Below are 111525 nucleotides of genomic sequence, written 5' to 3'. Positions count from 1 at the left end.
GCCCCTTTGATTTTTCCACCGTCCATGTCGCGGACCTTAGTCTAACGAAGCTACGCCGCAAAGATGGCACGGGCTATTTAATAAATAAAGTTTATTTATTTATTGACAGCACGTTTAGAATCTGGCCTTTTTAGCCGCAACCTGCAGCGATTACCGCAGGCAGGGGGGAGCGGGCCGACATCGGTCCGTGAGAATGCAAATTGAAGATTTCTGGGAGGAAACCATGAAAAGACTACTGTTGAGCTCGGCTGTTGCGTTTGCGTCCATGTCCGGAGCGGCCTTTGCCGCAGGTCACGGTGTCAGCGCGTGCCTGATCACCAAGACCGACACCAACCCGTTCTTCGTCAAGATGCGTGAAGGTGCTGAAGCCAAGGCAGAAGAGCTGGGCATGACCCTGAACAGCTATGCGGGCAAGATCGACGGCGACCACGAAACCCAGGTTGCGGCCATCGAAACCTGCATCGCCAATGGTGCCAAGGGCATCCTTCTTACTGCGTCCGACACCGGTTCCATCGTTCCCGCCGTTCAGCAGGCGCGCGATGCGGGTATCCTTGTGATCGCACTTGATACACCGCTTGATCCGATTGATGCGGCGGACATGACCTTTGCCACCGACAACTTCCTTGCCGGCGAACTAATTGGTCAGTGGGCCGCTGCAAGCCTTGGGGACGACGCGGCTAACGCCAAGATTGCCATGCTCGACCTCGCCGTGAGCCAGCCGACCGTTGGCGTTCTGCGCGATCAGGGCTTTCTGCAGGGCTTTGGCATTGATCTGGCTGACCCGAACGTGAACGGTGACGAAGACGATCCCCGCATCGTCGGCAACGACGTGACCGCAGGCAACGAAGAAGGCGGTCGCCGCGCGATGGAGAACCTTCTTGCGAAGGATCCGATGGTCAACGTGGTCTATACCATCAACGAACCAGCCGCTGCCGGTGCCTATGAGGCGCTCAAGTCCATCGGTCGTGAGAACGACGTTCTGATTGTGTCTGTCGATGGTGGTTGCCCCGGCATCCAGAACATCAAGGACGGCGTGATCGGTGCCACATCCCAGCAGTATCCGCTGCTAATGGCCTCCAAGGGTATGGAAGCGATTGCAGCATGGGCCGCAGACGGCACCAAGCCGGAAGCAACCGACGGCAAGGATTTCTTTGACACGGGTGTTGCCCTGGTCACGGATCAGCCTGCGGATGGCGTCGACTCCATCGACACCGACGAGGGCATGAACCTCTGCTGGGGTTGATCCAAACCAACCACACTTGAATAATCAGCAGACGGGCAGGCGTACTCCTGCCCGTCCGAGACGTACCGCTGATCTTGTCGACGGGGAGGGGACCCATGCCACAGGCAGACAACTATGAAACGGTGGTCGGAAGCGCCAAATCCGATGTTGCATCGTTCAAAATGAAAGATAAGGGCTTTGTTGGCGCATTTCACCATGCCCTGCACACCACGCCGGCGTTGGTTCCGCTGATCGTTCTGGTCGCCGCCATCATCATCTTTGGACTGGCGCTGGGATCGCGGTTTTTCTCTCCGTTCGCCTTGACGCTGATCCTGCAACAGGTGCAGATCGTCGGCATCGTTGCCGCAGCGCAATCGCTGGTCATTCTGACCGCAGGCATCGACCTGAGCGTTGGAGCCATCGCGGTGATCTCATCGGTTGTGATGGGGCAATTCACGTTCCGGTATGGACTGCCACCCAGTGTTGCGGTGGTCTGTGGCCTGGCCTTCGGCACGGCCATCGGGGCGGTGAACGGCTGGCTGGTGGCGCGGATGAAACTGCCACCCTTTATCGTGACCCTGGGCATGTGGCAGATCGTGCTGGCCGCGAACTTTCTCTATTCCCAGAACGAAACCATCCGCTCGCAAGAGATTGCGGAACAGGCACCCCTGCTGCAACTGATGGGGGCCAAGTTCAGCATTGGTGGCGCGGTCTTTACGTTCGGCGTCGTGTTTCTTGTGCTGCTGGTTCTCATCCTGGCCTATGTACTGAAACACACCGCGTGGGGCAGGCATGTCTATGCGGTGGGGGATGATGCCGAGGCGGCAGAACTGTCGGGCGTCAATGTCTCGCGCACGCTGATTTCCGTCTACGCGCTGGCCGGTCTCATCTGTGCCTTTGCAGGCTGGGCCTTGATTGGCCGGATCGGGTCGGTGTCACCAACATCGGGTCAGCTTCTCAACATCGAAAGCATCACTGCGGTGGTGATCGGGGGCATCTCGCTCTTCGGCGGGCGGGGGTCGATCCTTGGCACGTTCTTTGGTGCGCTGATTGTGGGTGTGTTCACACTTGGCCTGCGCCTTGCCGGGGCCGATGCGCAATGGACTTTCCTCTTGATCGGCGTGCTGATCATCGGGGCCGTCGCCGTGGACCAGTGGATCAGAAAGGTGGCAGCATAATGGAACCGATCTTGAAAGGACGTGGGCTGGTCAAGCGTTATGGTCGTGTGACCGCCCTTGACGAATGCGACTTCGATCTGATGCCGGGCGAGATCCTGGCCGTGATCGGCGACAACGGGGCTGGTAAAAGCTCTTTGATCAAGGCGGTGTCGGGCGCGGTGGTGCCGGATGAGGGCACCGTGACGCTTGAAGGCAAGGAGGTGCGCTTTACCTCACCGATCGAGGCGCGCGAAGCCGGGATCGAAACGGTGTACCAGACTTTGGCCATGTCGCCCGCGCTGTCGATTGCGGACAACATGTTCATGGGTCGCGAGATCCGCAAATCCGGCTGGCGGGGCAAGTGGCTGCGCCAACTGGACCGCGCCGCAATGGAGAAGATGGCGCGCGACAAGCTGTCTGAACTGGGGCTGATGACGATCCAGAACATCAACCAGGCGGTGGAAACCCTGTCCGGGGGTCAGCGTCAGGGTGTGGCTGTGGCCCGTGCGGCGGCGTTCGGATCGAAGGTGATCATCCTGGACGAGCCGACAGCGGCGCTAGGCGTCAAGGAAAGCCGCAAGGTTCTGGAGTTGATCCAGGACGTGAAATCACGCGGCATTCCGATCATCCTGATCAGCCACAACATGCCGCATGTGTTCGAGGTGGCCGACCGTATCCACGTCCACCGTCTGGGCAAGCGGCTGTGCGTGATCGACCCCAAGGATTACACCATGTCCGATGCGGTGGCCTTTATGACCGGCGCCAAGGACGCGCCCGAGGCGGCATAGACCTTTGCGCCATGACGTGCCGTGTCAAAGGCCCTGCGGATTGCGGGGCCTTTTTCTTTTGACGCCGCTTGCATGACGCGGGAATTGCTGTGTCCGGGATGCACCTTTTTCGGGAACTTTTCCGTGCGCCGGTTGTTTCACCTACCGTGAGGTGGCTTTGAGCCGCCCATGAGTCGTGGAAAGAAGGAATATCGAGCATGGAAGACGTGGAAGCAGTGGCCAACGGCCTTTGGGATCGGATCGCCGGCCTCTTCACGATGGAGATCTACAATGGACGGTCTCTTGCCGATCTTCTGACGCTCGAGACGTTGCTGGCATTGCTCGGGAATGCGGTTGGCGCGGCGCTGATCCTTGTCATGGGTTTTGTCATTGCCGGGATCATCCGTCGCCGCGTCGCGCGGATCGGCGCGATGCATGCCAGCCTTGATGACACGCTATTCGTCTTCCTGGGAAATATCGTGAGCTATGTGGTTCTGGCCTTCACCGCGCTTTTCGTGCTCAACACCTTCGGCGTGCAGACAACCTCGATTGTCGCCGTTATCGGTGCTGCCGGTCTGGCCATTGGTCTGGCTCTTCAAGGCACGCTGTCGAATGTCGCGGCGGGGGTCATGTTGATCATGTTCCGCCCCTTGAAGAACGGCGATTTCGTTCAGGTGAACGACGTTGTCGGTACGGTGAAGGAAATCACCCTGAACTATACCGAGATCGCGGATATCGGGAACGTCAAGGTTGTGGTGCCCAATTCCGAAGTCTGGGGCAACACGATCAAGAACTATTCCGGCTATGCCACGCGCCGTGCCGAATGGGAATTCGGGGTGGGTTACGGGGCCAACCTTGCACAGGCCGAAGAAGTGATCCGCGCCACGATCATGTCCGACCCCCGGTCACACGCAGAGCCTGCGCCGTTCATCCAGGTCAACAACCTCAACTCCAGCAGCGTCGATTTCCTTGTTCGTGTCTGGTGTTCGGCTGCGGACTATTTCCAGTACCAGGCCGACATGAAGCGCAAGGTGAAAGAGGCGCTGGACGCGGCTGGTGTCGACATTCCGTTCCCGACACGGACCGTGTTCATGAAAGCGGATGACAGCGGCGCGGACCGGGATCAGCAGCCGCTGGCAGCGCAGTAGCGGTTCCGTGGACCGGCGTCGCGATCAGCCCGGCTCGCGATGCACATGCACCGCGCAGGGCGCGTGACGCACAACCCGCGCGGCAGTAGACCCAAGGAAAAAGTCGCTCAGTCCGGGTTTGTGCGATCCCATGACGATGCAGTCGACCCCGTGCTGGGCGGCATAATCTATGATTGTGCGCGACGAGTGGCCTTTGACCATCGCAGGTGTCACCCCATCCACCCCCTTAAGCTTTTCGTCCATCCGCGCACGCGCGCGGTCATACCCTGCCTTCACGACCTCTTCATCGAGATAGGCACTCACAGCCCCTTGCGGAGCCTCGTAGACATGCAGGGCGATGATCTCGCCGCCTGATGCGCAAAGCACCCGCGCGATTTCAAGGGTTTGTGGCGAAATGTCGTGATCAAGCGCCATGGGAACGAGGATTTTCGAGTACATGTCAGGTCTCCAAACAGTTGCGGGGCCGCATCAGCTCCAGGGTTCCAGAATGATCTTCGGGGCCGCCACGATGCCCTGGCGCAAGTCCCTGAACGCCTCGGCACCCTTTCCAAGCGGGCGCGTCTGAAACCAGTCCAGAGGGCCCAGCCGTCCGTCGAAAATCGCCTGCGCGGTATCACGGAAGTCCTGCGCGGTATAGGCGTAGGTTCCGATAAAGGTGATCTCTTGAAGGGTCATGCGCCGCACGTCCAGCCCGCCGGTGTCTTCGCCCAGTCCCACATGTGTGATCACCCCCCCCGGCACCACATGTGCCGACGCCGCAGCACGCGTTGCGGCATAACCGACGGCGTCGATCACAACCGGATACATTCCTTCGGCGGCGCTCAGGGCGGTTTCCCCGCAGGCGTCGATCAGGAACGCGCGCCGTGTCGCGTTTGGTTCGACAATCGTCACCTCCGCAACACCCATCGCCTTGAGCGCAAGCGAAGCAGCCAATCCGATTGCACCACCCCCCAGCACCAGCGCCCGGCGCTCCATTCCCGGATGCAGGGCCGCCAGTGCCAGCCGCACCGCGTGCCAACTGACCGCCAAGGGTTCGGCCAGCGACGCCTTGTCCAGCGGTACGGCGTCCGGCACCGTCACAAGGTTGGACGCGGGCATGCTGACATATTGCGCAAACGCCCCCGGTCGCGGTTCCATCGAGATGATCTGACGGTCCGGGCACAGGTTTTCCCGCGCGCTGGTGCAGGCGGGGCAGGTGCCGCATGTCACCAGCGGATTGACCGTGACGCGGGTGCCATCCATCGGTCCGCCCTGAACCACACCCGCCGCCTCGTGCCCAAGGATGAGCGGGGCGGGGCGGCGGGCGTCATGGCCAAGATAGGCGTGCATGTCGGACCCGCAGATCCCAACCGCTTCGACGCGGATCAGGTGTTCGTCGTCGCGCGCGGTGATATCCGGCACATCGCGGTAGGCAAGCGTTTCGACGCCCTCATAGACCAAGGCTTTCATTTCGCGGTAAATCCTCCGTCCACCATCAAGACCTGTCCGGTGACATAAGCCGACGCATCCGAACACAGGAACAGAAGTGGGCCATCGATATCCTCCATCCTGCCATTGCGCCCGATGCAGGTCTGCGCCGCATTGCGCGCCGCGCGCTCCGGGTCTGAGAATACCGCCTGTGTCAGTTCGGTCGGAAAGAACCCCGGCCCGATGGCATTGGCGGTGATGCCATGCGGCGACCACGCCTCGGCCATGGCGCGGGTCAATTGCGCAATGCCGCCCTTGGTGGCGCCATAGGCGATGCCACCGGGGAACGCGCGTGTGGTCTGGAGCGAGGCAAAATTGACGATCCGGCCCCAGCCTTTGGTCTTCATCGCGGGAACAAGCGCCTGGCTCAGGAAAAACGGCGTTGACAGGTTCAGCGCCAGCGTCATGTCCCACCCCTCGGGTGTGACGGTGTCCGCAGTCTCCCGCGTGTTGATCCCGGCGGCATGGACCACGATATCCGGCGGGCCGAACGGTTTTGAGACAGTCTCGGCCAGCGCTGCCATCGTGGCGCGATCCGACACATCCGCAACCATACAGGCCGCGGCAAAGCCGATCTCGTTGCTGAGACTTTCGAGCGCGTCCTGACGTCGCGCCACGCCGACCACCATGGCACCGGCCGCAGCCAGCGTCACCGCCGCACGTCGTCCAAGGCCGGAACTGGCCCCGGTGACAAGGGCGACCTTGCCGCCAAGGTGGAACAGGTCCGCAGGGTCAGCCATCTGCGGTCAGGTCGAAATTCACGCCGGGAAAGTACTTGGCCAGACGCACATCCGCCGCGCGGGCGTGGCCTTCCATGCCTTCCAGCCGCGAAATCCGCGCGGTCGCTTCGGCCACCGGACGTGACCCTTCGCGGGTGGCACGCTGCCATGTGACGATCTTCATGTACTTGTGGACCGACAGCCCACCTGTATAGCTTGCCGCGCCCGAGGTCGGCAGGACGTGGTTCGTGCCGGTCGCCTTGTCGCCATAAGATACCGTGGTTTCCTCACCCAGAAACAGCGAGCCATAACAGGTCAGGCGGTTCAGCCACCAATCCAGATCCTCGGCCTGCACGGTCAGGTGTTCGGGGGCATAATCGTCGGAACAGGCGGCCATTTCCTCGCGGTCGGAACAGAGGATCACCTCGGCATAGTCGCGCCACGCGGCGGCGGCGTTCTGGCTGTTCACCTCGGGCAAATCGTCGATCAGGCCGGGCACCAGCTCCATCACCTTTTGCGCCAGCGCGCGATCATCCGTCACCAGCCAGACGGGTGAATTGTAGCCATGCTCGGCCTGGCTGACGAGGTCGGTGGCGACGATCAGCGGATCGGCGGTCTTGTCGGCAAGGATCAGACTGTCGGTTGGCCCGGCGATCATGTCGATGCCGACGCGGCCAAAGAGGATGCGCTTGGCCTCGGCCACGAACTGGTTGCCGGGGCCGACAAGGATATTGGCCTTGGGCAGACCGAACAGCCCGAAGGTCATCGCGGCCACACCCTGCACGCCGCCCATCGCCAGTATCCTGTCCGCGCCGCAGATATGTGCGGCATAGATGATCGCCGGGGCCACACCGACGCCGGGGCGGGGGGGCGAACAGGCGGTGATATGACGGCAGCCGGCCACTTTCGCTGTTGTCACGGTCATGATGGCCGATGCGATATGGCTGTAGCGCCCGCCGGGCACATAGCAGCCCGCCGCATCCACAGGGATCGCCTTTTGTCCCGCGATCATTCCCGGCACGATCTCGACTTCGACCTCCGACACGGTGGCTTTTTGCGCCTCGGCAAAGCGTCTGACATTGTCATGTGAAAACTCGATATCCCGCTTGAGCTTTTCCGGCACCAGCGCACTGGCCGCTTCGATGTCTTTGGCAGTCAGCATGACAGTGCCTTCGTACTTGTCGAAGTTCCTGGCGTATTCCAATGCCGTCTCGTCACCACCAGCTTCGATATCGGCAAGGATGGTCTTGACCGTTTCGTGCACTTCGGACGCATCCGATTTCGCCGTCAGGGTCGCTTTCTTGAGGTATTCACGTTTCATCGTCAGGACGTCCTACTTGTAGATATCGGGCAGCAGTGTGGTGGAAATCGCCGGAACATAGGCAATGAAGAGAACCACGACGAACATGCCAAGAACGAAGGGAATGGCGCGTGCGGCGATCTTGAGGATCGATTCCCCGGTGATGCCGGAGACCACAAACAGGTTAAGCCCAAGTGGCGGCGTAATGAACCCCACACCCAGCGCGGTGATCATCATGATGCAGAACTGGATCTCGTTCATGCCGATATTGTCGGCAAGCGGCTTGAGAATGGGCGCAAGGATAACGATGTTCGGCGTTGTCTCCATCACGCAGCCCGCCGCGATCAGAATACCGATCATCAAGAGGATGAGCAGCCACGGCTCGTCCGTCATGCCGGTCACAGCGGTGACAAAGCCCTGTGGCACCCCCATGATCGCCAAGGCTTCGGCCAGCGGAGCGGAAAAGGCGATGATCGGCAGGATCACCCCGTTGACCTTGGCCGAACTGACCAGCATCGCGGGGAAGTCGGCAAAGGACAGCGTGCGCAGGAAAAAGCCCATGATGATGGTCACAACCACTGCCGTCGCACCGGCCTCGGTCGGGGTCAGTCGGCCCGAAAAGATGCCGTAAAAGATGATCCCCGGAACGATGAACGCGTACCAGCCGGACTTGAGCGATGCGCCCAGCCGCGTGAAGTATTCGCTCATCGACACGTTGCCGCCGCCCTCATAGCCATGGATGCGGTTGACGATCACGTTGGTGACAAGGATCGAAATCAGGATCGCAAGACCGGGGATCAGCGCCGCCAGAAACAGCGTCGAGGCGGAAATGCCCAGAACAAGGCCGATGATGATATAGGCAATCGACGGCGGAATGAGGATGCCGGTACAGGCGCCCGCTGCCACCAGCGCACAGGCATAGGGGCGGGGATAACCCGACTCTACCAGCCGCGCGATTGTCATGCGGCCCACGGCGGCCGCGCCCGCCGCGTCAGAGCCCGAGATGGCCGCGAACATGCCGCAGACCAGCACCGTGGCCGACCCGAACCCACCCTTGGCGAATTGCGTCAGCGCCTCGGCCACGTCGAGGAACTTGCGACTGAGACCCGTTCGGACCAGCACGTCACCCGTGAGGATGAAGAGCGGCACGGCGGTCAGCGCGAAGGCGTCGATCCCGGTGAACAGGCTTTCGCCCACAGCACTCAGCGGCAGGTCGCCCGACATTGTCAGCATGATGATCGCCGCAGCCCCGATGGCCGCCCAGACCGGCACCGCCAGCGCGATCAGCGACACGAACAAGATCACCGGAACGTAGAAATCCCAGCCAAGTTCGACTGTCTGATTGATTTGTTGCCACATGGGTCAGGGTCCCTCAGTCAAACAGCTTGTCGCCTTCGTAGACGTCGGTTCCGTCCCGAAGGGCTTTGACATCACGAAGGAAGGATTGCAGCAGACGCCAAATGATCAGGGCGAACCCGACCGGCACCGCCATCAGGAACCACGCCTGCGAAATCCGCAGCCCGGCGGTGACCGACCCGAAGTTCAGCGACACATGCACCGTTTCGATGGACCAATAAAGCGCCACCAGCGCCACGAGGAACATGACCAGATCGCCGAAGATATAGAGCAGCGCCTTGAGGCGTGGCCCAAGGTAATGCATGACCACGTCGATGCGGATATGGGCGCGCTCCTTGACCGCTGCGGCGGCTCCGATCCAGGCAAGGTAGATGAAGGAATAGCGCACGATCTCTTCGCCCCAGATCGACGAATAGGCAAAGATTTCCCGCCTTAGCACTTCGATGGCCATGGTGATGACCAGCATCACGTAGAAGGTCAGAAGCAGCCAGCGTTCGGCATTTCGGTCGATCTTGCGCAATGTTTCCATGTGGCCCTCGGGACGTCACGGCATATCTTGCCCGGACCGGCGGACCGGGGTGCAGACAGACCGTTGTGGGAAGGGGCGGGCGCCGCGAAACAGCGCCCGCAGGTCAGGGATCAGGCGTCGTGGACGTAGTACTGGCCCATCGTGCCAGCCGCTTCGACCAGCTTGTCGAACGTGTCCATCGACCCGGCCAGTTCGGTCTTGAAACCGTCCCATTCGGACCGCTGATAACCGACGGTGTCCTGCCATTCGGCCAACTGATCGTCGCTCAGCGAATGGAATTCGACCCCGGCCTTGCGCATCTCGGCCATCGCGAAGGTCCGCGAGGATGGCACCTTGGCAAGGTTCTGGTGGAAGCTCATTTCCGACGCCCACTCGATGGCCTCCTGCACGTCGCCGGGCAGGGTGTTGTACCATTCGAGGTTGCAGGCGTAGCACTGGCTGTCCGGCACCGCCTGGGTGAAGGTGACGTGGCTCAGGATGTCCTTGAAACCAAAGGCATAAAGCGCGCCAACCGCCGGGTCCAAGGCATCCGCCACGCCCTGTTTGATCGCCGACGGGGTTTCGCCCCACGCCACCGGCGTCGGGTTCGCACCGCCCATGCGGTAGAACTGTTGCAGCATCTGCGATCCGGGCACCCGGAACTTGACGCCCTGAAGGTCGGCCGGTGTGATGATCGCGTCGCCACCCTGACGCACCGCCATGACGCGTGGGTCGATGCAGAAATAGAACATCGGCTTGAAGCCGCGGTCTTCGACAAGCGCGTTTACTTCGGTCTTCCAGATATCCGATGTGACAAGATTCACGAAGCGTTGGTTGGCACCGCAGAAATACGGCATGTTGATCAGGTCAACTGCGGGCGCGAAGGGCGCAAAGTTGGACAGCGAGAACTGACCGGCATTGACCGTACCGCCCTGAACCTTCTGTGCCAGCGCCGACCCGGTTCCCAGCTGACCACCCGGCGCAAGTTTGACGTAGATCTTGCCGTTTGATGCGTTCTGAAGGTTTTCCTTCACGTCGAGCTGCATCATCGGATAGCTGCGCGTGGTGCCGATGACGTATTCGGTGGCCAGCGTCATCACATGGTCTGCGGCGGCTTCGCGCTCGCGCTCTTCGTTGGCGGTCTGTGCAACGGCCTCGGACGACCAGAGCAGCCCACCGGCACCCGCCACCATTGCAGCGGTAAAGCCGCCCGTGCTCATCAGTTTGAGAAAATTGCGGCGCTCGGCAGAGGCGAGCTCCTTGAGTTCGTCAGTCATCTGGTCTCCTCCCAATTGACGTCAGCTGCCGTTCTTGTTCTTTCGGTCAGCCTCTTTTTGAAGAATCGCCACGACGAACAGGATCGACGCCGCGAACAGAACCAACATCTCCCCGATATCAGACAGGAACGCCGCCCCTGCAAAAGCACCCAGCGCGACATTGGCGAAAAACACGGCAAAGACGATGGCGGATGCTGCAAGAAACATGACGAACCCCTGAAATCATATTGATTCTGAAATCAGTGTAAGCGCTTGCATTCGATTCATGCAAGCGCTTACATTTTTTCATGACAGATTCTATAATCACTTGGTGTAACGCGCGGTCTGCGCGCGTTTTCGTGAAAGGGTAATGGTGTCCGAATTGCGATCTGTACCAACACTGGACGACGTCGCGCGCACCGCTGGCGTTTCGACGGCGACGGTGTCGCGCTGTCTGAATTCGCCCGAGCGCGTGGTCGAACAAACGCGCAAGCGCGTGATGTTGGCCGTTGAACAGCTTGGCTATACCCCGAATTTCGGCGCCCGTGTGATGGCGGCCAAACGCACCTTCACCATCGGGGCGATCATTCCGACCATGGAAAACGCCATCTTCGCGCGTGGGCTGCAAGCCTTCCAGGAGGCGTTGCATGCACGGGGATACACCCTGCTTGTCGCGTGCTCTGCCTATCAACCCGGCGTCGAGGAAGAACAGATCCGGGCGCTTGTTGCGCGCGGCGCGGATGGGCTTTTGCTTATCGGGCAAGACCGCGATCCGTCAGTCTATCGTTACCTGCATTCCCGTTCCATCCCGGTCCTGTCGGCCTGGGTCTATACAGCGGACAGCGATCTGCCGACGGTCGGATTTGACAATCGCCAGTCCATGCGCGCGCTGGCACAGCAAGTGATCGACTTTGGCCACAAAAGGATCGGGCTTGTATCGGGCATCACCAGGGACAACGACCGTGCGGCAGGCCGTGTTGCTGGCTTGCGCGATGCCATGCGCGCCAATGGTCTGAGCGATGAGAACCTGACCACCATCGAAACACCTTACGAGATCGAGAACGCTGCAACGGCGATGCAAACGCTGATGAGCGCGGTCGAACGGCCGACCGTTGTGATGTGCGGCAACGATGTTCTGGCCGTCGGCGCATTGCGCGGGGCGCGCGACATGGGGCTTTCTGTACCCGAGGATGTGTCGATCACCGGCTTTGACGATATCGAACTGTCCCGGATCGTCACGCCGCAGATCACAACCGTCCATGTGCCGCATCGTGAAATGGGCAGGCGGGCCGCCGAAGCGCTGATCGACATGGTTGAAAAGCGCAGCGCAGGTGCGTCCATTGAACTGACCGCGACGTTGCAGATGCGCGACTCCCTCAAAGAGCTGACGGGCTCTGCGCCGCGCCGCCGTTAGGACGCAATCACAACTTCGGTGTCCCAGGCGCTGCATTTCTCGGGAAGCTCGGCGGGCAGGGGCGCGTCGGTGAACAGCGTGTCTATGGCCGAAAGCGACGCAATGCGGGCCGGAGCATTGCGTTTCAGCTTGGACGCATCCGCAACCAGAAAGGTCTTGCGCGCCTGTTGCAGAATGGTCTGGCTGACGCCCACCTCCTGAATGTCGAAATCAAGCAGGTCGCCATCGCGATCAAGGGCCGAACACCCGATGATCGCGAGGTCGAACTTGAATTGCAGGATGGTTTCCGTGGCCAGTTTTCCGACAAGCCCGCCATCGGTGCGTCGCAGATGCCCGCCAGTCACCACAACCTCGCATTCCTGCGTTTCAGCCAGGATATTCGCGACATTCATGTTGTTCGTCACCACCAGCAGGTTCTTGTGATCCCGCAATTCCCGCGCCACGGCTTCGGTGCTGGTGCCGATGTTCAGAAACAGCGAAATGTTATTCGGAATCCGCGCAGCGCAGGCCTTGGCCATCGCCGCTTTCGCATCCGCATTCAGCGTGCGCCGTTGTTCGTACCCGATATTTGTCGTGCTCGAGGGCAGCATCGCCCCGCCATGAACTCGTTGCAGGCGGCCTTCTTCGGAAAGGTCGGTCAGGTCTCTTCGAATGGTCTGAAGCGTGACACCGAAATGCTGGGCCAGCCCATCTACGGTGACCTTTCCGTCTTTTCGCGCGATTTCAAGAATGTCTTTGTGGCGAAAGGCGTGGGACATGGGTGCAGCTCGGTCAGATTCAGATTGGGCACCCCGACAATGATTCCGCGACAGGCTGTCAAATCCGCAGGGGTAACGCTGTGTTCAGTCATCATAAGCGCGACACGGCGCGAAAACCTAGTGCGAATTTTCGTTTCCTTCCAACTGGATAGACCAAAGCGAACAAAAACGAAAAAATTCACCTTGCGTAACGCAAATCTGAACCGCATAAATTGCGGGTGATTTACGTGGCCTTGGGAGGTGGTACGCGGTGATCGACAAGACCATCGAACCAACGGATATTTTTATCATCGGGGGCGGCATCAACGGATGCGGCATTGCCCGCGATGCCGCAGGTCGTGGGCTGTCTGTCACGCTGGCCGAGATGAATGATCTGGCCTCAGCGACATCCTCTGCGTCGACCAAGCTGTTTCACGGCGGTTTGCGCTATCTTGAATATTTCGAATTCCGTCTGGTGCGCGAAGCGTTGGTTGAACGTGAAGTGTTGTTGAAGGCGATGCCGCACATCAGCTGGCCGATGCGATTTGTCCTTCCTTATCATGAGGATATGCGGTTCGAATCCGACACGCCGACATCCCGGCTGCTAAGCTATGTCATGCCGTGGATGAAGGGTCGCAGACCGGCCTGGCTGATCCGTCTGGGCCTGTTCATGTACGACAATCTGGGTGGGCGTCATATCCTGCCCGGCACGTCGACGCTGTCGCTGAAGGACACGCCGGAAGGGGCGCCACTGCAAGAGCGGTTTGCCAAGGCTTATGAATACTCGGATTGCTGGATCGAGGATTCCCGCCTCGTCGTCCTGAACGCCCGCGATGCCGAGGCGCGGGGCGCGAAAATCCTGCCCCGCACCAAAGTGTTGTCGGCAACCCGCGAGGCGGATCTCTGGTGCGTCGAAACGCAAAATACCGAAAATGGGGATACCCAGATCCACCACGCCAGGATGATCGTGAATGCCGGTGGACCGTGGGTTGGCGACATCATCCAGACCAAGGTGCGGCTGAATTCTCGCGAAGGCGTGCGCCTTGTACGGGGATCACACATCGTCACGCGCAAGCTTTATGACCATGACAAGTGCTACTTTTTCCAGGGCAGCGATGGCCGGATCATTTTTGCGATCCCCTACGAGACCGATTTCACGCTGATCGGCACCACGGACGCCGAACATGATGATCCGTCGAACAAGCCTGTCTGCACGCCGGATGAACAATCCTACCTGATCAATTTCGCAAACCAGTACTTCAAGCAGGACTTGTCTGACGCCGACGTGGTCTGGACCTATTCCGGTGTCCGCCCGCTTTATGACGATGGTGCCAGCAGCGCCACGGCGGCGACGCGGGATTATACACTCAAGGTGGATGCCAACGGCGGTGCGCCGATTCTGAACATCTTTGGCGGCAAGATCACGACCTATCGCCGCCTCGCGGAAAGCGCGCTTGAAAAGGTCTCGGAACACCTCGCCAATGTCAAAGGTCCGTGGACCGCAGGTGTGGCACTGCCGGGGGGTGATTTCCCGGTGGATGGGTTCGACGCCATGGTTGCAGACCTGCAGGACCGGTTCCCGTTCCTCAACGCGTTCTGGGCCCGTCGCCTTGTCCGCGCCTATGGCACCGAAGCGGCGTCGATCCTGGGGACTGCACGGGAAGCGGATGATCTGGGCAAGGATTTCGGCGCAACCCTGAGCGCCGCCGAAGTCCTGTGGCTTATGGAAAACGAATACGCGCGCACCGCAGAAGACGTCGTGTGGCGGCGCAACAAGCTTGGTCTGCGGCTGAGCAAGGATCAAATCGATACATTGGACACCTGGATGGCGACGCACCGCCGGTCCGAGTCCAAGGCAGCAGAATAGGGGGCGGGGCATGACACTCGAGCTTAAAGGCGTGTCCAAGGTGGTAGAGGGGCAGACCCATATCTACCCGACGGACCTCACGCTGGAGAAAGGCACGATGAACGTGCTTTTGGGGCCGACCCTGTCGGGCAAGACGTCGCTCATGCGTCTGATGGCTGGGCTGGATGTGCCCGCGACCGGGCAGATCATCTGGCAGGGCAAGGATGTCACCGGCATGCGTGTGCAGGATCGCAAGGTGGCGATGGTCTACCAGCAGTTCATCAATTACCCGTCGATGACCGTCTACGACAATATCGCATCCCCGATGAAGCTGATGGGCGTCGACAAGTCCGAGATCGACCGCCGCGTCCGCGAAACCGCCGAGTTGATGAAGCTGACGCCGATGCTTGACCGCAAGCCGCTGGAATTGTCCGGCGGGCAGCAACAGCGCTGTGCCTTGGCGCGCGCACTGGTAAAGAACGCAGGTCTGGTTCTGCTGGATGAACCGCTGGCCAACCTGGACTACAAGCTGCGCGAGGAGCTGCGGATCGAGATACCCAAGATATTCGAAGAATCCGGCTCGATCTTCGTCTATGCCACAACCGAACCCGAAGAGGCGTTGCTGCTGGGCGGCAACACCGCCACGCTCTGGGAAGGCCGCGTCACGCAGTTCGGCCCAACGCCCGAGGTCTACCGCCAGCCGGTCGACGCGACCACGGCGCGGGTGTTCAGCGATCCGCCGATGAATTTCCTCGCGGTGACCAAATCGGGCAACCAACTGACCTTTGGCAACAACCAGTCAACACAGGCGATGGGCCGTTTGGCAAAGCTGCCCGATGGCAAGTACACCGCCGGATTCCGCCCCAATCACCTCGAAATCGGTCAGCACGCGGCGGATGCCATGTCGTTCACCACGCAGTTGACCGTGACCGAATTGACCGGGTCGGAAACCTTTGTGCATCTCGACCACCACGGTCAGCGCTGGGTCGGTCTGATCCACGGGGTGCATAACCTGACACTGGGCGATGACCTGACCGTGTGGCTTGATCCGCGTCATGTCTACGTCTTTGACGAACAGGGCAAAATGATTGCTCCCGCGTCTTATGCGCTGGCGGCTTGAGGGAACGGATATGGCAAAGATCACACTTGATAATCTGGCACATTCCTATCTGCCCAATCCCAAGTCCGAGGATGATTTCGCCCTCAAGGAGCTGAACCACGATTGGGATGATGGCGCGGCCTATGCTTTGCTGGGAGCATCCGGGTGCGGAAAATCCACGCTTCTCAACATCATCTCGGGCCTCTTGCACCCAAGCCAGGGGCGTATCCTGTTTGACGGGCAAGACGTGACACAGGCCCCAACGGCAGCGCGCAACATCGCGCAGGTGTTCCAGTTCCCGGTCGTCTACGACACCATGACCGTGCAGGACAATCTCGCCTTCCCATTGCGTAATCGCGGCCATGACGAGGCCTATGTCGCTGCCCGCGTTCAGGAAATCGGCCGCATGATCGGCATGGAGGACATGCTGAAGAAGAAGGCGCGCGGGCTGACGGCGGATGCCAAGCAGAAGATTTCGCTGGGTCGCGGCATGGTGCGCAAAGACGTGAACGCGCTTTTGTTCGATGAGCCCCTGACCGTGATCGACCCGCATATGAAGTGGGAATTGCGCACGCAGTTGAAGAAGCTGCATCACGATTTCGGCCACACGATGATTTACGTCACCCACGACCAGACCGAGGCGCTGACTTTTGCCGACAAGGTGGTGGTCATGTATGACGGGCGCGTCGTGCAGATCGGCACACCTGAAGAACTGTTCGAACGCCCTGAGCATACATTTGTCGGCTACTTCATCGGCTCGCCGGGCATGAACGTGCTGCCGGTCGATGTTCAAGGCGCAACCGCACATATCGGAGGATCTGAAATCCCGCTCTCCGGAGGGTACGCGTCTTTGTCGGGCAAGGTCGAACTGGGTGTGCGACCGGAATTTGTTAACCTCAGCGCGACCGACGGCTTGCCGGTCAAGGTCAAGCGTATCGAGGATGCCGGTCGTCACAAGATCATCCGACTTGATTTTTTCGGACACGATATCAACGCGATCGCGGGCGAAGATGATGTGGTCACCGCAGACATGACCCATGTCACGTTCGATCCCGCGCACACCAATATCTACGTCAATGACTGGCGCGTTGCCCCGGATCAGTCACAACCCATCGGGGAGGCCGCGTGATGGAAAAGACTGTCAACCAGAAAGCGTGGTACCTGGTCCTGCCAGTGCTCATCCTCGTGGCATTCTCGGCGGTGATCCCGTTGATGACCGTCGTCAATTATTCGGTGCAGGACACGTTCGGGAACAACCAGTTCTTCTGGGCGGGCCTTGAATGGTTCGAAGAGATGCTGAACGACGACCGCCTTTGGGGCGCGTTGGGGCGGCAGTTGATGTTCTCGGGCATCATTCTGCTGATCCAGATTCCGCTGGGTGTGTTCGTGGCGCTCAACATGCCGAAAAAGGGCTTCTGGGCCAGCTTCTGCCTTGTCTTCATGTCGCTGCCGCTCTTGATCCCGTGGAACGTGGTCGGCACCATCTGGCAGGTCTTCGGGCGCGTCGACATCGGCCTTTTGGGGCACACGCTGGCGGCACTGGGCATCGACTACAACTACACCAGCGATCCCTTCGCGGCCTGGGTCACGATCATCGTGATGGATGTCTGGCACTGGACCTCGCTGGTCGCACTTCTGGCCTATGCGGGTCTGCAATCCATCCCCGACGCCTATTACCAGGCGGCCAAGATCGACCAGGCGTCCCGCTGGAAGGTGTTCCGCTTTATCGAACTGCCCAAGATGATGGGCGTGCTGATGATCGCCATTTTGCTGCGCTTCATGGACAGCTTCATGATCTACACCGAGCCATTCGTCGTCACCGGCGGTGGACCGGGCAGCACCACCACACTTTTGTCCATCGACCTTGTGAAAATGGCGCTGGGGCAGTTTGACCTTGGACCGGCCGCCGCGTTCTCGCTGATGTATTTCCTAGTTATCCTGTTGATTTCATGGGTGTTCTACACCGTCATGGTCAACCTCGACAAGCGGGAGGGCTAAGTCATGACCGATGCAACCACCACCAGCATTCCCGGCAACCTGACCGCAGGCGGCAGCAAGAAGCGCGTAAAGGTCAACGGCTCTGCCATCGTCATGGGGCTTTACCTGCTCTTCCTGATGCTGCCGATCTACTGGCTGCTGAACATGAGCCTCAAGACCAACACCGAAATCCTGAACGACTTCACGCTGTGGCCACGCACGTTCACGCTCGACAATTACCGCACGATCCTGACGGATCCGAGCTGGTACATGGGGTATGTGAACTCGCTCATCTATGTGGTGATGAACACGGTGATCTCATTGGCCGTTGCCTTGCCCGCCGCCTACGCGTTCAGCCGCTATCACTTCATGGGGGACAAGCACCTGTTCTTCTGGCTGTTGACCAACCGCATGGCCCCGCCTGCCGTGTTCGCGTTGCCGTTCTTTCAGCTTTATTCGTCGGTTGGGTTGTTCGACACCCATATCGCGGTGGCCCTGGCGCATTGCCTCTTCAACGTGCCGCTGGCGGTGTGGATTCTGGAAGGCTTCATGCGCGGCGTGCCGAAAGAGATCGACGAGACAGCCTATCTGGACGGCTACAGCTTTGGCCGCTTCTTCACGCGTATCTTCATGCCCCTGATCTCAAGCGGCATCGGGGTCGCCGCGTTCTTCTGCTTCATGTTCTCGTGGGTCGAACTGTTGCTGTCGCGGACACTGACCACTGTTGATGCAAAGCCCATCGCGGCGATCATGACCCGCACGCAGGGTGCCTCGGGCATCGACTGGGGTGTGCTGGCTGCGGCGGGCATCCTGACCATCGTGCCGGGCGCGCTCGTGATCTACTTCGTGCGCAACTACATCGCCAAGGGCTTTGCCCTGGGGAGGGTGTGATGCAAGCGATTATGAACCATTCCCCCGTCATCCTCGGGCTCGACCCGAGGATCTGTTTGGCAAGAGGTCCTCGGGTCGAGCCCGAGGATGACGGTCACACTACGAACAGGAGGACCACCTGATGGATCTCTCATGGATGGCATGGACATGGCCGACCGCGATCTTCTTCATGGTCATCGCGAGCCTGCTGATCGTCTTCACGATCCTCGCAATCAAATTCCCCGAGACACCCCGCGTGGGTATCTTGCGGATCGAAACGACGCGCGGTGACCGTTTGTTCATCACGCTTCTGGGCAGCGCCTTCATCAATATCGCCTGGCTTGGACTGGTCGGAGAAAACCAGCCCTGGGCCATGGCGGTCTGCGCGCTCTATGCGCTCGCGGTGTTCCGCTGGGTGTAATCGCATAACCCGGCATCCTCCCGGAAGCGGGGGTGTGCCAATCTTCAACCAAGTTCTCAATAACGGGGAGGAACCTAATGAACTTGAAACTGAAATCTTCAACAGCGGCATTGCTGATCCTTGCGGGTCCGGCTTTTGCCGATATGGACGCCGCACGGTCGTTCCTGGACGCGGAGATCGGCGATATGTCATCGCTCGACCGCGCGGCACAGGAAGCCGAGATGCAGTTCTTCATCGACGCGGCCCAGCCCTTCCAGGGCATGGACATCAAGGTGGTGTCCGAAACCATCACCACACATGAATACGAAAGCCAGGTGCTTGCCCCGGCTTTTACCGCGATCACCGGGATCAACGTCACACATGACCTGATCGGTGAAGGTGACGTCGTTGAAAAGCTGCAAACGCAGATGCAGTCGGGCGAAAACATCTATGACGCCTACATCAACGACTCCGACCTGATCGGCACCCATTGGCGCTATCAGCAGGTGCGCAACCTGACCGACTGGATTGCGGGCGAAGGCGCGGACGTGACGTCGCCGACGCTTGATCTGGACGACTTTATCGGGACGCAGTTCACCACCGCACCCGATGGCAAGCTGTACCAGTTGCCGACCCAGCAGTTCGCGAACCTGTACTGGTTCCGCTACGACTGGTTCAACGACGAGCAGAACAAGGCCGATTTCGAAGAACAGTTCGGCTATGAGCTTGGCGTTCCGGTCAACTGGTCGGCCTACGAGGACATCGCCGAATTCTTCACCGGCCGTGACCTGAGCCGTATGGGTGTCGAGGGCGAAGTCTTTGGCAACATGGATTACGGCAAGAAAGACCCCAGCCTTGGCTGGCGGTATACCGATGCGTGGATGTCCATGGCCGGCATGGGCGACGTGGGTGAACCCAACGGCCTTCCGGTCGACGAATGGGGCATCCGCGTGAACGAGAACTCGCAGCCAACCGGGTCTTGTGTGGCACGGGGTGGCGCAACCAACGCACCTGCTGCCGTCTATGCTGTTGAAAAGGCGATCGAGTGGCTTGAAAAGTACACGCCTCCGGCAGCCGCTGGCATGACCTTCTCCGAAGCAGGCCCAATCCCTGCTCAGGGGAATATCGCACAGCAGATGTTCTGGTACACGGCCTTTACCGCAGACACCGTAAAGCCTGATCTGCCGGTGATGAACGAAGACGGCACACCCAAGTGGCGCATGGCCCCAAGCCCGCATGGCGTTTACTGGAAAGACGGCCAGAAAGTCGGCTATCAGGACGTTGGATCCTGGACGCTGATGAAGTCCACTCCGGTGGATCGGGCCCAGGCGGCCTGGCTCTATGCCCAGTTCGTCACCTCCAAGACTGTGGATGTGAAGAAATCCCATGTCGGTCTGACCTTCATCCGCGACAGCTCGATCAACCACGAGAGCTTCAGCGAACGTGCGGACAAACTGGGTGGTCTGGTGGAATTCTACCGCTCGCCCGCGCGTGTGGCATGGTCGCCCACCGGGACAAACGTACCTGACTATCCGAAGCTGGCTCAGCTGTGGTGGCAGAACATCGGCGATGCCATGTCCGGTGCGAAATCCGCTCAGGAAGCGCTGGATTCGCTCTGTGCAGACCAGGAACGCGTCATGGAACGTCTTGAGCGCGCAGGCGTGCAAGGCGACATCGGTCCGGTCATGAACGAAGAGCGGGACGCCCAGTACTGGTTCGACCAGCCGGGTGCGCCGTATGCCAAGCTCGACAACGAGGACGAAGAACCCCAGACCGTTTCCTATGACGAGCTGATCAAGTCCTGGCAGTAAGCTGACCCTGATCGGGGCGCGCCGAACCGTGCGCCCCGATTTTCGTTTTTTCCTTTCCCATTTGATCCTTTTCCGCCGTCCTGAAACAGTGGACTGACCAAACACGTCACCAGAGGAGGCTCGCCGCACATGACCCATATTCTTGCCATCGACCAAGGCACGACCTCGACGCGCGCCATCCTGTTTGACGAAACCCTGACCGCCGTCGCCTCGGCGCAGGAAGAATTCGACCAGCATTACCCAAACAGCGGCTGGGTCGAACACGATCCTTCGGACCTGTGGTCCACGACAGCGGCCACCTGCCGCGCCGCCATCGAAAAGGCCGGGGCAGGGACCGACGATATCGCGGCCATCGGCATCACCAACCAGCGCGAAACCACGCTGGTCTGGGACCGCAAGACCGGCAAACCGGTGTTCAACGCCATCGTCTGGCAGGACCGGCGCACGTCCGAGGTGTGCAAGGCGCTCAAGGCGGACGGGTTCGAAGAGGTCGTAACTGACCGCACCGGGCTGTTGCTTGATCCGTATTTCAGCGGCACCAAACTGGCGTGGATTCTGGACAATGTCGATGGCGTCCGCGCCCGCGCCGAGGCGGGGGAATTGGTGTTTGGAACAGTGGACACCTGGCTGGTCTGGAACCTGACGGGGGGCCGCGTCCACGTCACCGACGCTACCAACGCCGCGCGCACGATGCTTTACGACATCCGCAAGGGCCGCTGGTCCAAGACCATCTGCGACAAGCTGGGCATCCCGATGTCGATGCTGCCCGAGGTCAAGGATTGCGCCGCCGATTTCGGTGAGACCCGCGCCGATCTGTTCGGCCGCGCCATCCCGATCTGCGGGATTGCAGGTGACCAGCAGGCGGCGACCGTGGGGCAGGCGTGTTTCAAGCCGGGAATGCTCAAGTCGACCTACGGTACGGGGTGTTTTGCGCTGCTGAACACCGGGGACACGCCCGTGACGTCGACCAACCGGCTGCTGACGACCATCGCCTACCAGTTGGACGGCAAGCCGACCTATGCACTGGAGGGGTCGATCTTCATTGCGGGCGCGGTTGTGCAATGGCTGCGCGATGGGCTTAAAATCATCCGCGAAGCCAAGGAAACACAGCCTTTGGCGGAAAAGGCCGACGACACGCAGGAGGTGGTGCTTGTGCCGGCCTTCACGGGCCTTGGCGCACCTTATTGGAACGCCGAATGCCGGGGTGCGATTTTCGGCCTGACGCGCAATTCAGGGCCAGAGGAATTCGCCCGCGCGGCGCTTGAAAGCGTGGGCTACCAGACGCGCGATCTATTGGAGGCGATGAAGGCCGACTGGTCCGGCACCTCCGAAACCGCGCTGCGGGTGGATGGCGGGATGAGCGCGTCGGATTGGACCATGCAGTTCCTCTCTGACATCATCGACGCCCCTGTGGAGCGGCCCAAGGTGCTGGAAACCACCGCGATGGGCGCGGCGTGGCTGGCGGGCTACAAGGCGGGTGTGCTGCCAGACATGGAAGCGTTCGCCGCGCAATGGGCTGCCGATGGCAGGTTTGAACCGGACATGAACGCGGATCTGCGGGACCGGAAATACGGTGCGTGGAAGCGGGCGATTGATGCGACCATAGGTTTTGCCGGCTGATCTCAGGCCGAAGCGATCCGATCCGACAATTTGTGCGCAACAAATTCCGTTTTTAGAATGTGATTGATGCAGATCAAATCTCCAGAGGCGCTACTTTGATATTCTGAATCAAGAATATGAAGGAGCGCAACACATGGTACTTAATTGGAAAGTCGGCGGGCTGCTGCTCGGGCTGGTGTTTTTCGCCGCCGTGCTGCTGGTCAAACCCATCGGGGTGTCGACGCAGTTCGTGATCCTGGACGGGATCGTGGCGGATATCGTCAAACCGGATTTCATCACCCACACGGACGAGGGCTACACCTCGACCAACGCCTACATGGCGAAGTCGGGCGGGAAATATGCAGGCAGCGCGGCCGACCCGTTGAATTACAGCTTTATCTTTGTGCTGGCGATGGCGCTTGGGGCGTTTTTGTCTGCACGCCTGCGTGGCGGCGTTGATGCACTGGAACGCTCTGCCCCCGAGATCTGGCGGGCGAATTACGGTGACACGCCGATGATGCGCTACGCCGTCGCGTTTCTGGGCGGGTTCATCGTGCTTTACGGCGCGCGACTGGCCGGGGGCTGTACCTCGGGGCACATGATGTCGGGTATGATGCAGACCGCATTGTCGGGCTACATCTTTGCCGCCGGTGCCTTTGCCGCCGCCATTCCCACCGCCATGCTGATGTACAAAAGGGGCTGAGCCATGACCTCCATTCTACTTGCTATCGTGATTGGTGCGGCGTTCGGTGCCGTGCTGGACCGGATCGGGGCGACCAACCCCAATTGGATCGGCGGCATGCTGACGCTGCGACGGCTGCACCTGATGAAAACCATTCTTCTGGCCATTGGCACGGGGTCGATCCTGATGTTTGGTGGACAAATGCTGGGATTGGTCGATGTGGGCCACATGTCGGTCAAAGCTGCGTATATCGGCGTTTTCATCGGTGGTCTGATGCTGGGCGCAGGTTGGGCCGCATCCGGCTATTGCCCCGGCACAGGCGTCTGTGCGGCGGCGACCGGGCGCAAGGACGCGCTGTTCTTCATCGCGGGCGGATTGCTGGGGGCGGCGGCGTATATGGCGACTTACCCGGCGTGGAAAGCCTCGGGCCTGCTGGAGGATCTGGCAGGGGGCAAAGTGACATTGGGGTCGGTGCCGGGATCGTCCTTTGACGGGATCATGGCACTGTCGGGCGACATTCTGGGTCTTGTTCTGGGCGCGGTTTTTGTGCTGGTGGCCTTCGTGCTGCCGGACAGTCTGGTTGACGACGGCCAAACAGCGGAAATGCCGGCGGAGTGATCTGAGCCATTGGTTAAAACAAAATCGCCCCGACCGGTGTCGGGGCGTTTTTCGTTGTCTCGGCTAAAGTCTGGATGGCGCGTCACCCAACCTTAAGGACAATCTTCCCGATATGGGTGGACCCTTCCATCCGCGCATGGGCCTTGGCAGCATCCGTCAGCGCAAATTCACTGTCCATCACCGGCGCAATCCGCCCGGACGCCAGATGCGGCCAGACCTCGGTTTCCAGATCGCGGGCGATGGCGGCCTTGGAGGCGACCGATTGGGGACGCAGGGTCGATCCCGTGATCGTCTGGCGGCGCATCATCAGCGGTGCGAAATTTACTTCGGCCTTGGGGCCTTGCAGGAACGCGATCTGCACCAGCCGTCCGTCCTCGGCCAGCGCCCGCAGGTTGCGCGGGATATAGTCACCACCGACCATGTCGAGGATCACATCCGCGCCGCCTTCGGCCTTCATCGCGTCGACGAAATCGACGTCCCGGTAGTTCCACGCGGCCTCCGCGCCCAACGCGATGCAGGCATCGCATTTCTCACCCGATCCGGCGGTGGTGAACACCCGCGCGCCGCGCAAGCGCGCCAACTGGATTGCGGTTGTGCCGATGCCGGATGATCCGCCATGCACGAGAAACCGCTCTCCGGCCTGCAAGCCACCGCGCCGGAACACATTTGACCAAACGGTAAAATATGTCTCGCAGAGTGCGGCCGCCTGATCCATCGGCATACCGTCAGGCACGGGCAGCGCGTGATCGGCAAAGGTTGTGACGTATTGCGCATAGCCGCCACCGGGCAAGAGCGCTGTCACAGCGTCGCCCACCTGCCAGCGCGACACTCCCGGTCCCACCGCAGCCACCGTGCCAGCCGCCTCGAGACCGGGAAGGGGGGACGCATCGGGCGGCGGGTTGTAGGCCCCGGCCCGTTGCAGCGCGTCAGGGCGGTTCACCCCGGCAAAGGCCACCTTGATCAGGATCTCGCCCGCCTTGGGTGTCGGCACAGGCACTGTTGCGGGCTGCAAGACCTCCGGTCCGCCATTGGCGGTGATTTCGACCGCAGTCATGGAGCTGGGTAGGGTCATGGCGATGGGGCCTCCTGTCAATGTGGTCTTCCTTGTGTCGCAGATTGCAGCCTTACTGCAAGCCGCGAAAACAGAGTTTCGCCGCGCAGTGAAAAACCAAGACACCGTTCCACGGACGCCGACCCGGTCCCCCTGTCGCGTTCTTTCGCACAAGCCAACAGTTGTGAGCCTCCCCGCGATGCCCTAATCCTGTGTCCAAACAAACAGGTCAAAGGGGAGACAACCATGACAGACGGACCCGACTACGGTTTCGACACGCTTCAGATCCACGCAGGCGCACGGCCCGACCCGGCCACCGGCGCGCGGCAGGTGCCGATCTACCAGACCACCGCTTATGTGTTCCGCGACGCCGATCACGCGGCGGCTTTGTTCAACCTTCAGGAAGTGGGCTACATCTATTCCCGCCTGACCAACCCGACCGTGGCCGCGTTGCAGGAACGCATGGCGACACTTGAAGGCGGGGCAGGCGCAGTCTGCTGTTCCTCGGGGCACGCGGCGCAGATCATGGCGCTGTTCCCGCTGATGGGACCGGGCAAGAACGTCGTCGCCTCGACCCGGCTTTACGGCGGTTCCGTCACGCAGCTCAGCCACACGATCAAACGTTTCGGCTGGTCCGCGACATTCGTCGATTTCGACGATCTGGACGCGGTCAAGGCGGCGATCAATGACGACACCCGCGCGGTGTTCTGCGAATCCATCGCCAATCCGGGTGGCTACATCACCGATCTGGATGCGATCTCTGCAATCTCGGACGCGGCGGGCATCCCGCTCATCGTCGATAACACAAGCGCCACGCCGTATCTCTGCCGTCCCATCGAACACGGGGCCACTCTGGTGGTGCATTCTATGACCAAGTACCTGACCGGCAACGGCACCGTCACCGGCGGCGTGATTGTCGACAGCGGCACCTTCGACTGGTCCGCCTCCGACAAGTTCCCGTCGCTCAGCGCGCCGGAACCCGCCTATCACGGTCTCAAGTTCCACGAGACCTTTGGTCCGCTGGCCTTTACCTTCCACGGCATCGCCATCGGTCTGCGCGACCTTGGCATGACGCTCAACCCGCAAGCGGCGCATTACACGCTGATGGGGATCGAAACCCTGAGCCTGCGGATGCAGAAGCATGTTGAGAACGCGATGGAAGTGGCGGCATGGCTGGAAACCCATGATGCGGTCGAAGCGGTGACCTATGCCGGGCTGCCATCCTCGCCCTACAATCATCGGGTCGGGACGATCTGCCCGAATGGCGCGGGTGGGCTGTTCACGGTCAAGCTCAAGGGGGGGTATGAGGCCTGTGTGAAATTTGTGGATTCGCTTGAGATCTTCAGCCATGTGGCCAACCTTGGCGACACGCGCAGCCTTGTCATCCATTCCGCCTCGACCACGCACCGCCAGTTGACGCCGGAACAGCAGGAGGCGGCGGGCGCAGGTCCAAGCGTGGTGCGGATATCCATCGGGATCGAAGACCCGGCGGACCTGATTGCCGACCTCAATCAGGCGCTGAACGCGGTCAAGTAAGACCGGGGAAGGCCCTTCTCCGCATTTTTGACAATGCGGCAAGCCCGGTCGAACGGGCTTGCCGACCGGATTACAGCGTGATCGCCTGCATCACCTGCGGTTCGATCACGTCCAAGTCCGGAAGCGCCCGCACCAGCCCTTCGGCCGATTGTTCCAGCGCCGGGAAGGTGCGGTAATGGCAGGGAATCAGCGTCTTGAAGTCGAAATACCGTTTGGCCGCATAGGCGACCCCGGCCATGTCCATCGTGTAGTACCCGCCCGCCGACAGAATCCCGATATCCGGTCGGTAGTAATCGCCGATCCAGTCCATGTCGGCCATGATCGACGTGTCCCCCGAGAAATAGAGCGTTTTCCCGTCGCCGCGCAGGATGAACCCCGTCTCCATCCCCATATATCGCGGCGTGTCCCCAACCTGCATGGTCGACGAATGCGAGGCAGGCACCAGCGTCGCTGCCGTATTGCCCAGTGTGATCGTGCCGCCCTTGTTGAAGGCGTGGCCTTCTTTCGCGCCAAGACCGTGCAGGTGTTTGGCCAGTTCGACCATCCCCGAGACCGGTGCACCGGTCTTGCCCGAGATCTCGACGATGTCGGCGGTATGATCACCATGGCCATGTGTGACCAGAATATGCGTCGCGCCTTCAATCGCGGCCGCGTGATCCTTGGTCTCCATCATCGGATTTCCGTTCAACCAAGGGTCCACCAGCAGCACCTGATCGCCGATCTCGATCCGGAACGAGCCGTGTCCCAACCAAATGATATTCATCCGTGATCTCCTTTTGTCCTGTTGTTTGCAGGCTATCACATGTGTCGCGTCGGGAAAGGGCGCGGATGCGTTTTGATTTATGTCAATTTAAACTGACGCTTTAAGTGTCAATGTAAGTTGACAGAACTGGGAGAGTCGTCATGCGCATTTTGTTTGTCCATCCGAATTACCGCTCTGGCGGGGCCGAGATTGCAGGCACCTGGCCGCCCGCCTGGGTGGCGTATCTGTCAGGCCATCTGCGGCAGGCGGGGTTTGATGACATCCACTTCATCGACGCGATGACGGACAATGTGTCGGATGCCGAACTGGCCCGCCGCATGGAAGACATCCAACCCGATGTGGTTGGTGTGACCGCGATCACCCCGTCGATCTACCGCGCTGAAGATGTGCTCAGGGTGGCCAGCGAAGTGGTTCCCAAAGCCGTGCGGATGCTGGGTGGGGTGCACGCGACCTTCATGTACAAGCAGGTTTTCTCTGAAGCGCCGTGGGTCGATGTGATCGTGCGGGGCGAAGGTGAGGAAATCTGCACCGAACTGATGCTTGCCATCGAAGATGGGCGCTGGCCTGCCGACAAGCACAAGATCAAGGGACTTGCGTTCTTGGACGGCGATCAGATCGTCGCAACTCCGGCGGCGAGCACGGTCAAGGATCTGTCCAAGATCAAACCCGACTGGACCGTTCTGGAATGGTCGAAATACATCTACATCCCGCTCGGCACGCGTGTGGCCATCCCCAACCTTGCGCGCGGCTGTCCCTTCACCTGTTCCTTCTGTTCGCAGTGGAAGTTCTGGCGCGATTACCGCGTGCGTGATCCCAAGGACGTGGTGGACGAGATCGAGGATCTGGTGGACAACCACGGCGTCGGCTTCTTCATCCTTGCCGACGAGGAACCCACCATCAACAAGAAAAAATTCGTGGCCTTCTGTCAGGAACTGATCGACCGCGGTCTTCCCGACCGGGTCAAGTGGGGCATCAACACCCGCGTGACCGACATCTACCGCGACCGCGATCTGCTCAAGTTCTACCGCAAGGCGGGGCTGGTGCATGTGTCCTTGGGCACCGAGGCGGCGGCGCAGATGAAGCTCGACATCTTCAACAAGGAAACCAAGGTCGACGAGAACAAGACCGCCATTCGCCTGCTGCGTGAAGCCGACATTCTGGTCGAGGCGCAGTTCATCGTTGGTCTCGACAACGAAACCCCCGAAACTTTGGAGGAAACCTACCAGATGGCGTGGGACTGGCAGCCCGATCTGGCGAACTGGTCGATGTACACGCCGTGGCCCTTCACGCCGCTGTTCCAAGAGTTGAAGGATCAGGTCGAAGTCTTTGATTTCAGTCGCCATAACTTCGTCACGCCGATCATGAAGCCCGCCGCGATGGAGCGGGGGGAGCTGCTGGACGGTGTGATGAACAATTACCGCCGCTTCTACATGAAAAAGGCGCTGTTCCACTATCCGTGGCGCGGCACCGGGTTCCGGCGGCGCTATCTGCTGGGCTGTCTCTATGCCTTCCTCAAGGCGGGTGTTGGGCGCACGTTCTATGATCTGGGCAAGGTCGGATACACCGGCCCGCAATCCAAGAACAAGCTGGATTTCCACTTTGACGAGACCCGCACCATTGCCGAGGCGCAGATGGAGGATTGGGTGTCTTCCGCCGACAAGGCCGCTGCCGCAAAGGAACGCCGCGAGGCAGTGAAGGCGCAGATGAAGGAACGCTCGGCCGAACGGACCGAAGGCTTCAAACTGCCAAACGGGGCCGAGGTCAAAGCCTGCGGAGGGGGATCGCAGCAAATGGAGGACGTCTGAGGATGTCCGCCACGCGGCCGGTCAGGGCGCGCTGATTGGCCCCAACGCCATCCTGCAACTGATTGCGCCGCTGGACCGGGCGTTTGGTCCAGCACACACCGCTCAGATGCTGGCCGAGGCCGGGCTGCGCGACGTGCCCGACGGCACATGCATGATCCCCGAAACCGACGCCGCGCATCTGCACCAACTGTTGCGCCGAACGGCGCCCGATCTGGCCGCCGACCTTGCCTCAGAGGCGGGCAGGGGCACTGCTGATTACATCCTCGCCCACCGCATCCCAAAGCCGGTGCGGATCGTGTTGAAACTCATGCCCGCGCCCCTCGCAGCCCGTGTGCTGTCGCAGGCCATTGCGAAACACGCCTGGACCTTTGCTGGCTCGGGTGCGTTCCGCGTCGTCTCTCCCTGGTGTTTCGACATCGCGGACAACCCGATCGTGCGCGGGGAACACAGCGCCGTCCGCTTGTGTCATTGGCACGCGGCCGTGTTCGAAAGGCTGTATCAGGTTCTGGTACACCCGCGTTGTTGCTGCCGGGAAACCAACTGTTGCGCCATGCCCGGTCAAGACCGGTGCCGGTTTGCGATCACGCGTGGGTGACGCAGGCCACCCACCCACTTGAACCCCAACCACCACATCGCTAAACGCGTCGTCAAAGGCATTTCCGCAATTCAAGAGGACGACGCGCCATGTCCATCGACATTGAAACCGCCGCACGAGTGGCCAAGCTTGCGCGCATCCGCGTAGAAGCCGATGCGCTTCCCGCACTGGCGCAGGAGTTCAGCAATATCCTTGGCTTCATCGAGCAATTGAACGAGGTCGATGTGGACGGCGTTGAACCGATGGTCAGCGTGGAACCCATGCGTCTCAAGCGCCGCGTTGACGGTGTGACCGATGGCGGCATGCAGGACAAGATCCTGGCCAACGCACCGGACGCCCGCGAGGGGTTTTTCGCCGTGCCGAAGGTGGTTGAATGATGTCTGACCTGACCAAACTCAAGATTTCCGAAGCCCGCGATGCGTTGCGCAAGGGCGATGTCACCAGTGTCGAACTGACCGAGGCCTGCCTGAAAGCGATTGATGCCGCCGACGCTCTGGGTGCCTTTGTCCACAAAACGCCAGAGGTGGCGCTGGGGCAGGCGCGCTCTGCAGATGACCGGATCAAATCGGGCGACGCCCCCGACATGTGTGGCATTCCGCTGGGCATCAAGGATCTGTTCTGCACCAAAGGTGTGCCGTCACAGGCCGCCAGCGCGATCCTCAAGGGGTTCAAACCCGAATACGAAAGCACCATCACAAGCCAGTTGTTCGGCGCAGGCGCGGTGATGCTGGGCAAGCTGAACATGGACGAATTCGCCATGGGCTCGTCGAACGAGACCTCCACCTATGGCAACGTGACCAACCCGTGGCGACGCGGCAATGATGACGCGGCCCTGACGCCGGGTGGCTCCTCGGGTGGCTCGGCCTCTGCCGTTGCCGCAGACCTGTGCCTTGCGGCCACCGGAACCGACACCGGGGGCTCGATCCGCCAACCCGCCGCCTTTACCGGCATCACGGGGATCAAGCCGACCTATGGGCGCTGCTCGCGCTGGGGGGTGGTGGCCTTTGCCTCCAGCCTCGATCAGGCGGGACCAATGACAAAGGACGTCCGCGACGCCGCCATCATGCTCGAGGCGATGTGTGGTCACGATCCCAAGGACAGCACCTCGGCCGATCTGGCCGTACCGAATTTCGAAGCGATGCTGACCGGCGACATCCGCGGCAAGACCATCGGCATCCCGCGCGAATACACCATGGACGGCATGCCTGACGAAATCGAGGCGCTGTGGTCAGAAGGGCGCAAGATGCTCGAAGACGCGGGTGCCACGATCCGCGACATCTCCCTGCCGCACACCAAATACGCGCTGCCCGCCTATTACGTCATTGCCCCCGCCGAAGCGTCAAGCAACCTCGCGCGGTATGACGGTGTGCGCTATGGCCACCGCGCGAAACTGGCGCAGGGTGACGGCATCACCGACATGTACGAGAAAACCCGCGCCGAAGGCTTCGGCCCCGAGGTGCAGCGCCGCGTCATGGTCGGCACCTATGTGCTGTCCGCAGGGTTCTACGACGCCTATTACAACCGCGCCCGCAAGGTCCGCACCCTGATCAAGCGCGACTTCGAAGATGTGTTCGCGCAAGGTGTCGATGCGATCCTGACCCCGGCAACACCGTCTGCTGCCTTTGAACTGGGCCGTCGGGTGGATGATCCGGTCGAGATGTATCTCAACGACGTCTTCACGGTCACGGTCAACCTGGCCGGCCTTCCAGGCATCTCGGTGCCCACCGGCCTTGACAGGCAGGGCCTTCCCCTCGGCCTTCAGCTGATCGGACGCCCGTGGGAAGAAGGTGACCTGCTGAATACCGCCTATGCGCTGGAACAGGCAGCCGGGTTTGTGGCGAAGCCCGTGCAATGGTGGTAAACCGCGCCAAATGAGGCAGGATATGACACAAAGACACCCCTTCTTCCGCGGATTGGCGGGCGGCGCTCTGCTGCTTGCGCTGACCGCGTGTACCAGCAACATCCCCGACAGCGCGCAGGGCGTCGGTTTTGACAATTACGACAACTACCAGCAACGCCGCGACGAAGTGCTTGAAGGCCGTGCGTCCCCCACCACGATCGGCGCACCACCACAGGTCACCGGTGCGCCCCTGTCGGCAACCGGACCTCTGGATCAGGCCGCGCTTGACGCAAGGCGGGCCAATTCCGGTATCGACCCGGTCAATGCCTCCCCCGCCAACCCGGCACCGGACGTTGTTGAAAACGCTGCCGGTATCTCGGCGGAAAACGATTTCGACGCGGTCGCCAACACGCGCTCCATCGAAGGTGACGCGGCGCTGATCGCGCAGAACCGTGCGCGCTACCAGATCATTCAGCCCGAGGCTTTGCCGACACGTCCCGGTACCGACACGCCGAACATTGTGGCCTACGCCCTGCAGACCACCAATCCCAAAGGCGCGCCGATCTATCGCCGGTCTTCCTTTGCCACCGAGAACCGCAACCTGCGCAACTGTGCCGCGTTCACGTCGGCCGACCTCGCGCAAGAGGAATTCCTGGCGCGGGGTGGACCGGAACGGGACCGTCAGAACCTCGATCCCGATGGCGATGGCTTTGCCTGCAGCTGGGATCCCGCACCGTTCCGCGCGGTGCGCAACTGACGCCGCTCTGGCACCCATCCCCCAATTGCGGGCCGCGCCGGGACGGCGCGCGGCCTGACCTGATCGTGCTGCACTACACGGCAATGGACTGCGCACAAAAGGCGCGTGACTGGCTGTGCCACAGCGATGCGCAGGTCTCGGCGCATTACGTCTTGGGCGCTGACGGCACGGTCTGGCAGCTGGTGGATGAATCCGACCGCGCCTGGCATGCCGGGTCAGGGGCGTGGGGCCCAATCACGGATGTCAATTCCCGCTCCATCGGCATCGAGATTGCCAACACTGGCGGCGCGCCGTTTGCCGCAAGACAGATGAATGCGCTCGAAACGCTGGTGGACGGCATCATGGCGCGCCATATGATCCCACCCGAACGCGTGATCGGCCATTCCGACATGGCGCCGGGCCGCAAGATCGATCCCGGCGCGCGGTTCGACTGGCAACGCCTGTCCCGGCAAGGCCTGTCCATCTGGCCCGCCGCCGATGGCGAAGGCGATTTTCTTGAGACCGCCAGAACCTTCGGCTACACCGCCGACGTACCCCCCGAAACCCTGCTGCACTCTTTCCGCCTGCGCTTTCGTCCCGGCGCCACAGGTCCCCTCGACGACACCGATCGCGCCCTGATGGCAAATCTCGCGCAACGCTGGCCGGTCGCAGAGGCCTAGGCTTCTTTGGGCCAAAAATACCTCGGGGTCCGTTCATTTGGCGCCATTGGTTCAAGCCCAATGGACGGCGGGCAGAGTCCCCAGATGTTTCCGTTCACGGAAACAAACGATGCGGTGACGCATCGTCGCCCCGCCTAATTCAATTCGTAGGGTAAAATCCCCCGACGATGCGTCTGGATCGTCAGCTTGCGCTCCAGCGGTGGGACCGAGCGTTGGTGGCAATTCGCCCGCTCGCAGATGCGGCACGAAATCCCGATCGGCTCGAACGCGCCGTCGCGGTTCAGGTCCAGCCCGTCGGCATAGACCAGCGCGCCTGCATGTTTCACCTCGCACCCCAGCGCAATCGCGTAGCGCCGCACGGGTGCGCCGAAATGTCCACCGGTCTTGGACACATCCCGCGCGAGGCTGATATAGCGCACCCCGTCCGGTGTTTCGGCCAGTTGCCGCAGGAATCGTCCCGGTGTCTCGAAGGCGCGATGTACGTTCCACAAGGGACACGCCCCGCCGAAGCGGGCGAATTGCAGGCGTGTGGCGGAATGGCGCTTGGTGATCGTGCCCGCCTGATCGACGCGGACAAAGAAGAACGGGATGCCTTTCGCTCCGGGCCGTTGCAGCGTCGACAGGCGATGTGCCACCTGTTCGATGGACGCGCCAAAGCGACGGGCCATCAGTTCCAGATCATGGCGCGTGTCATGCGCGGCTTGCAGGAATTGCCCATAAGGCATCACCGCCGCCCCGGCGAAATAGTTGGCCAGACCCAGCCGCGCGATGTCGCGGGCGGCGTCGGATTGGAATCGGCCAAGGTCAAGCGTCGCGTCCAGCAGCTTGCCATGCCGCGTCAGTGCCAGTTGCAGCATCATCTGAAACGTCTGGGTTTCGGGGGCCGCGAGGGAGGACAGCGTCAGTTCCTGTCGCAGCTCATCAAATCGGCGCAGGTCGGGCACATTGGCAAAGCGCACATGCAGGCCTTCGTTCTCCAGCCCGCGAATGGCGGCGCGCACGCGGTCGGACCCTGTCAGCTTGGTCGCCACATGTTCTGCGGCCTTGTCCACCGCGTCGATGTAATTGTCGCAATAGTGGAAGAAGTCCCGCACCTCTTCCCAGGGGCTGGGTTGCAATTGCGCGCCTTCGCGCCCCAGTGCCTCGTCCAGTGACGCCAGCCGCTCATGGGTCTGGCGGTAGGCGCGGTGCAGTTCCAGAAACGCCCGCGCCAGACCCGGCGCGTTCGAGGCGGTCAGGCGCAAATCGGCAATCGGGGGGGAGGTGTCGGCAAAGACCGGATCGGCCAGCGCCTCGCGCATGTCCGAAATCATCCGCTCGGCATCACCCTGGCCCAGTTCGGTGACATCGACGCCGAATTCCTGTGCCAACGCAAGAACCACGGTGGTCGACAGTGGGCGCTTGTTGTTTTCCATCTGGTTCAGATAGGGCAGCGACACCCCCATCTTGGCCGAGAAATCGCGCTGAGTGAGTCCCAGCCGCGTGCGAATCTCACGCAGCTTGGCACCGGCGTAAAGCTTCTGGGTTGGCATGGCATCCTCGGTGTTTGCAGCTTTGCAGCCTGTCACGTCCGAGTTTGCAAATTCACCCCGCGCTGTCCAGCCCTGCAAGCTGTGCCGATCGCCAGATCACCATCTGGATCGCGACAACCGCACAGATCGCGGTGGCCAGCATGATCCAGAGCAACGGCCACGGCCCGGTGCCGGGCACCAGCAATGCGCCGGCAAGCGCCGAAAGACCCGCGCCGCCTCCCAGCATGATCGAACCGCCAAGGCCCGATGCCGTACCTGCAAGATGTGGGCGGACCGACAGCATGCCGGCTGTGGCATTGGGGATGGTCATGCCGTTGCCAAGGCCGACAAAGGTCATGAAGCCGAAAAACGTCCATTCGGTCCCAAGGCCCAGCCAGAAGACCAGCATGGACAGCAGGATACCCGTGCAGTTGATGACCGTTCCCACCAGAACCATGCGGTTCACCCCGATCCGGGCCGAATAGCGACCCGACACGAAGTTACCCAGAAAATAGCCGATGGCGGGTGCGCCAAAGAAAAAGCCCAGAACCGCGGGTGACATGCCGAACACCTCGGTGCCGACATACGGCGCGCCGCCCAGGTAGGCGAAAAACGCGCCCGAAGACATGGCTGCGGCCACGGCATAGCCCCAGAACCGCGGGCTGGAGAAAAGCTCGGGATATTGCGCGAATTGCTGGCGCAGGGTCAGTCCGCTCACCGCGGCCGTTTCGCCCAGGTCGCTCCATGTCAGCCAGAACAGGCCAAGGCCAAGCAGAAGCAGCAGCCAGAAATTGGCCTGCCAGCCGAACATCTGGTCCAGCACGCCGCCAAAGGCCGGACCGATCATTGGCACCACGGCCATGCCCATGGTGACATAGCCGATCATCGACGCCGCCTGATCCTGCGGCACGCAATCGCGCACCACCGCGCGCGACAGCACCATTGCGGTCACGATCACTGCCTGCGCCATGCGGAAGGCGAGGAACGTGTAGATGTCGGGCGCGTAAATGCAGCCCAAAGTGGCCACGCAAAACCCGCCGATCCCCCAGAGGATCACCGGGCGGCGGCCCATCTTGTCCGAGATCGGGCCGATCACCAGTTGCAGAACCGCGTTCACCGCCAGATAGACCGCGACGGACAGTTGCATCAGCCAGTATTCGGTCTGGAAATAGGCCGTCATGTTGGGCAGGGACGGCAGGAAGATGTTCATTACCAACGCCGAAAGCCCTGCGAGCAGGATCAGTGTGACAATATGCGGCGGTGTGGATCGGTCGAGAAATCGAACCTTGGAGGCGTAACTCATCACCTATCGCTACGCGCGGGATACGGGAATGTCCATATGAACAGGCGTAACGATACAATTTGCAAATTTGCATATTGCAACTCGCTCTATTTCCATAGTTTGCAAATTTGCTCTTTAACACTTGAGGTGGTGCCGCACTGCAGTATGTTCCCCGCAAAGCGAAAAAGGGACGGTCCATGAAAGATATTCTGCAAGAGTTGGAGACCCGCCGCGCCGATGCCCGTCTGGGTGGTGGGCAGAAACGCATCGACGCGCAGCATGCGCGCGGCAAGCTGTCTGCGCGCGAGCGGGTGGAACTGCTGCTGGATGAGGACAGCTTTGAAGAATACGACATGTTCGTCACCCATCGCTGCACCGATTTCGGGATGCAGGGCAACAAACCCGCAGGGGACGGGGTTGTCACCGGCTGGGGTACTGTCAACGGGCGTATGGTCTATGTGTTCTCGCAGGACTTTACCGTTCTGGGTGGATCGGTCAGCGCCACCCACGCGATGAAGATCTGCAAGATCATGGATATGGCGATGCAGAATGGTGCGCCGGTCATCGGGATCAACGATTCCGGTGGTGCGCGGATTCAGGAAGGCGTCGACAGCCTTGCCGGCTATGGCGAGGTGTTCCAGCGTAACATCATGGCATCAGGTGTGGTGCCGCAGATCAGTGTCATCATGGGGCCATGCGCCGGTGGGGCGGTCTACAGCCCTGCGATGACCGATTTCATTTTCATGGTGAAAGACACGTCTTACATGTTCGTCACCGGCCCCGATGTGGTCAAGACCGTGACCAACGAACAGGTGACAGCCGAGGAACTGGGCGGGGCCACAACCCACACCCGCAAATCGTCTGTTGCGGATGGCGCGTTCGAGAACGATGTCGAGGCACTGGCCGAAGTGCGGCGTCTGGTGGATTTCCTGCCGCTCAACAACCGCGAAAAGCCGCCGGTGCGCCCCTTTTTCGATGATGTGGACCGGCTGGAAACCTCGCTTGATACGCTGGTGCCGGAAAACGCCAACACGCCCTATGACATGAAGGAACTGATCCACAAGATCTCGGACGAGGCGGATTTCTACGAGATTCAGGAAGATTTTGCCAAGAACATCATCACCGGCTTTATCCGCATGGAGGGGCAGACCGTGGGTGTGGTCGCCAACCAGCCGATGGTTCTGGCGGGGGTTCTGGACATCGATTCGTCGCGCAAGGCGGCGCGGTTCGTGCGGTTCTGCGACTGCTTTGGCATCCCGATCCTGACGCTGGTGGATGTGCCGGGTTTCCTGCCGGGGACCAGCCAGGAATATAACGGCGTCATCAAGCATGGTGCAAAACTGCTGTTCGCCTATGGCGAGGCGACGGTGCCGAAGGTGACGGTCATCACCCGCAAGGCCTATGGCGGAGCCTATGACGTGATGGCGTCCAAACATCTTCGGGCCGACATGAACTATGCCTGGCCGACAGCGCAGATCGCCGTGATGGGTGCCAAGGGCGCAACCGAGATCATCCACCGCGCCGATCTGGGTGATGCGGCCAAGATCGCGGCCCATGCGGCGGAATACGAAGACCGCTTTGCCAATCCGTTTGTCGCCGCCGAGCGTGGGTTCATCGACGAGGTGATACAGCCGCGTTCAACTCGCAAACGGGTGGCGCGGGCCTTTGCGGCGCTTCGGTCGAAGAAGCAAGAAATGCCGTGGAAGAAGCACGACAATATCCCGCTTTAATCGGGAAAAAGGTGCGTGCGAGCACGCACCCTACGGGAGGAGGTCATCAGTGGCGAGGGGTGGAGCTTGGCAGGGTCTGACGGTGAGCGCGCTTGCGTTTTTCGGGACATCTGTGTTCGCCTCTGATGACCTGCTTTCCGTACCCTCCGGCCAACCGGTGACGTTTCAGGAAATGCTGTGGGACAGGCCGGGCAGCGGGCTGGTCTACCGGTTCCGGTTCGTCGCGCCCGAGATCGGGCAGGAGGGGCGGGAATACGAAGACGTGGAGATCGACATGCATCATCTGTGTGAAACCTTCGCGATTCCGCGGGTGGCGAATACCGGGCCTCAGCCCAGCCAGATCGTGATTTCCCTTGGCCAGACCGAAACCGAATTCGGGGTGGCAAACGCTGATGTCGTGCAGTTTTTTGAGGCCTATCGCATCGAAGGCGAGACCTGCATCTTGGAGTTTTTCTAATGCGTCCACAACATGTTGCGACCTCTTGGGTACGCCCTGCGGGGGTTGAGTCTTTTGCGTCACAGGGGCGGGATGTCTCGGCCTGTGGATATCTTTCCAGCGCCTTTTCAGGGTATTCTCGGGCCGACTGCACCCAAGCAGTCATTACCTCGAACCGGGGACAGGCAGGACCAGAAGGTCTTGTTGGGTCCTTAGAACCTGACAGGAGAACAAGATGTCCAAGAGCATCAGGCTTCTTGCCGCAGTCGGTCTTTTTGCAGCGCTTTCGGCGTGTGCACAAAAGCAGGCTGAAGAAGAGTTTGTGGTTATCGACCCAGAGCCGATCAGCCACGAACCCGCTTATACAGGCAAGTACAAGTAAACCTAAAACGGGGCGGGCCGAGGCGCCCGCCCCCTTTTCCCGATTGCTTCGCGGGGGTGTCCCATGCTGAAGCATCGCGGCTTTCCGGGGCGGCTTCCCGGCACCGATTTCCAGTTTGTCATCCGCAGGCCGAACCCCAAGGGTGTGACCCCGCTGATCCGGCGCGACCGCTACCGTGACCGCCGACCGCCCGACAAGCGGGCCGATGTGGCGTTCATGGCGGCCCTCTGGCGGCAGTTCGGCGATGAACCGTTCGAGCGGGGCAATCTGGATGCGGGGCGACTCAGCTGGCTGTTCGGGCGCGAAGTGTTGCCTTATGACGACCCGTTCGATCCCGAAAGCTATGAGTCGCTGCTGATCATCAACGAGACCGCAGCGCGCGCGGCCTTTCCCGAGGCATTTGACGACGGGGAATGGGCATGATGCCGCTTACGCAGGGTGATTTTGGGCGGGGAAAGGCCGATACCTTGGGTTGTGTCAACGCGATGATTGACGCGTCAGGCGATTGTGGCAGTGTGGACGTGTTCCTAGTGGCATGGCGTTGGCAGATCACGTCATTTGTTCACCGTTACCCTTCCCCTGTCGGGCGTCTTGGTCATACCCCATGCCAAGCGCCCGACTTTTTCTTTTCCGGATCAAAGTGTTACAGGGTGAGGCAAGGAATTGCCCAAACCGACCCGTTTTCCAAACAATGCTGGAACCTTAGCGGGATCCTGGGTGTTACTCCTTCAGAGGCTAGTCTTTTCAAAGGAGCAGACACATGCACATCCACAAGATCAAACCCTCCGTTGCAGCGGCGCTCGTGGCTCTGCTCGGACTCGCGGCCTGCGGTGAAACCTTGGGCGAACAGGCATTGCTGGGCGGCGCAACCGGCGCAGGCACAGCCGTTGCAACCGGGGGCGACCCGCTTACCGGGGCCGCAGTCGGCGGCGCGGCCAATGTCGCCTATTGCCAGACCTATCCGGAACGCTGCTGACGCGGCGACCCGCCCCTCATTTTTCCACTCACGGTTTTCGACCGCCAGGGCCCCGCGCTCTGGCGGTTTTTTCATGCCATCTGCCGGGGCCTGTGCCTTTGGCCAAGAAAAGACGAAACGAAAGGGACAGACATGTTCGACAAGATCCTGATTGCCAACCGGGGCGAGATCGCCTGCCGGGTGATCAAGACGGCCCGCAAGATGGGCATCAAGACGGTGGCGATCTATTCGGACGCGGACAAACACGCGCTGCATGTCGAGATGGCCGACGAGGCGGTGCATATCGGCCCGCCGCCCGCTAACCAGTCCTATATCGTTATCGACAAGGTGATGGAGGCGATCCGCAAGTCGGGCGCGCAGGCGGTGCATCCGGGCTATGGGTTCCTGTCGGAAAACCCCAAGTTTGCACAGGCGTTGGAGGCCGAAGGTGTGGCGTTTGTCGGACCGCCGGTCAAGGCGATCGAGGCGATGGGCGACAAGATCACCTCGAAGAAGATCGCGCAGGAGGCTGGGGTGAACACCGTGCCGGGCTATATGGGCCTGATCGCGGATGCGGACGAGGCGGTAAAAATCTCGAACGAGGTTGGGTATCCGGTGATGATCAAGGCCAGCGCCGGTGGTGGTGGCAAAGGCATGCGGATCGCCTGGGACGACGAGGAAGCCCGCGAGGGGTTCCAGTCATCCAAGAACGAGGCGGCCAACAGCTTTGGCGATGATCGCATTTTCATCGAGAAATTCGTCACGCAACCGCGGCACATCGAAATTCAGGTGCTGTGTGATGGACATGGCAACGGGATTTACCTGAACGAACGCGAATGCAGCATCCAGCGCCGCAACCAGAAGGTTGTCGAAGAAGCGCCGTCGCCGTTTCTGGACGAGGCGACCCGCAAGGCGATGGGCGAACAGTCGGTCGCGCTGGCCAAGGCGGTTGGCTATGCCAGTGCGGGCACGGTGGAATTCATCGTCGATGGCGACCGGAATTTCTATTTCCTTGAGATGAACACCCGCTTGCAGGTGGAACATCCCGTGACCGAACTGATCACCGGAGTCGATCTGGTCGAACAGATGATCCGCGTGGCCAACGGCGAGCCGCTGTCGATCACCCAGGACGATGTAAAGATCAACGGCTGGGCCATCGAGAACCGGCTTTACGCCGAAGACCCGTATCGCGGGTTCCTGCCCTCGATTGGCCGTCTGACGCGCTATCGTCCGCCCGCAGAAGGGGCGCTTGGCGACGGGATCGTGCGCAACGACACGGGCGTGTTCGAAGGCGGCGAGATCTCCATGTATTACGACCCGATGATCGCCAAGCTGTGTACCTGGGCACCGACCCGCGCCGAGGCGATCGAGACGATGCGCAACGCTCTGGACAGTTTCGAGGTCGAGGGAATCGGCCACAACCTGCCGTTTGTGGCGGCGGTGATGGATCATCCCAAGTTCATCTCGGGGGAGATGACCACCGCCTTTATCGCCGAGGAATATCCCGACGGCTTTGAAGGTGTGACGCTGGATGAGGATGCGCTGAAACGCGTGGCGGCGGCCTGTGCGGCGATGAACCGGGTGGCCGAGATCCGGCGCGCGCGCATTTCCGGCACGCTCGACAATCACGAACGCCGTGTCGGGGAAGACTGGAACGTCACCTTGCAAGGCGAGAGTTTCGACGTGACCATTGCCGCTGACCATGACGGATCGACGGTACGCTTTGCCGATGACACCGAATTGCGTATCAGCGGTGACTGGACGCCGGGGGATCAGCTGGCCCGGATGAGTGTCGATGACACGCCGCTTGTGATGAAGGTCGGCAAAGTGTCGGGCGGGTTCCGGATCCGGACGCGCGGTGCCGATCTCAAGGTGCATGTGCGCACCCCGCGTCAGGCGGAACTTGCGCGCATGATGCCCGAAAAGGTCGCGGCGGATACCTCGAAACTGCTGCTGTGCCCGATGCCGGGGCTGATCGTGAAGGTCAATGTCACAGAGGGTGACGAGGTTCAGGAGGGACAGGCGCTCTGCACGGTCGAGGCGATGAAGATGGAGAACATCCTGCGCGCCGAACGCAAAGGCACCGTGTCCAAGATCAACGCGGCGGCGGGTGACAGTCTTGCCGTGGATGACGTGATCATGGAGTTTGAGTAACCCCATGACCGGCGGGGCCATCATAAACACATGGCAACCGGTGTGGCCTTGCCGCACCGGGACCGCGCCAATTTACCCCCGAGGCAACCCCTCGGTCCGATCCTGGATTTCCTGCTGGCGGGTTGGCATCTTGTCGATGGCACGGCTGATTTCGCGCACGCTCCAGGGCAGCGGTTTGCGCTGCTTGACCTGGCCGTCCTTGTCGATCACGGCCAGCATGAAGCCGCGCGGTCTGAGTTGGGTGCGCACCGCTGACCGGGCGGCCGGGTCGGTATCCGTGATGATCACCACGTCGCGGACATCCAATGCGTACAGGTCGTCTGTGAGGTATTGCATTTGCTGCACATATCTCGGATCGGCGGGGCTGTCGGCGAAGACGACGATGGGTCGCTTGATCCACAGGAATTCGTCCAGCGTCACGTTTTCTGCTGACCGGATCATGTCGACGGACAGATCGTCAACTGTCGGGCTGTCTTCTTGTGTCTGTCCCGAAACGGGAGAGCAGAGCATCAGTGCAGCCAGCATCACGGAAAAAAGCTTGTTCATGTTCCAGAACATAGGGCGTGTGGATCACAATGCGAAGGCACGATGGTGTGCGAATTGCAAAAATGTGACCGCCTTTCAATCGGGTGACGAGGGGGTCAACGGCCCATCCGCGACCCGTTCCCAACGACTTTCCCCGCGAAGTGCCGTACCCGTTTGGGGTGCCGCGTCCGCGAAGACAAAAGGATGACGACACCAATGACAGCCCAAAAAGACATCTGGCGCGGCCTTGCCGAAGCCGAATTGCGCGGAAAATCCGTTGATGATCTGACGTGGAAGACGCTCGAAGGGATCGACGTTCAGCCGCTTTACACCGCCGAGGATATCGAGGGCCTGCCGCATCTGGGCACCATCCCCGGAGAAGCGCCGTTCACCCGTGGCGTCAAGGCGACGATGTATGCCGGGCGACCGTGGACGATTCGGCAATATGCCGGGTTTTCGACGGCTGAGGAATCAAACGCCTTTTACCGCCGCAATCTGGCTGCCGGTCAGCAGGGTGTGTCGGTGGCTTTCGATCTGGCGACGCATCGGGGTTATGACAGCGATCACGAACGGGTTCTTGGCGATGTCGGCAAGGCCGGGGTGGCGATTGATTCGGTCGAGGACATGAAAATCCTCTTCGACGGTATCCCGCTGGATCAGGTGTCGGTGTCGATGACGATGAACGGCGCGGTCATTCCGATCCTTGCCTCGTTTATCGTGGCGGGAGAGGAGCAGGGGCATGACCGCTCGGTCCTGTCGGGGACGATCCAGAATGACATCCTCAAGGAATTCATGGTGCGCAACACCTATGTCTATCCGCCGGAACCGTCGATGCGGATCATTGCGGACATCATCGAATATACCTCGGACAACATGCCGAAATTCAACTCGATCTCGATCTCCGGCTATCACATGCAGGAGGCGGGTGCGAACCTTGTGCAGGAATTGGCCTACACGCTGGCCGACGGCAAGGAATACGTCAAGACCGCGATGGCGCGGGGCATGGACGTAGACAAGTTCGCTGGACGGCTGTCGTTCTTTTTCGCCATTGGCAAGAACTTCTTCATGGAAGCGGCCAAGCTGCGCGCGGCGCGGATGCTGTGGTATCGGATCATGGACGATCTGGGGGCCAAGAGCGACCGCTCCAAGATGTTGCGCACCCATTGCCAGACCTCGGGGGTGAGTTTGGCCGAGCAGGATCCCTATAACAACGTGATCCGCACCGCCTATGAGGCGATGAGCGCGGTTCTGGGGGGAACCCAGTCGCTGCACACCAACGCCCTGGACGAGGCAATTGCGTTACCGACGGAATTCTCGGCCCGCATTGCGCGCAATACCCAATTGATCTTGCAGGAAGAAACCGGCGTCACCAATGTGGTCGATCCTCTGGCGGGGTCTTATTACGTTGAAAAGCTGACCCATGATCTGGCCGAGGAAGCCTGGAAGCTGATCGCGGAAGTCGACGAGATGGGCGGCATGACCAAGGCGGTGGCGAGCGGCATGCCCAAGCTACGGATCGAGGAAACGGCGGCCACGCGGCAGGCGCTGATTGACCGGGGTGAAGACGTGATCGTCGGGGTGAACAAGTATCGCCGCGACACCGAAGACCAGATCGACATTCTGGATGTCGATAACGTGGCGGTGCGCAAGTCGCAGATCGCGCGGCTTGAGAAAATCCGCGCAACCCGCGATCAGGCGGCCTGCGATGCGGCACTGGCGGAACTGGAAAAACGCGCTGCCGAAGGTGGCAATCTGTTGGAAGCGGCGGTTGAAGCGTCCCGCGCGCGCGCCTCGGTAGGAGAGATCAGCATGGCGATGGAAAAAGTGTTTGGCCGCCACCGGGCCGAGGTGAAGACTTTGGCAGGTGTCTATGGCGCGGCATACGAAGGTGACGAAGGCTTTGCCGCCATTCAACGCGCGGTTGAGGCGTTCGCCGAAGACGAAGGCCGCCGTCCACGCATGCTGGTGGTGAAGATGGGACAGGACGGGCATGACCGGGGTGCAAAGGTCATCGCCACGGCCTTTGCCGATATCGGCTTTGACGTCGATGTGGGGCCATTGTTCCAGACACCTGCCGAGGCGGCGCAGGACGCCATTGACAACGATGTACATGTGATCGGGATTTCAAGCCAGGCGGCGGGCCACAAGACGCTGGCACCGGAACTGGTGAAAGAGCTGAAAGCGCAGGGTGCGGGGGATATCCTGGTGATCTGCGGCGGGGTCATTCCGCAGCAGGATTACCAGTTCCTGTATGACGCGGGGGTCAAGGCGATCTTTGGACCGGGAACAAACATCCCCGAGGCGGCGCAAGACATTCTGCGGTTGATCCGCGAGGCGCGTGGGTGACATAGGGCGCAACGGGACGCGTCAACGCGTCCGCGATTTTCCGTTGACGGAAAATCCGGCGCGTGTGTCAATGCGGGTATGACATTCGAACTGGATCACATTGCGGTTGCGGGCGAAACGCTGGATGCGGCTGTCACGCATAGCGAAGAGGCGTTTGGTCTGCCCCTGGGGCCAGGAGGACAACACACGCATTACGCCACGCACAACCGGCTTCTGGGGCTGGAACAGGGGCTGTATTTCGAAGCCATTGCGCCTGATCCATCGCAGCCGACACCGGACTACCCGCGGTGGTTCGGATTGGATGACTTCGACGGACCGGCGCAATTGGACAAGTGGATTCTGCGCTGTTCCGACATTGCCGAAGCGCAGGCGATGTTCCCCGAAGCGGGAGAGCCGGTTCATCTGACACGAGGTGATCTGAGCTGGACCATGCTGGTGCCGCCAGATGGCCGCTTGCCCTTTGACGGGCAGTTTCCGGCGATCATTCAATGGCACACCGACACACCTCCGGGAACAACGCTGCAAAGTGCGGGCCTGCGGCTCGAGGCGTTGACGATCTGCGGGCCGGATGTGGCCGATCTCAAGGCGCGGCTGGCCCCGGTGTTCGATGACGACCGCGTGCTGTACCAAACCACGGCTGGTCGGATGATGCAGGCGGTCTTCCTGACAACCAGTGGCAGGCGCATCCTTACATGATCATTCGCCCTGCGCGCGCCGAAGATGCCGAGGCATTGACGGTGATCCTGAACGACGTGATCGACAACACGACCATCACCTTTACCTCGGAGCGCAAGAGCGTGGATTATCTGCGCGAGGATATCGCGACGCGGGGGGTGGCGTTTCAAGTGGTCGAGGTGGATGGCGTGGCGGCGGGCTATGCCAGCTATTTTCCGTTTCGCAATGGCCCCGGCTATGCGCGTACCAAGGAACATTCCATCGCACTTGCACCGCACGCACGCGGGATCGGGGCAGGGCGCGCATTGATGAGCGCGCTTGAGACAGAGGCACGCAAAGACAATGTGCATTCACTTTGGGCTGGAATCAGCGGTGAAAACCCATCGGGACGGGATTTTCATGCTGCCATCGGCTTTGTCGAGGTCGCAACCCTGTCCGAAGTGGGGTTCAAGTTCGACCGCTGGATCGACCTTGTGCTGATGCAGAAAAGGCTCTGATGCCGCACTGACAAAATCGGCGCTTTGGCATAGAGTACGCCCATGTCGATCTGGTCGCGCATTGCGGATGCTCTTTCGGCCCTTGCTTCGGGTGAGGGGCTTGCCGCCGTTTTCGACAAACTGCGCACACCGCCGGAAAAGACCGTCGCGTTTACCATCGCCGTGATCGCCCTGTCGGCAAAGATGGCCAAGGCGGATGGTCTGGTCACACGCGACGAGGTCATGGCCTTTCGCGAGGTGTTCCACATTCCGCCCGAAGACGAAGCAGGCGCGGCGCGGGTGTTCAACCTTGCCCGTCAGGACGTGGCCGGGTTCGAGGAATACGCTAAGCGCATCCGCGCCATGTTCGGGGGTGATCGGGGCACGCTTTGCGACCTGATGGAGGGGCTGTTTCATATCGCGATGGCGGATGGCAGTTATCATCCGGGCGAAGAGGCGTTCCTGCTGCGCGTGGCCGAGATTTTCGATCTGCCAGAGGGATCGTTCCGCAGCCTGAAATCGCGCTTTGTTCCGGACGCCGATCCGGACCCGTTCGAGGTGCTGGGTGTCACGCCGGATATGCCATTGAGCGAAATTCGCGCCACTTGGCGTCAGCTTGTCAGGGAAAGTCATCCGGACAAGATGATCGCACGCGGCGTCCCCGAAGAAGCGGTGAAACTGTCGGAACGTCGCCTGATCGACATCAACCGCGCATGGGAAGACATCTCGGCGCGCGAACATGCCTGATGTGGGCGTGATGCGGCCCCGATGAGAATTGCCACTTACAACATTGAATGGTTCGATTCGTTGTTCGACGATACCGGGCAGCTTGTCGTCGATGGGTCGTGGTCGGCGCGTTATGATGTGACCAAAGCCATGCAGACCGAAGCCCTTGGCATCGTGTTCACCGCGTTGAACGTGGATGTGGTGATGATCATCGAAGCCCCGGACACCAACCGGCAGCGCGACACGGTGCGGGCGCTTGAAGGCTTTGCCAAGGCGTTCGATCTGCGGGCGCGCAAGGCGGTGCTGGGTTTCAGCAATGACACCCAGCAGGAAATTGCGGCTTTATATGATCCTGACGTCGTGTTGGTGCAGCACGATCCCAAGGGACAGGCCCCGGTTCCCGGAGCGCCGCAGGTTGGTGGCGCGCCCCGTTTTGACGGCACTTTCCGGATTGACCTGGATATCGACGCAACCGAGGACAAGGTGGCGTTCTCAAAACCGCCACTTGAGGTGGCGATGACCGTACGATCCACCGGCCAGACCGTCCGGTTGATCGGTGCGCATCTGAAATCGAAAGCGCCACATGGCGCCACCAATCGCGACGAGGTGATGCGGCTGTCGATTGCCAACCGCCGCAAGCAACTGGCGCAGGCGATCTGGCTGCGCACCCGGATCGAGGAACATCTGGTCGCCGGTGATCCGATGATCGTGATGGGAGACCTGAACGATGGTCCGGGACTGGATGAATACGAACACCTGTTCGGGCGCAGTTCGGTCGAGATCATCCTCGGGACCGGCGATCGCGCGCTGTTCGATCCGCATGCCTCGAAGGCGTTGTTACGGCGGATCGGGCCGCAACCCACCACGGCACGGTTCTATATCTCGCAGGACGAACGGTATCTGCAGGCACTTCTGGATTACGTCATGGTGTCGCCGGATTTGCGGGCCAAGGCGCGCAGATGGCGGATCTGGCATCCGTTCGACGATCCGACGTGCTGGAAGACACCGGAACTGCGCGAGGCCTTATTGACGGCGTCGGATCATTTCCCGGTGACGCTTGATATTGACCTGTAGGTGAAATCCGATTTCAGATCGCTTATATGATTTTCATGAAACAGATTTCCGCAGTTGCACTTGCCTTGGTCCTGATCCCCTTTGGCGCGCTGGCGCAAGAGGAGACTGACAAGGGCACCAGCCTCATGGAAGAGGGCGCAAAGCTTTTCTTTCGGGGGCTGATGGACGAAATGGAGCCCGCGTTTCGCGAGCTTGAGGGTTTGGCCGAGGATATGGAACCGGCAATCCGCAGCTTTGCCGAAGAGATGGGTCCGGCCTTGCGCGATCTGATGGCGCAGGTCGAGGATTGGTCGGCCTACGAGCCGCCCGTGGTTCTGCCCAACGGGGATATCCTGCTGAAACGCAAGCCGGATATGCCCACCCCCGACACGTTGCCCGCGCCGGAAGAGGGTGAGATCGATATCTGAGGTTTACTCGGCGGGGTGTGCGTAAGCCGTCTGCCGCGCTGGCCTGAGCGCCACGTTGGTGAGCAGCGCGCCCCCTGCGATGGACAGGATTGCCAGCAGCGCGGCGATGGACAATGTCGGCACACCGGCAAGACCCGCACCCACGGTGCAACCACCGGCCAGCACACCACCAACACCCATCAGGACAGCACCGCCCGCATAACGCCCGGTTTCCCGTGGCGCGTCGAAGGACTGCCACTGGAAGCTGCCGAAGATCAGCGACGAGAGCAGCGCGCCGATCAGAACACCGCCGATCAGGCCGACGCCGAAATTGGCCGGGATCGAGGTCGAGGCGACTGTCCAGAACAGCGTATCAGCGAAGGGCGAGGTAAAGGACAGGCTTTGCAAAGCGACCGGGTCGAAATCGTCAAAAAGCACAAAACCGGTGCCGATCCAGCCCGCAGGGACAAGTGCGCCCAGAAGTGCCGCCATGATCAACGTTGTTGCACGGTTGCCGGACCGCAAGGCGACAGCCAGCGCGGCAAGGGCGATCAGCGCGGACCAGACCAAAGCGCCACCGGGCAGGGCGGCAAGGCTCAGGGTGTCACCCAAGGGGACGTTGACCGAACCCAGTGACGTGCGGACCGGCGCAAGCACACCTTTGAGGGTCGCATGTGCGGTGATTGCAAACACCAGCAGAACAAACACGCCGCGCAGGTTGCCGCTTGCCGAAAGCACGGTCAGGCGTGACACGCAGCCCCGTGTCAGAACCATGCCCGCGCCGAACATCAATCCACCCAGAACGATGGCGAGGATCGGCAGATCACCTGCCATGAACCGGTGTTCGTCGAACGAGATCAAACCGGAAAGAACTCCGGCTTGTGTGCCGATCACGGCCACGGCCAATGCGGTCAGCCAGACCCCCATCGCCTGCTTGCGGTCGTCGCCGACAAGGCCGCGACGGAAGCAGAACTTGGTGCGTTCGGCCAACAGGCCAAAGGCGGCCCCAAGGACAAGCGCCAAGCCAACCGCGACTTGCGGTGCGGTGAAATTCTCAAAGCCAAGGGATTCGAACATGGGTCGGTCCTTCCGTCTGTTGTGACGCCAGATGGAGGGAAATTGTTCCTTGGGCAAGGGGAGGTCGGGCCTATATCATGCATGTTGCAAGACGACGGTCTTGAGATCCGCCGACAACCCGGAACATCGTTCCGCGATTCAAGAAAATGCGCGAAACGCTGTTCGGGCGCAGCCGGACTGTGTGTGTCGTTTGGTCTTATTTGACGCGAGGTCTGGTGCCGCGCCCCTAACGCCCCCGGATCCGCGGATCGAGCGCGTCGCGCAGACCGTCCCCAAGGTAGTTCACACTCAGGACTGTCAGCGAAATCGCGATGCCCGGCAGCATCACCCGTTCGGGGAATTGCTGCATCCGCGAAACGGCGTCTGCCAGCATCTTGCCCCATGTCGGGAAATCTGACGGGAAGCCGACGCCAAGGAAGCTGAGCGCGCTTTCGGTGATGATCGCCGTGGCAAGGCCAAGCGTGGCCGAGACCATGATCGGGGACAGCACGTTGGGCAGCAGGTGGCGCTGCACGATGCGGAAGGGCGTGGTGCCGATGGACCGCGCGGCAAGGATGAATTCGCGTTCCTTGAGGGCAAGGATGTCGCCGCGCACGATGCGGGCGGTGGGCATCCAACTGGTGATGGCGATGATTCCGACGATCAGCACGAACATGCCGCCTTCGGGGCCAAACGCCTCGCGTAGGGGCTGGCGGAACAGGGTCACGGCGACCAGCAGCAGTGGCAGGATGGGCAGCGACAGGAACAGGTCCGTCAGGCGCATCAGGATGCCGTCAAGCTTGCGCGCAAAGCCGGCAAGAACGCCGACGGTGGTGCCGATGACAAGGCTCAGGATCATCGCGGCCCAACCGACAGCCATAGACGCGCGGCCGCCCGAGAGGATTTGCGCCAGCTGATCGCGGCCAAGCTGGTCTGTGCCGAAGGGACGGTTCCAGGCGGTCTTGGCGGTGCTGTCCCAGATCGCGCTCCAGATCGGGCGCAGATCCTTGTTGCGGATGTCGAGCTTTTGCGGATCGACTTGCCAGATCCACGGGCCGACCAGAACCGCCAGCGTGATGAACAGCAGAAACCCTCCGCCAAACATCGCGCCCTTGTGTTTGCGGAACTGGTCCCAGACGTCTTTCCACTGGCTGCGCGGCGGCTCCAGCGGGCCCTTGTCGGCGAGCGCCTCGATCGGGGTGGCGGATGCTTGGACGGGCTCAGTCATAGCGGATCCTCGGGTCGAGAAGGCCGTAGAGGATATCGGCAATCAGGTTGAAGACAACGATCAGCACGGCGAAGATAAAGGTCAGGGTCATCACCATCGGCAGGTCATTGGCAAACAGCGCTGTGATGAGCAACTGCCCGATCCCGTTCACCTTGAACACGTTTTCGGTGATGATCGCGCCGCCAAAGATCGCCGGCACGTTGAGCGCGATCACAGTGATGACGGGGATCATCGAATTGCGCAGGACGTGGACCGTGACGACCACAGCTTCGCTCAGACCCTTGGCGCGGGCGGTGCGGACATAATCCTGGTTGAGGTTGTCAAGCATCGACGCGCGCATGTAGCGGCTGATCTGGGCGGTTGTCTGAAGCGCCAGCACCATCACCGGCAGGATCATCTGCGACAGCTGGTATTTCAGGCTGGCCCAGTCGTTCACCACATGGGTGGTGTCATAGATCGACGGAAACCAGCCAAGCTGAACCGAGAAGATCACGATCAGCAGCGGGCCGGTGAAGAAGGGCGGGATCGAAAAGCCGATCATCGTTATGAACGTGCCCGACTGGTCGAAGATCGAATATTGCCGGTAGGCGGAATAGATGCCGATGGGCAGCGCGATCAGGATGCCGACAACATAAGCCATGCCCACCACCCAGAGTGTCTGCGGGATACGCTGGATCACGATGTCCATGACCGGGCTGCGGGTCTGCCACGAGATCACGCGCAGTTCGTTCTGGTAAAGCTGTGTATCGGGCAGCCAGCCCAGCAGGGTGCTGGAATTGGTCAGGTAATCGACGAAGATTTTTGGCTCGAGCCAGAACACCTGAACCAGCCATTTCCAGTATTGCACCAGCGGCGGCTCCCCGACGCCAAGCGCCTGGCGCATCTTTTCCTTCACCTCTGGCGGGACCGTCAAAGGCACCTGTGCCATCGGGTCGCCGGGGGCGAGTTGCAGAAGCATGAAAATGACAAAACTGATGAACAGAAGCGTCGGAACGGCAAGAATTAGTCGTCGGACGGCGAAGGTCAGCATCGTGTGGCGCCTCGGGTCATGAGTCTTTTGCGATGGACGAAACGTAGGGTGGGTATGAGACCCACCCTACAGAAACGCGATGTATGATCAGTTGGACGTGACGCGGAACCAGTCCGCAACATTCCACAACTCGCTGTCCCACACGTTCAGGACAACACCGCCAAGCGTGTTCGCGTGTGCCGACAGACGACCCCGGTGAACCAGGGGGATCATACCGCCATTGTCGGTCATCATGGCACTGAGTTCACGCCCGATGCGCTGACGTTCGGCCATGTCGGCTGTCTGGGTCAGCTCTGCGTGCAGGGCGTCGAATTCCTCCATGCAGAAGCGCGAGATGTTTTCACCCTGCCACTGTGTCTCGGGGCGCGGAGCCTTGTCGCAGAGTCCGTTGCCAAGATAGGACTGCGGGTCGGTGCCGTTGAAGGTGTTGGCGTACATTTCGACGTCCGCGTAGAACTTCTGGAACGTGTCCGGGCTGCCCGGGTCACCACCGAAGAACACGGACGAGTCGACGTTGCGCAGTTCGACTTCCATGCCGATCTGTTCCCACCATTCCTTGATCAGCGCCTGGAAGTCCTGACGGACGGCGTTGGTCGAGGATTGATAGAGAATGGAAAGCGGCACGCCATTGTGTTCGCGCACACCGTCGCCATCGCTGTCTACGATTCCGGCCTCATCAAGCAATGCCTTGGCACCATCGAGGTCCTGCGTTTCGCAGCCGTCAAATGTCGAGGCGAAGGCTTCGGGGGCAGGAACCCAGGAACAGCCGACCTTGCCAGCCTGACCATAGCCGATTTCCACCAGCAGCGGACGGTCGATGGCCATGGACATGGCCTTGTAGACCGCCGGTTCTTGCAAGAACGGATGCGGGTGCATCGCGGTCGAGCGTTCGCCTTCGGGCAGGTCGGGGCTTGGGTCTGTCTGGTTGATCATGATGCGTTCAAGCAGCGGGCCAAAACCGGCAATCGGAACACCTTTGCCGCCTGCTTCCATTGCGGCGATCACGTCGGGCGCAAGCTGCAGGTTCCAGGCGTAGTCGAATTCGCCGGTTTCCATCACGGCCTGACCGGCTGCCCGCGCATCACCGCCGCCTTTGAACGTCACCGACGCAAAGGCCGGTTTTGCCGGGTCGCGGTAGTTCGGGTTGGCGGACATGGTGATCACGTCGTTCGGCTTGAACTCATCGACGACAAACGCGCCGGTGCCGATCGGGTTGAAGTTCTGCTCGGTGCAGGTGGATGCCGCGGCACCAAGGCAACCTGCGAATTGCGCCTGCTGGATGATCGGGCTTTCGCCACCCACAAACGGGCCATAGGGGTTCGGGGTCGGGCCGTCGAACGTAACCACGACGGTCAGATCATCCGGGGTTTCGACGCTGGTAACGCCATTGAACTTTGTGATCTGGGCGCAACCACCTTCAGGATGGGTGCAATATTCATGTGTAAAGGCCACGTCCGCCGATGTGAACGGCGTGCCATCGGACCATGTCAGGCCGGGGGTGATCTTCCAGGTGATCGACGTCAGGTCTTCGCTGACACCGCCGTTTGAGACTGTGGGAATTTCTTGAACCAGCCACGGAACCAGATCACCTTTTTCATTAAAGCGCGCCAGCGGTTCGACGATCATCGAGGCCGACTCAACGTCCTTGGTGCCGCCTGACAGGAACGGGTTCAGGATCGAAGGCGCTTGCCAGTAAATAATCTTGACCTCGCCGTCCGCGCCACGCTCTGCAAAAGCGGCGGGCGCAAGGGCAATTGCGGCAGCAGCACCCATAAGTAGGGATGTGATTTTCATTTGTCTCTCCTTGTTAGACACAGTTTCCCGGTGTCGTTTTTATTGGTGGAATGTCCCTTGATTTGACCGAAAGCCACGCAAACGCAAACAAAGCGGGCTTACTTGCGACAAAACACAGGAATTTTCCCCCTACCTGCGCATCGAAACAGCTTTTTCGCAAAAAGCAAGTCCCGTCCAGCCTATTCCAAAGTCGACGCAGAGACATAAATTGACTCTTGGCGAACTGCGGTTAGCGTTTGTGCAGAGTTTGCAAAAGGACTGCGCCCATGCCGGATGGCAGCATCGCCAAAATCGAAAACCTTCGCGTCGAATTCCAGACCAAGTCCGGAACCGTCGTCGGCGTCGAAGACGTTTCGTTCGATATCAACCCCGGTGAAACCGTTTGCGTCGTGGGTGAATCCGGATCCGGTAAATCGGTGTCGTCGCTCGCACTGATGCGGCTGATCGAATACGGCGGCGGCGACATCGCGGGGGGGCGGCTTCTTTTTGACCGCAAGGACGCGGGCACGGTCGATCTGTCGGAAACCGATCAGGACCTGATGCGCACGATCCGGGGCAACGAGATCGGGATGATCTTTCAGGAACCGATGACGGCGCTCAACCCGGTCTTCACCGTGGGCAAGCAGCTGACCGAAGGTTTGCGATTGCACAAAAACATGAGCAGGTCCCAGGCCGAGGCGCGGGCGCTTGAACTGATGCGGCAAGTGCGCATCCCCGAACCCGAACGGCGGCTCAAGCAATACCCGCACGAATTGTCAGGCGGCATGCGGCAACGCGTGGTGATTGCGATGGCGCTGGCCTGCGAGCCGCGTTTGCTGATCGCGGACGAGCCGACCACCGCCTTGGACGTGACCATCCAGGCCGAGATTCTGGCGCTCATGGACCGGCTCAAACGGGAAACCGGCACGGCGGTGATGTTCATCACCCATGACATGGCGGTGGTGGCGCAGATGGCCGACCGTGTCGTGGTCATGTTCCGCGGCAACAAGGTGGAAGAGGGGACCGTCGAAGAAATCTTCGAGAACCCGCAGCACCCATACACGCAAGCGCTTCTGGCGGCGGTGCCCAAGCTGGGCGAGATGACCGGCACCGACCTGCCGCGCCCGATGCGGCTATTGGGCAAGGACGGCTCTGAAGTGCCGCCGATCACCGGCGCAGAGGAGGTATTGCTTGAGGTCAAACACCTGACCACACGCTTTACCGTGAAAGGTGGGTTCTTCCGCCGGACCGTGGCCAATGTTCACGCGGTGGAGGACCTGTCCTTCAGTGTCAACAAGGGCCAGACCCTGAGTCTTGTTGGGGAATCGGGATGTGGAAAATCAACCGCCGGTCGGTCGATCCTGCGTCTTGTGGAACCGCAGGAGGGCAGCATTTTCCTGGATGGCAAGGACATCATGGCATTGAGCCAATCCGAACTGCGCGACGCGCGGCGCGACATGCAGATGGTCTTCCAGGACCCTTTTGCGTCGCTCAATCCGCAGATGCAACTGTCCGACCAGGTGTCCGAACCGATGCGCAATTTCGGCATGGGATCGAGCGCCGAAATGCGGAAACGGGTCGAGATGCTGTTCGACCGGGTCGAACTGCCACGCAGCTTCATGCAGCGCTATCCGCATGAATTGTCCGGTGGTCAGCGCCAGCGCATCGCGATTGCACGGGCCTTGGCGCTGAATCCCAAGCTGATCGTGTCGGATGAGGCGGTGTCGGCGCTTGACGTGTCTGTACAGGCACAGGTGCTGAACCTGATGCTGGAATTGCAGGCAGAGTTGGGGATTTCGTTCCTGTTCATCAGCCATGATATGGCGGTGGTCGAACGGGTGAGTCACCATGTCGGCGTGATGTATCTGGGCCGCATCGTTGAACTGGGACCACGCCGCGCGGTGTTCGAGAACCCGCAGCACCCTTATACCCAAGCCTTGATGAAGGCGGTGCCGATCGCCGATCCGCGCAAGCGCAAGTCCGAGAAGGATTTGAACTTCAAACCGATCCCGTCGCCGATCCACGGGCTGGACTATGTCGCCGAACCGTCCGTCTATCGCGAGGTCGAACCCGGTCACAAAGTGCTGATCACCGACAGCGGCTACTGACCTGTTCGGTCATCGCTGATAGGTGGCGGTATGGTACGATTTTCTCGTTGGGTCTTCCGTGTGCTGGTCGGGGGCATTGCGCTTTTGACGCTGGTGGCGTGCGCGCTGCATGTCACCAATAGCGAAGGCGATGTGGCACTTGCGCCACCGGAAGGCGAGGCGCTTCGGATCGCGACCTATAATGTGCATTACATCGTCCTGAGCGAAGAGACCGGCGCGTGGTCGGTGGGTGACTGGGAACGGCGCAAGGGGCCTTTGGACAGTGCATTCAAGGCGTTGCAGGCCGATGTTGTCGCGTTTCAAGAGATGGAAAGCTTTCAGCGCGGCAGCGACGGGTCGGTGAACCTTGCCCGTGATTATTTGGCAGAGCGCAATCCTTCCTATGGTGTGGCCGCGACCGGGCATTGGCGGGAATTTCCGACAACGCAGCCGTTATTCTACCTTAAGGATCGCTTGCAAATTATTGATCAGGGATGGTTTTTCTTCTCAGAAACCCCGGATGTGATCTATTCGCGCACCTTCAACGGTTCTTATCCTGCCTTCGCCACCTGGGTTCAGTTCGAGGATAGTGAGACCGGCGCGCAGTTCCGGGTTGCGAATGTGCATTTCGAATATTCCAGCGGCTCCAACAGGCTTTTGTCCGCCACGTTGGTGCGCGACCGGATCAAGCCGTGGATCGACGCGGGCGAGGCGGTGTTCCTTGTCGGGGATCTCAACGCGCTGCACGGGGCGCGGACTATGGACATTCTCGAGGAGTCGGGCGTGGTGTTCGACCGCACGCCCGGCGCGACGTATCACCTGAACAGAGGTGTACACCTACTTGGAGCCATTGACCATTTGAGTCGCACATCCGATGTTGACCTAAGCAAAGGGCCGGTTGTGGTGCAAGAGAGGTTTGACGGCGAATGGCCATCGGACCATCATCCGGCCTATGCTGATTACCTGCTCCCGTCAGCCCAGAAGTGAGATTATGCAAAACCGCCTGACCCCGCGCGCCATTCTTGACCAGTTGGTAAAATTTCCCACCGTCAGCCGTGACACCAACCTGCCTTTGATCGACTGGGTCGAGTCCTATTTTGCGGAACACGGGGTCCAAAGCCATCGGCATGTGAAATCCGACGATCCGTTGAAAGCAGGGCTTTTTGCGCATGTCGGGCCAGAAGTTGCAGGCGGCGTGGTGCTGTCTGGCCACACGGATGTCGTGCCGACCGATGGGCAACCTTGGAGCACCGATCCCTACACCGTGACCGAGATAGACGGCAAGCTGTACGGGCGCGGCACCACCGACATGAAGGGCTTTGACGCGCTGGCGATCTGGGCGCTGGTCGAGGCGAAGTATCGCGACGTGACGCGGCCCGTGCAGATCGCGCTGAGTTATGACGAGGAAATCGGCTGCACCGGGGCGCCGCCGTTGATCGAGGCGATGCAGGGTGTTGTTCCAAAAGCGGACACGGTGATCGTGGGGGAACCGACGATGCTCAAGGCCGTGACCGGGCATAAGGGTGGCAACACGTTTTGGGTGCATTTTCATGGGTTTGAGGTACATTCCTCGATCATGCACACCGGCGTCAGCGCAATCATGTACGGGGCCAAACTGATCGAATGGGCGAACCGGATAAACGCAGAGAATGCCAACGCCGCGCCGGGACCGATCGCGGCGCAGTTCAACCCGCCTTACACCAATGTGCATGTCGGCCAGATCAGCGGCGGCACGGCGCATAACATCACCGCCAAGGATTGCGAGTTCGGTCTGGGCTTTCGCGTGGTGCCCGGCGAAACGCTCGAGGCGTGGGAGGTGAAGCTGCGCGAGGCGGCGGCCGAGATCGAAGCGGAAATGAAGGCGGTCCGGCCAGAGGCGTGGATCGAGATCAAGCCTGCGTTTTCCCTGCCGCCCTTCAAGCCCGAGGATGGGGGTGCGGCGGAAACCCTTGTGCGGCAACTGACCGGGGACAACGGCACACAATACGTTTCCTACGGCACCGAAGCGAGCCATTTTCAGACGGCGGGTTATTCCGTGGTGGTCTGTGGCCCCGGTGACATCGCCGTGGCGCATCAACCGGATGAATACATCACGGTTGCGCAATTCAACGAAGGACAGGCGTTCATGGAACGGCTGCTGGATCACCTCTCGACATGATCTCGTTTCCGATTTCCGAACACAGCCCGATTGCCTTTGCCGGGCCGCCTCCGTCCGAGACGGATGTCGTGGTGATCGGTGGAGGGGTGATCGGCGTCTGCACGGCGCTGTATCTGGCGCGCAAGGGGCGGCGTGTGGTGCTTCTGGAAAAGGGGCGCATCGCCGGGGAGCAGTCTTCGCGCAACTGGGGCTGGATCCGGCAGCAGGGGCGCGACCCGGATGAATTGCCGATCATGGTCGAGGCGAACACGCTCTGGACCGAGCTTGCCAGCCAGACCAACGTTGACATCGGGCTGAAACGGTCCGGCGTGACCTATCTGGCCGAGAGCGAGAAAGAGCTGGCCGGTTTTGCCGATTGGCTGCCCTATGCCACAGCGCAGGGTGTGGATACCGAGGTGCTGGACCGTGCCGCGTTGAAACAGCGGTTTCCTGAACTGGCCAAAGGCGGTTTTGTCGGCGCGTTGACCACTCCGTCTGACATGCGCGCAGAGCCGTGGGTGGCCGTGCCTGCGCTGGCGGGGATCGCGCTGCGCGAGGGCGCCGTGATCGTCGAGAGCTGTGCGGCGCGAAAGCTGGACCTTGAAGCGGGACGCATCACGGGGGTGTTCACCGAAGCCGGGCGCATCGCCTGTTTGGATGTGGTTGTGGCGGGCGGCGCGTGGTCGTCGTTGTTCCTGCGGGCGCATGGGGTGGCGATTCCGCAACTGTCGGTGCGGGCCAGTGCCGGAGCGACAGACTCTGTGGCCCTGCCGCATCAGGGCGCTGCGGCGGGTGGCAAATTCGCCTTTCGAACGCGGGCAGATGGCGGGGCGTCGCTGGCGGCGGGGGGCTTTCACGAATTGTTCGTCGGGCCGGACGCGTTCCGTGCGCTGCCGAAATTCCGCGCGCAACTGATGAACGATCCGTTTGGCACCCGGTTTCTGCCTGCCGCGCCCAAGGGTTACCCGGATGCGTGGGGCACCAGGCGCCAGTGGGACGGTGACGAGGTCAGCCCATTCGAGGGCATCCGCGTGCTGAACCCGAAACCCAATGCACGCAAGCTGCGCAAGGTGGCTGCTGAGGTGCAGGCGTTGTTCCCCGAAGTGGGACCGATCCGCTACCGCGCGATGTGGGCGGGGATGATCGACACGATGCCGGATGTGGTGCCCGTGGTGGACCGGGTGGAAGCGATTCCCGGCCTGACCATTGGCACCGGCATGAGCGGGCATGGGTTCGGCATCGGGCCGGGCGTGGGGCGGGTGCTGGCCGATCTGGTCTGCGGCGATGTGCCGGGGCATGATCTGCGGCGGTTCCGGCTGGCGCGGTTCAGCGATGGCAGCGTGATGGATTTGGGTCCGGCGCTGTGACCCCTTGAAGCCGGGCGCTGTCTGCGTCACGTTCTACGCAGACACTCCATTCATTTAACACGAGGATGACCCCCATGCCGGTCAAGAACCGCTTTGCCGAATTGCAGGATGAAATCACCGCCTGGCGACGGGACATGCACGAGAACCCCGAGATCCTGTTCGAAACCCACCGCACCAGCGCGCTGGTGGCCGACCGGCTCAAGGAGTTCGGCTGTGATGAGATCGTGACCGGTATCGGGCGTACCGGTGTTGTCGGGGTCATCAAGGGCAAGACCGATACCGCGGGCAAGGTGATCGGGCTGCGCGCCGACATGGACGCGCTGCCAATCCACGAGCAGACGGGGCTTGAGTACAAGTCCAAGACCGATGGCGCGATGCATGCCTGCGGGCATGACGGACATACGGCGATGCTCTTGGGCGCGGCCAAGTACCTGAGCGAGACACGCAATTTCGATGGCACGGTTGTGGTGATCTTCCAGCCTGCCGAAGAAGGCGGCGGCGGTGGCCGCGAGATGTGCGAGGACGGGATGATGGACCGCTGGGGCATCCAGGAGGTCTACGGCATGCACAACTGGCCCGGAAAGCCGGTTGGCAGTTTCTCGATCCGTCCGGGGGCGTTCTTTGCTGCGACCGACCAGTTCGACATCACGTTCGAGGGCAAGGGTGGTCACGCCGCCAAGCCGCAGGAGACCGTGGACACGACCGTGATGGCCTCGCAGGCAGTGCTGGCGTTGCAGACGATTGCCAGCCGCAACGCCGATCCGACCGATCAGATCGTGGTGTCGGTGACGTCGTTCGAGACCTCGTCCAAGGCGTTCAACGTCATTCCGCAGCGCGTGCACCTGAAAGGCACGGTACGGACGATGTCGACCGAGATGCGGGATCTTGCGGAAACGCGGATCAAGGGGGTCTGTGCCGGTGTCGCGGACACGTTTGGCGGCAAGGTTCATGTGGACTACCATCGTGGCTACCCGGTGATGGTGAACCACGACGAGCAGACCGAATTTGCCGCCGAGGTGGCGAAGTCGGTGTCTGGTGCCTGCGAAGACGCGCCGCTGGTCATGGGGGGTGAGGATTTCGCCTTCATGCTCGAGGAACGTCCTGGCGCGTATATCCTTGTCGGCAATGGCGATACGGCGGCAGTGCATCACCCGGAATACAACTTTAACGACGATGCGATCCCGGCAGGCTGTTCCTGGTGGGCCGAGATTGTCGAGCGGCGGATGCCTGCGGCGTAAGGGTTGCGTCAGCGAGTTTGGAACGGCGGGCTGTGATGGCCCGCCGTTTTGCGTTTTATCCTGCTTTGGGGGAGAGTACCGGTATTGCGACGGTGCCGGGTTCTAAGTGCATTCCCTGAGAACTTTTCTGGCGGTGCGTAAGCCGAATGTCAGGTTAGCGGGACTTTGCGGACCTTACCACCAAGGGGTTGAAAGAAGCGAAGTAGGTATCCGTCAGGATCAGCAACAACAAACTGTCGGTTGCCAACCTCGTAGTCATCCTTGCGGTACCATTTGTCCTCAACCTCGAGGTAAAGCGGCATCTCAGCAGCGGCCAATGCTTTTGTAAGAGGCGCAATCTCTTCGACTTCAATTTGGACGTTTAGACCTTTTCCGAATGGATATTTTGTTGGCAAGTGTCCGTCATCAAACGTTCTTCCCGTTCCTATTTGATCTATCATCAGCTCTGCCCCGTTAAGACTGAGATAGCAAAAACCTTCTTCAGGACGTTCATAGAGGCAGGTAAACCCCAAAACGTCGCAGTAAAATTCACGAGACTTTAGCCAGTCAGAAACAGCAAATTCAGGAACTACTAAGCAGGGCATGAAAATTGACCTCTGATGATGCTCAGAGCAGTAGGGTACAGATGTTGTTCAGTCAATTTGGGCTCATAGCGACCATTGCGCTCAAGGATCACCCAACTGCTCTGTCAGACGAAAACAGCGGGCCTCACAGCCCGCCGTTTTCATTTCACTCCTCGTAACCGCGCTTGTGTTTGCTTTTTGCGACCGCCTCCTTGACGACGCGGCCAAATGATTTCTGCCGGGCGCGGGCGGCGGCGATGGATTCTGAATTGTACTGGTCCTCGCGCCGGAGTTTTTGCCAGCGGTCGAACCGGGACTGGTCGAGTGTGCCGTCCTTGAGGGCGGCCTTGACGGCGCAGCCGGGTTCGCTGGCATGGGCGCAGTTCGAGAATTTGCACCGGGCTGCAAGGGTTTCGATGTCGTCGAACAGCTCTTCGAGGCCTTCGCTGGTGCCCGACAGCTGCAATTCGCGCATCCCCGGCGTGTCGATCAGCCAGCCACCCGCCAGAGTTGGACGCAAGGCGCGGTGGGTGGTGGTGTGGCGGCCTTTGCCGTCATCTTCGCGGATGTCCTGCGTCGCCTCGGCCTCGCCGGTCAGGGCGTTGCGCAGCGTGGTTTTGCCGACCCCTGACGAGCCGAGCAGGGCAAGCGTCTGCGCAGTGCTGCACCACGGGTTGAGGCGTTTGACATCCTCGGGATCCTTGGCGTTGATCGTGATCGCGGTGACCAGAGGGGACAGGCGTTCGGCCTTGCGTCTGAAGTCGTCGGGATCGTCGCAGAGATCGGCCTTGGTGAGGATCACCAGCGGCAGCGCGTTCGACGCCAGTGCCAGGGCAAGATAGCGTTCGAGGCGCGCGACGTTGAAATCGGCGTTGCAGCTGGTGACAAGGCCCACGGTGTCGACATTGGCCGCGATGCGCTGGTCGCTGACGGTGTGGCCCGCGGCGCGGCGGTGCAGGTCCGTGATGGGGTCGAGCCGTTGCAGCGCGGTGGTGCCGTCGGTCAGCACCCAGTCGCCGACGGCATAGGCGCCTGCACTGTCGGCGGGGATCAGCCGGTGTTCGCCCGACTCAGAGAGGGCGACAAGCTGGCTGCGATGTACCTCGGAGATGCGGGCCGGGATGAGATGGGCGTCAACGTCTTTGCGTTGCCGCGCGAAATGGTCCGACCATCCGAGGTCGGTGAGGGAATAACGGGTCAATGGAGTGATCCTGTGGCTGAGAAACCTGCCCCGATAGGGCACATGTTTGGGCCGGGTGCGGCGATCAGCCTGACACCCGCAGGGCGCATACAATCTCCATCATACCCTCCTGCATCTCAGCTTCGATTGCCGCCACTATATGTGTCCGGGCGGATCGCGCCAAGCGGCATCTGGTCATTTCGCGGATCCGTTGCTAAGCGGGCGCATGATCTTGCCTTCCAAAGCCACTGTCGCCTGTATCAAGTGGGGCACCCTGTTCGGTCCGGAATACGTCAATCGGCTGTATTCCGGCGTGCGGCGGAACCTGTCCTGCCCGGTGCGTTTTGTGTGTATGACGGAGCACGCCGAAGGGCTGCATCCCGAGATCGAGGTGCTCGGCCTGCCGGTGGAGCCATTTGCCGAGCCGATGGCGGCTGCGCTGAAGGTTGCCAACCGCCAGGGCGCGATGCGCAAGGTTTCGCTGTTTCGCCCCGGTTTGATCCCCGATCTGGAGGGGCCGGTTCTTGGCTTCGATCTGGACGTGGTGATCACCGGATCGCTGGACGATCTTCTGACGCTGGCGCCAGGGCATGTGGTGATGCGCCACGACTGGACCGAGGCGCGCAAGGGACGGCCCACGGGGCACGGGTCGGTGTTTCGCTATGATCCGGGGCTGCATGGGTTTCTGTATGAGGATCTGGCTGCGGATGCCTACGCGGAAGTCGAGATCGCGCGCGGATCAGAGCAGCGCTACACCTCGCACAAGGCGATGAAGAATGAGGTTTTCACTTATATTCCGGGCAATTGGGTGGTGAGCTTCAAGTATGATTGCAACCCGTTTCCGGGCAATTACCTGCATCCGGCGCGCCTTGCTGAAGATGCGCGGGTGGTGTGTTTCCACGGACGTCCCAAGATGCCCGAGGCGATTGAAGGCTATCGCGGGTCATTGATCCGCTACGCCAAGCCGACAGCGTGGTTGCAGGACCATTGGGTCGACCGGGCACGGGTGGATCTGGGGGATCGCTGGGGGTAGGCGGACGATGCGTCGACGCATTTCGTGTATGCGTTGACGGAAACACTGGGGTCGTCCATCGGGGCTCCATTGGGTCGAGTCCAATGGACGACGCCCCAGACCCCTGGATATTTGAAAACCAGCGAAGAATGGACGCCTGTGCGGCTCGAGTCTTGCGGGTGTCGACGCGAACGGGGTAAGAGCGGACAAGAGCATTCGAGGGAAGGGCAACACCATGCGTCGAGTAGTTGTGACGGGCTTGGGATTGGTGACACCGCTTGCGGACGGGGTCGAGGCGAGTTGGTCGCGCATTCTGGACGGGCAGTCCGGGGCGGGGACGATCTCAAAGTTCGATGCCAGTCATCTTGCGACGGATTATGCCTGCGAGGTGCCTTATGGGGACGGATCCGACGGGACGTTCAATCCGGACACCTATCTTGACAAGAAAGAGCAGCGCAAGGTCGACGAGTTCATCCTGTTCGGCATGGCGGCCGCGCATCAGGCGGTGCGGGATGCCGGGTGGATGCCCGAGGATGAAGAGAGCCGGTTGCGCACCGGGGTGATGATTGGATCGGGCATTGGTGGGCTCAATTCGATTGCCGAGACCGCGTTGCTGATCCGCGACAAGGGGCCACGGCGGGTGTCTCCATTCTTTATTCCCGGCGCGTTGATCAACCTGATTTCGGGGAATGTGTCGATCAAGTACGGCTTCAAGGGGCCAAACCATGCGGTTGTGACCGCCTGTTCGACCGGCGCGCATGCCATTGGGGATGCGGCGCGGCTGATCATCTTCGGGGATGCGGACGTGATGGTGGCCGGCGGGGCCGAGGCGGCGATTTCCGAGATCGGGATTGCCGGGTTCAATGCGTGCAAGGCGCTGTCCACGAAGCGCAGCGAGACCCCCAAGGCGGCGAGCCGCCCTTATGATGCGGACCGCGACGGGTTCGTCATGGGGGAAGGCGCGGGAGTCGTTGTGCTTGAGGAATACGAGCATGCCAAGGCGCGGGGCGCGCGGATCTATGCCGAAGTGTGTGGCTATGGTCTGTCGGGCGACGCATATCACATCACCGCGCCGTCCGAGGATGGGGAAGGTGGCGAGCGGTCAATGCGTGCGGCGCTGAAGAATGCCGGGATCGAGCCTGCCGATATTGATTACATCAACGCGCATGGCACGTCGACCATGGCAGATGTGATCGAGCTGGGTGCGGTCGAGCGGATGATGGGCGACGCGGCGGGCAAGGTCACGATGTCGTCGACCAAATCCGCGACCGGGCACCTGTTGGGGGCTGCGGGGGCGATCGAGGCGATCTTTTCGATCCTTGCGATCCGCGACCAGGTGGCGCCTCCGACGATCAATCTGGACACGCCGGCGGTCGAAACCAAGATCGACCTTGCGCCGAACGCCAAGCGGGCGCGCGAGATCACCTATGCGTTGTCGAACTCTTTCGGGTTTGGCGGGACCAATGCCAGCGTCGTCTTCGGCCGGATGGACCGCTAGATCATGTGGCGACATATTGCGTCTAACGCGCTGACTTTTCTGGTTGTTCTGGTTTTTCTCCTGGGTGGTGTGCTGATCTGGGCGCAAAACACCTATGTCTCTGAAGGGCCGTTGGAGCAGCCGATCTGTGTCCAGGTCGAGCGGGGGACGAATTTCCGGCGGGTGTCGGACAACCTGGCGCGGGACGGTGCTGTATCGAGTGCGGCGCTTTTGCGGGTCGGTGCGGATTATGCCGGCAAGACGTCCGAATTGAAGGCCGGGTCGTTCCTAGTGCCGGAAGGCGCGTCGATGGAGCAGATCGTGGATATCGTGACGCGTGGCGGGGCCAGTACCTGTGGGACCGAAGTGGTGTACCGTATCGGGATCACGCGTGCCTCGGTGCAGGTGCGCGAGCTTGATCCGGCGACGGGGCGGTTTGAGGAAATTGCGGAATTCAATCCGGAAGAGGACGCAGCTCCGGCGGAATATATTGACGTGAAAGCCGAGACCGATACGCGCTATCGTGTGGCGCTGGCGGAAGGTGTGACCAGCTGGCAGATCGTGCAGGAATTGGGCCAAATCGACATTCTGGACGGGGACATCGAAGAGACCCCTGCGGAAGGATCGCTTGCTCCGGACAGCTATGAGATCAGCACGGGGGACAACCGTTCTGAGCTTCTGGCCCGAATGGCGTCGGCGCAGGATCGGATTCTGGCCGAGGCCTGGTCAAACCGTCAGGATGGGCTGCCCCTGGCCAGCCCGGAGGAGGCGTTGATCCTTGCGTCGATCATCGAGAAGGAAACCGGCACGCCGGAGGAACGCTTCCTCGTGTCCAGTGTGTTCAACAACCGTCTGGAGCAAGGCATCCGGCTTCAGACCGACCCGACGGTGATCTATGGCATCACCAAGGGTGAAGGTGTGTTGGGGCGTGGGTTGCGGCAGAGCGAACTGCGGCGCGAGACGCCTTGGAACACCTATGTGATCGACGGGCTGCCGCCGACCCCGATTGCCAATCCGGGCCGCGCCAGTATCGAGGCGGCGTTGAACCCGGATGATACCGGGTACATTTTCTTTGTCGCCAAGACTCTTGATCCATCCGATGGACACAACTTCGCGGAAACTCTGGCCGAGCATAACGAGAATGTCGCGGCGTATCGGGCGCTTGAAGCGCAGCGGGAGAATTGAGCCTGCCTTTTCCTGACGGGGTGTCCTCGGGATGGGGATGATCGACTTTCTGCTTATCGGCGCAGTGGTGTTTGTCATTGCCGGGTCGGTCAAGGGGCTCGTGGGCATCGGGTTGCCCACGGCGGCGATCAGCATGTTGACCATGGTCATTGACCCGCGCACGGCGATCGCGATGGGGCTGGGCCCGATCATTGCGTCGAACGCCTGGCAGATCTGGACGATGGGCGATCTGCGCGGCGCGATTTCGCGCTATTGGGTGTTTGCGATCTCGCTGGGCGTGAGCGTGTTCCTGACGGTATGGCTTTCTGCCGATCTGTCGGACCGGGTGATCTTTCTTGCGCTTGGCTTGTCCATCGTGTCTTTCGCGGTTTTGAATCTGCGCTTTGTCATGCCGCGCATTCCGGATCGGTTCGACACGCTTGCGCAATTCGTCTTTGGCAATCTTGCGGGCATTCTGGGCGGGCTGTCCGGGGTCTGGATTGCGCCTGTCATCATGTATATGAGCGCGCGGCAGGTGCCCAAGGACGAGTTTGTCCGGGCGACGGGCCTGTTGTTGTTCGTCGGCGGTGTGCCCTTTGCCGTGGCTTATGTGCAGCAAGGGCTGGTGACACCCGAGCTGGGCATGGTGTCTTTGCTGCTGATCCTGCCGACATTGCTGGGCTTCACGTTGGGGGCGCGGTTGCGGTCGCGGTTTTCGAATGAGAGTTTCCGCAAGCTGGTGCTGTACGTCTTCCTGGTCCTTGGGCTGAACCTGCTGCGGCGGGGGATTTTCTGAGCCGCGCTCGTAGTGGTTAAGAATGCCTGAATCACTTCAATTTGTGACCTGCTCATGGGTTTTGTGCCTTTCGGAGCGAGGTCTTGCCGAGGTCTTAAACCTCCGCGCGGCGCGTTAGGCGCTTCTTTCCTCATTGACGGTCTATTGCTTCGTGCCTGCTAGGCATCAAAAGGTTGCGGGGTATCCCGTGGCCTGCCGGTGCGTCGATGGACGGAGATCCATTCAGCACAGGAGGCAGGGATCGCATGGTTTTGATCACTGCAGAAGAAACGGGCAGCGCGCTTGAGACAGAGCGCGATGCCATTGCGCAGGAGTTGCGCACCATCCGCGAGATGGTGGCAGCCCTGCGCAGCAAGGTGGAGGCCGGAGAAACGGGCACGGCAACCGAGGCAGCCAAGGCGCTGTCCGAATTGCGGGCCTGGCTGAAACACGCCAAGGATACGGAGGTTCAGATTGAAAGACATCGCCGAGAACATGCCGCCATTGAAGGGGCTTACGGGCTTGACCTCGATGCGGCGCGGGTTGCGGTCGGGTGCCGACTTGATCGCCTTCGCCAGTGTTGCCGAGAAGGACGCGTTCCTGAGCAGTCTTGAAGAGGTGGATGGGGCGCTTCTGGCGCTGCCCTACCTGTTCGAGTTCTGGGCGCATCCGCACCAGTTGCCCCCAGAGGGGGACTGGCGGTCGTGGGTGATCCTTGGTGGGCGCGGCGCGGGGAAAACCCGCGCCGGTGCCGAATGGGTGCGGTCCATGGTCGAGGGATCGCGGCCATTGGACAAGGGTGCTGCCCGCCGCGTGGCGCTGGTGGGCGAAACGTTGGATCAGGTGCGCGAGGTGATGATCTTTGGCGACAGCGGGATCATGGCTTGTTCGCCACCTGATCGGCGGCCCGAATGGCTTGCGACGCGGCGGATGCTGCGCTGGCCCAACGGGGCCGAGGCTGTGGCGTGTTCGGCGCATGATCCGGAGAGTTTGCGCGGACCGCAGTTTGACGGCGCGTGGGTGGATGAATTGGCCAAGTGGAAGCGCGCGCAGGAGGCGTGGGACATGTTGCAGTTCACGCTGCGACTGGGGTCGCATCCGCGGGTTTGTGTGACGACAACACCGCGGAATGTGAGTGTTCTGAAGGGTTTGTTGGCAGCGCCGTCCACCGTTGTGACGCGTGCGCCGACCGAGGCGAACCGGGCCTATCTGGCGTCGTCGTTTCTGGACGAGGTGCGGGCGCGCTATGCGGGCACGCGGTTGGGGCGGCAGGAACTTGACGGGGATTTGCTGGATCAAGCCGAAGGTGCGCTTTGGTCGATGGAGGCGTTGGAGCGGGCGCGGTGTTCCGTGCTTCCGGCGTTTGACCGGATCGTGGTGGCGGTTGATCCGACCGCAAGCAGCGGCAAGGGATCGGATGCCTGCGGGATCGTCGTGGCCGGGGTGGTCACGGACGGGCCGCCGCAGGATTGGCGGGCGGTGGTGCTGGAGGATTGCACCGTGCAGGGTGTGTCGCCTCTGGTCTGGGCGCGGCGGGCGATCACGGCGATGGAGCGCTGGGGTGCGCATGCGCTGGTGGCCGAGGTCAACCAGGGTGGTGACATGGTCGAGGCCGTGTTGCGGCAGGTCGATCCGATGGTACCGGTGGTGCGGGTGCATGCATCGCGGTCCAAGGCGGCGCGGGCCGAGCCGGTGGCGGCTTTGTACGAGCAGGGGCGCGTGGCGCATTACGGGGCATTTGACGCGCTGGAGGATGAGATGTGCCAGATGACGCGGCTGGGATACCAGGGAACGGGGTCGCCGGACCGACTGGATGCGTTGGTCTGGGCGCTGACCGATCTGGTGATCGCGCGGGCGGCGGAGTGGCGTGTTCCGCGGGTTCGGACGTTGCGCCGATGACCGCACGGTATGGTTTCCAGCCGTTAACCTTTGCCGGTTAGGTTGGTTTCATCGGAAGGCGCGGTCAGGAGCGCGTCACGGAATTTGACGGAACGGTGATTTGGGAGCGGGGCCTTGCGATGCGGCGGGCTGCGGACGAGGGAGCCGTGTCTGGGGGCGCCAGAGACCTGTGGGCTTGGGTCTTTGGCACATGGCCGGTCGGAAGGGTTCGAGAGACCTTTCCGGCCGCGCCGGAAACGAAACGGGATTTGCGAGGAGCATGGGCAGCATGGTGTGGGACATCTTTCGGCAGGGACGCAAGAAAGAGGCCGGGATCGAGGCCAAGGCCAGTGCGACGGGGCCGGTTGTGGCGTGGCAGAACATGGGCCGCGTGGCGTGGTCGGCGCGGGATACGGCGTCTTTGACGCGGACGGGGTTCACTGGGAACCCGGTGGGATTTCGGGCGGTCAAGCTGATCGCAGAGGCGGGCGCGGCGGTTCCGCTGGTGTTGCAGGACCAGGCGCAGCGCTATGAGATGCATCCGCTTTTGGACCTGTTGCGCAGGCCGAACACGGCGCAGGGGCAGGCGGAATTGTTCGAGGCGTTCTACGGGCAGTTGCTCTTGTCCGGGGATGGGTACTTCGAAGCAGTGGGTGCCGGCAGCGTGCCTGGCGAGCTGCATGTACTGCGATCTGACCGGATGAAGCTGGTGCCGGGGCCGGATGGGTGGCCGGTGGCCTATGAGTACGGGGTCGGCGGCAAATCGCACCGGTTCGAGATGGGCGAGGGCGCGCGGCCTGTCTGCCATGTGAAAGCGTTTCATCCGCAGGATGATCACTACGGGTTGAGCCCGATGGTGGCGGCGGCGCAGGCGCTGGACGTGCACAACGCGGCGTCGCGCTGGTCGAAGGGGTTGTTGGACAATGCGGCGCGGCCTTCGGGGGCGATTGTCTATCGCGGCACGGATGGTGTGTCGGGGATGGGGTCGGATCAGTATGACCGGCTGGTCGAGGAGATCGAGAGCCATCACATGGGTGCGCGCAATGCCGGGCGGCCGATGTTGCTGGAAGGTGGGCTGGATTGGAAGCCGATGGGGTTTTCCCCGTCGGACATGGAGTTCCAGAAGACCAAGGAGGCGGCGGCGCGCGAAATCGCGGTGGCGTTCGGGGTGCCTCCGATGCTGTTGGGGATTCCCGGCGAGGCGACGTTTGCCAATTATGCCGAGGCGCACCGGGCGTTTTACCGGCTGACGGTGTTGCCGCTGGTGTCACGGGTGACGGCGGCTTTGAGTGCGTGGCTGTCGCAGCATGTCGGGCAGGATTTGGTGCTCAAGCCCGATCTTGACCAGGTGCCCGCGCTGGCGGCGGAGCGCGATGCGCAATGGGCGCGGGTGGCGCGGGCGGAGTTTCTGACCGCGGCTGAAAAGCGCGCGCTGCTGGGCTTGCCGGTGCTTGCCGATGAGTGAGGGGCGCGGAGGGTACGAACCGTTCGACTGCGCGCCTGCGCTGAAGCTGGAGGGTCATGAGCGGGTCACGCAGTTGCGTTTCGAGGGCATCTCGGGGCGGTTGGACCGGATCGAGGCGTTGATCGAACGGTTGGAGCGGCGGGTTTGGCTGGCAGTCTATGGCGTCGCGGCGGCGGTGCTGGCGGATGTGTTTCTGAAGTTTGTTCAGGTGACGCCATGAGGGAGTTTGGGATGGATTTGGAACGGAAATTCTGCCGGTTCGACGCGGATATCACGGTCACGGATGGCTGCGTGATCGAAGGCTATGCGTCGCGGTTCGGGCAGTGTGATCAGGGCAATGATGTCGTCGCAACAGGAGCTTATGCGGCGTCTTTGAAGCGGTTGGCCGAAAGTGGCCGAGCGGTGAAGATGCTGTGGCAGCATGATCCGGCGCAGCCCATCGGCATCTGGGACGAGGTGCGCGAGGACGATGTCGGTTTGTACGTGAAGGGGCGTCTTCTGGACACCGTGGCGCGTGGTCGGGAAGCGGCGGCGCTGGTGGCGGCGGGGGCGATTGACGGGTTGTCGATTGGCTATCGCACCAAAGCCGCGACGAAGGACAAGCAGGGCCGCAGGGTTCTGACGGAACTGGAGCTGTGGGAGGTGTCGCTGGTGACCTTTCCGATGCTGCCCAGTGCGCGGGTTGCAGCCAAGGGGGAGCCCCCCGAAATGGCGGATCTGCGGGAGATGGCACGCCTGATCGAAGAGGCGCGCCGGACATTGGTGGACGGCTAGGGCCACCCTTCAGAGATGGGAAAATCGGGATGAGTGAGACCGGGACAACGTCGCGGAGCGGGGAAGATCTGTCTCCGTTCACCCAGGTGGGTGCGGCCCTTGCGGGGCTGGTGGGCGACATGCGCCGACAGCGCGACGACTTCGAAACAAAGCTACAGGAACAGGAAAAGCGAATGACCATGATTGATCGAAAGACAGCCTATGCGGGGCGTCCTGCGCTGGCGGGTGGTGTGAAGACCCAAGACGTGCATTACCAGGCGTTTGACGCCTATCTGCGCACCGGCGATGACGATGCGTTGCGCGGGTTGGAGCTGGACGTGAAATCCATGTCCACCGTGGTGAACGGCGATGGCGGGTTCCTGATCGATCCTGTGACATCGGACACCATCCAGGGTGTGCTGAAGAGCAGCGCCTCGCTGCGCGCGGTGGCGTCGGTCGTGAATGTCGAGGCGTCGAGCTATGACGTGCTGATCGACCAGGGCGATACCGGCGCGGGCTGGGCCGACGAGATCGGTGCGCGCACCGAAACCGGCACGCCTACCATCGACCGCATTTCGATCAAGCTGCACGAGCTGAGCGCGATGCCAAAGGCCAGTCAGCGCCTGCTGGACGACACGGCGTTTGATATCGAGACCTGGCTTGCGGGCCGGATCGCGGACACGTTTTCGCGTGCCGAGGCAGGAGCCTTCATCACCGGTGACGGCAATGACAAGCCGCGTGGTATCCTGAACCACGGAGCGGTGGACAATGATGTCTGGACCTGGGGCAACCTTGGCTATGTGCCGACGGGCGTGGACGGCGACATCGGCAATGGTGACGCGCTGATCGAGCTGGTCTACGCGCTGGGGGCGGAATACCGCGCCAATGCGGCATTTGTGCTGAACTCGAAGACGGCCGGGACGCTGCGCAAGCTGAAGGATGCCGATGGGCGCCACCTTTGGTCGGACGGGTTCACGTCGGGCGAGCCTGCGCGTCTGCTGGGCTATCCGGTGCTGATCGCCGAGGACATGCCGGACATCGGGACGGGGGCTGATGCGATTGCCTTTGGCGATTTCCGCGCGGGCTACACGATTGCCGAACGTCCTGATCTTCGGGTGTTGCGTGATCCGTTCAGCGCCAAGCCGCATGTGTTGTTCTACGCGACCAAGCGTGTGGGCGGGGATGTGAGCGATTTTGCCGCGATCAAGCTGCTGCGCTTTGCCGTCGCCTAAACGGTGAAGGCGGACATGGGGAAGGCGGTGCGGGCCGTCTTCCTCATGGGGCGCGCGCCGGTGTGCCGGCGTTGTCTAGCCGCTCCCTCCGTCCGAGCAACGGCGGCGGCGCGCGTCCGACAACTTACCGGCCTCTGAACGAGGGACAGGTTTGCGGAGAACACGAGATGTATTTGATTGAAGAGAGCCAGATACCGGATGCCGCTTTGCCGGTGGCGCGGTTGCGCGACCATCTGCGGATGGGCAGCGGCTTTGTCGAGGACGGGCTTCAGGATGGGCTGCTGGGCGGGTTTCTGCGCGCAGCCCTTGCAGCGGTCGAAGCGCGGACGGGCAAGGCGCTGTTGGTGCGTGATTTCCTGTTGAGCCTGCATCGCTGGCGTGACGTGACAGGGCAAGTGGTGCCGATTGCGCCGGTGCGTGTCGTGACCCAGGTCACTTTGGTTGATGCGTTTGGGGCTGGCATGGTTGTCGATGCGGCGCGCTATGCGTTGGTGGCGGATGGCGACGCGCCGAAGCTGGTGCCGATGGGGGCGTGTTTGCCGTCGATCCCAGAGCATGGCAGCGCCGAGGTTCGGTTTCAGGCGGGGATGGCGGAGGCGTTTGGCGATCTGCCTGCCGATCTGGCGCAGGCGGTGATGCTGCTGGCGGCGCATTATTACGAATACCGCGACGAGACCGCGTTGGGGCAGGGCTGCATGCCGTTTGGAGTGACGAGTCTGATTGCGCGCTATCGCCCGGTGCGGTTGGGATTCGGGACATGAGTGGGCCGCGGCTGACATCGAAGCTGGTGCTGGAGCGGCTGGACGCTGTGCCGGATGGTGCGGGCGGGATGCACGAAAGCTGGATCGCGCTGGGCGTGATCTGGGGTGAGGTCAAGCCAAGGTCCGGGCGCGAGGGTGTCGGCGAGGCCGGGCAGGTGTCGGTGACCGGGTTTCGCGTGCTGGTGCGTGCTGTGCCGCAGGCCCATTCGGCGCGGCCTTTGCCGGAGCAGCGCTTTCGGGATGGTGCGCGGGTGTTTCGGATCAATTCGGTGACCGAAGCCGATCCCGGCGGGCGGTTCCTGATCTGCCTCTGTGATGAGGAGGTGGCGACATGAGCTATGCGGTGGCGGCGGCGTTGCAGGGGGCTGTGTATCAGCAGTTGCAGAGCGATGCGGGGCTTTCGGTCTTGGTTGGCAACCGGGTGTATGACGCGGTGCCCAAGGGGCGGTTGCCGGACCTCTATGTGGCGCTGGGCCCAGAGCGGGCGGTGGATGCCAGCGACAAGACCGGGCGCGGGGCGTGGCACGAGTTTGTGGTGTCGGTGATCTCGGACGATGCGGGGTTCCAGAGCGCCAAGGAGGTGTCGGCGGCGGTGTGTGATGCGCTGATCGACGCTGGTTTGACGTTGGAGCGGGGTCGGTTGGTGGCGCTGAACTTCAAACGGGCCGTGGCGCAGCGCGAGAAGGCTGGGCGGCGGCGGATTGACCTGACTTTTCGGGCGCGGGTCGAGGATGACGTCTGAGGGCGTTTCGGAATTTCTGGATAACTTTCAAGCTGGGGAGTGTGGGCGATGGGTGCTCAAAACGGGAAAGACCTTTTGATCAAGGTCGATGTGGATGGCAGCGGCACGTTTGAAACGCTGGCGGGTCTTCGGGCGACGCGGATCAGTTTCAACGCGGAAGCGGTGGATGTGACCTCGCTCGAAAGCGATGGCGGCTGGCGCGAATTGCTGGCCGGTGCCGGGGTGCGGAGTGTCGCGATCTCGGGCGCTGGCGTGTTCAAGGATGCCGGTACGGATGAGCGGGCGCGGCAAATCTTTTTCGACAGCCAGACGCCTGCGTTTCAAGTGATCATCCCGGATTTCGGCGTGGTGCAGGCGCCGTTTCAGGTGACGGGACTGGAATATGCCGGGTCCCATAATGGCGAGGCGACGTACGAGCTGTCTCTGGCCTCGGCGGGCGTTGTGGCGTTCACGGCGGCGGTCTGAGCATGGCGAACCCCTGGCGCGGAGAGGTGACGTTGGTGATCGACGGTGAGCCGCATGTGCTGCGGTTGACGCTGGGGGCGCTGGCGGAGCTGGAGGCGGGTCTCAAGGCGGACACGCTGGTCGATCTGGTGGCGCGGTTCGAGGGTGGCGGCTGTTCGAGCCGGGATGTTCTTGCGCTGATCGTCACAGGCTTGCGCGGTGGAGGATGGCGCGGGACGGCGGCGGATTTGCTGGCAGCGGAGATCGAAGGCGGGCCGCTGTTGGCTGCGCGGGTGGCGGCTGAGCTGTTGGCGCGGGCGTTTGTGCCGGTGGGTGAGGCGTGAGCCGGTTTGACTGGCCCTCGCTGTTGCGTGCCGGCGTGCGCGGTTTGGGGCTGCGCCCGGCGGAATTCTGGGCGCTGACCCCGGCGGAGTTGCATCTGCTGCTGGGTGGTGGCCAAGCGCCCTTGGGGCGGAGCGGGTTGGACGCGTTGATGGCGGCGTATCCGGACAGGCAGGGGGAACGGGATGATTGAGTTGGACGGGATCGACGGGTTTGAGGCGCAGGTGAGTGCGTTGGAAGAGGCGCTGGCGGGCGCGTCAAGTATGGCGGGTGGATTTCAGGCCGAGATGGCGAAGGTGCGCGGTGCGCTGTCGGAGACCGGCAAGGATGCGTCCAAGCTGGAAGGCGCGCTGAACCGGGGGCTGAGCCGGGCGATTGATGGCGTGGTGTTCGACGGGATGAAGCTGTCGGACGCGCTGGGCACGATTGCGCAGTCGATGATCGGGGCGAGTTACCGCGCGGCTGTGAACCCGGTGAAAGAGCATCTGAGCGGGATGGTGATGCAGGGGATCAGCAACCTGTTGCCGTTTGCGAACGGCGCGGGCTTCGCGCAGGGGCGGGTGATGCCGTTTGCGGATGGAGGCGTTGTGAGTGGGCCGACGACCTTTCCGATGCGGGGCGGTGTGGGGCTGATGGGGGAAGCGGGGCCGGAGGCTATCATGCCTTTGGCGCGCGGGACCGATGGCAAGCTGGGGGTGCGGGCTGGCGGCGGTGGGCGTCCGGTCAACGTGGTGATGAATATCTCGACCCCGGATGTGCAGGGGTTTCGGCGGTCGCAATCCCAGATCGCGGCGCAGATGGGTCGGGTCCTGGGAGCCGGTCAGCGGAACCTGTGAGGAGGGCTTGCGATGCAATTTCATGAGATAAGGTTTCCGACAGCGTTGAGCTTTGGCTCAATTGGCGGGCCGGAGCGGCGGACGGATGTGGTCACGTTGGCGAGTGGGTTCGAGGAACGTAACACGCCCTGGGCGCATTCGCGCAGGCGGTATGATGCCGGGATCGGGCTGCGGTCGATGGACGATATCGACACGCTGATCGCGTTCTTCGAGGCACGGCGCGGGCAGATGTACGGGTTTCGCTGGAAGGACTGGGCGGATTTCAAGTCGTGCAAACCGTCTGCGCAGGTGTCGGCCACGGATCAGGTCATTGGGACCGGGGATGGTGTTGTGACCACGTTTGCGTTGCGCAAGATGTACGCGTCGGGCGATGCTGCTTATGCGCGGCCGATTGCCAAGCCTGTTGTGGGGACTGTCATGGTCGCATTGGACGGCGTGGCTCAGGTCGAGGATGCGGATTTCGCTGTCGAGGTCGCGACCGGTGTCGTGTCGTTCTTTGTCGCTCCGACTGCGGGTGTCTCGGTGACAGCAGGGTTCGAGTTCGACGTGCCGGTGCGGTTCGATACGGATCGCATTCACACCAGCGCGGCGACCTTTCAGGCCGGTGACGTGCCGGATGTGCCTGTGCTGGAGCTTCGGGTCTGATGCCGGGCGCAGAGGCGCTGGCCGCGCATCTGGCAGAGGGCCTGACCACGGTGGCTCGGGCGTGGCAGGTGACACGCAAGGATGGGCAACGGTTTGGTTTTACCGACCACGATCTTGATCTGAGTTTTGACGGGATCGTTTTCCGGGCAGACACAGGAATGAGCGCCGCAGCGGTCCAGCAGGGAACCGGGTTGTCGGTGGACAATTCGGAGGCTGTCGGCGCGCTTTCCGATGCCAGCGTGACGGAAGTCGATATTGCTGCCGGGCGGTTCGATGGGGCCGAGGTTACGGCGTGGCTTGTGGACTGGACGGATGTGACTGCGCGCAAGGTGCTGTTTCGCGGGTCCTTGGGTGAAATCACCCGAAGTGGCGGCGCGTTTTCGGCAGAGCTTCGCGGGCTGACGGAATGGCTGAACCGGCCCGTGGGGCGGGTGTTTCAGGCCCCGTGTTTTGCGGTTCTGGGGGATAAGAGCTGTCGCGTTGATACGTCGGCAGAGGGCATGTGGGCTGAGGCCACGGTGACGGATGTCAGCGATCGGGGTGGTTTGTCCCTGATCGGGGCCGCGGGCTTTGATGCGGAGTGGTTTCAGCGCGGGCGTCTGACGGTTCTGGATGGTCAGGCAAACGGGCTTTGGGGCGCGATCAAACGCGATATTCTGTACGCGGATGGTACGCGACAGATCGATCTGTGGGAGCCGTTGCGGGCGGTGATTGCCATTGGGGACCGGGTCAAGCTGATCGTCGGGTGTGACAAGCGATTCGAGACCTGCCGCGCCAAGTTCGACAATCTGGTCAATTTTCAGGGCTTCCCGGACATACCGCAGGAGGAGTGGATCCTTATTCATCCGACGATGGCGCGGTCGCGGACTGGCGGGAGCCTGCGATGACGGAGTCTGATGTCGTCAATGTGGCGCGGGGCTGGATCGGGACACCTTATGTGCATCAGGCCAGCCTGCGCGGGGCGGGTGCGGATTGTCTTGGTTTGCTGCGCGGTGTCTGGCGCGAGGTTTTCGACTGCGAACCGGGATCTGTGCCTGCATACACGAGGGACTGGTCAGAGCCGCAGGGCGACGAGATCCTGTGGCGGGCGCTTTCGGAGCGCATGAAGGCCAAGGACGTTGATGATGAAGCTCCGGGGGACGTCGTTTTGTTTCGGATGCGGGATCGGGCGGTTGCGAAGCATCTCGGGCTTCAGGCGAAGATCGGCGTTTTGGCAAGTTTTGTGCATGCCTATTGCGGGCACGGGGTTCTTGAGACCTCGCTCAGTGCCCCATGGCAGCGGCGCATCGTGGCGCGCTTTGCGTTCCCGCTAGACCAAAAAGGATAAAACGGATGGCGACACTGGTTCTATCAGCTGCGGGAGCGGCACTTGGCAGCAGTTTGGGCGGGTCGGTTCTTGGGCTTTCCATGACGGCCGTTGGTCGGTTCGCGGGAGCAACGCTTGGACGGGCGATTGACCAACGCATACTTGGCGGGGGTGGACGGACGATCGAAACCGGCCGTCTTGACCGGTTGCGTCTGAGCACGGCGGGAGAAGGCCAGCCGATCCCGCAGATTTTCGGGCGGATGCGTGTCGGCGGTCACATCATATGGGCGACGCAGTTCAAGGAGAACGTGTCGACATCCGGCGGCGGCAAGGGATTGTCGCAACAACCGACGATCAAGGAATACAGCTATTCGGTCAGTCTTGCGGTTGCCTTGTGCGAAGGTGAAATCACCAGCGTCAACCGAGTCTGGGCCGATGGCGCGGAAATCAGTGTCTATGACCTGAACATGCGGATGTATCCGGGATCGCAGGATCAGGTGGCGGATCCCAAGATGGAAGCCGTCGAAGGTGTTGGTGCGGTGCCGGCCTATCGAGGTACGGCCTATGTCGTGTTCGAAGATCTTGACCTGGGGCGGTTTGGCAACCGGGTTCCGCAGTTCAGCTTTGAGGTCACGCGACCGGTTCAGGATGACCCGGAGGATGTGCCTTTTGCGATCCGTGCCGTGGCGATGATCCCCGGTACGGGAGAGTATTCGCTGGCGACAGAGCCGGTGGCGCTGAATGTCGGGGTGGGACGGTCTGACATCGTCAATGTGAACAGCCCGTCTGATCGCCCGGATTTTGTCACGTCGCTCAAGCATTTGCAGGACGAGGTGCCGGATTGCGGGTCCGCGTCCCTCGTGGTGAGCTGGTTTGGCAGCGATCTTCGCTGTGGGTCTTGTGTGATTCAGCCAAAGGTCGAGCAAAACGAGTTGGACAGCCTGGAGAGGCCCTGGGTGGTCAGCGGATTGGCCCGCGCCGATGCCGGGTTGGTGCCGGTCGACGAGGGACGTCCGGTCTATGGCGGCACGCCTTGCGACGCATCCGTGATCCAGTCGATCCAGGATATGACCGCGAAAGGGCTTGAGGTGCTCTATTACCCGTTCATCCTGATGGAGCAGATGCCGGGGAATGGGTTGGTGAACCCCTGGACGGGTGAGGGTGAACAACCCAAGTTGCCGTGGCGCGGACGGATCACGGCGAGCGTGGCGCCGGGGCAGACCGGCGATCTGACCGGGACAAGCGCCATTGACTCCGAAGTGGACGCGTTTTTCGGAAGTGCGGGCGTGGAGGATTTCACGGTAGCGGACGGGGCGGTCCTGTACGACGGAGATGAAGACTGGGGGTATCGTCGCTTTATCCTGCATCAGGCGTTTCTTTGTGCCGTTTCAGGTGGTGTGACAGCGTTCTGCATCGGGTCAGAGATGCGCAGCCTGACGCAGTTGCGCGGTGCGACAGGCTTTCCGGCAGTGGATGCGTTGAAGATGCTGGCCGCGGACTGCCGGAGCATCTTGGGGCCGGAGGTGAAGATCGGTTACGCGGCGGATTGGTCGGAATATTTTGGCTATCATCCACAGGATGGTAGTGGAGACGTCTATTTCCATCTTGATCCGCTTTGGGCTGATCCCGATGTCGATTTCATCGGGATCGACAATTACATGCGGCTTTCGGACTGGCGGGATGGTGCGACGCATGTGGATGCCGGTTGGGGGTCGATCTATAACCTCGACTACCTGCGCGCCAACGTGGCCGGGGGCGAAGGGTACGACTGGTATTATCCGTCGGACACGGCACGCGATCTGCAACAGCGGACAGAGATCACCGATGGAGCCCATGGAGAGCCCTGGGTTTATCGTTACAAGGACATCCGCAACTGGTGGTCAAACCCGCATCACAACCGGGTGGGTGGCGTTCGCCAATCAGCGCCAACCGCGTGGGTGCCGCAATCCAAACCGATCTGGTTTACGGAAATAGGCTGCGCGGCCGTCAACAAGGCCACGAACGAACCCAACAAGTTCCTGGACCCGAAAAGTTCGGAGAGCACGCTGCCGGATTATTCCAACGGACTGCGGGATGAGCTGATCCAGCGCCAATACCTGCGCGCGGTGTTGGGCTATTGGAATGACCCAGCGCACAATCCTGTTTCCGGGGTCTATAATGCGCCCATGATCGACATGGGGCGGGTCTATGTCTGGGCTTGGGACGCGCGCCCGTATCCGTGGTTTCCAAATGTTGATGAGATGTGGTCGGACGGGCCGAACTACCGGCGGGGGCATTGGATCAATGGACGGGTGTCCGGGCGAACGCTTGCTTCGGTTGTGGCCGAGATTTGCGAGCGGTCCGCTTTGAGCAGCTATGATGTCAGTGGGCTTTTCGGGTTTGTCAGGGGTTATATTGCGCCGGACGTATCGGATGCACGCCGGTCGTTGCAGCCGCTGATGATGGCTTATGGGTTTGATGCGATCGAACGCGACGGTGTGCTGGTGTTCCGAAACAGGGATGGCGCGCGGGCTGTCACCTTGGACATCTCGCAACTTGCCCTGCATGAGGACCTTGGTTTTGAGGTAACGCAATCACGCAGTTCGCAGGCAGAGATGTCGGGGCGGGTGCGGCTTAACTTTGTCGAGGCGGATGGCGATTACCGCAATATCGCCGAAGAAGCCGTTCTACCTGATGAGGACACCCATGCGGTGGCCGAAAGTGAGGTTCCGATCCTCCTGACCCGTCCCGAAGGGCGGCAGGCGGTCGAGCGGTGGCTGAGTGAAGCGCGGGTGTCGCGCGATGCCGTGCGCTTTGCCTTGCCCTTGTCCCAACAGGCGCTGGGCGCGGGGGATGTGGTGATCCTGCCGTCGGATACTGGACCAACAACGCTGCGGATCGACCGGGTCGAGCAGACGTCGCACCAGCTGATCGACGCGGTGCGGATCGAACCCGAGGTGTATCACCCGGCGGATTTTCCGGACGATCCAACGCCATCGCGCCGGTTTGTGGCAAGTGGGCCGGTTCTGCCGCTGTTTCTTGACCTGCCGCTGATCCATGGTGGCGAGGTTCCACATGCGCCGTATCTGGCAGTGACCTCTGATCCATGGCCCGGCGATGTTGCCATCTACGATGCGATTGAGGATGCCGGGTATACGCTCAACACGCTGGTTGGGACGGCGTCGACGGTCGGCATTACCTTGAATGCGGTCGGGCAGGCGCCTTCGGGCCTCTTTGATCTGGGCACTGCCATTGATGTCAGGCTGACCACTGGGGCGCTGTCTTCGGTCAGTGAGGTCGGGTTGCTTGGCGGTGCAAACCTGGCCGCTATCGGGTCTGGTGATCCGGATGGCTGGGAGGTGATCCAGTTCAAGACGGCTGACCTGATCGCACCGGGTGTCTGGCGGCTGCGCCACTTGTTGCGCGGCCAGTTGGGGAGTGATGCGCTTGCGCCGTCGATTCTTGGAGCCGGGGCGTATTTTGTCTTGTTGGATGGAACCCCGCGCCAGATCGACTTGCCCCAGTCCCTGCGCCGACAGGAGCGTCACTTCCGCATTGGGCCAGCGGACAAGTCTTATGATCATGCCGCGTATCGGCATTTGGTCCGGGCTTTCGCTGGCAACGGGTTGCGCCCCTACAGTCCCGTTCATCTTGCGGTGCATGCGCCGTCAGACGATGTGGTCTTTTCGTGGACAAGGCGCGCGCGCCTCGATGCGGATAGCTGGGATTTGCCGGAGATCCCCTTGGGCGAGGATCGGGAAGCCTATCGGGTGCGGGTTTGGTTCGGCAACGCAGTGTTGCGAGAGGTCGAGGTTTCGATGCCAGGCTGGACCTATACGTCGGCCATGCAGAGTGCGGATGGATTTGGTGGCGAGGGTGTCTTTGAAGTTGCCCAGGTGTCGGACCGGTTTGGCCCCGGTGCGTCGGCACGAATCGCGGTCTCCTTGTGAAGCCCGTCATCTACAACGATGTGCTGGCGGCGGTGTCGGTTGTGGCCTCTGTGCCCCGATCACAGCGCGACATGGCCATGACGCAGCTGTTGGCAGAGGCCGAGATCGCAGACCGGTATCGGCTTTGCCACCGCGCGGCCCACCCGGTCTTTGGCGATGGCAGTCTGTTGACCGCAGCCTTGCGCCGTGATCGCAGGAGCGATGTGTCTTTTGACAGCGAAGGCGGGCTTCATGCGTGGATCTGTGTTCTGACCGTGTTGTCACATCGGCTGGGTCAGCCTGACGCGCAGCTAATACAGCGGATGGCTGTTGGATCAAGCTCCAGGCGTTTGGGGGCGATGTCGTCACCACAGGCGTCACAATAGCCAAACTCACCTTCATCGAGCCGCCTGAGCGCCGCCAGCAAGGCTTTGCGCATCGAATCGCGTCGCGCCTGAGTGGCCTTGGCCATCGACTGACTGAGAAGCGCATCCTGACGTGACAGCCGACCAACCGATTGCTGATCCAGCGAAACAATGGCCTGACTGTCGCGGCCCAAGGCGTCATCCTGATCAAGTTCGTCCAGTCGGTGCAGGATTGCTTTCCGAAAGGCGTCGGTCTGCACATCCTCCATTTTCCTGATCCTTTTCATCACAGCTTTGCGTTTTCGCTCTTTGATCCTATCTGCTATGGTCTGAGCGTCAAAGGAGAGGTGGCATGGCTGAAACACGCGCGAAACTCGCATCCGTCGACCCGGTCTGGGCACGCATCGTCAGGGAAGCGGACGAGGCTGTCGCCAAGGAACCGCTTTTGGGCGGCATGATCCACTATTCGGTGCTGCACCATCCAAGCCTCGAGCGGGCGCTGAGTTACCGGATTTCGCTCAAGCTTGCCAATGGCGAGATGACCGAGCAAATCCTGCGCGAGATTTGTGACGAGGCGTTTGCCTCTGATCCGAGCCTTGCAATGGCGGCGCGGGCAGACATCGTGGCGGTCTACGAGCGTGACCCGGCCTGCCACCGGTTCCTGCAACCGCTGTTGTTTTTCAAGGGCTTCCAGGCGATCCAGTGTTATCGTCTGGGCAACTGGCTCTATCGCCAGGGGCGGCATGATCTGGCCTTCTTCGTCCAGATGCGCTGTTCCGAGGCGTTTGGTGTCGATATTCACCCGGCCGCGAAGATCGGGCAGGGGATCATGATCGACCATGCTCATTCCATCGTGATCGGGGAAACGGCGGTTGTGGGCGACAATGTCTCGATGCTGCATTCCGTGACGCTGGGCGGGACCGGCAAGGAAGAGGAAGACCGTCATCCAAAAATCGGTGACGGTGTGCTGATCGGGGCCGGGGCCAAGGTGCTGGGCAATATCCGTGTCGGCAATTGCTCGCGGGTGGCGGCCGGATCGGTGGTTCTGGAAGAGGTGCCGCCCTGCAAGACCGTGGCGGGGGTTCCTGCCCGAATCGTCGGAGAGGCGGGGTGTTCGCAGCCGTCGATCAGCATGGATCAGATTTTGCGGTCCGGCGCGTGACATAGGCGGGCGATGCGTCGACGCATCGCCTGTTTCCGGTGACGGAAACAGGGGGCTCTGCCCCCGTCACCCTTCGGGTGACTCCCCCGAGGTATTTTTGGCCCAAAGAAACCCGGATCAGGCCAGCATCGCCATCGGGTTTTCCAGATTGTCCACGATGGCTTGCAGCAACTCTGCGCCAAGCGCGCCGTCGATCACGCGGTGATCCACGGACAGGGTCATGGACATCATGGTCGCCACGGTGACTGTTCCGTCTTCGCCCACCACCGGTTTTTTCATCCCTGCGCCAACAGCAAGGATCGCGCCGTGTGGTGGGTTGATGACAGCATCGAAATTCTCGATTCCGAACATGCCGAGATTCGAAATCGCAAAGCTGCCGCCCTGGTATTCATGTGGTGCAAGTTTGCGGTCGCGGGCGCGGGTGGCCAGATCCTTCATCTCGGCTGACAGGGCTGACAGTGATTTCTGGTGTGCGTCCTTGAGCACCGGTGTGAAGAGCCCGCCTTCGATGGCGACGGCGACGGCAACATCGGACGGTTCCAGTTGCAGGAGGCGGTCACCGGCCCAGACGGCATTGGCGGTGGGCACCTGTTGCAGGGCGAGTGCGCTGGCCTTGATGATGAAGTCATTGACGCTGAGTTTCACGCCGCGTTTTTCAAGCTGGGCATTGAGTTGCGCGCGGAAGGCCAGCAGAGGATCGAGAGTGACCGACCGGCGCAGGTAGAAATGCGGAATGGTCTGTTTGGCTTCGGTCAGACGGGTGGCGATGGTCTTGCGCATGCCGTCGAGCGGCACTTCGCTATAGGCGCGGTCTTCGTACATGCGCGCGATGGCGCTGGCATCGACCGGTCTTGCGGCTGGGGCGGGTGCGGCGGCTTGAGCCGGGGCTGCCGCTGGCTGCGGGCTGGCGCTTTCGACATCCGCCTTGACGATGCGGCCTCGCGGGCCGGAACCTGTGATCTGGCTCAGGTCCAGACCCTTGTCCGCTGCAATGCGGCGGGCCAGAGGCGAGGCGAAGATGCGGTCGCCTGACGCGGTCTCGGTCTGTGGTGACTCGCCCCGGCCATATCCTTGCGCTGGTGCTGTCGCCTCTGAGGGCTCGGCAGGTGCAACATGCGACGAGGCGGGTTCCTCCTTCGGCGCAGATGGCGCGCCCAGATCATCAACGCTTTCGCCGTCTTCGAGCAGCACGGCGATTGGGGCGTTTACCTTGACGCCCTCGGTGCCTTCGGAAACCAGCAGCTTGCCGATCACGCCTTCATCGACGGCTTCGAATTCCATCGTCGCCTTGTCGGTTTCGATCTCGGCGATAATGTCGCCCGAGGACACCGCGTCACCTTCCTTGACCAGCCATTTTGCCAGCGTGCCTTCCTCCATTGTGGGTGAGAGGGCAGGCATGAGGATTTCGATGGGCATGTCAGGTCTCCTCGATCAGGGTGATGAGGTCATAGGGGTCTTTGGGCGTCTCACCCGCTTTCAGCGCGGCAACGGCGCGCGTGATCTGACGCCGATGTGCGCCGATCCATTCATAGGCCGATTGGTGCGAGGGCCGGGACTCGTTCGGGAACTTGTCCATCAGGCATTCCGGGACAAAGGCCGCGCCTTCGGGCGTTTCCACATGATAGGCCTCGCGGGCGACATCGCGGGTGCGGACGGTCAGGGCGTCGGTCATTTGTAGCAGACCTTTTTCGCGGCCTCGACCACTTCGGCCGTGGTGACCAGCGCGTGTTTTTCAAGGTTCGCGGCATAGGGCATCGGCACGTCCTTGCCCGTCAGGTTCAGCACGGGCGCATCAAGATAGTCAAAGGCACGCTCCATGATGACGGCGGAGAGATGGTTGCCGATGGCGCCGACTGGGAAGCCTTCCTCGACCGTGATGCAGCGGTTGGTCTTTTGAACCGAGGCAATCACCGTGTCATAATCCAGGGGACGCAGGGTGCGCAGGTCGATCACCTCGGCTTCGATCCCGTCGTTTGCAAGCTTTTCAGCGGCGTCCAGCGCGTAGGTCATGCCGATTCCGAAGCTGACGATGGTCACGTCCGACCCTTCGCGCCAGACACGGGCCTTGCCAAAGGGGACGGTGTAATCCTCGATCTCGGGCACTTCGAACGTCTTGCCGTAGAGGATTTCGTTTTCGAGGAAGATCACCGGGTTCGGGTCGCGGATCGCGGTTTTCAGCAGGCCTTTGGCGTCGGAGGCCGAGTAGGGCATCACGACTTTCAGCCCCGGAATATGCGCGTACCACGCGGCGTAATCCTGGCTGTGCTGCGCACCGACACGGGCGGCCGCGCCGTTTGGACCCCGGAACACCATTGGTGCGCCCATCTGGCCGCCGGACATATACAGCGTCTTGGCAGCCGAATTGATAATCTGGTCAATGGCTTGCATGGCGAAGTTGAACGTCATGAATTCGACGATGGGACGCAAGCCGCCGAACGCAGCCCCCACGGCAACACCGGTGAAGCCATGTTCGGTGATCGGCGTGTCCATCACCCGGCGCGCGCCGAATTCGTCCAGCAGACCCTGGCTGATCTTGTAGGCGCCCTGATACTCGCCAACCTCTTCTCCCATCAGGAACACGTCCTCGTCGCGGCGCATTTCCTCGGCCATCGCATCGCGCAAGGCTTCGCGTACCGTTGTCTGCTTGGTCTTGGTGCCCTCGGGCCAGGTTGCTTCGGCCTTGGCGATGGCGCGGGCGGGTTCGGGATGGGACATGCCAGCGGCGGGCTGGTCTTCCGAGCTTTGCGCCTTGTCCTTCGCCACCAGTTGTTGTGGCGGCGCGGTCTGTTCCGCGTCTTCGACGCTTTCCCCTTCCTCCACCAGCACGGCGATGGGGGTGTTCACGCGCACCCCTTCGGTGCCTTCGGGGATCAGGATTTTGCCGACAATGCCTTCGTCCACGGCTTCGAATTCCATCGTTGCCTTGTCGGTCTCGATCTCGGCCATGATGTCACCGGCATTGACGGTGTCGCCTTCCTTGACCAGCCACTTGGCCAGCGTGCCTTCTTCCATCGTGGGCGAGAGGGCGGGCATGAGAACTTCGGTCGCCATCACACGGCCTCCTCGGCATAGATATCTGTCCAGAGCTCATCCAGGCTGGGTTCCGGGCTTTCCTTGGCAAAGTCCGCGCTGGCGTTGACGATGGCCTTGATCTCCTTGTCGATCGCCTTGAGGTCGTCTTCGGACGCATGGCCGCCCTGCAGAAGCATCTCGCGCACATGTTCGATGCAGTCGCGTTCCTCGCGCATCTTCTGCACCTCTTCGCGGGTGCGGTACTTGGCCGGGTCCGACATGGAGTGGCCGCGATAGCGGTAGGTCTTGATTTCGAGGATATATGGCCCCTTGCCAGACCGACAGTGTTTCACCGCCTTGTCGCCCGCTGCCTTCACGGCCAGCACGTCCATGCCGTCAACCGCTTCTCCGGGGATGCCGAACGCTTCGCCACGGGTGTGCAGGTCGGGGGTGGAGGTCGAGCGTTTCTGGGCGGTGCCCATCGCGTACTGGTTGTTCTCGATGACGAAAATCACCGGCAACGCCCAAAGTGCTGCCATGTTGAAGGTCTCGTACACCTGTCCCTGGTTCGCAGCACCATCGCCGAAATAGGTGAAGGTCACGCGGTCGGTGCCCTTGTACTTGTCGGCAAAGGCCAGACCCGCGCCCAACGGCACTTGCGCGCCGACGATGCCATGCCCGCCGTAGAAATCCTTTTCCTTGGAAAACATGTGCATGGAGCCACCCTTGCCTTTGGAATAGCCGCCCTCGCGTCCCGTCAGTTCGGCCATCACGCCGTTTGGATCCATGCCGCAGGCCAGCATATGACCGTGATCGCGGTACGAAGTGATGCGCTTGTCGCCCTCTTCGGCAGCAGCCTCCAGTCCGACGACGACCGCTTCCTGTCCGATGTAAAGGTGACAGAACCCGCCGATCAGGCCCATGCCGTACAACTGGCCAGCCTTTTCCTCGAACCGCCGGATCAGCAGCATGTCGCGGTAATAGGCGCTCAATTCCTCTGCCGAGACGTTCGGCTGACGGTCTGCCTTGGCCGATGTTTTGCGTGCCGCCATGGGTGCCTCCCTGCGAAACTGATTTAGTATTAAACTTTTTTCAGCAGCCTACGATCTTCATTTGACCAATGGCAAGAGCCGATCTTCGCGGCTGTGCCCTGATTCGGTGGGTTTGGGTCAAGTTGGTTCACATGTGGCAAGACAATGACCATGCGCTGTAGGGACTGTTCCGTTGGCGCGGACAATTATGGCCTAATTTGGGCAGTCTTAACCAATCCTACAGACATAAAGGCAGAAATAAGGAGAGATTTGGACTGTCGCTTGGTCGGGAACCACAATTATGCCAGAAATCGCCGCATACGGGTTTATGGGATCTGAGGCCTCTCAGGGATTGTTCGGGGCCAATGTTCTGGCGACCCGATCCACGCTTGAGCAGGGTGGCGATTATGATCGCCTGATCGGGGAACTGGGTGTCGGGTCGTTCCGCTATCCCGGCGGGTCGCTGACCGAACGCTATTTCGACATCACCAATCCGAACGCATCGCTGGTCACGGATCGTGACACGGGTGAGACTCGGGATTTTATTCCACTGAACGAAGCACTGGATTATGCGGGCCAGGAAGGGCTGTCGGTCACGGTTGTGATTCCCACGCGCAATCTGCTGTCCGATGCCACAGATGCAAACGGTGACCGGTTTTCCGCGATCGACGAGGGCGCGTTGCGCGGCTTTGTGCGCGATGTGGTCTCTGGTGTACACGGCTCCGCCGAGATCGAGGCGTTCGAACTGGGCAATGAATACTGGGGTAGTGGCCAGATGTCGTCGGTCGAATATGGTCGCTTGGCAAGCGAAATGGCGGTGATCGTCAATGATGAACTGGACCTGCAGAACGCGGATGCCGACATCATCGTTCAATCCGGCACCAATTTCGACTTTGCGCGCCTGTCGGACCAGTTTGCCTCTGACATGAGCAGCGCCGACATCCTGGCAGAGTTGAACGCGACCTACGGGCTGAGTCTTGGGGAGGATAGCCTTTACAGTTCGGGTGAGATCAACTGGACCAATGTCGCCAACGAGATGATCCTGTCCGAATTCGATACGGAAGCCGAACAACAGGCGGTCGATCAGGTGGCCGTGCATGTCTATTCCCGTGGGCAGGTCAACGAGAGTCAGCGCAGCTTTTTTCTCAACAATACGGACGAAACATGGGGTGAACAGATCCCCGATGCGCAGATCGCAGTGACCGAGTGGAACACGGCCGGCAACACCGACTTGCTTGAGCGGTCGACGGATTACGGCCTGCACCAGTCCCACGAGATGCTCAACGTGATGGAAGAATTCATGCGCTATGACGTTGAAAACGCGCATGTCTGGCCGCTGATTCAGAACACGCCCAACACGCTGAGCATGGATGACGGTCAGACCGATCTGACGCCCGGCGGCGCGATGTTCAACATGATGCAGGACGCGCTTCCCGGCAAGACCGCCATTGACCTTACCCGCGAAGCGGGTGCCGATACCGAAGCCGAAGAAGACGGCGTGGCAGTGCATGGATTTTGGGAACCTGATGAACTGCTGTTCTATGTGGCGGCAACCCAAGAGGGTGGCGCGGATACAAATGTCGATTTCTCCGGGCTGGTATCCGAAACCGGCCGGGTCGAAATCTCGGTTCTGGGCGTGGCCGAGGGTGCTGCGATCGGGTCGAACACATCGGATGCCGTGGTCGAAGATCTTGATCCGGCGGTCTATATGGATGGTGCCAACCTGTCGGTACAGATGGATCAGGGCGAAATCATGCAGATTCGCATGTTCGGTTTCACCCCGTCGCAGGACTTTCAGGACGTGATTTCAAACGAAGCGCCCGAAGATTTGCCAGAGCCGATGATTGACCCGTTCACCGAAGAAAGCGCGGTCGAGGCAGACGACACTGTGGTTCAGTTTCCCACCGTTGCTGCAACCGCCGGGACCGATGAATTCCTTGCCGCCGAAGAGGCGCAAGCCTTGGACGACAGCGAAAGTGACGAAGGCGACGACATGGGTGGGATGGCCGACCTTGTTGCGGTTCTGCCGTTCCTTGGTCTGCTCGCACTGTTCATGTAAGACGCGCAGACCGGTGCGGTGATCGGTTTGGCCAAAGGAAATGCTTCTGCCCGAATGATCCGTCTATGCGGAACGTGTCAACGGACGACAATTTCATCCGTGCGGATCATGCCAAGCATGTCGCGGGTGCGTTCGTCCAGCAAATCAAGGTCAAGATAGGTGTCCGACAGACGCCGGGTGAGGTTTTCCATCCGGGCCACCTCGATCCGAAGCTCGGCCAGTTCGGCCTCAAGGTCTCGGGTCTCGACCAGAATCTCGGCGCGGCGGAATACGCCGTAGTCGCCTTGCACAGCGGCAAAGATGAAATAGGCACCAACACAGAAAGACCCTGCGAAATACACAAGTCCCCCAAGGGCCGGTCGTGTGCGGTGTTGCGTCATCTGCTACCTCGGACCACGCCTCTTGTCGGGCGCGTATCGTGAGAATTGCATAGGGGAAACCCAGAGGGAATTCCCCACGTTTCGATTTCTTGCGGCAACCCTGCCAGTGTGGCTTTCAGGGCTCGCCCCGGTGGTGTGGATCAGCCGAGGGCCGCAACCCCCGGCAAGGTCTTGCCTTCCATCCATTCAAGGAAAGCACCCCCCGCCGTGGAAATATAGGTGAAGCTTTCGGATGCATCGGCCTTGTTCAATGCGGCCACCGTGTCGCCGCCCCCGGCAACCGAGACAAGCTTGCCTGACCGGCTGAGACCGGCAGCATAAGACGCGGCTGCGTTGGTCGCCGTATCGAAAGGCGGGATTTCGAACGCGCCGAGGGGGCCATTCCAGATCAGCGTTTTGGCGCGCTCGAACGCCTGGCAGATATGTGCGACACTGTCTGGACCTGCGTCGAGGATCATCGCGTCCGCAGGGCAGTCTTCGGTCTTGACGACCTCAGATGCCGCGCCGGCCTTGAACTCGCGCGCCACAACCACGTCGCGCGGCAGAAGCACTTCGCAACCTGTGGTCACGGCCTTGTCGGCAATTGCGCGGGCGGTGTCGGCCAGATCGTGTTCGCACAGCGATTTACCCACGTCGATACCTTGGGCGGCAAGGAACGTGTTGGCCATGCCACCGCCGATCACCAGAATGTCGACCTTTTCGACAAGGTTCGACAAAAGGTCGAGCTTGGTCGACACTTTCGCGCCACCAACCACGGCAACCACGGGGCGGTTCGGATCACCAAGCGCGGCTTCCAATGCGCGCAGTTCGGCCTCCATCAGGCGGCCGGCACAGGATGGCAGCAGATGGGCAACCCCTTCGGTAGACGCATGCGCGCGGTGCGCCGCCGAGAAGGCATCGTTGCAATACACATCCCCCAGCGACGCGAGGAATTCCGCCATCTTGGGATCGTTCGCTTCCTCCATCGGAGAGAATCGTGTGTTTTCCACAAGCACAACAGAATTTGCGGGCAAGGCGTCAATCGCATCGCGCGAGGGGCGTTCCATAAACGTCACGTCGCGACCAAGCGCCTTTTCCAGGTCCGGCTGGATCAGAGACAGGCTCATCTCGGGGGTGGGTTTGCCCTTGGGCCTGCCGAAATGGGCCAGCAGGATCGGGGTGCCGCCTTTGTCCAGAATGTCGGTGATCGTGGGAAGGATGCGGGTGATGCGCGTGGCATCGGTGACCTGTCCGTTTTCCATCGGAACATTGATGTCCACCCGCGTCAGCACGCGCTTTCCTGCAAGGTCCATGTCGTCAAGTGTCTTCCAGGCCATGTGCCCCTCCTGATCTGAATTGCGCCATGCGAATTTCTCCCGTGATGGCGGCGCGGACGTCCAAGGTCAATGACGTCCTTGGCATTCTGCGGGTCGCGCTTTAAGTCTTGCCACAAGTTTTGACACGAAGGAGCGCCGCATGGCCGAGATCAAAGACCCCGAAAACACCATCCTGATCGAACTCAAGGATGGCACAGTCACAATTGAACTTTTGGCCGACATCGCGCCGAAACACGCGGAACGGATGAAAGAGCTGGCGCGCTCGGGTGCCTATGACAACGTCTGCTTTCACCGGGTGATCGACGGATTCATGGCGCAGACCGGCGATGTCGAACATGGCGATATGGAAGACGGTTTCAACATCCGCCGCGCGGGCACGGGTGGGTCGGACCTTCCCGACCTGCCGGCCGAGTTTTCAAAGCTGCCGCATGACCGGGGCACTTTGGGCGCGGCGCGCTCGCAGAACCCGAATTCCGCCAATTCACAGTTCTTCATCAACTTCTCGGACAACCATTTCCTCAACGGTCAGTACACGGTTTATGGCCGCGTGATCTCGGGCATGGAGCATGTCGATGCGATCACCCGCGGCGAGCCGCCCGCAAGCCCGGACCGCATGGTGTCGGTCAAGGTGGCTGCAGATGCGTAAACTGGCGGTTGCATTTTCTCTGCTGGCGTCCCCGGCGCTGGCGACCGGATTGCAGATCGAGGTGGCGGGCGAGGCCAATGGCACCGTGACTATCGACCTGTTCGAAGACGTCGCGCCGCAGCATGTGGCGCAGATCACGGCGCTGGCAGAAGAGGGCGCCTATGACGGCGTCGTCTTTCACCGCGTGATCGACGGTTTCATGGCGCAGACTGGCGATGTTGAGTTCGGCAAGCTGGACGGTGGTGACATGGGCATGGCCGGACGCGGCGGTTCGGACCTGCCGGACCTGCCGGCGGAGTTCTCGGACACGCCGTTTGATCGGGGTGTCGTCGGCATGGCGCGGTCGCAAAGCCCGGATTCAGCCAATTCGCAGTTCTTCATCATGTTCCAGGAAGGGTATTTCCTCAACGGTCAATACACGGTTGTCGGAACTGTGACCGATGGCATGGATGTGATCGACGCCATCAAACGTGGTCAGGGTCAGAACGGGGCAGTGATCGGTCAGCCCGACGTCATGGCCGATGTGACGGTGACCGAATAGGTTTGATGTGCGTGGCCCTTCGGGGCCACGCGCGGATTGCGCAGCCACCGCCCTTTGATGGCAGCGGGGGATCGCGCGCTGTCACAGCTGCGTGTACCGGGCTGTGCAGGTCGTGACGTTTGCGGCAAGCTGGCCGCATTGCAGGGAGTGGTGCGATGCGGTTGGGCTTTTTATCCGGTTTGATTACGATTTTTCTGGCCTCGGCGGTGGTGGCGAGCCCGGAGTTCTGGCGCAATGAATGGCCAGACACGAATTTCGAGAAAACGACAGTGTCGAACTGGGTCGAAATCGTTTCGGGTGGCCCGCCGAAAGACGGCATCCCCGCGCTGAGTGATCCCTCCTTTGTGCGCGCCTCGGGCAAGACGGGGATCGACCCGACCGAACCGGTGATCACGCTGGAGATGGGCGGACAGGCGCGGGCCTATCCGATCCGGTATCTGACGTGGCATGAGATCGTGAATGATGTTGTCGGGGGCGTGCCTGTGGCGGTGACGTTCTGCCCCTTGTGCAATTCGGCGCTGAGCTTTGACCGGCGGGTGAATGGCCGGGTGCTGAGTTTCGGCGTGTCGGGCAAGCTGCGCAATTCGGACATGATCATGTATGACCGCGAGACCCAAAGCTGGTGGCAACAGGCCATCGGCGAGGCCATTGTCGGGGATTTGACCGGTGTTGAATTGAAGACGCTGCCAAGCTGGATGGAAAGCTGGGCCGAGTTCACCGCGCGCCATCCTGACGGGCTGGTGATGGCGGAGCCGGACCATAACCGGGATTACGGGCGCAATCCGTATCGGGGTTACGACAGTTCAACGCGACCGTTCCTGTATTCCGGTGAGATGCCGCCACATGGGATCGACGCGCTCGAGCGGGTGGTTCGGGTTGGGGACCGCGCCTGGCCGATGGCGCGACTGGCGCGCGAAAGCGAGGTGCGCGAGGCCGGTTTGGTGATCTCGTGGCGGGCGGGCCAGGCATCCGCGCTGGACACGGGCCGGATCGGCGACGGGCGCGATGTGGGGTCGATCCGGGTGCGCGATGGTCAGGGGAGGGATGTGCCGCATGACGTGCTGTTCGCCTTTGCCTATCACGCCTTCTGGCCGGACGGGACATGGATGCTGGGGAACTGACGACGGAACGGGCGCGGCAGGCGAAGCCATGTGCCGCCCAGTTGGTGTTTCGTGGCACCGGTGCGGAGTTTGAACCGGTCGAGGCTGTCCGGGCCAGTGAGCAGGCCCAGATCGAGCGTGTCGTAGCCGCGCTGTGCGAGCCAGAGCATCGCATGCCAGAGTGTCAGGTTGTGGGCATTCGCCCTGCGCCCGGCAACGGTGGTGACGCCCATATGGTAAGTCGCCCAAGGCCGGTGGCAGAGGATCAGCATTGCGGCGACGGGTGTTTTTCCATCGGAGGCGGTGACGACACGCGCCTGACCGGGGTTTTCAGAGGCAAAGGTGTTGAGCAGTCGCGTGGGCCAGTTGCGGTAGCGGTTGGTCTTTTGTTCTGCACGGTCGGTGTCGATCAGCCAGGAATGCTGGATTGGGTGGTACGGCGCATTGGTGATCCGCAGGTCGGAGCGTTCGGCCCGTTTCAGCGCGTTGCGCCAGTTTTGGTGCAGCTTCGCGCGCATGTGGTGTGGTTCGCAGAGAGGCAACAGCGCCACGGGTTTGGGCGCATTGAGGCGGATATACCCATTTGAAGCGAGACCGGTGTTGGCCGTGTTCACGACAAGCGGACCCTTGAGCGCGAGGTCGCACAGGTAGTTTGCAGTATCCGACGGGCAAAGTCCAACAGGCCCGCGGGAGATCAGATTGACCGGACCAAGAAGCGGCAATTGGCGCGTCTGGATCAGGCAGTGGCCCTGATCGCCGACACGGTCGATCCGTACCCGAGTGCCAAGGGCGCGCAGGGTGTTGGCGTAGGCATCGGATTGGGAGAGCGGGTTGGGCGTCATGCCCGCAGCATGTCAAAGCCGGGTTGCCATTTGGTTAACGCGCGCCCGGAGCCATCGAGACACCGGGTGCGGCGTATCGCGTCAGCCGAGTTTGACCAGCGCATGACGTTTCTTGCCCGCGCTAAGCTTGATGGGGGTGGACAGCGCGCCTGCGTCGATCATCAGCCCCGCATCAGTCAGCGGTGCATCGTCGATCCGCGCGCCGTTCTCGGCGATCAGGCGCTTGGCCTCCTTGCCGGTCTTGGCCAGACCAGAGCGCACGATCAGCTGCACGATCGAGATACCGCCGCCGATATCCTCGGAGGTGAGGGTCACGGTGGGCAGGTCGTCGCCGATGCCGCCCTTTTCGAACACTTCGCGCGCCGTGGCCTCTGCCGCTGCTGCGGCCTCAGCCCCGTGGCAGAGGGTTGTGACCTCATTGGCAAGGACGATCTTGGCGTCGTTGATCTCGGACCCGGCAAGCGCGCCAAGGCGATCACATTCCTCGACCGGCAATTCGGTATAGAGCTTGAGGAACCGACCCACATCGGCATCGGTTGTGTTGCGCCAGAACTGCCAGAACTCGTAGGGCGATCGCATGTCGGCATTCAGCCAGACCGCGCCATCGGCGGATTTGCCCATCTTCTTGCCGTCGCTGGTGGTCAAGAGCGGCGAGGTGAGGCCGAAGATCTGGTGATCCAGCACCCGGCGGGTCAGGTCGATGCCGTTGACGATATTGCCCCATTGGTCCGATCCGCCGAACTGGATCAGACAGCCGTAGCGGCGGTTCAGTTCAAGGAAATCATAGGCTTGCAGGATCATGTAGTTGAATTCGAGGAAGCTGAGGCTTTGTTCTCGGTCGAGGCGGGATTTTACACTCTCGAAGGACAGCATCCGGTTCACGCTGAAATGCCGCCCGATGTCACGCAGGAAATCGAGGTAATTCAACCCGTCCAGCCATTCGGCATTGTTGAGCATCAAGGCCCCGGTATCGCCGTCATCATACGAAATGTACTTGGCGAAGACTTGCTTGATCCCGTCGATATTGTCGTCGATCTGGGCAGGCGTCAGCAGAGGCCGCTCATCGGCGCGAAAGCTGGGATCGCCCACCTTGGTGGTTCCGCCGCCCATGAGTGTGATCGGCTTGTGCCCGGTCTTTTGCAGCCAGCGCAGCATCATGATCTGGATCAGACTGCCTACATGCAGCGACTTCGCTGTCGCGTCAAAGCCGATATACCCCGGCACCACGCCCTTGATCAGCGCCTCGTCAAGGCCCTGATAATCGGTGCAGTCGGCCAGAAAGCCACGCTCGATCATGACGCGCATGAAGTCCGATTTGGGATGGTAGGTCATGGGGTTGCCTCGTTATAGAATGGTGAGGGCAGCTATACGCAGGGCAGGGGAAAAGGTGAAGGGCAAGTTGGCAGAACCGATCTGGGCCTTGGGCGCGATGTCGGGCACGTCGCTCGACGGGGTCGATGCGGCGCTGGTGCTGACCGATGGGGTGACGGTGTCCGAATTCGGTGGGTCGGGGTATCGCGGCTATTCCGAGGCTGAACAAGCCGTGCTGCGCGCGGCTTTGGGTAAATGGCCCGGCGACGATCTGGACGACGCGGCGGCGGTTGTGCTGGAGGCCCATATTGCAGCGCTGCAAAGGTTTGACGCGGACGTGGTCGGGTTTCACGGCCAGACTTTGGCGCATGACCCGCAAGGGCGCGGGACGCATCAATTGGGGGATGGTGCTGCACTGGCCGAAGCGCTGGGTCGGACTGTGATCTGGGATTTCCGGTCAACGGATGTGGAACTGGGCGGCGAGGGCGCACCGCTTGCGCCATTCTATCATTGGGCCTGTGCCAAGTGGATCGGAGCGGATACGCCTGTGGCCTTCCTGAACCTTGGCGGTGTTGGGAACCTGACATGGGTCGATCCCGCGTCGGACAAGCCCGATGCGCCGGGAGCCTTGCTGGCCTTCGACACCGGGCCTGCAAACGCGCCAATCAATGACCTGATGATGCAGCGGCGTGGGCTGGCCTATGACAAGGGCGGCGCGCTGGCTGCACAGGGGCAAGTGGTGGACGGCGCGCTGGAACTGTTCCTGGAGGAAGCGTATTTCCGCAAGATGCCCCCCAAGTCGCTGGACCGGAATGATTTTTCCCTGATGCTCGACTTGGTGCGGGAACTGAAGGACGCTGATGCGGCCGCCACTATGACGGCGATGGCGGCAGCGGCGGTGATGCAGGGGATGGAGCATTGCCCGGTGCCGCCAGACCGTTTGCTGGTTACCGGAGGTGGGCGGCACAACCCGGTGATGATGGCGATGCTGGCCTCTGCGCTGGATTGCGCGGTGCTGCCCGTCGAGGCGGTAGGGCTGGATGGCGATATGCTGGAGGCGCAGGCCTTTGCCTATCTCGCGGTGCGGGTGATGCGCGGTTTGCCAACCTCGGCACCGGGCACCACGGGTGTGCCTGCGCCTGTTGGGGGTGGTCGAATTTCGCGGGTTTGAGGATGATGAGCGCCTGCGGCGCACCGGTTTAGCTTGCCGCACCTGCGCCGCGGCAAGCGGTTGGGGCTCTGCCCCAAACCCCGAGGTATTTTCAGCCCAAAGAAACCACTTGTTAAGGTTAAGGGATTACCCGTGTCTGGCGGTACAGGCGGAGGCGCCGATGACCGTGCCCGAAGAAGCCTCTGATCTTTCAGATTGCTTCACCGCCCGTCACGTCATGCGCGTGGCGGGCGTTTCTATTGAATGAAGGTTTCTTTGGGCCGGAAATACCTCGGGGAGCGCGAGGGGCTGGCCCCTCGCTCCCTGACGGTTCAGCCGCCGGTATGGCTCATGTGACGCGAGACGCGACCATCCACGGTCTGGCGGGAATAGTCGAAATCATGCCCCTTGGGTTTCAGCGTGATCGCGTCGCGGATTGCCTGTTTCAGAGGTTCGTCGCTTCCCGGGTGATTTCGCAGGGCCGAGCGCAGGTCGGCGTTGTCTTCCTGGCCCAGGCACATGAACAGCTCGCCGGTGCAGGTGAGGCGCACGCGGTTGCAGCTTTCGCAGAAATTATGCGTCAGCGGCGTGATGAAGCCGATCTTCTGGCCGGTTTCCTCGACCCGGACATAGCGGGCGGGCCCGCCTGTGCGTTCGGGCAGGTCCGTCAGGGTATATTCCTTGCGCAACTCGTCGCGCAGGTCGCTGAGTTTCCAATACTGACCCAGGCGGTCCTCGTTTCCGATATCGCCCATCGGCATGACCTCGATGAAGGTCAGGTCCATGTCGCGGCTCTTGCACCACTCGGTCAGGGTGAAAAGCTCATCTTCGTTGAAGCCCTTGAGCGCGACGGTGTTGATCTTGACGCGCAGCCCGGCCTTTTGCGCCGCGTCAATCCCCTTGATCACCTGCGGCAGGCGGCCCCAACGGGTGATGTCGGCGAATTTCTGGTCGTCCAGAGTGTCGAGCGAGATATTCACCCGGCGCACACCGGCTGCGTAAAGGTCATCCGCGAAGCGTTCGAGCTGCGAGCCGTTGGTCGTAAGCGTCAATTCCTTGAGCGTGCCAGCGTCAAGGTGGCGTGTCATTGACCGGAAAAAAGTCATGATATCGCGTCGCACCAGTGGTTCGCCGCCGGTGATCCGAAGCTTTTCGACGCCCAGACCGATGAAGGTCGTACACATGCGATCCAGTTCTTCCAGGGTCAGCAGCTCCTTCTTCGGCAGGAAGGTCATGTTTTCCGACATGCAATAGACGCAGCGGAAATCGCAGCGGTCGGTTACGGAGACGCGCAGATAGGTGATTGCGCGCTGGAAGGGATCAATAAGCGGTGTCATGCTTGGGAACCTAGCCTTTCGGCACAGACTCGGCAAGTATGGTAGGGCAATCAGATGCGCTACAAACGTCGGAGGAGCCGGTGCTCAAGAATCTTGGAATTTTAAGCGTTTGCCTGGCGCTGGCCGGATGTGGTCAGCTTGGCCTCACGCCGCAGATGGTGGCAGGGGATGGCGACGGGCAGACGCGACCGCAATCACGCCCCGAAACGCTGGAAACCTCGGAGCGTCGTCCGCCCACAACGGCGCGCACCGTGGATGAGTTCGACACGAGCACTGCCGACGAACGTCAGGCGGCATCGGCCACGCCGGTCAGCGCAGAGCGGGCGCTTGGCAACACGATTGCGTCGCTGGGCGATCCGGCACGCCCCGGATTCTGGCTTGAGACGTCGTTGGTGTCACGGGCGGAAACCGGACGGGTGGTGTATCCGGCGACAGGGCAATCTGCACAGGTGGAGTTGATGCCGAGTGATGGTGGCAGCCGGATGTCGCTGGCGGCGATGCGGTTGATCGGGGTTCCGTTGACCGGGTTGGCCGAGGTTCAGGTGTTCTCAGGCGGGTAGGTGGCGCGCCGCTTCTTTGCGGGCGAACGGTTTCATCTGTTCCCCGTGTTCGGCCAGAAAGAAACGGGTGCGGTCCGGGTCATGCCGTGACAGGTCCCGCAGCCACCAGGCAACGGATTTCTGAATGAACCAGTCCGGGTCGGCCATATAGCGTGCCGCCCAGCCGAGGATTCGGTCGCGGGCGGTCGTTTCGTCACGCGTGGGGTGGTTCTGTTTCGTCCATGGCAGGGTGATGACCAGCGCTGCGCGGCGGGTCCACATGTGGTCGCTTGTTGTCCAGCTTTCGACTGTGTCGAGCCGGGTGGGATCTGCGATCAAGCGGCGTTGACCGGCCATGCAGGCGTGATCGGCGATGGCCCAGCTGTCGAAATCGGGCACCCAGGACTGGATCACGTCCCAAACCCCGGTATCAGAGGGTTTGATCCGGGCTTGGGTCAGCAGTTTCGCAGCGGCGACACGGGCCTCGAAGATGTCCGTTTGCCAGAGATCTTGCGCCAGGGTCATCCGTGTTTCGATCGTCAGCGTCTTGCGCCAGTTTCGCACGAGGATGTCGGTGTCGGGATTGGCCACACCCAGATAGGTCCGGGGTGCCTTGTGATAGGCGGCCATTTGTTCCGCCCGCCCCGGTTCGGCCTGCGCGGTCAGATCGGTCAGGGCGTCATCGAGGGTCATTCCACTGTGACGGATTTGGCGAGGTTGCGGGGCTGGTCTACATCGGTGCCTTTGGCGATGGCGGCATGGTAGGCCAAAAGCTGGGCCGGCAGGGCATAAAGAAGCGGCGCCAGGATCGGATCGACCTCGGGGAGGATGATCGTGCGCCAGACATCCGATCCCGCCGCCTCGGCTCCGGCAGCGTCAGTGACCAGGCAGACCTTGCCACCGCGGGCCATGACCTCGTGCATGTTGGACACGGTCTTTTCAAACAGCGCATCCCGCGGGGCCATTACGATCACCGGCACGTTCTTGTCGATCAGGGCGATGGGACCGTGCTTGAGTTCACCTGACGCATAGGCTTCGGCGTGTATGTAGCTGATTTCCTTAAGTTTCAAAGCGCCCTCAAGCGCCAGGGGGTACATCAATCCACGCCCCAGAAACAACACGTCGCGAGCCTCGGCGATCTTGCGGGCGGCGTCGGCCATGGCGGGATCGCGGTCCAGCGTGGCGTTGAACAGACCCGGCAAGGCCCGCAATCGGTCGAGCTTTTCGGCCAGTCCCTCTGTGCTCAGCTCTCCGCGCTGGACAGCCGCGTGCAAAGCCAGCAAGAGCAGCGTGTTAAGCTGGCAGGTGAAAGCCTTGGTGGAGGCAACACCAACCTCGACTCCGGCATGGATCGGCAGCGCCACATCGCTTTCGCGGGCGATTGAACTTTCATCGACGTTGATCACCGACAGGATCGTGTCAGCCTTGCCTTTGCAGTAGCGCAGTGCGGCCAGAGTGTCGGCGGTTTCGCCCGACTGTGAGACGAAAAGCGCCACTGTGCCGGGAGTCACTGGCGGTTCGCGGTAGCGGAATTCGGAGGCGATATCGACTTCGACAGGCAGTTTCGCCAGCTGTTCGAACCAGTATTTCGCGGTCAGACAGGCGTAGAACGCAGTGCCGCAGGCGACCATGGTCAGGCGCTGGACCTTGGAGAAATCGGGCAGGTCTTCGGGGAACACGATGGTGTTTCCATCAAGATAGCCACGCAGGGCGTCGGCCAGAACGGTGGGTTGTTCCGCAATTTCCTTGCCCATGAAATGCTTGTAACCGGCCTTGTCGACGCGGGTGGCATCCGTGTTGATCTTGCGGCTTGGGCGGGTTACGCGATTTCCGGTTTCGTCAAATATATCAAGCGTCTGACGTGTCAGAACCGCACAATCCCCTTCATTCAGATAGGTGATCGTGTCTGTCATCGGGGCAAGGGCGATTGCGTCTGAGCCGACATACATCTCGCCGTCGCCATGTCCGATCGCCAACGGGCTGCCCTTGCGCGCGGCCACAATCAGATCGTCTTCGCCGTCAAAGAGAAACGCCAGCGCAAACGCGCCCTCGAGGCGGGCAAGGCAGGCGCGGGCGGCTTCGACATGGGTCATGCCCTGGCGCATGTAGTGATGTGTCAGAAGCGCGACGGTTTCGGTGTCCGTGTCGGTCAGCGGTGTGATCTGGTGTGCTGCCAACTCGGCGCGCAGGTCTTTGAAGTTTTCGATGATGCCGTTGTGAACCACGGCCACCGGACCCGACTGGTGCGGATGGGCATTGATGGTATTCGGCGCGCCATGTGTGGCCCAACGGGTGTGGCCGATGCCGGATTTCCCGGACAGCGGTTCGTGGACCAGAAGGTCAGACAGGTTCACAAGCTTGCCGACAGCGCGGCGACGGTCGAGTTTGCCATCGCTGACTGTCGCGATTCCGGCGCTGTCATAGCCGCGATATTCAAGACGCTTGAGCGCCTCGACCAGAATCGGAGCGGCTTCGTGCTGCCCCAGAACGCCAACGATACCGCACATGATGTTACCCTTTTGCCTGTTTGGCTTTTTTTGCACGCAGCATTGCAAAAAGCTTGCGCGCAAAGCCTTGTTTGTTGTCTTGCGGCGTCCGTCCGATGGCCATTGCACCGTCCGGGACGTCTTTGGTCACAACAGTTGCTGTTGCTGTCATCGCCTCGTCACCCACGGTCACCGGTGCGACCAGCATTGTGTTCGACCCGATGAAGGTGTCGCGACCGATGGTGGTCTTGTGTTTCATCACACCATCATAGTTGCAGGTGATGGTGCCCGCGCCGATATTGCTGCGCGCGCCGACCGACGCATCACCGATATAGGTCAGGTGATTGACCTTAGCGCCTTCGTCGATTGAGGCGTTCTTGATCTCGACGAAGTTGCCGATGTGAACGTGTTCGGCAAGTTCTGCGCCGGGGCGGAGGCGGGCAAAGGGGCCGACGGTTGCGCCACGGCTGACATGCGCACCTTCCAGGTGGCTGAACGCCCGGATGCGCGCGCCGGATTCCACGGTCACGCCGGGGGCGAAGATGACGTTAGGTTCGATCTCTGCGTCACGTCCGATGATGGTGTCATAGGACAGGAAGACCGTGTCGGGGGCCTGCATCTGAACTCCGCTTTCCATCAATGCAATGCGGGCACGGGATTGAAACGTCGCCTCTGCGGCGGCCAGTTCAACGCGGGAATTGATGCCGATGGTCTCGGCCTCGTCACAGGTGACGGCGGTGGCGCTCAGGCCCCGGTCACGGGCAATTCCGACGATATCCGTGAGATAGAATTCCTGGGAGGCGTTGTTGTTTCCGACAGCGTCGATCAGATCAAGAAGCGTCGCGGAATCGGCGCAGATCACACCCGAATTACAAAGCGTTACAGCGCGTTCCTCGTCTGAAGCATCTTTGTATTCGACAATCCGGGACAGGGTGTCTCCATCCGTGATCAAGCGGCCATAGCGACCGGGATCAGCGGCATTGAACCCAAGCACGACAACGTCATGCGCCGCGCGTGCCGCGATCATCGCTTCGAGCGTTTCTGTCGTGATGAACGGCGTATCGCCATAAAGCACAATCACATCGCCCTCGTGCCCGGCCAGCGCATCGCGCGCCTGGGCAACGGCATGGGCGGTGCCAAGCTGTTCGGGCTGGCGCACCGCGATCACGTCAGCGTCAAAGTCCAGTGCAGCCGCTTCGACAAGGTCTGCGCCATGGCCGGTCACCACAACGGTCCGATCCGGTTCCAACGCCGAAGCCGAGAGCATGGCATGGTGCAAAAGCGGCGCACCGCCGATCTTGTGCAGGACCTTGGGAAGGTCCGAATCCATGCGGGTGCCTTTCCCCGCTGCAAGAATGACCAAGGCTATGCTCATATGTTTCTCTTTGTGTTTTGCCTGTGGTCCTTTTATCGGTCTGGTTGAATGCCGCAAGGCAGCAGATTTCACACATGGTTGCGAGTTGTGACAGGAGAGACTTGGTGCGGACAGTGATTTTCGACCTTGATGGCACGCTTGCAGACACCAGCGGTGATCTTATCGCGGCTGCCAACCATTGCTTTGACCGCATGGGCTGTGACATGCGGCTTGATCCCGCGACGGATGCGGGAACAGCGTTGCGAGGCGGCAAGGCGATGTTGACGCTGGGGCTGGAACGGGCTGGGCAATATTCCGCTGATCTTGTCAACCAGTGGTATCCCGAGCTTCTGTTGGCCTATGGCGATGCGCTTGATGTTCACACGGTCATGTATCCCGGCGCGATGGAGGCGGTCGAGGCGTTGAAAACCAACGGGATGGTGGTTGGCATCTGCACGAACAAGCCGGCCGCCTTGGCCGAAACGCTGATGACGCGGTTGGGTGTGCGGGACGCGTTTGGATCGCTTGTCGGGGCCGATACCCTGCCGACCCGTAAACCCGATGGGGCACCTTATATCGCGGCGGTCGAACGGGCGGGCGGGCTCGTGGCGCATAGCTGCCTGATCGGAGACACGATCACCGACCGGGACACAGCCCGCGCCGTGGGCGTGGCCTGTGTTCTGGTTGGCTTTGGTCCATCAGGTGAAGATATGATCGCGCTTGAACCGGATGCGATCATTCAGCACTTTGACGAACTTCCCGACGTCGCGACACGGTTGTTGGGGTAAGGTCGCGACCCGGCGCTTTCTTTCGTCCGACGACGACGTTTTGTCAGTTGGATCCATAAAGCGGCACTGTCGACATCGACACCTTGGCCGATCCATCCGTCAGTTCTGCCGCGTGGGCGACATAGATCAGCGTCTGGTTGGCTTCGTCGAAGATGCGCTTGACCCGCAGGGATTTGAGGATGATCGACCGCGAGGCGCGGAACACGTCTTCGCCATCCTCATCCCGGTCAATCTCGCCAATCTCGATCGGGCCGGTCTGGCGGCATGAGATCGACGCGTTCGAGGGGTCTTCGAACCAGTTGCCCTTGCTCAGACGGTCAATCAAGCCGCGTTCGAAATAGGCGATATGGCAGGTCACACCTTTCACATCCGGGTCGGCAATCGCCTCGATGACGATGTCATTGCCAACCCAGTCCACACCAACCTTGCCGATCTCTTCGGCCTGTGCCGGTGCCACTGACACTGACAGCAGCCCCAACAGGCAGGCCATTCCCAATCGTTTCATGTGTGTTCCCTAAAAATGAATCATGCCGTATTCGCCGGTATCGGGTGTGTCGTCGGTGACATTGGCCTTGATGGTTTCGAACAGGTACTTGGCGGTGCCTTCAGTGGCCCAGATTTCGGCTTCGAGCGGAATGTATTTCATCAACCGCACAGAGTCATCCTCGCGACCGTTCTCGAACCAGGCCGCAGCCATCGGAGACCACAATTCGTCAAGCTTGTCGGTGTCGTCAGAGGCGGACAGCCGCCCTTTGATCGTGCCGTACATATGCCCAACCGAATCGCAAAGATAGATGTCCGCCGTTTCGCCGGTCTTTGCGGCCGTGAACGTGTCGTGATCGGCCGAGGTGATGAACCAGATCGCGTTGTCCTCTTTGCGGGCGAGCGGGGACATCGGAACGGGGTCACTGCCTCCTGCGCCAAGCAGGACAACGTGGATCTTGCTCATGTTGTTCCAGAATTTGTCGGTCAAGGTCGCGGTCATGGTGGTATCCTTTCGCTCCTGATGTGCGTTTCAGACAGACAACGCGGCGTGCGTCAGGCGGTTCCTTGCGCTTGACCTGACATGGGGGTTTCCACTAAGATTTGAACAAGTGTTCAATAAATCCGCTCGGGGGAGAGGCGAATGTTCAACGCGACCATGCAGTTTGATCTTGGGGAAGACGTCAATTCCTTGCGCGAAATGGTGCATCGCTGGGCGCAGGAGCGGGTCAAACCGATGGCCGGTGAGATTGACCGCTCCAACACGTTCCCGCCAGAGCTTTGGACCGAGATGGGAGAGTTGGGCCTGCACGGCATCACCGTAGACGAACAATATGGCGGCGCGGGCATGGGGTATCTGGCGCACACCGTTGCGGTGGAAGAAGTGGCGCGCGCGTCGGCCTCGGTGTCGCTGTCTTACGGCGCACATTCCAACCTTTGCGTGAACCAGATCAAGCTGAACGGCACTGACGCGCAAAAGGCGAAATACCTGCCGGGGCTGATCTCTGGCCAGCATGTCGGCGCGCTTGCCATGTCTGAACCCGGTGCCGGGTCTGACGTGGTGTCGATGAAACTGCGCGCGGAAAAGCGGAATGATCATTACAAGCTGAACGGCAACAAGTACTGGATCACCAACGGGCCGGACGCTGATACGCTGGTGGTCTATGCCAAGACCGATCCAGATGCCGGATCCAAGGGGATCACCGCCTTTTTGATCGAAAAGACGATGAAAGGCTTCAGCACCAGCCCGCATTTCGACAAGCTGGGGATGCGCGGATCAAACACCGCCGAGCTGATCTTCGACGATGTCGAGGTGCCGTTCGAGAACGTGCTGGGCGAAGAGGGTAGAGGCGTGCGCGTGCTGATGTCCGGTCTCGACTATGAACGCGTTGTGCTTGCGGGCATCGGCCTTGGCATCATGGCCGCCTGTCTTGACGAGATCATGCCCTACATGGCCGAGCGCAAGCAATTCGGCCAGCCGATTGGCAGCTTCCAACTGATGCAGGGCAAGATGGCCGACATGTACACGGCGATGAATTCGGCGCGTGCCTATGTCTACGAAGTCGCCAAGGCCTGTGACCGGGGCGACGTGACCCGTCAGGACGCCGCCGCCTGCTGTCTTTATGCCAGCGAACAGGCGATGGTGCAGGCGCATCAGGCGGTGCAGGCGATGGGTGGCGCGGGTTTCCTGTCCGACGCGCCGGTCGCGCGGATCTTCCGCGACGCCAAGTTGATGGAGATTGGTGCGGGTACGTCCGAGATCAGGCGCATGCTGGTCGGCCGCGAGATGATGGCGGCGATGGGCTAGCCGCATGCCGCGTTGGGTCTGGTGGGTGCCGCTTGCCCTTGCAACGACAGTTGGTGCGTTGCTGGCCTTTCGCTACGGTTGGATTGCGGCCACGATAACGGAGACGGATGTGATCACCTCATTTGCCCAACGCTATGTCACGCAGGATGGCGGTGACGATGCTTCTGTGAGCGATTGCGTCGGCCTTGCGGGGCAGGTTGACGGGGCATGGATCACCGTGCGCTGCGCCGACATGCTGTATCATGTGAACCGGTTCGGTCACTTGATCTCGACCAGTGCGACATCGGGGCGGCCAGCGATATGATGTCCACGCGCCCGATGCTCAAACCCGCCCCCTATGACACATTGCGCAAGCGGTTTGATTGGGACCTGCCCACCTCTCTGAACATGGCGCGTCAGGTCTGTGACGGCTGGGCGGCAACGGACCCGGATCGCGTGGCGCTGATCGAAGTGATGCCGGACGTCACGCGGCGGATCACCTATGGTGATCTGTGGTATCGCTCGCGGCAGGTGGAAACCGCCTTGATCGAACGCGGCGTGATGCGTGGGGACCGCGTCGGCGTGCTGTTGTCGCAATCGCCGCTTTGTGCAGCCGCCCATATCGCGGCGTGGCGGTTGGGGGCGATTTCGGTCCCGTTGTTCATGCTGTTCAAGGAAGACGCCCTCCGTACGCGCATTCGGGATGCGGATCTGGGGGTTGTCGTGACCGACCTAGAAGGCATGGCGCACCTGACCGGGTTGGGCGTGGCCACGATCACCCGCAGCGATCTTGGCGCCGCAGCAGGCACCCGCGCCATTGTCGAGACGGGGCCAGAGGATGCGGCCACCCTGATCTACACCAGCGGCACCACCGGCGCACCCAAAGGCGCGCTGCACGGGCATCGGGTGCTGACCGGGCATTTGCCGGGGGTCGAGATGAGCCACGATTTCCTGGGTCAGGAGGGCGACGTGATCTGGACGCCCGCCGACTGGGCCTGGATCGGCGGGCTGTTCGATGTGCTGATGCCGGGGCTCGCGCTTGGGGTGCCGGTGGTTTCGGCGCGGATGCCCAAGTTCTCTGTGGAAGAATGTATGAGGATCTGTCGGGAAGGCACTGTGCGCAATGTCTTTTTCCCTCCAACCGCCCTGCGGATGCTCAAGGCTGCGGATGCGCGGATCGACGGATTGCGCTCGGTCGCCAGTGGTGGTGAACCGCTCGGGGCCGAGATGCTGGAGTGGGGTCGCAAAGCCCTTGGGGTCACGATCAACGAATTCTATGGCCAGACCGAATGCAACATGATCGTGTCGTCCTGTGCCACGTCGTTCGAGACCATTCCGGGGGCAATGGGCCGCGCGGTTCCGGGACATGCTGTGGATGTGATCGGCCCGGATGGCCTACCCTGCGAAGGTGAGGGCGACATCGCCGTGCGGCGTGGGTCAGCGTCGATGTTCCTTGAATATTGGCGCAAACCCGACGACACGGCTGCCAAGTTTCGTGGAAATTGGTTGCTGACCGGCGATCGCGGGGTGTGCGACAGCACCACCATCCGCTTTGTCGGGCGCGAGGATGACGTCATTACCTCGTCGGGTTATCGTATTGGTCCCGCAGAGATCGAGGACTGCCTTCTGTCGCACCCGGCTGTTGCAACCTGCGGGGTGGTCGGCAAGCCTGACCCGCTGCGGACCGAGATTGTGAAAGCCTATGTGGTTTTGAAAGACGGTGTTAATGTTTCAGAAACGGATCTTCAGAATTGGGTAAAAGACCGGCTGGCAAGCTATTCTTATCCAAGGGAAATCGAATTTCTTGATGCGCTTCCGATGACCGTCACGGGCAAAGTGATCCGCAAGGACCTCAAGGCGCGTGCAAGCAAGGGGGGACACCCATGAAGCAGGCCCTGATCGTTGCCTGCGCTTTGGCGATGCCGGAAACGGGTTTCGCGCAACAGGCCGAGATTGAGACCCGCATTGTCCGGGACTGCTTTGAAAACACCCAGATCGGCGCGATGTATCCAACCTGTCTCGGGCAGGCGTCTGGCCAGTGTCAGGAGCAGCCGGGTGGTTCGACCACCCTCGGAATCACGGACTGCATCCTGGCCGAAACAAGAGAGTGGGACGCGATCCTGAACGAGCAATATCAGGCCACGCAGGCGGTCAATGCCGAAGCGGATGCTGCGGGGTATTCGTCGCTGACGGACCGCACCGATGCGCTGCGGGATGCACAACGGGCGTGGATCACCTTTCGGGATGCCGATTGCAGCGCGCGCTATGCGATGTGGCAGGATGGCACGATCCGCACCATTGTCGGGGCAAATTGTCACCTGACCATGACAGCTCAGCGGGCGTTGGAATTACGCGATATGCGAGGACAGTGAAATGAAGCTTCAGTCACAGGTGATTGCGAGTTCCGAACAATTCAAGACCAATCAGGCTGCGCATGAAGACGCGCTGCGCGTGGTCCGCGACGCGGCGGAGCTTGCGGCGGCGGGCGGCGGCGAACGCTCGCGCGAACGCCATATCTCGCGCGGCAAGATGCTGCCTCGGGACCGGGTGGCAAACCTGCTAGACCCCGGATCGCCGTTTCTGGAGGTCGGCGCGACTGCGGCGCATGGGCTCTACGACGGGGCAGCGCCCTGCGCCGGGGTGATTGCTGGCGTGGGCCGGGTGATGGGCCGTCAGGTCATGGTGGTGTGCAACGACGCGACCGTAAAGGGCGGCACCTATTACCCGATGACCGTCAAGAAACATCTGCGCGCGCAGGAAATCGCAGAGGAAAACCATCTGCCCTGCATCTACCTTGTGGATAGCGGTGGCGCGAACCTGCCCAATCAGGACGAGGTGTTCCCGGACCGCGACCATTTTGGGCGCATTTTCTACAATCAGGCGCGGATGTCGGCCAAGGGCATTGCGCAGATCGCCGTGGTCATGGGGTCGTGTACGGCAGGTGGGGCTTATGTGCCTGCGATGTCCGATGTTGCAATCATCGTGAAGGAACAGGGCACGATTTTCCTTGCCGGTCCGCCTTTGGTGAAGGCGGCGACGGGAGAAGTTGTCACGGCCGAGGATCTGGGCGGCGGCGATGTTCACACGCGCCTGTCCGGTGTGGCGGATTACCTCGCCGAGGATGACGGCCATGCGTTGGCCCTTGCGCGGCGAGCCGTGGGGTCGTTGGGTGGTGCGTGCACAGCACACACCCTACGGCAGGCGGCAGAAGACCCGGCTTATGATCCGGACGAGATCTTCGGCGTTGTTCCGGGCGATCTGCGCACGCCTTACGACATCCGAGAAGTGATCGCGCGGATGGTGGATGGGTCGTATTTCGACGAATTCAAACCGCGCTTTGGTGAAACTCTGGTGACCGGCTTTGCCCATGTCGATGGCTGGCCGGTGGGGATCGTCGCCAACAATGGCGTGCTGTTTTCCGAGGCCGCACAGAAAGGCGCGCATTTCGTCGAGCTGTGTTCGCAGCGCAAGATCCCATTGGTGTTCTTGCAGAACATCACCGGTTTCATGGTCGGGCGGAAATACGAGAATGAAGGCATCGCGCGGCACGGCGCCAAGATGGTGACGGCGGTGGCCTGCACGTCTGTGCCCAAGATCACCATGCTGGTCGGCGGATCGTTCGGCGCGGGCAATTACGGCATGTCTGGGCGCGCGTATCAGCCGCGGTTCCTGTGGACCTGGCCCAACAGCCGGATTTCGGTGATGGGGGGCGAACAGGCGGCGGGTGTTCTCGCGACCGTTACGCGCGACGCGAAGGAAAAGCGCGGCGAAAGCTGGTCGGCAGAAGATGAAGCCGAGTTCAAGCGACCGACCATCGAGATGTTCGAGAAACAGGCGCACCCGCTTTACGCTTCGGCACGGCTTTGGGATGACGGGATCATCGACCCGCGCAAGTCGCGCACGGTGTTGTCGCTGTCGCTTGAGGCGGCGCTGAACGCGCCGGTGGAGGACACGCGGTTCGGCGTGTTCCGGATGTGATGACCGCGAATGCCCCGACTTTCGAGGTCCACCCGGCAACCCGGCCCGGTGCGTGGGAGTGGTGCAGGTTGGGGGGCCAGCCCCCCAAACCCCCCGAGGTATTTTCAGCCCAAAGAAACCAGAGAGGGCGCAGACATGTTTGATACGATCCTGATCGCCAACCGGGGTGAGATCGCCTGCCGGGTGATCGACACCTGCCGCCGCCTTGGTGTGCGGACAGTGGCGGTGCATTCGGATGTGGATGCGGATGCGCGCCATGTGCAGATGGCGGATGTGGCGGTGTCGCTGGGTGGCGCTTCGCCTGCCGAGAGCTATTTGCGCGGCGATGCGATCATCGCGGCGGCGCAGGCCACGGGTGCGCAGGCGATCCATCCGGGTTATGGGTTCTTGTCCGAGAACCCGGAATTCGTCGATGCGGTTGCGGCGGCGGGGCTGGTCTTTATCGGGCCGTCGGCATCGGCGATCCGCGCGATGGGGCTCAAGGACGCGGCCAAGGCGCTGATGGCGGAGGCGGGCGTGCCAGTGGTGCCGGGATATCAGGGCGCCGAACAAGCGCCGGACCTGCTGGCGGCGGAGGCCGAGGCGATCGGTTATCCGGTGCTGATAAAGGCGGTGGCCGGTGGTGGCGGCAAGGGCATGCGGCTGGTCGAGCAGGCCAAGGATTTTGCCGATGCGCTGGCGTCGGCCCAGTCAGAGGCGCAAACCGCGTTTGGGAATCCGCATGTCCTGATCGAGAAATACATCACCAGTCCGCGCCATATCGAGGTGCAGGTGTTTGGTGACGGCAGCCGCGCGGTGCATCTGTTCGAGCGGGACTGTTCCTTGCAGCGCCGTCATCAGAAGGTGATCGAGGAAGCCCCGGCACCCGGCATGACATCCGAGATGCGCGACGCGATGGGCCAGGCGGCGGTGCGCGCGGCGGAGGCCATCGGCTATGCCGGCGCGGGCACGGTGGAGTTCATTGTGGATGGGTCGGACGGGCTGCGCCCTGACGGGTTCTGGTTCATGGAAATGAACACGCGGCTGCAGGTGGAACACCCGGTTACGGAATTGATCACCGGGGTTGATCTGGTCGCGTGGCAGTTGACCGTGGCAGCCGGTGCGGATTTGCCCTGTGCACAAGATGATCTTCAGATTTCGGGGCACGCGTTCGAGGCAAGGCTCTATGCAGAGGATGTGCCTGCCGGGTTCTTGCCTGCCACCGGCCGACTGGCGCATCTGACCTTTCCGGCCGAGGCGCGGGCCGATACCGGCGTTCGGACGGGGGACGCGATTTCCCCGCATTACGATCCGATGATTGCCAAGGTCATAGTACATGGCGACAGTCGCGCGGTGGCGTTGCGAAAACTACGGCGTGCGCTTGCCCGCACCGAGGTGGCAGGCACCGTGACCAACCTTGCTTTCCTGGGCGCACTGGCGCGGCACGAGGGGTTTTCCCAAGGGCTTGTCGATACCGGGCTGATTGGCCGGGATCTGGCGGAATTGACCGCAGTGAGCGCGCCTGAACCCGCAGTGCTGGCGCAGGCGGCCATGGTGTTGACCGGGCGTGCGTGTGATCCGGGACCATTGGACGGATTTGCATTATGGTCAGCCTTCACGCAGGATGTGGTCCTTCTGGTTCAAGAGGAGTCACATGCGCTGCGGCTTGTGACGGCTGGTCCGGGGCAGGTCGATGTTCTGGTGGAGGATGTCGTCGTCAAGGCGCGGTTCGGGGCCAATGGATGGCGCTATGACGGGCAGGTGGCGCGGGCCTGTTATCGCGGCGGTGCGGTTGTGACCCTGTTCGGGTCCGTGCCGCGTGTCGTCGCGCTGATTGATCCACTGGACCGGGATGCCGGCGCCGGGGCGGGCAGCGACCGGGTCGAGGCCCCCATGCCGGGGCTGGTGCGATCGGTGCATGTGGCCGTCGGCGATCACGTCGCCAAAGGCGACCGGCTGGCGGTGCTGGAAGCGATGAAGATGGAACATGCGCTGCTGGCGGCGCGGGATGGTGTTGTTGCCGAGGTTATGGTTGCTGCCGGATCGCAGGTGGATGCCGGGACGGTGCTGATCCGTCTGGAAGAAGAGGAGAATGCGACATGATCCGGCTGCACCATTGTCCACAGACACGCTCGATGCGGACGCTTTGGCTTTTGTACGAGCTGGAGGTGGAGTTCGAGGTTGTTCTGCACGCGTTTGACAGGTCTTTGCGCGATCCTGAATACCTGACGCTGTCTCCTGCGGGGCGGGTGCCTGCGCTTGAGATTGACGGCGAGCGGATGTTCGAAACCGGGGCGATCACGGAATACCTGTGCGAGCGGTTCCCAGAGGCCAATATGGGGCGCTCGGCAAGCGATCCGGACCGGATGGCGTGGTTGGTCTGGGTGCATTTTGCCGAGACGATCAGCCAGCATGCCGCTGCGCTTACCCAGCAACATATCATGCTTTTCGAAGACGCGATGCGCTCGCCGATCGTGATGAAGCTTGAGGCAGCGCGACTGGGCAAGTGTTATGATGCGCTTGAGGCGCGCTTGTCGACGCCGGTGGAGAACCGGGATTACCTGCTCACAAGCGGGTTTTCGGCAGCGGACGTGTCGGTGGGACAGGCGGTTTACATGGCGCGGCATTTCCGGCGGCTGGACGATCATCCGGCGGTGGCCGACTGGTACGCGCGGATCACCGAGCGGCCGGAGTTTCAAAAATCCCTGCCCGATGGTGAGGGCGCGCAGCTTTACGCGCGGGACTTCTACCCGGTGTGGGAGACAGGTGGCTGAGCGCCGCGTTTGCATATTTGGAAAAAGAAGAAGCAGGGGGTGGCGCGTTGGTTGAACGGGTCGAGATCTTCGAAGTGGGGCCGCGCGACGGGTTGCAGAACGAGGCGCGGCTGATGCCGGTGGCGGAAAAGATCGCTTTGGTCGATTGCCTGAGCGGTGCCGGGTTCCGGCGGATCGAATGCGCCAGTTTCGTCAGTCCGAAATGGGTGCCGCAAATGGCGAATTCCGATGCCGTTCTGGCGGGGATCACGCGGGCGGCGGGGGTGTCCTATGCGGCGTTGACGCCAAACATGCGGGGTTTTGAGGATGCGATGGCGGCACAGGCTGATGAGGTCGCGATTTTCGGATCGGCCTCGGAAGGGTTTTCGCGCGCCAATATCAATGCGTCGATTGCGGAAAGTCTTGAGCGGTTCCGGCCTGTGGCAGAGGCCGCTTTGGAACGCGGGGTGCCGGTGCGTGGCTATGTGTCCTGCGTGGTCGAATGCCCCTATGACGGCCCGGTCGCGCCCGCAGCCGTTGCGCGGGTTGTGGCGGCCCTGCGCGATATGGGGTGTTACGAAGTGTCCTTGGGGGACACGATCGGGCGCGCCACGCCGGAGGGGATCGTTGCAATGCTGAAAGCCGTGCTGGATGAGATGCCGGCAGAAAAACTGGCAGGCCATTACCATGACACAGGCGGATTGGCCTGCGACAATGTCGAGGCGTCATTGGGCCTTGGGCTGCGGGTGTTCGATGCGGCTGTCGGAGGTTTGGGGGGGTGTCCCTTTGCGCCTGGGGCGGCTGGAAACGTGGCGACCGAGGCGGTGGCCCAGCGTGTCGCGTCTTTGGGATACGAACATGGACTGGACATGAGTGTTCTGGCCGAAGCAGCCGAGATGGCACGGGGGATGCGGGGATGAGTTTGATCCGGGTGGATACGGATGCGCGCGGCGTGGCGACGCTGACGCTGGCGCGGGCCGATAAGCACAATGCGCTGTCTGCGGCGATGATGGCGGAATTGGAAGCGGCGGCGCGCGATCTGGCGTCGGATCGAGCGGTGCGGGTTGTGGTGCTGGCAGCCGAGGGCAAGACGTTCTGCGCAGGTGGTGAT

At 61.4% G+C, this 111525-nt stretch carries 114 protein-coding genes (1 of these 114 only partly in view); 78 read left to right on the top strand and 36 right to left on the bottom strand.

Going from position 1 to position 111525, the window contains the following annotated elements; translation table 11 throughout:
- Positions 1-26: the beginning of an ROK family transcriptional regulator gene (locus ACTIEN_RS09685; protein ID WP_439522924.1), read on the bottom strand. The gene continues 1174 nt to the left of window position 1, outside the view; only the first 26 of its 1200 coding nucleotides appear in the window; it begins with the start codon at positions 24-26; the stop codon falls past the left edge of the window.
- A gap of 197 nt (positions 27-223) precedes the next feature.
- Here ACTIEN_RS09685 and ACTIEN_RS09680 point away from each other — a divergent pair, with 197 nt between their 5' ends.
- From ACTIEN_RS09680 to ACTIEN_RS09665, 4 genes are all read left to right on the top strand, one after another.
- Positions 224-1243, top strand: a complete 1020-nt coding sequence (locus ACTIEN_RS09680; protein ID WP_439522923.1) for a sugar ABC transporter substrate-binding protein — start codon at positions 224-226, stop codon at positions 1241-1243.
- 95 nt (positions 1244-1338) lie between these two features.
- Positions 1339-2400 carry an ABC transporter permease gene (locus ACTIEN_RS09675; RefSeq protein ID WP_439522922.1) on the top strand — a complete coding sequence of 354 codons (1062 nt, stop codon included), beginning with the start codon at positions 1339-1341 and terminating at the stop codon, positions 2398-2400.
- Positions 2400-3167, top strand: coding sequence for an ATP-binding cassette domain-containing protein (locus ACTIEN_RS09670; protein ID WP_439522921.1), 768 nt, complete (start codon positions 2400-2402; stop codon positions 3165-3167). Before ACTIEN_RS09675 ends, ACTIEN_RS09670 begins: the two co-directional genes overlap by 1 nt.
- A gap of 197 nt (positions 3168-3364) precedes the next feature.
- Positions 3365-4294: a mechanosensitive ion channel family protein gene (locus ACTIEN_RS09665; RefSeq protein WP_439522920.1), complete on the top strand. Its 930-nt coding sequence runs from the start codon at positions 3365-3367 to the stop codon at positions 4292-4294.
- A 24-nt stretch (positions 4295-4318) separates the two neighbouring features.
- On the opposite strand, the gene ACTIEN_RS09660 is transcribed toward ACTIEN_RS09665, so the two are convergent.
- The 8 genes from ACTIEN_RS09660 to ACTIEN_RS09625 all read right to left on the bottom strand — a co-directional run bounded on the left by ACTIEN_RS09660 (position 4319) and on the right by ACTIEN_RS09625 (position 11128).
- The gene (locus tag ACTIEN_RS09660; RefSeq protein WP_439522919.1) at positions 4319-4732 is read right to left on the bottom strand and encodes a universal stress protein; all 414 of its coding nucleotides are present in this window, start codon (positions 4730-4732) and stop codon (positions 4319-4321) included.
- 30 nt (positions 4733-4762) lie between these two features.
- On the bottom strand, positions 4763-5743 hold the full coding sequence (locus ACTIEN_RS09655) for a zinc-dependent alcohol dehydrogenase (RefSeq protein ID WP_439522918.1): 981 nt from the start codon (positions 5741-5743) through the stop codon (positions 4763-4765).
- Complete coding sequence (locus ACTIEN_RS09650) at positions 5740-6501, bottom strand: SDR family NAD(P)-dependent oxidoreductase (RefSeq protein WP_439522917.1); 762 nt, start codon at positions 6499-6501, stop codon at positions 5740-5742. The genes ACTIEN_RS09655 and ACTIEN_RS09650 overlap by 4 nt, the downstream gene beginning before the upstream one ends.
- Positions 6494-7801, bottom strand: coding sequence for a histidinol dehydrogenase (hisD, locus tag ACTIEN_RS09645; protein ID WP_439522916.1), 1308 nt, complete (start codon positions 7799-7801; stop codon positions 6494-6496). The genes ACTIEN_RS09650 and hisD overlap by 8 nt, the downstream gene beginning before the upstream one ends.
- 12 nt (positions 7802-7813) lie before the next feature.
- The gene (locus tag ACTIEN_RS09640; protein ID WP_439522915.1) at positions 7814-9139 is read right to left on the bottom strand and encodes a TRAP transporter large permease; all 1326 of its coding nucleotides are present in this window, start codon (positions 9137-9139) and stop codon (positions 7814-7816) included.
- A 13-nt stretch (positions 9140-9152) separates the two neighbouring features.
- On the bottom strand, positions 9153-9665 hold the full coding sequence (locus tag ACTIEN_RS09635; protein ID WP_439522914.1) for a TRAP transporter small permease: 513 nt from the start codon (positions 9663-9665) through the stop codon (positions 9153-9155).
- A gap of 110 nt (positions 9666-9775) precedes the next feature.
- The gene (locus ACTIEN_RS09630) at positions 9776-10921 is read right to left on the bottom strand and encodes a TRAP transporter substrate-binding protein (protein WP_439522913.1); all 1146 of its coding nucleotides are present in this window, start codon (positions 10919-10921) and stop codon (positions 9776-9778) included.
- Positions 10922-10942: 21 nt separating this feature from the next.
- Entirely contained in the window at positions 10943-11128 is a 186-nt protein-coding gene (locus ACTIEN_RS09625) for a hypothetical protein (protein WP_439522912.1), read from the bottom strand.
- A gap of 145 nt (positions 11129-11273) precedes the next feature.
- On the opposite strand from ACTIEN_RS09625, the gene ACTIEN_RS09620 reads away from it, so the two are divergent.
- Positions 11274-12314 carry a LacI family DNA-binding transcriptional regulator gene (locus ACTIEN_RS09620; protein WP_439522935.1) on the top strand — a complete coding sequence of 347 codons (1041 nt, stop codon included), beginning with the start codon at positions 11274-11276 and terminating at the stop codon, positions 12312-12314.
- Here the strand turns inward: ACTIEN_RS09620 and ACTIEN_RS09615 are convergent.
- On the bottom strand, positions 12311-13072 hold the full coding sequence (locus ACTIEN_RS09615) for a DeoR/GlpR family DNA-binding transcription regulator (protein ID WP_439522911.1): 762 nt from the start codon (positions 13070-13072) through the stop codon (positions 12311-12313). The two genes, ACTIEN_RS09620 and ACTIEN_RS09615, sit on opposite strands and share 4 nt — an antisense overlap.
- Before the next feature lie 250 nt (positions 13073-13322).
- On the opposite strand from ACTIEN_RS09615, the gene glpD reads away from it, so the two are divergent.
- The 10 genes from glpD to ACTIEN_RS09565 all read left to right on the top strand — a co-directional run bounded on the left by glpD (position 13323) and on the right by ACTIEN_RS09565 (position 23953).
- Positions 13323-14918, top strand: a complete 1596-nt coding sequence (glpD, locus tag ACTIEN_RS09610; protein ID WP_439522910.1) for a glycerol-3-phosphate dehydrogenase — start codon at positions 13323-13325, stop codon at positions 14916-14918.
- Positions 14919-14928: 10 nt separating this feature from the next.
- Positions 14929-16017, top strand: a complete 1089-nt coding sequence (locus ACTIEN_RS09605) for an ABC transporter ATP-binding protein (RefSeq protein WP_439522909.1) — start codon at positions 14929-14931, stop codon at positions 16015-16017.
- A gap of 10 nt (positions 16018-16027) precedes the next feature.
- Positions 16028-17125 carry an ABC transporter ATP-binding protein gene (locus ACTIEN_RS09600; RefSeq protein WP_439522908.1) on the top strand — a complete coding sequence of 366 codons (1098 nt, stop codon included), beginning with the start codon at positions 16028-16030 and terminating at the stop codon, positions 17123-17125.
- The gene (locus ACTIEN_RS09595; protein ID WP_439522907.1) at positions 17125-17994 is read left to right on the top strand and encodes a carbohydrate ABC transporter permease; all 870 of its coding nucleotides are present in this window, start codon (positions 17125-17127) and stop codon (positions 17992-17994) included. Before ACTIEN_RS09600 ends, ACTIEN_RS09595 begins: the two co-directional genes overlap by 1 nt.
- Before the next feature lie 3 nt (positions 17995-17997).
- Positions 17998-18864, top strand: coding sequence for a carbohydrate ABC transporter permease (locus ACTIEN_RS09590; RefSeq protein WP_439522906.1), 867 nt, complete (start codon positions 17998-18000; stop codon positions 18862-18864).
- 121 nt (positions 18865-18985) lie between these two features.
- Positions 18986-19264: a DUF2160 domain-containing protein gene (locus tag ACTIEN_RS09585; RefSeq protein ID WP_439522905.1), complete on the top strand. Its 279-nt coding sequence runs from the start codon at positions 18986-18988 to the stop codon at positions 19262-19264.
- A gap of 77 nt (positions 19265-19341) precedes the next feature.
- Positions 19342-21054, top strand: coding sequence for an ABC transporter substrate-binding protein (locus tag ACTIEN_RS09580; RefSeq protein ID WP_439522904.1), 1713 nt, complete (start codon positions 19342-19344; stop codon positions 21052-21054).
- A 129-nt stretch (positions 21055-21183) separates the two neighbouring features.
- On the top strand, positions 21184-22674 hold the full coding sequence (gene glpK, locus ACTIEN_RS09575; protein ID WP_439522903.1) for a glycerol kinase GlpK: 1491 nt from the start codon (positions 21184-21186) through the stop codon (positions 22672-22674).
- Positions 22675-22807: 133 nt separating this feature from the next.
- Positions 22808-23356, top strand: a complete 549-nt coding sequence (locus ACTIEN_RS09570; protein ID WP_439522902.1) for a YeeE/YedE thiosulfate transporter family protein — start codon at positions 22808-22810, stop codon at positions 23354-23356.
- Positions 23357-23359: 3 nt separating this feature from the next.
- A complete protein-coding gene (locus ACTIEN_RS09565; RefSeq protein ID WP_439522901.1) occupies positions 23360-23953 on the top strand; it encodes a YeeE/YedE thiosulfate transporter family protein in 594 nt (197 codons plus the stop codon).
- A gap of 82 nt (positions 23954-24035) precedes the next feature.
- Here the strand turns inward: ACTIEN_RS09565 and ACTIEN_RS09560 are convergent, their stop codons facing one another.
- Positions 24036-25025, bottom strand: coding sequence for an NAD(P)H-quinone oxidoreductase (locus ACTIEN_RS09560; RefSeq protein ID WP_439522900.1), 990 nt, complete (start codon positions 25023-25025; stop codon positions 24036-24038).
- A gap of 225 nt (positions 25026-25250) precedes the next feature.
- Here ACTIEN_RS09560 and ACTIEN_RS09555 point away from each other — a divergent pair, with 225 nt between their 5' ends.
- A complete protein-coding gene (locus ACTIEN_RS09555; RefSeq protein WP_439522899.1) occupies positions 25251-26540 on the top strand; it encodes an O-acetylhomoserine aminocarboxypropyltransferase/cysteine synthase family protein in 1290 nt (429 codons plus the stop codon).
- Between the two features lie 70 nt (positions 26541-26610).
- Here the strand turns inward: ACTIEN_RS09555 and ACTIEN_RS09550 are convergent, their stop codons facing one another.
- Entirely contained in the window at positions 26611-27303 is a 693-nt protein-coding gene (locus tag ACTIEN_RS09550; protein WP_439522898.1) for a metal-dependent hydrolase, read from the bottom strand.
- A gap of 140 nt (positions 27304-27443) precedes the next feature.
- Between ACTIEN_RS09550 and bchE the strand changes: the two genes are divergently transcribed.
- From bchE to ACTIEN_RS09520, 6 genes are all read left to right on the top strand, one after another.
- Positions 27444-29108 carry a magnesium-protoporphyrin IX monomethyl ester anaerobic oxidative cyclase gene (gene bchE / locus ACTIEN_RS09545; RefSeq protein WP_439522897.1) on the top strand — a complete coding sequence of 555 codons (1665 nt, stop codon included), beginning with the start codon at positions 27444-27446 and terminating at the stop codon, positions 29106-29108.
- A gap of 31 nt (positions 29109-29139) precedes the next feature.
- Positions 29140-29703, top strand: a complete 564-nt coding sequence (gene bchJ, locus ACTIEN_RS09540) for a bacteriochlorophyll 4-vinyl reductase (RefSeq protein ID WP_439522934.1) — start codon at positions 29140-29142, stop codon at positions 29701-29703.
- An 89-nt stretch (positions 29704-29792) separates the two neighbouring features.
- On the top strand, positions 29793-30080 hold the full coding sequence (gatC, locus tag ACTIEN_RS09535; RefSeq protein ID WP_439522896.1) for an Asp-tRNA(Asn)/Glu-tRNA(Gln) amidotransferase subunit GatC: 288 nt from the start codon (positions 29793-29795) through the stop codon (positions 30078-30080).
- Entirely contained in the window at positions 30080-31564 is a 1485-nt protein-coding gene (gene gatA, locus ACTIEN_RS09530) for an Asp-tRNA(Asn)/Glu-tRNA(Gln) amidotransferase subunit GatA (protein WP_439522895.1), read from the top strand. Before gatC ends, gatA begins: the two co-directional genes overlap by 1 nt.
- 22 nt (positions 31565-31586) lie before the next feature.
- Positions 31587-32300 carry a hypothetical protein gene (locus ACTIEN_RS09525; RefSeq protein WP_439522894.1) on the top strand — a complete coding sequence of 238 codons (714 nt, stop codon included), beginning with the start codon at positions 31587-31589 and terminating at the stop codon, positions 32298-32300.
- A gap of 68 nt (positions 32301-32368) precedes the next feature.
- Complete coding sequence (locus tag ACTIEN_RS09520) at positions 32369-32959, top strand: N-acetylmuramoyl-L-alanine amidase (protein WP_439522933.1); 591 nt, start codon at positions 32369-32371, stop codon at positions 32957-32959.
- 134 nt (positions 32960-33093) lie between these two features.
- Here the strand turns inward: ACTIEN_RS09520 and ACTIEN_RS09515 are convergent, their stop codons facing one another.
- Together ACTIEN_RS09515 and ACTIEN_RS09510 are read right to left on the bottom strand one after the other, a co-directional pair.
- Positions 33094-34491, bottom strand: coding sequence for a helix-turn-helix domain-containing protein (locus tag ACTIEN_RS09515; protein WP_439522893.1), 1398 nt, complete (start codon positions 34489-34491; stop codon positions 33094-33096).
- 52 nt (positions 34492-34543) lie between these two features.
- Positions 34544-35773, bottom strand: a complete 1230-nt coding sequence (locus ACTIEN_RS09510; protein WP_439522892.1) for a multidrug effflux MFS transporter — start codon at positions 35771-35773, stop codon at positions 34544-34546.
- Positions 35774-35949: 176 nt separating this feature from the next.
- Between ACTIEN_RS09510 and ACTIEN_RS09505 the strand changes: the two genes are divergently transcribed.
- From ACTIEN_RS09505 to ACTIEN_RS09480, 6 genes are all read left to right on the top strand, one after another.
- Entirely contained in the window at positions 35950-37482 is a 1533-nt protein-coding gene (locus ACTIEN_RS09505) for an acyl-CoA carboxylase subunit beta (RefSeq protein ID WP_439522891.1), read from the top strand.
- 49 nt (positions 37483-37531) lie between these two features.
- Positions 37532-37939 carry a DUF6497 family protein gene (locus ACTIEN_RS09500; protein ID WP_439522890.1) on the top strand — a complete coding sequence of 136 codons (408 nt, stop codon included), beginning with the start codon at positions 37532-37534 and terminating at the stop codon, positions 37937-37939.
- A gap of 214 nt (positions 37940-38153) precedes the next feature.
- The gene (locus ACTIEN_RS09495) at positions 38154-38300 is read left to right on the top strand and encodes a hypothetical protein (RefSeq protein WP_439522889.1); all 147 of its coding nucleotides are present in this window, start codon (positions 38154-38156) and stop codon (positions 38298-38300) included.
- Between the two features lie 63 nt (positions 38301-38363).
- Positions 38364-38723 carry a hypothetical protein gene (locus ACTIEN_RS09490; RefSeq protein ID WP_439522888.1) on the top strand — a complete coding sequence of 120 codons (360 nt, stop codon included), beginning with the start codon at positions 38364-38366 and terminating at the stop codon, positions 38721-38723.
- 337 nt (positions 38724-39060) lie between these two features.
- Positions 39061-39276 carry a hypothetical protein gene (locus ACTIEN_RS09485; RefSeq protein ID WP_439522887.1) on the top strand — a complete coding sequence of 72 codons (216 nt, stop codon included), beginning with the start codon at positions 39061-39063 and terminating at the stop codon, positions 39274-39276.
- Positions 39277-39408: 132 nt separating this feature from the next.
- The gene (locus tag ACTIEN_RS09480; protein WP_439522886.1) at positions 39409-41409 is read left to right on the top strand and encodes an acetyl-CoA carboxylase biotin carboxylase subunit; all 2001 of its coding nucleotides are present in this window, start codon (positions 39409-39411) and stop codon (positions 41407-41409) included.
- 72 nt (positions 41410-41481) lie between these two features.
- On the opposite strand, the gene ACTIEN_RS09475 is transcribed toward ACTIEN_RS09480, so the two are convergent.
- On the bottom strand, positions 41482-41955 hold the full coding sequence (locus ACTIEN_RS09475; protein WP_439522885.1) for a DUF4174 domain-containing protein: 474 nt from the start codon (positions 41953-41955) through the stop codon (positions 41482-41484).
- 195 nt (positions 41956-42150) lie between these two features.
- Here ACTIEN_RS09475 and scpA point away from each other — a divergent pair, with 195 nt between their 5' ends.
- The 6 genes from scpA to ACTIEN_RS09445 all read left to right on the top strand — a co-directional run bounded on the left by scpA (position 42151) and on the right by ACTIEN_RS09445 (position 47638).
- A complete protein-coding gene (gene scpA, locus ACTIEN_RS09470) occupies positions 42151-44280 on the top strand; it encodes a methylmalonyl-CoA mutase (protein ID WP_439522884.1) in 2130 nt (709 codons plus the stop codon).
- Between the two features lie 78 nt (positions 44281-44358).
- On the top strand, positions 44359-44976 hold the full coding sequence (locus tag ACTIEN_RS09465; RefSeq protein ID WP_439522883.1) for a VOC family protein: 618 nt from the start codon (positions 44359-44361) through the stop codon (positions 44974-44976).
- Positions 44973-45452 carry a GNAT family N-acetyltransferase gene (locus tag ACTIEN_RS09460; RefSeq protein ID WP_439522882.1) on the top strand — a complete coding sequence of 160 codons (480 nt, stop codon included), beginning with the start codon at positions 44973-44975 and terminating at the stop codon, positions 45450-45452. The genes ACTIEN_RS09465 and ACTIEN_RS09460 overlap by 4 nt, the downstream gene beginning before the upstream one ends.
- A 42-nt stretch (positions 45453-45494) precedes the next feature.
- On the top strand, positions 45495-46178 hold the full coding sequence (locus ACTIEN_RS09455) for a TerB family tellurite resistance protein (protein WP_439522881.1): 684 nt from the start codon (positions 45495-45497) through the stop codon (positions 46176-46178).
- A 21-nt stretch (positions 46179-46199) separates the two neighbouring features.
- Positions 46200-47231 (top strand): endonuclease/exonuclease/phosphatase family protein, encoded by a 1032-nt coding sequence (locus ACTIEN_RS09450; protein WP_439522880.1) that lies wholly within the window; start codon positions 46200-46202, stop codon positions 47229-47231.
- A gap of 35 nt (positions 47232-47266) precedes the next feature.
- Positions 47267-47638, top strand: coding sequence for a hypothetical protein (locus ACTIEN_RS09445; protein WP_439522879.1), 372 nt, complete (start codon positions 47267-47269; stop codon positions 47636-47638).
- Positions 47639-47641: 3 nt separating this feature from the next.
- On the opposite strand, the gene ACTIEN_RS09440 is transcribed toward ACTIEN_RS09445, so the two are convergent.
- The 4 genes from ACTIEN_RS09440 to ACTIEN_RS09425 all read right to left on the bottom strand — a co-directional run bounded on the left by ACTIEN_RS09440 (position 47642) and on the right by ACTIEN_RS09425 (position 52725).
- Positions 47642-48694: a YeeE/YedE family protein gene (locus ACTIEN_RS09440; protein WP_439522878.1), complete on the bottom strand. Its 1053-nt coding sequence runs from the start codon at positions 48692-48694 to the stop codon at positions 47642-47644.
- Between the two features lie 226 nt (positions 48695-48920).
- The gene (locus ACTIEN_RS09435) at positions 48921-49901 is read right to left on the bottom strand and encodes an ABC transporter permease (protein WP_439522877.1); all 981 of its coding nucleotides are present in this window, start codon (positions 49899-49901) and stop codon (positions 48921-48923) included.
- Positions 49894-50931 carry an ABC transporter permease gene (locus tag ACTIEN_RS09430; RefSeq protein WP_439522876.1) on the bottom strand — a complete coding sequence of 346 codons (1038 nt, stop codon included), beginning with the start codon at positions 50929-50931 and terminating at the stop codon, positions 49894-49896. Before ACTIEN_RS09430 ends, ACTIEN_RS09435 begins: the two co-directional genes overlap by 8 nt.
- An 87-nt stretch (positions 50932-51018) precedes the next feature.
- Complete coding sequence (locus tag ACTIEN_RS09425; RefSeq protein ID WP_439522875.1) at positions 51019-52725, bottom strand: peptide ABC transporter substrate-binding protein; 1707 nt, start codon at positions 52723-52725, stop codon at positions 51019-51021.
- Between the two features lie 266 nt (positions 52726-52991).
- Here ACTIEN_RS09425 and ACTIEN_RS09420 point away from each other — a divergent pair, with 266 nt between their 5' ends.
- From ACTIEN_RS09420 to ACTIEN_RS09400, 5 genes are all read left to right on the top strand, one after another.
- Positions 52992-54812 (top strand): ABC transporter ATP-binding protein, encoded by a 1821-nt coding sequence (locus ACTIEN_RS09420; RefSeq protein WP_439522874.1) that lies wholly within the window; start codon positions 52992-52994, stop codon positions 54810-54812.
- Positions 54813-54842: 30 nt separating this feature from the next.
- Positions 54843-55778 (top strand): endonuclease, encoded by a 936-nt coding sequence (locus ACTIEN_RS09415; protein WP_439522873.1) that lies wholly within the window; start codon positions 54843-54845, stop codon positions 55776-55778.
- A 4-nt stretch (positions 55779-55782) separates the two neighbouring features.
- Complete coding sequence (argE, locus tag ACTIEN_RS09410; protein ID WP_439522872.1) at positions 55783-56949, top strand: acetylornithine deacetylase; 1167 nt, start codon at positions 55783-55785, stop codon at positions 56947-56949.
- Entirely contained in the window at positions 56946-58295 is a 1350-nt protein-coding gene (locus ACTIEN_RS09405) for an NAD(P)/FAD-dependent oxidoreductase (RefSeq protein ID WP_439522871.1), read from the top strand. Before argE ends, ACTIEN_RS09405 begins: the two co-directional genes overlap by 4 nt.
- A 74-nt stretch (positions 58296-58369) precedes the next feature.
- On the top strand, positions 58370-59533 hold the full coding sequence (locus tag ACTIEN_RS09400) for a M20 aminoacylase family protein (protein ID WP_439522870.1): 1164 nt from the start codon (positions 58370-58372) through the stop codon (positions 59531-59533).
- Between the two features lie 149 nt (positions 59534-59682).
- On the opposite strand, the gene ACTIEN_RS09395 is transcribed toward ACTIEN_RS09400, so the two are convergent.
- On the bottom strand, positions 59683-60117 hold the full coding sequence (locus ACTIEN_RS09395) for a bleomycin resistance protein (RefSeq protein ID WP_439522869.1): 435 nt from the start codon (positions 60115-60117) through the stop codon (positions 59683-59685).
- A 145-nt stretch (positions 60118-60262) separates the two neighbouring features.
- Positions 60263-61297, bottom strand: coding sequence for a ribosome small subunit-dependent GTPase A (gene rsgA / locus ACTIEN_RS09390; protein ID WP_439522868.1), 1035 nt, complete (start codon positions 61295-61297; stop codon positions 60263-60265).
- A 205-nt stretch (positions 61298-61502) separates the two neighbouring features.
- Here rsgA and ACTIEN_RS09385 point away from each other — a divergent pair, with 205 nt between their 5' ends.
- The 22 genes from ACTIEN_RS09385 (at position 61503) to ACTIEN_RS09280 (ending at position 80402) form a co-directional block, all read left to right on the top strand.
- The gene (locus tag ACTIEN_RS09385; RefSeq protein WP_439522867.1) at positions 61503-62309 is read left to right on the top strand and encodes a glycosyl transferase; all 807 of its coding nucleotides are present in this window, start codon (positions 61503-61505) and stop codon (positions 62307-62309) included.
- A gap of 214 nt (positions 62310-62523) precedes the next feature.
- On the top strand, positions 62524-63786 hold the full coding sequence (gene fabF, locus ACTIEN_RS09380) for a beta-ketoacyl-ACP synthase II (protein WP_439522866.1): 1263 nt from the start codon (positions 62524-62526) through the stop codon (positions 63784-63786).
- Between the two features lie 3 nt (positions 63787-63789).
- Positions 63790-64950: an endolytic transglycosylase MltG gene (mltG, locus tag ACTIEN_RS09375; protein ID WP_439522865.1), complete on the top strand. Its 1161-nt coding sequence runs from the start codon at positions 63790-63792 to the stop codon at positions 64948-64950.
- Between the two features lie 37 nt (positions 64951-64987).
- Positions 64988-65725, top strand: coding sequence for a sulfite exporter TauE/SafE family protein (locus ACTIEN_RS09370; RefSeq protein ID WP_439522864.1), 738 nt, complete (start codon positions 64988-64990; stop codon positions 65723-65725).
- A 245-nt stretch (positions 65726-65970) separates the two neighbouring features.
- Positions 65971-66318 carry a hypothetical protein gene (locus ACTIEN_RS09365; protein WP_439522863.1) on the top strand — a complete coding sequence of 116 codons (348 nt, stop codon included), beginning with the start codon at positions 65971-65973 and terminating at the stop codon, positions 66316-66318.
- Positions 66236-67603 carry a DNA-packaging protein gene (locus tag ACTIEN_RS09360; RefSeq protein ID WP_439522932.1) on the top strand — a complete coding sequence of 456 codons (1368 nt, stop codon included), beginning with the start codon at positions 66236-66238 and terminating at the stop codon, positions 67601-67603. Before ACTIEN_RS09365 ends, ACTIEN_RS09360 begins: the two co-directional genes overlap by 83 nt.
- Positions 67604-67871: 268 nt before the next feature.
- Positions 67872-69047: a phage portal protein gene (locus ACTIEN_RS09355; RefSeq protein ID WP_439522862.1), complete on the top strand. Its 1176-nt coding sequence runs from the start codon at positions 67872-67874 to the stop codon at positions 69045-69047.
- Entirely contained in the window at positions 69040-69267 is a 228-nt protein-coding gene (locus ACTIEN_RS09350; protein WP_439522861.1) for a GTA head formation protein, RCAP_rcc01685 family, read from the top strand. Before ACTIEN_RS09355 ends, ACTIEN_RS09350 begins: the two co-directional genes overlap by 8 nt.
- Before the next feature lie 11 nt (positions 69268-69278).
- Positions 69279-69821 (top strand): HK97 family phage prohead protease, encoded by a 543-nt coding sequence (locus ACTIEN_RS09345; RefSeq protein ID WP_439522860.1) that lies wholly within the window; start codon positions 69279-69281, stop codon positions 69819-69821.
- A gap of 29 nt (positions 69822-69850) precedes the next feature.
- Complete coding sequence (locus ACTIEN_RS09340; protein WP_439522859.1) at positions 69851-71032, top strand: phage major capsid protein; 1182 nt, start codon at positions 69851-69853, stop codon at positions 71030-71032.
- Positions 71033-71199: 167 nt separating this feature from the next.
- Positions 71200-71793, top strand: a complete 594-nt coding sequence (locus tag ACTIEN_RS09335; RefSeq protein ID WP_439522858.1) for a head-tail connector protein — start codon at positions 71200-71202, stop codon at positions 71791-71793.
- Positions 71790-72128: a head-tail adaptor protein gene (locus ACTIEN_RS09330; protein ID WP_439522857.1), complete on the top strand. Its 339-nt coding sequence runs from the start codon at positions 71790-71792 to the stop codon at positions 72126-72128. The genes ACTIEN_RS09335 and ACTIEN_RS09330 overlap by 4 nt, the downstream gene beginning before the upstream one ends.
- Positions 72125-72535, top strand: a complete 411-nt coding sequence (locus ACTIEN_RS09325; RefSeq protein WP_439522856.1) for a DUF3168 domain-containing protein — start codon at positions 72125-72127, stop codon at positions 72533-72535. Before ACTIEN_RS09330 ends, ACTIEN_RS09325 begins: the two co-directional genes overlap by 4 nt.
- Before the next feature lie 48 nt (positions 72536-72583).
- Positions 72584-73000, top strand: a complete 417-nt coding sequence (locus ACTIEN_RS09320; RefSeq protein ID WP_439522855.1) for a phage major tail protein, TP901-1 family — start codon at positions 72584-72586, stop codon at positions 72998-73000.
- A 2-nt stretch (positions 73001-73002) separates the two neighbouring features.
- Entirely contained in the window at positions 73003-73323 is a 321-nt protein-coding gene (locus ACTIEN_RS09315) for a gene transfer agent family protein (RefSeq protein WP_439522854.1), read from the top strand.
- Entirely contained in the window at positions 73320-73514 is a 195-nt protein-coding gene (locus ACTIEN_RS09310; protein WP_439522853.1) for a rcc01693 family protein, read from the top strand. The genes ACTIEN_RS09315 and ACTIEN_RS09310 overlap by 4 nt, the downstream gene beginning before the upstream one ends.
- Positions 73507-74157, top strand: a complete 651-nt coding sequence (locus ACTIEN_RS09305) for a phage tail tape measure protein (RefSeq protein WP_439522852.1) — start codon at positions 73507-73509, stop codon at positions 74155-74157. The genes ACTIEN_RS09310 and ACTIEN_RS09305 overlap by 8 nt, the downstream gene beginning before the upstream one ends.
- Positions 74158-74169: 12 nt before the next feature.
- On the top strand, positions 74170-74802 hold the full coding sequence (locus ACTIEN_RS09300; RefSeq protein WP_439522851.1) for a phage distal tail protein, Rcc01695 family: 633 nt from the start codon (positions 74170-74172) through the stop codon (positions 74800-74802).
- A complete protein-coding gene (locus ACTIEN_RS09295; protein WP_439522850.1) occupies positions 74802-75689 on the top strand; it encodes a DUF2163 domain-containing protein in 888 nt (295 codons plus the stop codon). The genes ACTIEN_RS09300 and ACTIEN_RS09295 overlap by 1 nt, the downstream gene beginning before the upstream one ends.
- On the top strand, positions 75686-76129 hold the full coding sequence (locus ACTIEN_RS09290; RefSeq protein ID WP_439522849.1) for a peptidase: 444 nt from the start codon (positions 75686-75688) through the stop codon (positions 76127-76129). Before ACTIEN_RS09295 ends, ACTIEN_RS09290 begins: the two co-directional genes overlap by 4 nt.
- A 5-nt stretch (positions 76130-76134) precedes the next feature.
- Positions 76135-80037: a baseplate multidomain protein megatron gene (locus ACTIEN_RS09285; RefSeq protein ID WP_439522848.1), complete on the top strand. Its 3903-nt coding sequence runs from the start codon at positions 76135-76137 to the stop codon at positions 80035-80037.
- The gene (locus tag ACTIEN_RS09280; protein ID WP_439522847.1) at positions 80034-80402 is read left to right on the top strand and encodes a DUF7742 family protein; all 369 of its coding nucleotides are present in this window, start codon (positions 80034-80036) and stop codon (positions 80400-80402) included. Before ACTIEN_RS09285 ends, ACTIEN_RS09280 begins: the two co-directional genes overlap by 4 nt.
- Here ACTIEN_RS09280 and ACTIEN_RS09275 read toward each other — a convergent pair.
- On the bottom strand, positions 80312-80650 hold the full coding sequence (locus tag ACTIEN_RS09275; protein ID WP_439522846.1) for a TraR/DksA family transcriptional regulator: 339 nt from the start codon (positions 80648-80650) through the stop codon (positions 80312-80314). The genes ACTIEN_RS09280 and ACTIEN_RS09275 overlap by 91 nt on opposite strands.
- A gap of 83 nt (positions 80651-80733) precedes the next feature.
- Between ACTIEN_RS09275 and cysE the strand changes: the two genes are divergently transcribed.
- Entirely contained in the window at positions 80734-81543 is an 810-nt protein-coding gene (gene cysE / locus ACTIEN_RS09270) for a serine O-acetyltransferase (protein WP_292292686.1), read from the top strand.
- A gap of 117 nt (positions 81544-81660) precedes the next feature.
- Here the strand turns inward: cysE and ACTIEN_RS09265 are convergent, their stop codons facing one another.
- The 4 genes from ACTIEN_RS09265 to pdhA are packed head-to-tail and all read right to left on the bottom strand — an operon-like array spanning position 81661 to position 85607.
- On the bottom strand, positions 81661-82959 hold the full coding sequence (locus ACTIEN_RS09265; protein ID WP_439522845.1) for a pyruvate dehydrogenase complex dihydrolipoamide acetyltransferase: 1299 nt from the start codon (positions 82957-82959) through the stop codon (positions 81661-81663).
- Between the two features lies 1 nt (position 82960).
- Complete coding sequence (locus tag ACTIEN_RS09260; RefSeq protein ID WP_439522844.1) at positions 82961-83215, bottom strand: hypothetical protein; 255 nt, start codon at positions 83213-83215, stop codon at positions 82961-82963.
- Entirely contained in the window at positions 83212-84594 is a 1383-nt protein-coding gene (locus ACTIEN_RS09255) for a pyruvate dehydrogenase complex E1 component subunit beta (RefSeq protein ID WP_439522843.1), read from the bottom strand. Before ACTIEN_RS09255 ends, ACTIEN_RS09260 begins: the two co-directional genes overlap by 4 nt.
- The gene (gene pdhA / locus ACTIEN_RS09250) at positions 84594-85607 is read right to left on the bottom strand and encodes a pyruvate dehydrogenase (acetyl-transferring) E1 component subunit alpha (protein ID WP_439522842.1); all 1014 of its coding nucleotides are present in this window, start codon (positions 85605-85607) and stop codon (positions 84594-84596) included. The genes ACTIEN_RS09255 and pdhA overlap by 1 nt, the downstream gene beginning before the upstream one ends.
- Positions 85608-85887: 280 nt before the next feature.
- Between pdhA and ACTIEN_RS09245 the strand changes: the two genes are divergently transcribed.
- Positions 85888-87645 carry a type I secretion protein gene (locus ACTIEN_RS09245; RefSeq protein ID WP_439522841.1) on the top strand — a complete coding sequence of 586 codons (1758 nt, stop codon included), beginning with the start codon at positions 85888-85890 and terminating at the stop codon, positions 87643-87645.
- Between the two features lie 77 nt (positions 87646-87722).
- On the opposite strand, the gene ACTIEN_RS09240 is transcribed toward ACTIEN_RS09245, so the two are convergent.
- Complete coding sequence (locus tag ACTIEN_RS09240) at positions 87723-88025, bottom strand: FtsB family cell division protein (protein WP_439522840.1); 303 nt, start codon at positions 88023-88025, stop codon at positions 87723-87725.
- Between the two features lie 140 nt (positions 88026-88165).
- On the bottom strand, positions 88166-89341 hold the full coding sequence (locus ACTIEN_RS09235; protein ID WP_439522839.1) for a phosphoglycerate kinase: 1176 nt from the start codon (positions 89339-89341) through the stop codon (positions 88166-88168).
- 139 nt (positions 89342-89480) lie between these two features.
- On the opposite strand from ACTIEN_RS09235, the gene ACTIEN_RS09230 reads away from it, so the two are divergent.
- The 3 genes from ACTIEN_RS09230 to ACTIEN_RS09220 all read left to right on the top strand — a co-directional run bounded on the left by ACTIEN_RS09230 (position 89481) and on the right by ACTIEN_RS09220 (position 91649).
- On the top strand, positions 89481-89987 hold the full coding sequence (locus ACTIEN_RS09230; protein ID WP_439522838.1) for a peptidylprolyl isomerase: 507 nt from the start codon (positions 89481-89483) through the stop codon (positions 89985-89987).
- Entirely contained in the window at positions 89980-90528 is a 549-nt protein-coding gene (locus ACTIEN_RS09225; RefSeq protein ID WP_439522837.1) for a peptidylprolyl isomerase, read from the top strand. The genes ACTIEN_RS09230 and ACTIEN_RS09225 overlap by 8 nt, the downstream gene beginning before the upstream one ends.
- 155 nt (positions 90529-90683) lie before the next feature.
- A complete protein-coding gene (locus tag ACTIEN_RS09220; RefSeq protein ID WP_439522836.1) occupies positions 90684-91649 on the top strand; it encodes a DUF3179 domain-containing protein in 966 nt (321 codons plus the stop codon).
- Here the strand turns inward: ACTIEN_RS09220 and ACTIEN_RS09215 are convergent.
- On the bottom strand, positions 91607-92470 hold the full coding sequence (locus tag ACTIEN_RS09215) for a GNAT family N-acetyltransferase (protein WP_439522835.1): 864 nt from the start codon (positions 92468-92470) through the stop codon (positions 91607-91609). The two genes, ACTIEN_RS09220 and ACTIEN_RS09215, sit on opposite strands and share 43 nt — an antisense overlap.
- 81 nt (positions 92471-92551) lie before the next feature.
- Positions 92552-93802 (bottom strand): tyrosine--tRNA ligase, encoded by a 1251-nt coding sequence (tyrS, locus tag ACTIEN_RS09210; RefSeq protein WP_439522834.1) that lies wholly within the window; start codon positions 93800-93802, stop codon positions 92552-92554.
- A 97-nt stretch (positions 93803-93899) separates the two neighbouring features.
- On the opposite strand from tyrS, the gene ACTIEN_RS09205 reads away from it, so the two are divergent.
- Positions 93900-94952 (top strand): anhydro-N-acetylmuramic acid kinase, encoded by a 1053-nt coding sequence (locus tag ACTIEN_RS09205; protein WP_439522931.1) that lies wholly within the window; start codon positions 93900-93902, stop codon positions 94950-94952.
- A 311-nt stretch (positions 94953-95263) separates the two neighbouring features.
- Here the strand turns inward: ACTIEN_RS09205 and moaA are convergent, their stop codons facing one another.
- Entirely contained in the window at positions 95264-96268 is a 1005-nt protein-coding gene (moaA, locus tag ACTIEN_RS09200) for a GTP 3',8-cyclase MoaA (RefSeq protein ID WP_439522833.1), read from the bottom strand.
- 80 nt (positions 96269-96348) lie between these two features.
- Between moaA and ACTIEN_RS09195 the strand changes: the two genes are divergently transcribed.
- On the top strand, positions 96349-96828 hold the full coding sequence (locus tag ACTIEN_RS09195; RefSeq protein WP_439522832.1) for a hypothetical protein: 480 nt from the start codon (positions 96349-96351) through the stop codon (positions 96826-96828).
- Here ACTIEN_RS09195 and ACTIEN_RS09190 read toward each other — a convergent pair.
- From ACTIEN_RS09190 to glmU, 3 genes are read right to left on the bottom strand one after another with little or no spacing between them, the layout of a single operon-like run.
- A complete protein-coding gene (locus ACTIEN_RS09190; protein WP_439522831.1) occupies positions 96817-97500 on the bottom strand; it encodes a DNA alkylation repair protein in 684 nt (227 codons plus the stop codon). The genes ACTIEN_RS09195 and ACTIEN_RS09190 overlap by 12 nt on opposite strands.
- Entirely contained in the window at positions 97497-99314 is a 1818-nt protein-coding gene (glmS, locus tag ACTIEN_RS09185) for a glutamine--fructose-6-phosphate transaminase (isomerizing) (protein WP_439522830.1), read from the bottom strand. Before glmS ends, ACTIEN_RS09190 begins: the two co-directional genes overlap by 4 nt.
- 4 nt (positions 99315-99318) lie before the next feature.
- Positions 99319-100668, bottom strand: a complete 1350-nt coding sequence (glmU, locus tag ACTIEN_RS09180) for a bifunctional UDP-N-acetylglucosamine diphosphorylase/glucosamine-1-phosphate N-acetyltransferase GlmU (protein ID WP_439522829.1) — start codon at positions 100666-100668, stop codon at positions 99319-99321.
- Positions 100669-100772: 104 nt separating this feature from the next.
- Between glmU and ACTIEN_RS09175 the strand changes: the two genes are divergently transcribed.
- Complete coding sequence (locus ACTIEN_RS09175; protein WP_439522828.1) at positions 100773-101435, top strand: HAD hydrolase-like protein; 663 nt, start codon at positions 100773-100775, stop codon at positions 101433-101435.
- A gap of 43 nt (positions 101436-101478) precedes the next feature.
- Here the strand turns inward: ACTIEN_RS09175 and ACTIEN_RS09170 are convergent, their stop codons facing one another.
- Both ACTIEN_RS09170 and ACTIEN_RS09165 read right to left on the bottom strand, forming a co-directional pair.
- The gene (locus ACTIEN_RS09170) at positions 101479-101940 is read right to left on the bottom strand and encodes a CreA family protein (RefSeq protein WP_439522827.1); all 462 of its coding nucleotides are present in this window, start codon (positions 101938-101940) and stop codon (positions 101479-101481) included.
- A gap of 9 nt (positions 101941-101949) precedes the next feature.
- Positions 101950-102420, bottom strand: coding sequence for a pyridoxamine 5'-phosphate oxidase family protein (locus tag ACTIEN_RS09165; protein WP_439522826.1), 471 nt, complete (start codon positions 102418-102420; stop codon positions 101950-101952).
- 141 nt (positions 102421-102561) lie between these two features.
- On the opposite strand from ACTIEN_RS09165, the gene ACTIEN_RS09160 reads away from it, so the two are divergent.
- The 9 genes from ACTIEN_RS09160 to ACTIEN_RS09120 all read left to right on the top strand — a co-directional run.
- A complete protein-coding gene (locus ACTIEN_RS09160) occupies positions 102562-103725 on the top strand; it encodes an isovaleryl-CoA dehydrogenase (protein ID WP_439522825.1) in 1164 nt (387 codons plus the stop codon).
- Positions 103726-103729: 4 nt separating this feature from the next.
- Positions 103730-104029 (top strand): hypothetical protein, encoded by a 300-nt coding sequence (locus ACTIEN_RS09155; protein WP_439522824.1) that lies wholly within the window; start codon positions 103730-103732, stop codon positions 104027-104029.
- Positions 104029-105591, top strand: coding sequence for an AMP-binding protein (locus ACTIEN_RS09150; protein WP_439522930.1), 1563 nt, complete (start codon positions 104029-104031; stop codon positions 105589-105591). The genes ACTIEN_RS09155 and ACTIEN_RS09150 overlap by 1 nt, the downstream gene beginning before the upstream one ends.
- Entirely contained in the window at positions 105588-106076 is a 489-nt protein-coding gene (locus ACTIEN_RS09145; RefSeq protein ID WP_439522823.1) for a lysozyme inhibitor LprI family protein, read from the top strand. Before ACTIEN_RS09150 ends, ACTIEN_RS09145 begins: the two co-directional genes overlap by 4 nt.
- A gap of 1 nt (position 106077) precedes the next feature.
- Entirely contained in the window at positions 106078-107682 is a 1605-nt protein-coding gene (locus tag ACTIEN_RS09140; RefSeq protein WP_439522822.1) for a carboxyl transferase domain-containing protein, read from the top strand.
- A gap of 135 nt (positions 107683-107817) precedes the next feature.
- Complete coding sequence (locus ACTIEN_RS09135) at positions 107818-109764, top strand: acetyl/propionyl/methylcrotonyl-CoA carboxylase subunit alpha (RefSeq protein ID WP_439522821.1); 1947 nt, start codon at positions 107818-107820, stop codon at positions 109762-109764.
- The gene (locus ACTIEN_RS09130; protein ID WP_439522820.1) at positions 109761-110435 is read left to right on the top strand and encodes a glutathione S-transferase family protein; all 675 of its coding nucleotides are present in this window, start codon (positions 109761-109763) and stop codon (positions 110433-110435) included. The genes ACTIEN_RS09135 and ACTIEN_RS09130 overlap by 4 nt, the downstream gene beginning before the upstream one ends.
- A 47-nt stretch (positions 110436-110482) precedes the next feature.
- Positions 110483-111334, top strand: a complete 852-nt coding sequence (locus tag ACTIEN_RS09125) for a hydroxymethylglutaryl-CoA lyase (protein WP_439522819.1) — start codon at positions 110483-110485, stop codon at positions 111332-111334.
- Positions 111331-111525, top strand: a 195-nt coding sequence (locus tag ACTIEN_RS09120; RefSeq protein WP_439522818.1) for an enoyl-CoA hydratase-related protein, incomplete at its 3' end; no start/stop codon positions are given. The genes ACTIEN_RS09125 and ACTIEN_RS09120, both read left to right, overlap by 4 nt.

This window comes from Marivita sp. (assembly GCF_051859345.1).
In the GTDB taxonomy this organism is placed as follows: Bacteria; Pseudomonadota; Alphaproteobacteria; order Rhodobacterales; family Rhodobacteraceae; genus Marivita.
The sequence above is the reverse complement of the archived record's forward strand: the minus strand, read 5'-3'. Positions and strand labels throughout refer to the sequence as shown.

Excerpts from the sequence above, each read along its gene's own strand:
- ACTIEN_RS09680 (WP_439522923.1), top strand. The coding sequence starts at position 224 with ATGAAAAGACTACTGTTGAGCTCGGCTGTTGCGTTTGCGTCCATGTCC.
- ACTIEN_RS09675 (WP_439522922.1), top strand. The coding sequence starts at position 1,339 with ATGCCACAGGCAGACAACTATGAAACGGTGGTCGGAAGCGCCAAATCC.
- ACTIEN_RS09670 (WP_439522921.1), top strand. The coding sequence starts at position 2,400 with ATGGAACCGATCTTGAAAGGACGTGGGCTGGTCAAGCGTTATGGTCGT.
- ACTIEN_RS09665 (WP_439522920.1), top strand. The coding sequence starts at position 3,365 with ATGGAAGACGTGGAAGCAGTGGCCAACGGCCTTTGGGATCGGATCGCC.
- ACTIEN_RS09660 (WP_439522919.1), bottom strand. The coding sequence starts at position 4,732 with ATGTACTCGAAAATCCTCGTTCCCATGGCGCTTGATCACGACATTTCG.
- ACTIEN_RS09655 (WP_439522918.1), bottom strand. The coding sequence starts at position 5,743 with ATGAAAGCCTTGGTCTATGAGGGCGTCGAAACGCTTGCCTACCGCGAT.
- ACTIEN_RS09650 (WP_439522917.1), bottom strand. The coding sequence starts at position 6,501 with ATGGCTGACCCTGCGGACCTGTTCCACCTTGGCGGCAAGGTCGCCCTT.
- hisD (WP_439522916.1), bottom strand. The coding sequence starts at position 7,801 with ATGAAACGTGAATACCTCAAGAAAGCGACCCTGACGGCGAAATCGGAT.
- ACTIEN_RS09640 (WP_439522915.1), bottom strand. The coding sequence starts at position 9,139 with ATGTGGCAACAAATCAATCAGACAGTCGAACTTGGCTGGGATTTCTAC.
- ACTIEN_RS09635 (WP_439522914.1), bottom strand. The coding sequence starts at position 9,665 with ATGGAAACATTGCGCAAGATCGACCGAAATGCCGAACGCTGGCTGCTT.
- ACTIEN_RS09630 (WP_439522913.1), bottom strand. The coding sequence starts at position 10,921 with ATGACTGACGAACTCAAGGAGCTCGCCTCTGCCGAGCGCCGCAATTTT.
- ACTIEN_RS09625 (WP_439522912.1), bottom strand. The coding sequence starts at position 11,128 with ATGTTTCTTGCAGCATCCGCCATCGTCTTTGCCGTGTTTTTCGCCAAT.
- ACTIEN_RS09615 (WP_439522911.1), bottom strand. The coding sequence starts at position 13,072 with ATGTCCCACGCCTTTCGCCACAAAGACATTCTTGAAATCGCGCGAAAA.
- ACTIEN_RS09605 (WP_439522909.1), top strand. The coding sequence starts at position 14,929 with ATGACACTCGAGCTTAAAGGCGTGTCCAAGGTGGTAGAGGGGCAGACC.
- ACTIEN_RS09600 (WP_439522908.1), top strand. The coding sequence starts at position 16,028 with ATGGCAAAGATCACACTTGATAATCTGGCACATTCCTATCTGCCCAAT.
- ACTIEN_RS09595 (WP_439522907.1), top strand. The coding sequence starts at position 17,125 with ATGGAAAAGACTGTCAACCAGAAAGCGTGGTACCTGGTCCTGCCAGTG.
- ACTIEN_RS09590 (WP_439522906.1), top strand. The coding sequence starts at position 17,998 with ATGACCGATGCAACCACCACCAGCATTCCCGGCAACCTGACCGCAGGC.
- ACTIEN_RS09585 (WP_439522905.1), top strand. The coding sequence starts at position 18,986 with ATGGATCTCTCATGGATGGCATGGACATGGCCGACCGCGATCTTCTTC.
- ACTIEN_RS09580 (WP_439522904.1), top strand. The coding sequence starts at position 19,342 with ATGAACTTGAAACTGAAATCTTCAACAGCGGCATTGCTGATCCTTGCG.
- glpK (WP_439522903.1), top strand. The coding sequence starts at position 21,184 with ATGACCCATATTCTTGCCATCGACCAAGGCACGACCTCGACGCGCGCC.
- ACTIEN_RS09570 (WP_439522902.1), top strand. The coding sequence starts at position 22,808 with ATGGTACTTAATTGGAAAGTCGGCGGGCTGCTGCTCGGGCTGGTGTTT.
- ACTIEN_RS09565 (WP_439522901.1), top strand. The coding sequence starts at position 23,360 with ATGACCTCCATTCTACTTGCTATCGTGATTGGTGCGGCGTTCGGTGCC.
- ACTIEN_RS09560 (WP_439522900.1), bottom strand. The coding sequence starts at position 25,025 with ATGACCCTACCCAGCTCCATGACTGCGGTCGAAATCACCGCCAATGGC.
- ACTIEN_RS09555 (WP_439522899.1), top strand. The coding sequence starts at position 25,251 with ATGACAGACGGACCCGACTACGGTTTCGACACGCTTCAGATCCACGCA.
- ACTIEN_RS09550 (WP_439522898.1), bottom strand. The coding sequence starts at position 27,303 with ATGAATATCATTTGGTTGGGACACGGCTCGTTCCGGATCGAGATCGGC.
- bchE (WP_439522897.1), top strand. The coding sequence starts at position 27,444 with ATGCGCATTTTGTTTGTCCATCCGAATTACCGCTCTGGCGGGGCCGAG.
- gatC (WP_439522896.1), top strand. The coding sequence starts at position 29,793 with ATGTCCATCGACATTGAAACCGCCGCACGAGTGGCCAAGCTTGCGCGC.
- gatA (WP_439522895.1), top strand. The coding sequence starts at position 30,080 with ATGTCTGACCTGACCAAACTCAAGATTTCCGAAGCCCGCGATGCGTTG.
- ACTIEN_RS09525 (WP_439522894.1), top strand. The coding sequence starts at position 31,587 with ATGACACAAAGACACCCCTTCTTCCGCGGATTGGCGGGCGGCGCTCTG.
- ACTIEN_RS09515 (WP_439522893.1), bottom strand. The coding sequence starts at position 34,491 with ATGCCAACCCAGAAGCTTTACGCCGGTGCCAAGCTGCGTGAGATTCGC.
- ACTIEN_RS09510 (WP_439522892.1), bottom strand. The coding sequence starts at position 35,773 with ATGAGTTACGCCTCCAAGGTTCGATTTCTCGACCGATCCACACCGCCG.
- ACTIEN_RS09505 (WP_439522891.1), top strand. The coding sequence starts at position 35,950 with ATGAAAGATATTCTGCAAGAGTTGGAGACCCGCCGCGCCGATGCCCGT.
- ACTIEN_RS09495 (WP_439522889.1), top strand. The coding sequence starts at position 38,154 with ATGTCCAAGAGCATCAGGCTTCTTGCCGCAGTCGGTCTTTTTGCAGCG.
- ACTIEN_RS09490 (WP_439522888.1), top strand. The coding sequence starts at position 38,364 with ATGCTGAAGCATCGCGGCTTTCCGGGGCGGCTTCCCGGCACCGATTTC.
- ACTIEN_RS09485 (WP_439522887.1), top strand. The coding sequence starts at position 39,061 with ATGCACATCCACAAGATCAAACCCTCCGTTGCAGCGGCGCTCGTGGCT.
- ACTIEN_RS09480 (WP_439522886.1), top strand. The coding sequence starts at position 39,409 with ATGTTCGACAAGATCCTGATTGCCAACCGGGGCGAGATCGCCTGCCGG.
- ACTIEN_RS09475 (WP_439522885.1), bottom strand. The coding sequence starts at position 41,955 with ATGAACAAGCTTTTTTCCGTGATGCTGGCTGCACTGATGCTCTGCTCT.
- scpA (WP_439522884.1), top strand. The coding sequence starts at position 42,151 with ATGACAGCCCAAAAAGACATCTGGCGCGGCCTTGCCGAAGCCGAATTG.
- ACTIEN_RS09465 (WP_439522883.1), top strand. The coding sequence starts at position 44,359 with ATGACATTCGAACTGGATCACATTGCGGTTGCGGGCGAAACGCTGGAT.
- ACTIEN_RS09460 (WP_439522882.1), top strand. The coding sequence starts at position 44,973 with ATGATCATTCGCCCTGCGCGCGCCGAAGATGCCGAGGCATTGACGGTG.
- ACTIEN_RS09455 (WP_439522881.1), top strand. The coding sequence starts at position 45,495 with ATGTCGATCTGGTCGCGCATTGCGGATGCTCTTTCGGCCCTTGCTTCG.
- ACTIEN_RS09450 (WP_439522880.1), top strand. The coding sequence starts at position 46,200 with ATGAGAATTGCCACTTACAACATTGAATGGTTCGATTCGTTGTTCGAC.
- ACTIEN_RS09445 (WP_439522879.1), top strand. The coding sequence starts at position 47,267 with ATGAAACAGATTTCCGCAGTTGCACTTGCCTTGGTCCTGATCCCCTTT.
- ACTIEN_RS09440 (WP_439522878.1), bottom strand. The coding sequence starts at position 48,694 with ATGTTCGAATCCCTTGGCTTTGAGAATTTCACCGCACCGCAAGTCGCG.
- ACTIEN_RS09435 (WP_439522877.1), bottom strand. The coding sequence starts at position 49,901 with ATGACTGAGCCCGTCCAAGCATCCGCCACCCCGATCGAGGCGCTCGCC.
- ACTIEN_RS09430 (WP_439522876.1), bottom strand. The coding sequence starts at position 50,931 with ATGCTGACCTTCGCCGTCCGACGACTAATTCTTGCCGTTCCGACGCTT.
- ACTIEN_RS09425 (WP_439522875.1), bottom strand. The coding sequence starts at position 52,725 with ATGAAAATCACATCCCTACTTATGGGTGCTGCTGCCGCAATTGCCCTT.
- ACTIEN_RS09420 (WP_439522874.1), top strand. The coding sequence starts at position 52,992 with ATGCCGGATGGCAGCATCGCCAAAATCGAAAACCTTCGCGTCGAATTC.
- ACTIEN_RS09415 (WP_439522873.1), top strand. The coding sequence starts at position 54,843 with ATGGTACGATTTTCTCGTTGGGTCTTCCGTGTGCTGGTCGGGGGCATT.
- argE (WP_439522872.1), top strand. The coding sequence starts at position 55,783 with ATGCAAAACCGCCTGACCCCGCGCGCCATTCTTGACCAGTTGGTAAAA.
- ACTIEN_RS09405 (WP_439522871.1), top strand. The coding sequence starts at position 56,946 with ATGATCTCGTTTCCGATTTCCGAACACAGCCCGATTGCCTTTGCCGGG.
- ACTIEN_RS09400 (WP_439522870.1), top strand. The coding sequence starts at position 58,370 with ATGCCGGTCAAGAACCGCTTTGCCGAATTGCAGGATGAAATCACCGCC.
- ACTIEN_RS09395 (WP_439522869.1), bottom strand. The coding sequence starts at position 60,117 with ATGCCCTGCTTAGTAGTTCCTGAATTTGCTGTTTCTGACTGGCTAAAG.
- ACTIEN_RS09385 (WP_439522867.1), top strand. The coding sequence starts at position 61,503 with ATGATCTTGCCTTCCAAAGCCACTGTCGCCTGTATCAAGTGGGGCACC.
- fabF (WP_439522866.1), top strand. The coding sequence starts at position 62,524 with ATGCGTCGAGTAGTTGTGACGGGCTTGGGATTGGTGACACCGCTTGCG.
- mltG (WP_439522865.1), top strand. The coding sequence starts at position 63,790 with ATGTGGCGACATATTGCGTCTAACGCGCTGACTTTTCTGGTTGTTCTG.
- ACTIEN_RS09370 (WP_439522864.1), top strand. The coding sequence starts at position 64,988 with ATGATCGACTTTCTGCTTATCGGCGCAGTGGTGTTTGTCATTGCCGGG.
- ACTIEN_RS09365 (WP_439522863.1), top strand. The coding sequence starts at position 65,971 with ATGGTTTTGATCACTGCAGAAGAAACGGGCAGCGCGCTTGAGACAGAG.
- ACTIEN_RS09360 (WP_439522932.1), top strand. The coding sequence starts at position 66,236 with ATGCGGCGCGGGTTGCGGTCGGGTGCCGACTTGATCGCCTTCGCCAGT.
- ACTIEN_RS09355 (WP_439522862.1), top strand. The coding sequence starts at position 67,872 with ATGGTGTGGGACATCTTTCGGCAGGGACGCAAGAAAGAGGCCGGGATC.
- ACTIEN_RS09350 (WP_439522861.1), top strand. The coding sequence starts at position 69,040 with ATGAGTGAGGGGCGCGGAGGGTACGAACCGTTCGACTGCGCGCCTGCG.
- ACTIEN_RS09345 (WP_439522860.1), top strand. The coding sequence starts at position 69,279 with ATGGATTTGGAACGGAAATTCTGCCGGTTCGACGCGGATATCACGGTC.
- ACTIEN_RS09340 (WP_439522859.1), top strand. The coding sequence starts at position 69,851 with ATGAGTGAGACCGGGACAACGTCGCGGAGCGGGGAAGATCTGTCTCCG.
- ACTIEN_RS09335 (WP_439522858.1), top strand. The coding sequence starts at position 71,200 with ATGTATTTGATTGAAGAGAGCCAGATACCGGATGCCGCTTTGCCGGTG.
- ACTIEN_RS09330 (WP_439522857.1), top strand. The coding sequence starts at position 71,790 with ATGAGTGGGCCGCGGCTGACATCGAAGCTGGTGCTGGAGCGGCTGGAC.
- ACTIEN_RS09325 (WP_439522856.1), top strand. The coding sequence starts at position 72,125 with ATGAGCTATGCGGTGGCGGCGGCGTTGCAGGGGGCTGTGTATCAGCAG.
- ACTIEN_RS09320 (WP_439522855.1), top strand. The coding sequence starts at position 72,584 with ATGGGTGCTCAAAACGGGAAAGACCTTTTGATCAAGGTCGATGTGGAT.
- ACTIEN_RS09315 (WP_439522854.1), top strand. The coding sequence starts at position 73,003 with ATGGCGAACCCCTGGCGCGGAGAGGTGACGTTGGTGATCGACGGTGAG.
- ACTIEN_RS09305 (WP_439522852.1), top strand. The coding sequence starts at position 73,507 with ATGATTGAGTTGGACGGGATCGACGGGTTTGAGGCGCAGGTGAGTGCG.
- ACTIEN_RS09300 (WP_439522851.1), top strand. The coding sequence starts at position 74,170 with ATGCAATTTCATGAGATAAGGTTTCCGACAGCGTTGAGCTTTGGCTCA.
- ACTIEN_RS09295 (WP_439522850.1), top strand. The coding sequence starts at position 74,802 with ATGCCGGGCGCAGAGGCGCTGGCCGCGCATCTGGCAGAGGGCCTGACC.
- ACTIEN_RS09290 (WP_439522849.1), top strand. The coding sequence starts at position 75,686 with ATGACGGAGTCTGATGTCGTCAATGTGGCGCGGGGCTGGATCGGGACA.
- ACTIEN_RS09285 (WP_439522848.1), top strand. The coding sequence starts at position 76,135 with ATGGCGACACTGGTTCTATCAGCTGCGGGAGCGGCACTTGGCAGCAGT.
- ACTIEN_RS09275 (WP_439522846.1), bottom strand. The coding sequence starts at position 80,650 with ATGGAGGATGTGCAGACCGACGCCTTTCGGAAAGCAATCCTGCACCGA.
- cysE (WP_292292686.1), top strand. The coding sequence starts at position 80,734 with ATGGCTGAAACACGCGCGAAACTCGCATCCGTCGACCCGGTCTGGGCA.
- ACTIEN_RS09265 (WP_439522845.1), bottom strand. The coding sequence starts at position 82,959 with ATGCCCATCGAAATCCTCATGCCTGCCCTCTCACCCACAATGGAGGAA.
- ACTIEN_RS09260 (WP_439522844.1), bottom strand. The coding sequence starts at position 83,215 with ATGACCGACGCCCTGACCGTCCGCACCCGCGATGTCGCCCGCGAGGCC.
- ACTIEN_RS09255 (WP_439522843.1), bottom strand. The coding sequence starts at position 84,594 with ATGGCGACCGAAGTTCTCATGCCCGCCCTCTCGCCCACGATGGAAGAA.
- pdhA (WP_439522842.1), bottom strand. The coding sequence starts at position 85,607 with ATGGCGGCACGCAAAACATCGGCCAAGGCAGACCGTCAGCCGAACGTC.
- ACTIEN_RS09245 (WP_439522841.1), top strand. The coding sequence starts at position 85,888 with ATGCCAGAAATCGCCGCATACGGGTTTATGGGATCTGAGGCCTCTCAG.
- ACTIEN_RS09240 (WP_439522840.1), bottom strand. The coding sequence starts at position 88,025 with ATGACGCAACACCGCACACGACCGGCCCTTGGGGGACTTGTGTATTTC.
- ACTIEN_RS09235 (WP_439522839.1), bottom strand. The coding sequence starts at position 89,341 with ATGGCCTGGAAGACACTTGACGACATGGACCTTGCAGGAAAGCGCGTG.
- ACTIEN_RS09230 (WP_439522838.1), top strand. The coding sequence starts at position 89,481 with ATGGCCGAGATCAAAGACCCCGAAAACACCATCCTGATCGAACTCAAG.
- ACTIEN_RS09225 (WP_439522837.1), top strand. The coding sequence starts at position 89,980 with ATGCGTAAACTGGCGGTTGCATTTTCTCTGCTGGCGTCCCCGGCGCTG.
- ACTIEN_RS09220 (WP_439522836.1), top strand. The coding sequence starts at position 90,684 with ATGCGGTTGGGCTTTTTATCCGGTTTGATTACGATTTTTCTGGCCTCG.
- ACTIEN_RS09215 (WP_439522835.1), bottom strand. The coding sequence starts at position 92,470 with ATGACGCCCAACCCGCTCTCCCAATCCGATGCCTACGCCAACACCCTG.
- tyrS (WP_439522834.1), bottom strand. The coding sequence starts at position 93,802 with ATGACCTACCATCCCAAATCGGACTTCATGCGCGTCATGATCGAGCGT.
- ACTIEN_RS09205 (WP_439522931.1), top strand. The coding sequence starts at position 93,900 with ATGTCGGGCACGTCGCTCGACGGGGTCGATGCGGCGCTGGTGCTGACC.
- moaA (WP_439522833.1), bottom strand. The coding sequence starts at position 96,268 with ATGACACCGCTTATTGATCCCTTCCAGCGCGCAATCACCTATCTGCGC.
- ACTIEN_RS09190 (WP_439522831.1), bottom strand. The coding sequence starts at position 97,500 with ATGACCCTCGATGACGCCCTGACCGATCTGACCGCGCAGGCCGAACCG.
- glmS (WP_439522830.1), bottom strand. The coding sequence starts at position 99,314 with ATGTGCGGTATCGTTGGCGTTCTGGGGCAGCACGAAGCCGCTCCGATT.
- glmU (WP_439522829.1), bottom strand. The coding sequence starts at position 100,668 with ATGAGCATAGCCTTGGTCATTCTTGCAGCGGGGAAAGGCACCCGCATG.
- ACTIEN_RS09170 (WP_439522827.1), bottom strand. The coding sequence starts at position 101,940 with ATGAAACGATTGGGAATGGCCTGCCTGTTGGGGCTGCTGTCAGTGTCA.
- ACTIEN_RS09165 (WP_439522826.1), bottom strand. The coding sequence starts at position 102,420 with ATGACCGCGACCTTGACCGACAAATTCTGGAACAACATGAGCAAGATC.
- ACTIEN_RS09160 (WP_439522825.1), top strand. The coding sequence starts at position 102,562 with ATGTTCAACGCGACCATGCAGTTTGATCTTGGGGAAGACGTCAATTCC.
- ACTIEN_RS09155 (WP_439522824.1), top strand. The coding sequence starts at position 103,730 with ATGCCGCGTTGGGTCTGGTGGGTGCCGCTTGCCCTTGCAACGACAGTT.
- ACTIEN_RS09150 (WP_439522930.1), top strand. The coding sequence starts at position 104,029 with ATGTCCACGCGCCCGATGCTCAAACCCGCCCCCTATGACACATTGCGC.
- ACTIEN_RS09145 (WP_439522823.1), top strand. The coding sequence starts at position 105,588 with ATGAAGCAGGCCCTGATCGTTGCCTGCGCTTTGGCGATGCCGGAAACG.
- ACTIEN_RS09140 (WP_439522822.1), top strand. The coding sequence starts at position 106,078 with ATGAAGCTTCAGTCACAGGTGATTGCGAGTTCCGAACAATTCAAGACC.
- ACTIEN_RS09135 (WP_439522821.1), top strand. The coding sequence starts at position 107,818 with ATGTTTGATACGATCCTGATCGCCAACCGGGGTGAGATCGCCTGCCGG.
- ACTIEN_RS09130 (WP_439522820.1), top strand. The coding sequence starts at position 109,761 with ATGATCCGGCTGCACCATTGTCCACAGACACGCTCGATGCGGACGCTT.